Annotated in this window: 110 protein-coding genes, 1 rRNA gene, 1 pseudogene and 1 riboswitch (1 of these 113 running past the window's edge); of the genes and pseudogenes, 76 read left to right on the forward strand and 36 right to left on the reverse strand. The window is 36.5% G+C overall.

Annotation, left to right across the window (positions count from 1 at the left end):
- Positions 1-75: 75 nt before the first annotated feature.
- Both rrf and P2Q73_RS03140 read left to right on the forward strand, forming a co-directional pair.
- Positions 76-191 (forward strand): 5S ribosomal RNA (rrf, locus tag P2Q73_RS03135).
- A 275-nt stretch (positions 192-466) separates the two neighbouring features.
- Positions 467-1,282, forward strand: a complete 816-nt coding sequence (locus P2Q73_RS03140) for a nuclease-related domain-containing protein (RefSeq protein ID WP_275783786.1) — start codon at positions 467-469, stop codon at positions 1,280-1,282.
- Positions 1,283-1,567: 285 nt separating this feature from the next.
- Here the strand turns inward: P2Q73_RS03140 and P2Q73_RS03145 are convergent, their stop codons facing one another.
- Complete coding sequence (locus P2Q73_RS03145; protein ID WP_275783789.1) at positions 1,568-1,921, reverse strand: VOC family protein; 354 nt, start codon at positions 1,919-1,921, stop codon at positions 1,568-1,570.
- Between the two features lie 138 nt (positions 1,922-2,059).
- Between P2Q73_RS03145 and P2Q73_RS03150 the strand changes: the two genes are divergently transcribed.
- The 6 genes from P2Q73_RS03150 to P2Q73_RS03175 all read left to right on the forward strand — a co-directional run bounded on the left by P2Q73_RS03150 (position 2,060) and on the right by P2Q73_RS03175 (position 6,180).
- On the forward strand, positions 2,060-2,926 hold the full coding sequence (locus tag P2Q73_RS03150; protein WP_275784219.1) for a helix-turn-helix transcriptional regulator: 867 nt from the start codon (positions 2,060-2,062) through the stop codon (positions 2,924-2,926).
- A 112-nt stretch (positions 2,927-3,038) separates the two neighbouring features.
- A complete protein-coding gene (locus tag P2Q73_RS03155) occupies positions 3,039-3,413 on the forward strand; it encodes a GntR family transcriptional regulator (RefSeq protein WP_275783792.1) in 375 nt (124 codons plus the stop codon).
- Positions 3,410-4,288 carry an ATP-binding cassette domain-containing protein gene (locus P2Q73_RS03160; RefSeq protein ID WP_275783795.1) on the forward strand — a complete coding sequence of 293 codons (879 nt, stop codon included), beginning with the start codon at positions 3,410-3,412 and terminating at the stop codon, positions 4,286-4,288. The genes P2Q73_RS03155 and P2Q73_RS03160 overlap by 4 nt, the downstream gene beginning before the upstream one ends.
- Positions 4,275-5,003, forward strand: coding sequence for a hypothetical protein (locus tag P2Q73_RS03165; protein WP_275783797.1), 729 nt, complete (start codon positions 4,275-4,277; stop codon positions 5,001-5,003). Before P2Q73_RS03160 ends, P2Q73_RS03165 begins: the two co-directional genes overlap by 14 nt.
- Positions 5,000-5,695 carry a hypothetical protein gene (locus P2Q73_RS03170; protein WP_275783799.1) on the forward strand — a complete coding sequence of 232 codons (696 nt, stop codon included), beginning with the start codon at positions 5,000-5,002 and terminating at the stop codon, positions 5,693-5,695. Before P2Q73_RS03165 ends, P2Q73_RS03170 begins: the two co-directional genes overlap by 4 nt.
- Positions 5,696-5,706: 11 nt before the next feature.
- A complete protein-coding gene (locus tag P2Q73_RS03175) occupies positions 5,707-6,180 on the forward strand; it encodes a GNAT family N-acetyltransferase (RefSeq protein WP_275783802.1) in 474 nt (157 codons plus the stop codon).
- 1 nt (position 6,181) lies between these two features.
- Here the strand turns inward: P2Q73_RS03175 and P2Q73_RS03180 are convergent, their stop codons facing one another.
- Positions 6,182-7,180: a PQQ-dependent sugar dehydrogenase gene (locus P2Q73_RS03180; RefSeq protein WP_275783805.1), complete on the reverse strand. Its 999-nt coding sequence runs from the start codon at positions 7,178-7,180 to the stop codon at positions 6,182-6,184.
- Between the two features lie 163 nt (positions 7,181-7,343).
- Here P2Q73_RS03180 and P2Q73_RS03185 point away from each other — a divergent pair, with 163 nt between their 5' ends.
- Positions 7,344-8,078, forward strand: coding sequence for a sulfite exporter TauE/SafE family protein (locus tag P2Q73_RS03185; protein WP_275783808.1), 735 nt, complete (start codon positions 7,344-7,346; stop codon positions 8,076-8,078).
- A gap of 13 nt (positions 8,079-8,091) precedes the next feature.
- Positions 8,092-9,051 (forward strand): D-2-hydroxyacid dehydrogenase family protein, encoded by a 960-nt coding sequence (locus tag P2Q73_RS03190; protein WP_275783811.1) that lies wholly within the window; start codon positions 8,092-8,094, stop codon positions 9,049-9,051.
- Between the two features lie 54 nt (positions 9,052-9,105).
- Here P2Q73_RS03190 and P2Q73_RS03195 read toward each other — a convergent pair whose 3' ends face one another.
- Positions 9,106-11,268 (reverse strand): M28 family peptidase, encoded by a 2,163-nt coding sequence (locus P2Q73_RS03195; protein ID WP_275783813.1) that lies wholly within the window; start codon positions 11,266-11,268, stop codon positions 9,106-9,108.
- Between the two features lie 117 nt (positions 11,269-11,385).
- Here P2Q73_RS03195 and P2Q73_RS03200 point away from each other — a divergent pair, with 117 nt between their 5' ends.
- Complete coding sequence (locus tag P2Q73_RS03200; RefSeq protein ID WP_275783815.1) at positions 11,386-12,000, forward strand: PH domain-containing protein; 615 nt, start codon at positions 11,386-11,388, stop codon at positions 11,998-12,000.
- A gap of 92 nt (positions 12,001-12,092) precedes the next feature.
- Here P2Q73_RS03200 and P2Q73_RS03205 read toward each other — a convergent pair whose 3' ends face one another.
- Positions 12,093-12,257 carry a hypothetical protein gene (locus P2Q73_RS03205; RefSeq protein ID WP_275783818.1) on the reverse strand — a complete coding sequence of 55 codons (165 nt, stop codon included), beginning with the start codon at positions 12,255-12,257 and terminating at the stop codon, positions 12,093-12,095.
- A 105-nt stretch (positions 12,258-12,362) separates the two neighbouring features.
- On the opposite strand from P2Q73_RS03205, the gene P2Q73_RS03210 reads away from it, so the two are divergent.
- Positions 12,363-13,205, forward strand: a complete 843-nt coding sequence (locus P2Q73_RS03210; protein ID WP_275783821.1) for a MurR/RpiR family transcriptional regulator — start codon at positions 12,363-12,365, stop codon at positions 13,203-13,205.
- Positions 13,206-13,225: 20 nt separating this feature from the next.
- Positions 13,226-14,338: a M20 peptidase aminoacylase family protein gene (locus P2Q73_RS03215; protein WP_275784222.1), complete on the forward strand. Its 1,113-nt coding sequence runs from the start codon at positions 13,226-13,228 to the stop codon at positions 14,336-14,338.
- 90 nt (positions 14,339-14,428) lie between these two features.
- Here the strand turns inward: P2Q73_RS03215 and menC are convergent, their stop codons facing one another.
- From menC to P2Q73_RS03245, 6 genes are all read right to left on the reverse strand, one after another.
- Positions 14,429-15,559: an o-succinylbenzoate synthase gene (menC, locus tag P2Q73_RS03220; RefSeq protein WP_275783824.1), complete on the reverse strand. Its 1,131-nt coding sequence runs from the start codon at positions 15,557-15,559 to the stop codon at positions 14,429-14,431.
- Between the two features lie 19 nt (positions 15,560-15,578).
- Positions 15,579-16,595 (reverse strand): ABC transporter ATP-binding protein, encoded by a 1,017-nt coding sequence (locus tag P2Q73_RS03225; protein WP_275783827.1) that lies wholly within the window; start codon positions 16,593-16,595, stop codon positions 15,579-15,581.
- Positions 16,552-17,589 (reverse strand): ABC transporter ATP-binding protein, encoded by a 1,038-nt coding sequence (locus P2Q73_RS03230; RefSeq protein ID WP_275783830.1) that lies wholly within the window; start codon positions 17,587-17,589, stop codon positions 16,552-16,554. Before P2Q73_RS03230 ends, P2Q73_RS03225 begins: the two co-directional genes overlap by 44 nt.
- 19 nt (positions 17,590-17,608) lie before the next feature.
- Positions 17,609-18,460, reverse strand: a complete 852-nt coding sequence (locus P2Q73_RS03235; protein WP_053592295.1) for an ABC transporter permease — start codon at positions 18,458-18,460, stop codon at positions 17,609-17,611.
- A gap of 65 nt (positions 18,461-18,525) precedes the next feature.
- Positions 18,526-19,476, reverse strand: a complete 951-nt coding sequence (locus P2Q73_RS03240; protein WP_275783833.1) for an ABC transporter permease — start codon at positions 19,474-19,476, stop codon at positions 18,526-18,528.
- 45 nt (positions 19,477-19,521) lie between these two features.
- The gene (locus P2Q73_RS03245) at positions 19,522-21,084 is read right to left on the reverse strand and encodes an ABC transporter substrate-binding protein (protein ID WP_275783836.1); all 1,563 of its coding nucleotides are present in this window, start codon (positions 21,082-21,084) and stop codon (positions 19,522-19,524) included.
- 230 nt (positions 21,085-21,314) lie between these two features.
- Here P2Q73_RS03245 and P2Q73_RS03250 point away from each other — a divergent pair, with 230 nt between their 5' ends.
- On the forward strand, positions 21,315-22,469 hold the full coding sequence (locus tag P2Q73_RS03250; RefSeq protein ID WP_275784227.1) for a PstS family phosphate ABC transporter substrate-binding protein: 1,155 nt from the start codon (positions 21,315-21,317) through the stop codon (positions 22,467-22,469).
- 356 nt (positions 22,470-22,825) lie between these two features.
- Here the strand turns inward: P2Q73_RS03250 and P2Q73_RS03255 are convergent, their stop codons facing one another.
- From P2Q73_RS03255 to P2Q73_RS03270, 4 genes are read right to left on the reverse strand one after another with little or no spacing between them, the layout of a single operon-like run.
- Positions 22,826-23,236, reverse strand: coding sequence for a DUF3021 domain-containing protein (locus tag P2Q73_RS03255; RefSeq protein ID WP_275783839.1), 411 nt, complete (start codon positions 23,234-23,236; stop codon positions 22,826-22,828).
- Complete coding sequence (locus P2Q73_RS03260) at positions 23,233-23,691, reverse strand: LytTR family DNA-binding domain-containing protein (RefSeq protein WP_275783842.1); 459 nt, start codon at positions 23,689-23,691, stop codon at positions 23,233-23,235. Before P2Q73_RS03260 ends, P2Q73_RS03255 begins: the two co-directional genes overlap by 4 nt.
- Positions 23,692-23,740: 49 nt before the next feature.
- Complete coding sequence (locus P2Q73_RS03265; protein ID WP_275783844.1) at positions 23,741-24,487, reverse strand: ABC transporter permease; 747 nt, start codon at positions 24,485-24,487, stop codon at positions 23,741-23,743.
- Between the two features lie 12 nt (positions 24,488-24,499).
- Positions 24,500-25,219: an ABC transporter ATP-binding protein gene (locus P2Q73_RS03270; RefSeq protein WP_275783847.1), complete on the reverse strand. Its 720-nt coding sequence runs from the start codon at positions 25,217-25,219 to the stop codon at positions 24,500-24,502.
- A gap of 218 nt (positions 25,220-25,437) precedes the next feature.
- On the opposite strand from P2Q73_RS03270, the gene P2Q73_RS03275 reads away from it, so the two are divergent.
- A complete protein-coding gene (locus P2Q73_RS03275; protein ID WP_275783849.1) occupies positions 25,438-27,441 on the forward strand; it encodes an ABC1 kinase family protein in 2,004 nt (667 codons plus the stop codon).
- Positions 27,442-27,586: 145 nt separating this feature from the next.
- On the opposite strand, the gene P2Q73_RS03280 is transcribed toward P2Q73_RS03275, so the two are convergent.
- Positions 27,587-28,534, reverse strand: a complete 948-nt coding sequence (locus P2Q73_RS03280; RefSeq protein WP_275783852.1) for a nucleoside hydrolase — start codon at positions 28,532-28,534, stop codon at positions 27,587-27,589.
- Positions 28,535-28,629: 95 nt separating this feature from the next.
- On the opposite strand from P2Q73_RS03280, the pseudogene P2Q73_RS03285 reads away from it, so the two are divergent.
- Positions 28,630-28,701 (forward strand): annotated as a pseudogene (locus P2Q73_RS03285) (hypothetical protein); the annotation flags it as partial.
- 181 nt (positions 28,702-28,882) lie between these two features.
- Here the strand turns inward: P2Q73_RS03285 and bioB are convergent.
- Together bioB and P2Q73_RS03295 are read right to left on the reverse strand one after the other, a co-directional pair.
- On the reverse strand, positions 28,883-29,896 hold the full coding sequence (bioB, locus tag P2Q73_RS03290) for a biotin synthase BioB (RefSeq protein ID WP_275783854.1): 1,014 nt from the start codon (positions 29,894-29,896) through the stop codon (positions 28,883-28,885).
- Positions 29,893-30,465, reverse strand: coding sequence for a biotin transporter BioY (locus tag P2Q73_RS03295; RefSeq protein WP_056830671.1), 573 nt, complete (start codon positions 30,463-30,465; stop codon positions 29,893-29,895). Before P2Q73_RS03295 ends, bioB begins: the two co-directional genes overlap by 4 nt.
- A gap of 193 nt (positions 30,466-30,658) precedes the next feature.
- Here P2Q73_RS03295 and P2Q73_RS03300 point away from each other — a divergent pair, with 193 nt between their 5' ends.
- The 21 genes from P2Q73_RS03300 to P2Q73_RS03400 all read left to right on the forward strand — a co-directional run bounded on the left by P2Q73_RS03300 (position 30,659) and on the right by P2Q73_RS03400 (position 51,692).
- Positions 30,659-31,588: an AEC family transporter gene (locus tag P2Q73_RS03300; RefSeq protein WP_275783857.1), complete on the forward strand. Its 930-nt coding sequence runs from the start codon at positions 30,659-30,661 to the stop codon at positions 31,586-31,588.
- Between the two features lies 1 nt (position 31,589).
- Positions 31,590-33,200: an ATP-binding protein gene (locus tag P2Q73_RS03305; RefSeq protein WP_275783860.1), complete on the forward strand. Its 1,611-nt coding sequence runs from the start codon at positions 31,590-31,592 to the stop codon at positions 33,198-33,200.
- Positions 33,184-33,870 carry a response regulator gene (locus P2Q73_RS03310; protein WP_056830382.1) on the forward strand — a complete coding sequence of 229 codons (687 nt, stop codon included), beginning with the start codon at positions 33,184-33,186 and terminating at the stop codon, positions 33,868-33,870. Before P2Q73_RS03305 ends, P2Q73_RS03310 begins: the two co-directional genes overlap by 17 nt.
- Before the next feature lie 147 nt (positions 33,871-34,017).
- Positions 34,018-35,034 carry a Bug family tripartite tricarboxylate transporter substrate binding protein gene (locus P2Q73_RS03315; RefSeq protein WP_275784231.1) on the forward strand — a complete coding sequence of 339 codons (1,017 nt, stop codon included), beginning with the start codon at positions 34,018-34,020 and terminating at the stop codon, positions 35,032-35,034.
- Positions 35,035-35,088: 54 nt separating this feature from the next.
- Positions 35,089-35,538, forward strand: coding sequence for a tripartite tricarboxylate transporter TctB family protein (locus P2Q73_RS03320; protein WP_053591716.1), 450 nt, complete (start codon positions 35,089-35,091; stop codon positions 35,536-35,538).
- 18 nt (positions 35,539-35,556) lie between these two features.
- Positions 35,557-37,083 (forward strand): tripartite tricarboxylate transporter permease, encoded by a 1,527-nt coding sequence (locus P2Q73_RS03325; RefSeq protein ID WP_053591717.1) that lies wholly within the window; start codon positions 35,557-35,559, stop codon positions 37,081-37,083.
- A 461-nt stretch (positions 37,084-37,544) separates the two neighbouring features.
- On the forward strand, positions 37,545-38,567 hold the full coding sequence (locus P2Q73_RS03330) for a LacI family DNA-binding transcriptional regulator (protein WP_275783868.1): 1,023 nt from the start codon (positions 37,545-37,547) through the stop codon (positions 38,565-38,567).
- Between the two features lie 103 nt (positions 38,568-38,670).
- Positions 38,671-39,822 (forward strand): Gfo/Idh/MocA family protein, encoded by a 1,152-nt coding sequence (locus P2Q73_RS03335; RefSeq protein WP_053591719.1) that lies wholly within the window; start codon positions 38,671-38,673, stop codon positions 39,820-39,822.
- Between the two features lie 28 nt (positions 39,823-39,850).
- Entirely contained in the window at positions 39,851-40,852 is a 1,002-nt protein-coding gene (locus P2Q73_RS03340; protein ID WP_275783873.1) for an ABC transporter permease, read from the forward strand.
- Between the two features lie 12 nt (positions 40,853-40,864).
- A complete protein-coding gene (locus P2Q73_RS03345) occupies positions 40,865-41,743 on the forward strand; it encodes a carbohydrate ABC transporter permease (RefSeq protein ID WP_053591721.1) in 879 nt (292 codons plus the stop codon).
- Between the two features lie 34 nt (positions 41,744-41,777).
- Positions 41,778-43,394: an extracellular solute-binding protein gene (locus tag P2Q73_RS03350; RefSeq protein ID WP_275783877.1), complete on the forward strand. Its 1,617-nt coding sequence runs from the start codon at positions 41,778-41,780 to the stop codon at positions 43,392-43,394.
- A 66-nt stretch (positions 43,395-43,460) separates the two neighbouring features.
- Positions 43,461-44,144 (forward strand): YesL family protein, encoded by a 684-nt coding sequence (locus tag P2Q73_RS03355; RefSeq protein WP_275783880.1) that lies wholly within the window; start codon positions 43,461-43,463, stop codon positions 44,142-44,144.
- A complete protein-coding gene (nagA, locus tag P2Q73_RS03360; protein WP_275783883.1) occupies positions 44,141-45,331 on the forward strand; it encodes an N-acetylglucosamine-6-phosphate deacetylase in 1,191 nt (396 codons plus the stop codon). Before P2Q73_RS03355 ends, nagA begins: the two co-directional genes overlap by 4 nt.
- Before the next feature lie 66 nt (positions 45,332-45,397).
- Positions 45,398-46,129: a GntR family transcriptional regulator gene (locus P2Q73_RS03365; protein WP_056830394.1), complete on the forward strand. Its 732-nt coding sequence runs from the start codon at positions 45,398-45,400 to the stop codon at positions 46,127-46,129.
- A gap of 74 nt (positions 46,130-46,203) precedes the next feature.
- Positions 46,204-47,046: a class II fructose-bisphosphate aldolase gene (locus P2Q73_RS03370; RefSeq protein WP_275783887.1), complete on the forward strand. Its 843-nt coding sequence runs from the start codon at positions 46,204-46,206 to the stop codon at positions 47,044-47,046.
- Positions 47,043-47,981, forward strand: coding sequence for a 1-phosphofructokinase (gene pfkB / locus P2Q73_RS03375; RefSeq protein WP_275783890.1), 939 nt, complete (start codon positions 47,043-47,045; stop codon positions 47,979-47,981). The genes P2Q73_RS03370 and pfkB overlap by 4 nt, the downstream gene beginning before the upstream one ends.
- Before the next feature lie 13 nt (positions 47,982-47,994).
- Positions 47,995-49,011, forward strand: a complete 1,017-nt coding sequence (locus tag P2Q73_RS03380) for an SIS domain-containing protein (protein WP_275783892.1) — start codon at positions 47,995-47,997, stop codon at positions 49,009-49,011.
- Positions 49,012-49,028: 17 nt separating this feature from the next.
- The gene (locus P2Q73_RS03385) at positions 49,029-49,913 is read left to right on the forward strand and encodes an ROK family protein (RefSeq protein ID WP_275783895.1); all 885 of its coding nucleotides are present in this window, start codon (positions 49,029-49,031) and stop codon (positions 49,911-49,913) included.
- Between the two features lie 256 nt (positions 49,914-50,169).
- Entirely contained in the window at positions 50,170-50,778 is a 609-nt protein-coding gene (locus P2Q73_RS03390) for a pyroglutamyl-peptidase I (RefSeq protein WP_275783898.1), read from the forward strand.
- A 68-nt stretch (positions 50,779-50,846) separates the two neighbouring features.
- Entirely contained in the window at positions 50,847-51,290 is a 444-nt protein-coding gene (locus P2Q73_RS03395; protein WP_275783901.1) for a hypothetical protein, read from the forward strand.
- Positions 51,291-51,311: 21 nt separating this feature from the next.
- The gene (locus tag P2Q73_RS03400) at positions 51,312-51,692 is read left to right on the forward strand and encodes a VOC family protein (RefSeq protein ID WP_056833482.1); all 381 of its coding nucleotides are present in this window, start codon (positions 51,312-51,314) and stop codon (positions 51,690-51,692) included.
- 63 nt (positions 51,693-51,755) lie between these two features.
- On the opposite strand, the gene P2Q73_RS03405 is transcribed toward P2Q73_RS03400, so the two are convergent.
- Positions 51,756-52,514 (reverse strand): SDR family oxidoreductase, encoded by a 759-nt coding sequence (locus P2Q73_RS03405; protein WP_056833481.1) that lies wholly within the window; start codon positions 52,512-52,514, stop codon positions 51,756-51,758.
- A gap of 147 nt (positions 52,515-52,661) precedes the next feature.
- Between P2Q73_RS03405 and P2Q73_RS03410 the strand changes: the two genes are divergently transcribed.
- The gene (locus tag P2Q73_RS03410) at positions 52,662-53,231 is read left to right on the forward strand and encodes a TetR/AcrR family transcriptional regulator (protein ID WP_275783907.1); all 570 of its coding nucleotides are present in this window, start codon (positions 52,662-52,664) and stop codon (positions 53,229-53,231) included.
- Positions 53,232-53,328: 97 nt separating this feature from the next.
- On the opposite strand, the gene P2Q73_RS03415 is transcribed toward P2Q73_RS03410, so the two are convergent.
- Positions 53,329-53,745 carry a helix-turn-helix domain-containing protein gene (locus P2Q73_RS03415; RefSeq protein ID WP_275783909.1) on the reverse strand — a complete coding sequence of 139 codons (417 nt, stop codon included), beginning with the start codon at positions 53,743-53,745 and terminating at the stop codon, positions 53,329-53,331.
- A 265-nt stretch (positions 53,746-54,010) separates the two neighbouring features.
- Between P2Q73_RS03415 and P2Q73_RS03420 the strand changes: the two genes are divergently transcribed.
- From P2Q73_RS03420 to trhA, 4 genes are all read left to right on the forward strand, one after another.
- Positions 54,011-55,117, forward strand: a complete 1,107-nt coding sequence (locus P2Q73_RS03420) for an HD-GYP domain-containing protein (RefSeq protein WP_275783912.1) — start codon at positions 54,011-54,013, stop codon at positions 55,115-55,117.
- Positions 55,118-55,302: 185 nt separating this feature from the next.
- Positions 55,303-55,818 carry a hypothetical protein gene (locus P2Q73_RS03425; protein ID WP_275783914.1) on the forward strand — a complete coding sequence of 172 codons (516 nt, stop codon included), beginning with the start codon at positions 55,303-55,305 and terminating at the stop codon, positions 55,816-55,818.
- Positions 55,819-55,996: 178 nt separating this feature from the next.
- Entirely contained in the window at positions 55,997-56,197 is a 201-nt protein-coding gene (locus tag P2Q73_RS03430) for a cold-shock protein (protein ID WP_053591738.1), read from the forward strand.
- 370 nt (positions 56,198-56,567) lie between these two features.
- Positions 56,568-57,206 (forward strand): PAQR family membrane homeostasis protein TrhA, encoded by a 639-nt coding sequence (trhA, locus tag P2Q73_RS03435; RefSeq protein WP_275783917.1) that lies wholly within the window; start codon positions 56,568-56,570, stop codon positions 57,204-57,206.
- A gap of 59 nt (positions 57,207-57,265) precedes the next feature.
- Here the strand turns inward: trhA and P2Q73_RS03440 are convergent, their stop codons facing one another.
- Positions 57,266-58,234 (reverse strand): sugar phosphate isomerase/epimerase family protein, encoded by a 969-nt coding sequence (locus tag P2Q73_RS03440; RefSeq protein WP_275783920.1) that lies wholly within the window; start codon positions 58,232-58,234, stop codon positions 57,266-57,268.
- A 200-nt stretch (positions 58,235-58,434) separates the two neighbouring features.
- Between P2Q73_RS03440 and P2Q73_RS03445 the strand changes: the two genes are divergently transcribed.
- From P2Q73_RS03445 to P2Q73_RS03465, 5 genes are all read left to right on the forward strand, one after another.
- Positions 58,435-59,418, forward strand: a complete 984-nt coding sequence (locus P2Q73_RS03445; protein WP_275783922.1) for a LacI family DNA-binding transcriptional regulator — start codon at positions 58,435-58,437, stop codon at positions 59,416-59,418.
- 121 nt (positions 59,419-59,539) lie between these two features.
- Positions 59,540-60,508: a substrate-binding domain-containing protein gene (locus P2Q73_RS03450; RefSeq protein WP_275783925.1), complete on the forward strand. Its 969-nt coding sequence runs from the start codon at positions 59,540-59,542 to the stop codon at positions 60,506-60,508.
- Positions 60,509-60,586: 78 nt separating this feature from the next.
- Complete coding sequence (locus P2Q73_RS03455; protein ID WP_275783927.1) at positions 60,587-62,101, forward strand: sugar ABC transporter ATP-binding protein; 1,515 nt, start codon at positions 60,587-60,589, stop codon at positions 62,099-62,101.
- Positions 62,094-63,068 (forward strand): ABC transporter permease, encoded by a 975-nt coding sequence (locus P2Q73_RS03460; protein ID WP_275783929.1) that lies wholly within the window; start codon positions 62,094-62,096, stop codon positions 63,066-63,068. Before P2Q73_RS03455 ends, P2Q73_RS03460 begins: the two co-directional genes overlap by 8 nt.
- A 10-nt stretch (positions 63,069-63,078) precedes the next feature.
- Complete coding sequence (locus P2Q73_RS03465; protein WP_275783932.1) at positions 63,079-64,116, forward strand: Gfo/Idh/MocA family protein; 1,038 nt, start codon at positions 63,079-63,081, stop codon at positions 64,114-64,116.
- Between the two features lie 267 nt (positions 64,117-64,383).
- Here P2Q73_RS03465 and P2Q73_RS03470 read toward each other — a convergent pair whose 3' ends face one another.
- Positions 64,384-65,145 (reverse strand): NRDE family protein, encoded by a 762-nt coding sequence (locus P2Q73_RS03470; protein WP_275783935.1) that lies wholly within the window; start codon positions 65,143-65,145, stop codon positions 64,384-64,386.
- A 547-nt stretch (positions 65,146-65,692) separates the two neighbouring features.
- On the opposite strand from P2Q73_RS03470, the gene P2Q73_RS03475 reads away from it, so the two are divergent.
- The 4 genes from P2Q73_RS03475 (at position 65,693) to P2Q73_RS03490 (ending at position 71,860) form a co-directional block, all read left to right on the forward strand.
- Complete coding sequence (locus tag P2Q73_RS03475) at positions 65,693-67,156, forward strand: type I restriction-modification system subunit M (protein WP_275783938.1); 1,464 nt, start codon at positions 65,693-65,695, stop codon at positions 67,154-67,156.
- Between the two features lies 1 nt (position 67,157).
- Positions 67,158-68,324, forward strand: coding sequence for a restriction endonuclease subunit S (locus P2Q73_RS03480; RefSeq protein WP_275783940.1), 1,167 nt, complete (start codon positions 67,158-67,160; stop codon positions 68,322-68,324).
- A gap of 7 nt (positions 68,325-68,331) precedes the next feature.
- A complete protein-coding gene (locus P2Q73_RS03485; RefSeq protein WP_275783942.1) occupies positions 68,332-71,670 on the forward strand; it encodes a DEAD/DEAH box helicase family protein in 3,339 nt (1,112 codons plus the stop codon).
- Between the two features lie 67 nt (positions 71,671-71,737).
- A complete protein-coding gene (locus tag P2Q73_RS03490; protein WP_275783944.1) occupies positions 71,738-71,860 on the forward strand; it encodes a hypothetical protein in 123 nt (40 codons plus the stop codon).
- 23 nt (positions 71,861-71,883) lie between these two features.
- Here the strand turns inward: P2Q73_RS03490 and P2Q73_RS03495 are convergent, their stop codons facing one another.
- The 3 genes from P2Q73_RS03495 to P2Q73_RS03505 form a co-directional block, all read right to left on the reverse strand.
- Positions 71,884-72,210 carry a nucleoside triphosphate pyrophosphohydrolase gene (locus P2Q73_RS03495; protein ID WP_275783946.1) on the reverse strand — a complete coding sequence of 109 codons (327 nt, stop codon included), beginning with the start codon at positions 72,208-72,210 and terminating at the stop codon, positions 71,884-71,886.
- 374 nt (positions 72,211-72,584) lie between these two features.
- A complete protein-coding gene (locus P2Q73_RS03500; RefSeq protein ID WP_275784236.1) occupies positions 72,585-73,010 on the reverse strand; it encodes a GatB/YqeY domain-containing protein in 426 nt (141 codons plus the stop codon).
- 131 nt (positions 73,011-73,141) lie between these two features.
- A complete protein-coding gene (locus tag P2Q73_RS03505) occupies positions 73,142-73,657 on the reverse strand; it encodes a cysteine hydrolase family protein (RefSeq protein ID WP_275783948.1) in 516 nt (171 codons plus the stop codon).
- 211 nt (positions 73,658-73,868) lie between these two features.
- Between P2Q73_RS03505 and P2Q73_RS03510 the strand changes: the two genes are divergently transcribed.
- Positions 73,869-74,855 carry an AbaSI family restriction endonuclease gene (locus P2Q73_RS03510; protein ID WP_275783951.1) on the forward strand — a complete coding sequence of 329 codons (987 nt, stop codon included), beginning with the start codon at positions 73,869-73,871 and terminating at the stop codon, positions 74,853-74,855.
- A gap of 65 nt (positions 74,856-74,920) precedes the next feature.
- Here P2Q73_RS03510 and P2Q73_RS03515 read toward each other — a convergent pair whose 3' ends face one another.
- From P2Q73_RS03515 to P2Q73_RS03525, 3 genes are all read right to left on the reverse strand, one after another.
- Positions 74,921-75,094, reverse strand: coding sequence for a hypothetical protein (locus P2Q73_RS03515; protein ID WP_275783955.1), 174 nt, complete (start codon positions 75,092-75,094; stop codon positions 74,921-74,923).
- A 560-nt stretch (positions 75,095-75,654) separates the two neighbouring features.
- Positions 75,655-76,311 carry a recombinase family protein gene (locus tag P2Q73_RS03520; protein WP_275783958.1) on the reverse strand — a complete coding sequence of 219 codons (657 nt, stop codon included), beginning with the start codon at positions 76,309-76,311 and terminating at the stop codon, positions 75,655-75,657.
- Positions 76,312-76,603: 292 nt separating this feature from the next.
- Positions 76,604-78,064, reverse strand: coding sequence for a helix-turn-helix transcriptional regulator (locus P2Q73_RS03525; protein ID WP_275783961.1), 1,461 nt, complete (start codon positions 78,062-78,064; stop codon positions 76,604-76,606).
- Between the two features lie 178 nt (positions 78,065-78,242).
- On the opposite strand from P2Q73_RS03525, the gene hutU reads away from it, so the two are divergent.
- The 5 genes from hutU to P2Q73_RS03550 all read left to right on the forward strand — a co-directional run bounded on the left by hutU (position 78,243) and on the right by P2Q73_RS03550 (position 83,893).
- Positions 78,243-79,913, forward strand: coding sequence for a urocanate hydratase (hutU, locus tag P2Q73_RS03530; protein ID WP_275783963.1), 1,671 nt, complete (start codon positions 78,243-78,245; stop codon positions 79,911-79,913).
- Positions 79,914-79,919: 6 nt separating this feature from the next.
- On the forward strand, positions 79,920-81,197 hold the full coding sequence (hutI, locus tag P2Q73_RS03535) for an imidazolonepropionase (RefSeq protein ID WP_275783965.1): 1,278 nt from the start codon (positions 79,920-79,922) through the stop codon (positions 81,195-81,197).
- A gap of 393 nt (positions 81,198-81,590) precedes the next feature.
- Positions 81,591-82,238 carry a LysM peptidoglycan-binding and 3D domain-containing protein gene (locus P2Q73_RS03540; RefSeq protein WP_275784239.1) on the forward strand — a complete coding sequence of 216 codons (648 nt, stop codon included), beginning with the start codon at positions 81,591-81,593 and terminating at the stop codon, positions 82,236-82,238.
- Positions 82,239-82,814: 576 nt separating this feature from the next.
- Entirely contained in the window at positions 82,815-83,255 is a 441-nt protein-coding gene (locus P2Q73_RS03545; protein ID WP_275783968.1) for an Lrp/AsnC family transcriptional regulator, read from the forward strand.
- A 5-nt stretch (positions 83,256-83,260) separates the two neighbouring features.
- Positions 83,261-83,893, forward strand: a complete 633-nt coding sequence (locus tag P2Q73_RS03550) for a LysE family translocator (RefSeq protein WP_275783970.1) — start codon at positions 83,261-83,263, stop codon at positions 83,891-83,893.
- A gap of 23 nt (positions 83,894-83,916) precedes the next feature.
- Here P2Q73_RS03550 and P2Q73_RS03555 read toward each other — a convergent pair whose 3' ends face one another.
- Positions 83,917-84,714: an IclR family transcriptional regulator domain-containing protein gene (locus P2Q73_RS03555; RefSeq protein ID WP_275783973.1), complete on the reverse strand. Its 798-nt coding sequence runs from the start codon at positions 84,712-84,714 to the stop codon at positions 83,917-83,919.
- 477 nt (positions 84,715-85,191) lie between these two features.
- On the opposite strand from P2Q73_RS03555, the gene P2Q73_RS03560 reads away from it, so the two are divergent.
- The 3 genes from P2Q73_RS03560 (at position 85,192) to P2Q73_RS03570 (ending at position 88,223) form a co-directional block, all read left to right on the forward strand.
- Positions 85,192-85,962: a 3D domain-containing protein gene (locus tag P2Q73_RS03560; protein ID WP_275783976.1), complete on the forward strand. Its 771-nt coding sequence runs from the start codon at positions 85,192-85,194 to the stop codon at positions 85,960-85,962.
- Positions 85,963-86,128: 166 nt separating this feature from the next.
- Complete coding sequence (purU, locus tag P2Q73_RS03565) at positions 86,129-87,028, forward strand: formyltetrahydrofolate deformylase (RefSeq protein ID WP_275783979.1); 900 nt, start codon at positions 86,129-86,131, stop codon at positions 87,026-87,028.
- 790 nt (positions 87,029-87,818) lie between these two features.
- The gene (locus tag P2Q73_RS03570; RefSeq protein ID WP_275783983.1) at positions 87,819-88,223 is read left to right on the forward strand and encodes a DUF4181 domain-containing protein; all 405 of its coding nucleotides are present in this window, start codon (positions 87,819-87,821) and stop codon (positions 88,221-88,223) included.
- 503 nt (positions 88,224-88,726) lie between these two features.
- Here P2Q73_RS03570 and P2Q73_RS03575 read toward each other — a convergent pair.
- Positions 88,727-89,773, reverse strand: a complete 1,047-nt coding sequence (locus P2Q73_RS03575) for an acyltransferase family protein (RefSeq protein WP_275783985.1) — start codon at positions 89,771-89,773, stop codon at positions 88,727-88,729.
- Between the two features lie 110 nt (positions 89,774-89,883).
- Here P2Q73_RS03575 and P2Q73_RS03580 point away from each other — a divergent pair, with 110 nt between their 5' ends.
- From P2Q73_RS03580 to tsaD, 6 genes are all read left to right on the forward strand, one after another.
- On the forward strand, positions 89,884-90,501 hold the full coding sequence (locus P2Q73_RS03580; protein ID WP_275783987.1) for an SGNH/GDSL hydrolase family protein: 618 nt from the start codon (positions 89,884-89,886) through the stop codon (positions 90,499-90,501).
- A gap of 87 nt (positions 90,502-90,588) precedes the next feature.
- A complete protein-coding gene (locus tag P2Q73_RS03585; protein ID WP_275783989.1) occupies positions 90,589-90,999 on the forward strand; it encodes a YugN family protein in 411 nt (136 codons plus the stop codon).
- 144 nt (positions 91,000-91,143) lie between these two features.
- A complete protein-coding gene (tsaE, locus tag P2Q73_RS03590; RefSeq protein WP_056830475.1) occupies positions 91,144-91,596 on the forward strand; it encodes a tRNA (adenosine(37)-N6)-threonylcarbamoyltransferase complex ATPase subunit type 1 TsaE in 453 nt (150 codons plus the stop codon).
- Positions 91,593-92,279 (forward strand): tRNA (adenosine(37)-N6)-threonylcarbamoyltransferase complex dimerization subunit type 1 TsaB, encoded by a 687-nt coding sequence (gene tsaB / locus P2Q73_RS03595; protein WP_275783993.1) that lies wholly within the window; start codon positions 91,593-91,595, stop codon positions 92,277-92,279. Before tsaE ends, tsaB begins: the two co-directional genes overlap by 4 nt.
- Positions 92,269-92,718 (forward strand): ribosomal protein S18-alanine N-acetyltransferase, encoded by a 450-nt coding sequence (gene rimI / locus P2Q73_RS03600; RefSeq protein WP_275783996.1) that lies wholly within the window; start codon positions 92,269-92,271, stop codon positions 92,716-92,718. The genes tsaB and rimI overlap by 11 nt, the downstream gene beginning before the upstream one ends.
- Positions 92,715-93,734 carry a tRNA (adenosine(37)-N6)-threonylcarbamoyltransferase complex transferase subunit TsaD gene (gene tsaD / locus P2Q73_RS03605; RefSeq protein WP_275783999.1) on the forward strand — a complete coding sequence of 340 codons (1,020 nt, stop codon included), beginning with the start codon at positions 92,715-92,717 and terminating at the stop codon, positions 93,732-93,734. Before rimI ends, tsaD begins: the two co-directional genes overlap by 4 nt.
- A gap of 606 nt (positions 93,735-94,340) precedes the next feature.
- Here the strand turns inward: tsaD and P2Q73_RS03610 are convergent.
- Entirely contained in the window at positions 94,341-96,275 is a 1,935-nt protein-coding gene (locus tag P2Q73_RS03610; RefSeq protein ID WP_275784002.1) for an ABC-F family ATP-binding cassette domain-containing protein, read from the reverse strand.
- A gap of 108 nt (positions 96,276-96,383) precedes the next feature.
- On the opposite strand from P2Q73_RS03610, the gene P2Q73_RS03615 reads away from it, so the two are divergent.
- Positions 96,384-97,025: a redox-sensing transcriptional repressor Rex gene (locus tag P2Q73_RS03615; protein WP_053591780.1), complete on the forward strand. Its 642-nt coding sequence runs from the start codon at positions 96,384-96,386 to the stop codon at positions 97,023-97,025.
- Positions 97,026-97,457: 432 nt separating this feature from the next.
- Here the strand turns inward: P2Q73_RS03615 and P2Q73_RS03620 are convergent, their stop codons facing one another.
- Positions 97,458-98,171: a CPBP family intramembrane glutamic endopeptidase gene (locus P2Q73_RS03620; protein ID WP_053591781.1), complete on the reverse strand. Its 714-nt coding sequence runs from the start codon at positions 98,169-98,171 to the stop codon at positions 97,458-97,460.
- 186 nt (positions 98,172-98,357) lie between these two features.
- Between P2Q73_RS03620 and groES the strand changes: the two genes are divergently transcribed.
- The 5 genes from groES (at position 98,358) to P2Q73_RS03645 (ending at position 105,140) form a co-directional block, all read left to right on the forward strand.
- Complete coding sequence (gene groES, locus P2Q73_RS03625; protein WP_053591782.1) at positions 98,358-98,642, forward strand: co-chaperone GroES; 285 nt, start codon at positions 98,358-98,360, stop codon at positions 98,640-98,642.
- A gap of 43 nt (positions 98,643-98,685) precedes the next feature.
- Entirely contained in the window at positions 98,686-100,317 is a 1,632-nt protein-coding gene (gene groL / locus P2Q73_RS03630; RefSeq protein WP_275784008.1) for a chaperonin GroEL, read from the forward strand.
- Positions 100,318-100,825: 508 nt separating this feature from the next.
- Positions 100,826-101,395 (forward strand): SF0329 family protein, encoded by a 570-nt coding sequence (locus P2Q73_RS03635; protein WP_275784011.1) that lies wholly within the window; start codon positions 100,826-100,828, stop codon positions 101,393-101,395.
- A 134-nt stretch (positions 101,396-101,529) separates the two neighbouring features.
- Entirely contained in the window at positions 101,530-102,495 is a 966-nt protein-coding gene (locus tag P2Q73_RS03640; RefSeq protein ID WP_275784015.1) for an aromatic acid exporter family protein, read from the forward strand.
- A 965-nt stretch (positions 102,496-103,460) separates the two neighbouring features.
- Complete coding sequence (locus P2Q73_RS03645) at positions 103,461-105,140, forward strand: putative sodium/potassium/calcium exchanger (protein WP_275784018.1); 1,680 nt, start codon at positions 103,461-103,463, stop codon at positions 105,138-105,140.
- A 284-nt stretch (positions 105,141-105,424) separates the two neighbouring features.
- On the opposite strand, the gene P2Q73_RS03650 is transcribed toward P2Q73_RS03645, so the two are convergent.
- Positions 105,425-105,637, reverse strand: coding sequence for a DUF1540 domain-containing protein (locus P2Q73_RS03650; protein ID WP_056830494.1), 213 nt, complete (start codon positions 105,635-105,637; stop codon positions 105,425-105,427).
- Between the two features lie 527 nt (positions 105,638-106,164).
- On the reverse strand, positions 106,165-106,590 hold the full coding sequence (locus P2Q73_RS03655; RefSeq protein ID WP_275784022.1) for a GNAT family N-acetyltransferase: 426 nt from the start codon (positions 106,588-106,590) through the stop codon (positions 106,165-106,167).
- A 174-nt stretch (positions 106,591-106,764) separates the two neighbouring features.
- Between P2Q73_RS03655 and P2Q73_RS03660 the strand changes: the two genes are divergently transcribed.
- Positions 106,765-107,175 carry a DUF2512 family protein gene (locus P2Q73_RS03660; RefSeq protein ID WP_275784024.1) on the forward strand — a complete coding sequence of 137 codons (411 nt, stop codon included), beginning with the start codon at positions 106,765-106,767 and terminating at the stop codon, positions 107,173-107,175.
- A gap of 53 nt (positions 107,176-107,228) precedes the next feature.
- Here P2Q73_RS03660 and P2Q73_RS03665 read toward each other — a convergent pair whose 3' ends face one another.
- The gene (locus P2Q73_RS03665; protein WP_275784027.1) at positions 107,229-107,900 is read right to left on the reverse strand and encodes a hypothetical protein; all 672 of its coding nucleotides are present in this window, start codon (positions 107,898-107,900) and stop codon (positions 107,229-107,231) included.
- Between the two features lie 894 nt (positions 107,901-108,794).
- Between P2Q73_RS03665 and P2Q73_RS03670 the strand changes: the two genes are divergently transcribed.
- The 3 genes from P2Q73_RS03670 to P2Q73_RS03680 all read left to right on the forward strand — a co-directional run bounded on the left by P2Q73_RS03670 (position 108,795) and on the right by P2Q73_RS03680 (position 112,663).
- Positions 108,795-110,702, forward strand: a complete 1,908-nt coding sequence (locus tag P2Q73_RS03670; protein WP_275784030.1) for an endonuclease MutS2 — start codon at positions 108,795-108,797, stop codon at positions 110,700-110,702.
- Positions 110,703-110,772: 70 nt separating this feature from the next.
- Positions 110,773-110,952: a small acid-soluble spore protein H gene (locus P2Q73_RS03675; RefSeq protein WP_053591791.1), complete on the forward strand. Its 180-nt coding sequence runs from the start codon at positions 110,773-110,775 to the stop codon at positions 110,950-110,952.
- Between the two features lie 261 nt (positions 110,953-111,213).
- Positions 111,214-111,298, forward strand: a riboswitch (cyclic di-GMP riboswitch).
- An 84-nt stretch (positions 111,299-111,382) separates the two neighbouring features.
- On the forward strand, positions 111,383-112,663 hold the full coding sequence (locus tag P2Q73_RS03680) for a DUF5667 domain-containing protein (RefSeq protein WP_275784034.1): 1,281 nt from the start codon (positions 111,383-111,385) through the stop codon (positions 112,661-112,663).
- A 57-nt stretch (positions 112,664-112,720) separates the two neighbouring features.
- Here P2Q73_RS03680 and P2Q73_RS03685 read toward each other — a convergent pair whose 3' ends face one another.
- Together P2Q73_RS03685 and P2Q73_RS03690 are read right to left on the reverse strand one after the other, a co-directional pair.
- Positions 112,721-114,805, reverse strand: a complete 2,085-nt coding sequence (locus tag P2Q73_RS03685) for an SA1320 family protein (RefSeq protein ID WP_275784038.1) — start codon at positions 114,803-114,805, stop codon at positions 112,721-112,723.
- A gap of 13 nt (positions 114,806-114,818) precedes the next feature.
- On the reverse strand, positions 114,819-115,343 hold the 3' portion of the coding sequence (locus P2Q73_RS03690; protein WP_275784041.1) for a DUF1672 family protein. It continues 351 nt past the right edge of the window; the window shows 525 of its 876 coding nt (coding positions 352-876); its start codon lies off the right edge, out of view — the gene reads right to left on this strand; its stop codon occupies positions 114,819-114,821.

The following is a 115,343-nucleotide window of genomic DNA, read 5'->3' on the forward strand; positions in this document are numbered from 1 at the left end:
AGCGTACTCAAGTACGTGACTGACCGAACGAATGAAGTTGACGAAGAAGTACGATGTGTATGGAAAGCCGAAGAGTCTAGTGATGATGGCGAAGAGGTCACACCCGTTCCCATACCGAACACGGAAGTTAAGCTCTTCAGCGCCGATGGTAGTTGGGGGTCTCCCCCTGTGAGAGTAGGACGTCGCTGGGCACTAGAAAAGTCGTTACCGATAATCGGTGGCGGCTTTTTTTTGTTTATTTTTTTATTTAGTGAAAAATGAAAAGGAATTTTAACTTATAAAGTGCGACATTTCCCGGGAAATACTGACAACTACCGACTCTCAGAAATTAAATTTTGACATACAATATCCGCTTAAATTCTCATTTTAAATCATTTTTTATGCTCAAAACAAAATTATCGTCATTTTTATACAATTTACATTTTAAATATATATGTTATGGTGCAACAAAGGGGTGATAACTGAATTGATTATTAAGAAACGTTCAATAGAACACAAATATATGGGGTTGAAGATGCTCTATCACCGTCTACCAATAGAGCATGCGATGAAACCATTGATAAATTCCAGGATGTTATCCGCAAAAGCTGGAATCATTGGAGAAACAATAGTAGAAGAGATATTTGAAAAATACCAATTTCCTTATGAATGTCGAATATTGCATGATGTGAGCCTATCTTCAAATGGTAAATTCCAAATGGATACTGTTTTTATTACTCCATATGGAATAGTTATTTTAGAATGTAAAAATGTTGTTGGGGAGTTGAGTTTTCAAAATGATCCCGCTTGTTTAGTCAGAAGGTTGGAGAATGGACAGGAGGATACTTTTGAAAGTCCAGAAGTGCAGCTAAATCGAAATATATATTTACTTAGAGAATGGTTAAAAGAGCGAGGAATTAGTTTACCCGTAAGTGGGGTGATTGTATTTAGTACAACTAAATCAAAAATTGTTAAACCTCCGCAGCATCTAGATGTTATTTATGCAACGAGTATTCCTGTCTATCTCCGACAGTTACAAACGCAGAAGGAATATTTGTCTGCTGATCAGATGGACTATTTAGTTAAAAATATTATGGAGTCTCATCAGTTTTATCTTCCTTACCCAATGTGCAGAAATTGGCGGATTGATCCTAGTGAATTGATTACAGGGGTTCAGTGTGGGAAATGTGAGAGTTTTGGTATGGAGAGAATTAAAAGAACTTGGTTATGCACAAATTGCAATTTTAAAGATTCCCATGCACATATAAAGGCGATAATTGAGTGGTTTGTGCTGATTTGGTGAAAAAATATCAAATAAAGAATGCTGTAAATTTTTACATATTCATAAACATCAGACAGCGACTAGAATTATTCAAAGTATGGGACTAATAAGAATGGGAGAAGGAAAATCGACTAAATATAAAATGAATGAAAAAATGCTATATGGTCAGAAAACTATTTATGTGGACAGAAAAAATTTTATCCGGTCATAAATTCTTTTATCCGGACACATTTAATTCTATCCGGTCAGAAATATCATTATACGGTCACAAACAAGATAAGCCCCTCCAAAGAGGGGCTTACCTTTTTAAATTTCACTCATTAGTGCGTGGGTATTGCCTTCAGTATCTTTAAAGAAGGCCATCCATGTTTCTACTTCTCCTATTTTAGCAACCATATGGGGTTCATCAATAAAAGTGGCTCCTGCTTCTTTCATGCGTGTTACTTCTCCATTTAAATCTTTTACTTGAAAGTATAATACGGAGCTTGGGTGATTGAACTCTTCTGTTTCGGGGCGGCTTAACAGCAGTCTCGTTCCTTCGCACTCAAAAAATGCTAATCCATTCGTTTCAAATAATAGTGGTAGTCCAATTACATTCTTATAAAACGCAACTGCGCGTTCTACATTTTCTACATTTACGGCAATTTGTCCGAGTTTCATTTGATAAACCCTCCATCTCTCCTTAATAAATTCTATATTACAGCCTAAAATCCTTTTACTATCGCAAAAAATATCAAAATCCCTCATAATAAGTCTATTAAAATAAGTGTATGAGGAGGTGCATGGGCAGTGGATATTATGCAAAAGACGATTAGTTGGTTAGAAACGAAACTGGAGGAACCAGTGAATAATGAAGAGATTGTTCAGTTAACGGGCTATTCGTTCTTTCACTTTCATCGTTTATTCCAAGGTAAAGTAGGCATGACGCTAAGTGAATATGTACGTCATAGAAGGCTGACGAACGCTGCAAATAAGCTAATATATACAGATACTCGAATACTAGATATTGCGTTTACTTACCAGTTTGAATCACAAGAGTCATTTACACGAGCCTTTCGAAAAGAATATGGCTTACCCCCAGGAAAGTATCGAGTGCTCATGCGAACTTTATTAGAAGAAAAAGATCAAAAGGAGGAAGAGATGATGGAAGGTTGGTTTTTAAGTGGTGCCCATAATAATAAGTATGAGATGAGTAGGGATTTTGAGAATGTCCATAAGGGTAGTGCTTCGGGATATTTAAGATCTGTAGCACCGGCCGTTCAAGGGGAATTTGGTACTGTCATGCAGCAATTTCTTGCAAATGAATGGTGCGGGAAGCGGATGAAGTTATCTAGTTTTATTCAAACGAAAGAAGTGGAAGGTTTTGTTGGATTGTGGATGCGTGTAGACGGTAAAGATGGAGACACTTTGCAATTTGATAATATGCAAAATCGTCCTATTACTGGGACCTCTGCATGGAATCATTACTCTGTCGTATTAGATGTGCCACATAATGCACATTCCATTTATTTTGGGGTTATGCTTCAGGGTGTAGGAGAAGTGTGGATGGATGAATTTGCTTTTATGCAAGTGGATGATAAAACTCCTTCTACTAACATGATGGTACCAGAAGAAATGCCTAGTGAACCAGTGAACTTGAACTTTGAAAAGGAATTTGAAAATTAATCGCAATTCTTTAACCACATTCTAAAAAAAGAATGTGGTATTTTTTTGTAATTTAGTATATACTACATTACAACACTAATGTACTAACTCATATGAAAGTAGGTTGCTATAAGTGAATCTTGATGCAGATAGTTCGAAGCCCATTTATATTCAAATAGCGGAATGGATTGAGAATGAAATAATCGCTGATCGATTCCAAAGCGATGAAAAAGTACATTCTCAATATCAATTAGCGGACCTTTTTAATATTAATCCTGCAACTGCAGCAAAAGGTTTAACAATTCTCGTGGAAGATGAGATTTTATATAAAAAAAGAGGTCTTGGCATGTTCGTAGCTACCGAGGCAAAAGAAACAATTCTAAATAAGAGACGGGGGGAAACGCTGACACGGATGGCGATGGAACTTGTTTTAGAAGCTAGGAGACTTTCAGTGTCAGAAGAAGAACTCATCCAATTAATAAAAAGATGTGAGGAGGAGCAAAAATGAAGGTTATAGAATGCCAACATATAAAAAAGAGTTACAGGAAGATACATGCGCTTGAAGATATATCATTTCACGTAGAAGACCATAAAATTACTGGATTAATAGGTCGTAATGGTGCTGGAAAAACAACATTACTTAAAATACTAGCAGGATTTATAAAAGAAGACGCTGGGCAGGTAAGAGTATTTTCTAATAAAGCTTTCAATAATTTATGTGTGTCCGCGAACAGTATCTTAATAGACGATCAAATGAGCTTTCCCGATTCATTTACGTTGGCAGATATTTTGAAAACTGCCCCAAGTTTCTACTCCAAATGGGATGCAGAACTAGCAGAACGATTATTTAACTATTTCAATTTGAATCCCAAACAGCAGCATTCAAAATTATCCACAGGAACAAGAGGAACATTTAATATAATTTTTGGTTTAGCGACACGTTGTGAATTAACGATGTTTGATGAGCCGACGAATGGAATGGATGAAGCTGTACGAACTGATTTTTATAGAGCTTTGCTGAAAGAATACATAGCACATCCTCGCACAATCTTAATTTCTAGTCATCACCTAGCGGAGATAGAACATTTACTAGAAGATATCCTTTTGATTCATAAAGGCAAGGTAGTTTTTCATAAGTCCCTCGATGAAGTGAAGGAGTATGCAATTGGAATTCAAGGTCATACCGAAGAAGTGAAAAAATGGACATCTCAAAAAGAGATTCTACATACGAAACAACTTAATGATCAGCTTCTATATACTGTGGTGAAGAAGGATGGACCTATGCATCTAGAAGGAGTTAGTACAAAATCTATTTCAGCAAGTGATGTTTGTATGTATGTAACTAGTGATTCGAAAGGAGGGATTGATGATGTTTTTAACTAATAGTACTCTAGGAAAAGTAGTTATGACACAGGTTAAGTTCAAGATGAACGCTTACATGGGCGCAATATTATCGCTTATTTTCGTGCAGCTAGTAGGACTTTTATTTTCTACGAATGGTTCGAGTACATTTGGAACTAGTATTAACAATATCCATATTCAAGTAATTACAATTTCAAATGATTTAGTATTGGTCTTTGTAGCAATTTGGGCTCTTTTTGTAGGAAATCTTATTACGACCAAAGCATATCGTTATGACGATTTTTCTTTTGTTACTACTCGCCTAAGCAGTAATATAGCCAATATCCTTGTCCTTCTAATTATTAGTGTATTTGCTGGAGTGTCCACTTTTTTATCTAACTATGTTTTACGTGTATATCTTTCTTTATTTGGCAGTACAGAGTATATGAAAAGTCCAGGTGTTTTCGATGAACCCTTTAGTTCGATCGGTACGATAATTGCCATTACATTATTGATTTTGAGTTTTGCGTCGGGCGGTTATTTAGCTGGTATGCTTATACAAAATAGTAGACTATTTTTGTTTATAATCCCCATTATTGTATTATCTATACTGACGACAGAAATCGGGCAAAAACTAATTCAGATTCTCTTTATGAATGAATCAATATGGTTATTAATCGTTAATCTAATTTTTGTGTCAATAGTTTTCTTTGGAACTGCAATAGTCAGCTCTAATCGACTGGAGGTTAGACCATGACAGTAATTATGGCGTTCATAACCATATTATTAATTTTACTTTTTTCTTGGTTTATTCGTGTTGGGATGAAGAACTTATCGAAGCGTATAATTTTAACTAAACGTCTGGCAAAAGGAATTATTCTAAGCTATATAAGTGTTCTTTTTTTAGCGGTTGTCGTGTACGAATTAATGCCAGCTAATGCGGAAGAAGTAATTTCAATAAACGAATTAAAAGAGCTAGAAAACGAAAATCAAGTATTTGATGAAGCGTTTAGAAAGAATGAAGTAAGCAAGCTTCATAAGGATTTTCTAGTGGAAGAATGGACGCATGAGATAGAGGGAGATACATTCCATATAGTATCTTCTAATCCAGATTATCTACCGGCAAAAGTATTTGTGGAATGGACTGACTCCAAGGAGAAACGAATAGAAGGTAAAATGTATCGTACAAATTTATTTATAAACGGGATGAATATGAAAGATAGAATTCCATTTTCCAAAGTTAAATGGGAAGAGGATCAATTAATAATTGAAGAGCCTACTGAACAAGAATTAAAGTATTATCGTTTTTCCAACAATCTAGCCATTTTAACGATCAATGATGTCTTTCCAAGCAATGAAACAGTAAGAGTGCAGGGGGAAACATATTTATATTTGACAGTTCCAAAACATATGAACGTAGTAGATGAGATGGGCTTACAATTGTATTAGGAGGAGAATTAATGATTACACTTGCCAAATATGAAATAATACATCGTGCAGCATTAGAGGATTATCCGCTTTCGGAGGAGCAGTTAGGATTCACAGGACATCCCCTTGAACTATTGGAACGTAGCGAGAGCAATACCACATATACGCCAATTGTTATAAAAGAAGATGATAGTGTGGCAGGTTTTTTTGTTTTGGATACGGGTGATGATAAATTCAACTATACCGATCACCAACAAAGCATTTTACTAAGAGGTTATTCGATCCATCCAGCATATCAAGGAAGAGGAATTGCTAAAACATCCATGATTCTACTAACGAAATATGTAAAAGAACACTTTCCGTTAGTAGAACAGGTTGTACTTGGTGTAAATGAAGCAAATAAAGCTGCGCAATCTGTCTATTTAAAATCTGGATTTATAGATGAAGGCACACGATTTACAGGAAGGTCTGGTGTACAAATTGCGATGTGCCTACGAGTATCGTAGATTACTTAATCAATCGATAGAGCACATCGTCATCTTCTCTTGGTGACCCTCTTCCATCTGTATTATTCGTAACAAAATAAAGGGATTCTCCGTCTGAGTAAACATCTCGAATACGACCAAAACCGGTGATAGAGCGTTCCACTTCTCCAGTGGAGACATCAATTACTTTTATCGCTTCTCCTCGAAGGGTAGCTACATATAATTTTCCCTTATGAAAACTGATACCTGAAGGAGCCCATGTCTCATTGGCACCGGAAGTGACGATAGGTGTAACATAACCATTTCTCCTTTCCGTGCCTTCTATAATGGGATAGCCATAATTTTTTCCTTGCTCGATTAAATTGACTTCATCATTAGCTGATTGTCCATGTTCGGCTTCATAAAGCTTTCCTTCTTTATCCCATGCCAATCCTTGTGGATTCCGATGACCTGTAGTATAAATCTCAAAAGTGCCATCTTCTTTCATTCGGACTATTTTTCCATTAAGGGAAGATGGGTCTTGGGCATTCTGGGGATTTCCAGCATCTCCAATAGTGATATAAAGAAGTCCATCTGGTCCGATTTCTAATCGACCTCCGTGATGGATGTTGCCAGTCGGGATACCGTCTAAATGAATAGCAGTCTCTCTCCACATGTCGTTTTCTAATTTAATGGTTACTACTCGATTGAAGGATTCCCCATTTTCATCATACGTATAATAAGCATAGGCTTCTTGTGAATCTATAAAATCGTTTTTTAATACAAAACCAAGTAAACCCGCTTCGGATGCGTCAGACAAATTATCTGAAAGCACCACTTCTTCATGCGTAACATTGCCATCACTTGTCACTTTTGCAATCCTACCTACACGTTCGGAAATATAAAAAGTGTTTTCATGCTGGTTAATCGCCCATGGAATATCTAGGTTTGTTGCCACTTTCTCCGCAATAATTTCTCCATCTGAAATGGGTTCATTTGTACAACCAAATAAAATGAGTGATAAGAGTATTAGTCTCTTCAATGGATATCCCTCCTTCTATTACTTCTTCCCTTTTCCTTATCTAATCTCCTTCAAATCTTGATAAGTTTTTCCTATGTAAATCGATAATAACTATTGAATTTACTTATCAAGAATAGAGGCGTAAGCTAACCATATGATAGATGTTTGGAAAGAAGGATATACAATGGAATTTTTCATATTTTTTTTGATTGGAATTGCAGGTAATGTAGTCGGTACATTGGTCGGTGGAGGGGGACTGATAAGCTTACCGACGATGTTACTTATGGGATTACCAGTGCATTCGGCAATCGGTGCAAACAAGGTTTCCAATACAGTCAGTTCTCTCTCAAGCTTTCTTGTTATCTTTAAGGAAAAAGAAGTTTCTGTGAAAGAAGCACTGTCGGTCCTTGTGTTTTGTTTAGGGGGAGGTATTTTAGGTGGACTAATTGCGTCTCTATTAAGCGGAAGTACACTGACCATCATTGCCATCATTTTATTAAGCTTTGCGTTTGTAACTTCCTTCATGGGAAAAGGGAATTTTGATGGGACGGAACAATTTAATGTTAATAAGAGAACGGGACCTGCACTGCTCGGTATAGGCATGTACGATGGAATGTTTGGTCCAGGGAGCAGCACACTTGCTATGTACTTATATGCAAGCCAAAAAATTGCATATATACGAGCGATCGGCTTAGCACGAATTGGAGTTTTTGCGAGTTGCTTTGGATCAGCCATTACGTATATCTCAACTGGTAAAATCATTTGGCCACTTACATTAGCATTAATGCTTGGAGCAATTGTAGGTGCTCAGGTTGGAGTAAGACTAGCTCGCAAATTAAAAACCGAGCATGTGAAACCACTTCTTAGACTAGTAACAGTTCTTTTAATCTTGCAAATTATGGTCGATTATTTTAAATAGTGGGGGAGAATAAATGAAATTGCGTTGTGCTATTCTAGATGATTATCAAAATGTTGCCCTTAAGATGGCAGACTGGTCCAATATTTTGGATGAATTAGAGGTAAAATCTTTTCAAAATCATTTTGAAAAGGAAGAGGAGCTCATTTATGCATTAAATGACTTTGAAATAGTAGTAATCATGCGTGAGCGTACACCATTTACTGCATCTTTGTTTGAAAAGCTACCAAAACTAAAATTACTCATCACATCAGGCATGAGAAATGCTTCTATTGACCTTCCGGCTGCAACAAAACATGGAGTAGCGGTATGTGGAACAGCAAGCATGTCTGAGCCGCCAACCGAACTGACTTGGGCTCTTATCTTAAATCTTGCTCGCCAAATTACAAAAGAAAATAATGAATTTCGAAATGATGGACCTTGGCAGAGCACGGTCGGGTCCGATTTATATGGAAAACGTCTTGGGATTCTTGGACTTGGAAAAATAGGGAGTAAGATGGCAATGATTGCGCAAGCATTCGGTATGGAAGTTATAGCGTGGAGTCAAAACTTAAAGAAAGAACAAACAGACAATCTTGGTGTACAACTTGCAACTTCAAAAGAGGAGTTACTTGAAACGAGTGACTTTGTTTCCATTCATCTTGTACTAAGTGATCGAACAAGAGGTGTGATTGGTGAGAAAGAATTGAAGCTGATGAAACCATCAGCTTATCTTGTTAATACTTCTCGCGCAGCTATCGTTGACCAAGATGCACTCATCCATGCTTTACGAGAAAACTGGATCGCAGGAGCAGGGATAGATGTATTTGACACCGAGCCACTTCCAATAAGTCATCCTTTCCGCGCTCTGCCAAATGTGGTTGCAACTCCTCATCTTGGTTATGTAAGCGAAAGAAATTACAGCACTTATTTTAAAGAAACAGTAGAAGATATCCAGGCATTCTTGGAAGGAAAAGTTATTCGGCAGTTGAATTAAATAAGAAAAAAGCTGTCCATTGAGTTTATTACTCCTATGGACAGCTTTTTCGATTTATTTTAATTTGGCCAACATCTCACCAAGTTCTTTTATACTAGCAGTTTCATCGGAAACGGTTGTTTTTAATAGTTCCTTTTGTCTTTCTAATGTTTCATTCAAAGTTGAGATCTCTGCAGACACATCCGCATCAGCTAGATCTCTTTTTTCTTTCAGCGATTTAATTGTATCGAATAAATCTTCATGGCCAACAATTCTGCCTTCACCCCACATAAGTTTTTCCTTTGGAGCTTCAAGCACATAGTCCGTGAAATAATCGAATACTTCTTTTTCAAAATCATATGCGTACCAGTTGTTATCGATTGCCCATAGGTACTCGTCCAGTGGGGTAGCGATATCACCTTGGTTTAACGCATCAATAGATAATGTTAAATTATCTATATTACTTTGTGCGTGTTCGTGAGGGAATATTAGAACGTCTTCCCATGTTAAACGTGTGAAATTATCTTCCGCATATTTAAATGCAGCAAGTAAGCCACTGTTCAACTCACGGCTTTCATCGTAAAGCTTTTTAGCTGTTTCAGAGTCACCTTCTGTTAACGCTGCTAGATAATCTTCATTAATCTTTGCTACCTTCGCATTTACTTCTTCTGTAATTGCTAGAGTACGATCAATTTCTGCAACAAGCTCGTCCGAAGAAACAGAAGCTTTTTCAAATGTTTCTGCATTGATTTTTTCTTTCAATGCTTGTAATCGATTTGTGAAGTCTAGTGGTACGACTGCAGTTTGATCATATTTCATAGTGAGTAAACCGTATAAATTTAAGTGGAATTTAAAAGCATCTTCATTATACGTTTCTTCATTGTCAAATTGAGAGTGATAATGCGAACGCATGAATTCACTATCTTGGAAATCATTACGCAGTGCGGGAACCCCAGCAATGCCAAAAGAGAAGTCATCAGACCAAGTACGTAGTGGGGAAACGACGGAAATACCATCTTTATATACACCATCTACAGCTGGGACTGTCTCCGCAAATCTCGTTAAATAGTTATCTAACTCATATACAGAGCGGATTTCATCTTGGGTAGTATGTTCATAAGCGGGAAGCTCAAAGTTCATATTAGCAAATGCTTTTCCAACCCATTCCGGGTGGATATTGAAGATTTGATTGTATGCGCCTGTTGACCAGTCATAACGAGAGTTGGAAACGCCCCATTCTTCTGCAGCAAGTGCATTGAAAATAATCGTTTTTTCTGGTTTGTAGCCGCTATCAACTAAACCTTTCGCAACACCCATCATTAAACCGATTGCGGCATTGTCATCCTGGAATCCAGTAAAATAAGAATCATAATGTGCAGATAGAATAATATAAGACTCAGGATCTTTTCCGATGATTTTACCGTAATAGTTATATGATTTCCCATCCATCTTCACGGTTGATTTTGCATCGAATTTAACTTTTATGGAACCATTCTCACTGGCTTCTAAAGCTTTCTTTAAACTATTACCGTCTGTTTGGGACATAGAAAATGCAGGTGCATCATCCGGGCCACAGATATCTTGGGCATTCAATGCATCTGGGTCCGCTTCACCGTAGCCAGCTTCTTGTACTGCAATTACTGCAGCAGCCCCTTTTAAATGCGCTTGATAAGCAGGGTAATTGATCCACCATTCCTCACGCTGGTTGATGTCTATTAAAACGAGTTTACCTTCAATATCAAGTCCAGCAAGTTCTTCTGCAGTACCTTTACCTGCATAGACGATATCTAATTCCTTCATGCCGTTAGTATCAAAGTTAACTTGGTAACCACCTAAAACAGCTAAATGCTCCTTGCCGTTTTCGTCTGTGAATGTTAAATCTGCTTTCTCAAATTCCCAAGTATCTAAAGTGAATTCATCCTTGGTTACTTCGGTTAAGCCAATTTTTTTCATTTCTTCTCCAATTTTTTCACCAGTTTTTAACTCTGCCTCGGAGCCAGCAGTGCGATATCCTAGTTTTTCATTGGTCTTAAATTCTTCTAAGCTTTTCGTGAATTCATATGCATAATCCACATCTACTGCAGATAGATAATTTTCATTTTTACCTTCCAAAGTAACATCCTTTCCTTCTTGGACAGTCTCTTCTTTCTTGTCAGAAGATTCCTCTTTAGGTGTACATGCTACGAGCGACATACCAACTAACATCGCCAAAGTAAGGCAGCTAACAAACTTTTTCAATTGATCACATTCCTTTACTAAAAATTTAAAAAATTCTTTATAGTTAAGAATTCCCTTTATTGCCCAAGCTAAACTATGATAATCTTAAATTAGTATAAAATCAAGGGGGTAAATCAAATGCTAAAAAAATTAGCATCAGACGCATTAGGCTTATCGGATATTGGAATAGTTGTACCGAAAACAGAATTTGATAAAACAGAATCAGACGATTTTGTGATGCACGAATCAGGTGAGGTTATTTATTTCCTTATCAAAACAAAAGCGGATGAATATTGCTTCACAAATAAAGGGCTTATTCATGTAGATGGTCAAAACGCAATGAGTAAGAAAAGAATGCTAAGAAGATACGATTATGCCTATCACCCAATTACAGACGTAGCACTTGAAACAGCAGGAACAATTGATCTAGATGTAGAAATCAAATTCACGATCGGCAATGTCCCTTTATCAATTGATATTCATAAAAAATTCTCAACGGAAATAAAAGACTTATATAAAGTAATTCACACTATTTCTGTTGAAATGAAAGAAAACGCTAAGAAATATGATATTGCCCAAAATAGCTTAGGATACGCAGCACAATCCATCGGCAAAATTGAAAGTAGAGAAGTGACTCCTGCTGGTTCATTTGAAGAGATTACTCGCTTCGCAACAGAATGGTTACTTGATCAAAAGGATAAATACGTTAAAAAAGATTTTGCAGACGTATTTGAACTATATATTAATGAATAAAACAAGAAAAGCCTCCGATGAATGTCGGGGGCTTTTGTTGTGACCGGATGAATAAACTTTGGTTACTTGTAATAAAAAACGTACTTAATCAACTATTCTTCTTCAATTTTTTCAACAGTTTTTAACTCTGGCTCGGAGCCAGCAGTGCGATATCCTAGTTTTTCATTGGTCTTAAATTCTTCTAAGCCTTTAGTGAATTCATATGCATAATCCACATCTACTGCAGATAGATAATTTTCATTTTTGATTGAGAACATAATTGTTAAGTTGTGAATCTTCAGATAAAATGGTATGATAATAAAGGGAAACCTTATTTAATTTATAAAATAAAAGGAAATCCTTCAAAAAGGAGAACATCGAATATGTATGACTATGAAATTAGAGTAAAGGAACACTTCAATACTCTTTCGAACAGTTTGAAGAAAGTAGCTGAACTATTAAAAGAGCATCCCTTCGTTTTTGCATCTAACTCTGCTGAAAAGATTGGAAAAATAATAGGAGTAAGTGAAACGAGTGTAATAAGACTGGCATATTCTTTAGGTTATAAAAGCTTTTTAGAATTACAAAAGGAGGTTAGATCTTCAGTATTTGAACTGAAATCTACCATATTGGATTATGAAACAGATATGATAGATACACCTGAGGAGTCTACAATTTTTGAACAAGTAATGCTTAGGGATCAAGTAAATATTAAAAGAACCACTCAATCTATTCAAAAATCTGATTTTGATGAAGCTATTAATAAAATCTATAACGCAAAACAAATAGTGGTAGTTGGAAATGGGGCGTCTTATGGTTTAGCTCACTGGTTTTGCTTCACCTTAAATACAATAAGAGGTAATAGTAAATTAATTAACTTAAATATGGATGATTACTTTTCTTTACAGAAACTAGATGAAGAGTGTGTATTAATTGCGTTTTCATTTAGTAGATACATGGTCCAAACATTACATGTGGCGGAAGAGTTAAAAAGGAAAAATGTATTTGTAATTGGCATCACTGATTCTGAAATTTCCCCAATCTCAGAGCATACAAGTTTACTGTTCTCAACTAAACTTGCCTATATGTCCACATTAGATTCTGCTCCGGTTGTAACATCTTTTTTAAATGCACTCTTAGCAGGGGTAATCTTAAAGGATTCTGATAAATATAAAAAGCAAAGGGCCTCTTATGAACAAACATATAGTAAATTGTTTTTTAATTAATAAAAGGAGGATTTACATTGATTAGCACTATTGAGGTAGAGAATGATCTGAAAGAAATTTTCGCACATTTACATGAACATCCGGAAACTAGTTGGAATGAAGTTCAGACTACAAAGTATATTAAAGATTTACTTGAAAGGGAAGGTTGTCGAGTCACTAGCTTTAGTGATTGTACTGGACTATTTGCAGATATAGGGACAGGGAAGCCAGTAGTTGCAATTAGAGCAGATATGGACGCACTTTGGCAAGAAGTAGATGGTGTCTTTAGAGCAAATCATTCGTGTGGACATGATGCTCACATGACAATGGTAATTGGAGCAATTCGACTTCTTTTGGCATCTAAGTTCACCGGAACAGTGCGATTTATATTTCAGCCAGCAGAAGAAAAAGGAAACGGTGCATTGAAAATGGTAGAAAAGGGAGCAATACATGATGTAGATTATCTATTTGGTATTCATTTGAGACCTATTCAAGAGCTAAACACAGGATTTGCTACCCCTATAATTGTACATGGAGCTGGTTGTTTTATGCATGCAACTATTTCTGGAGATGACAGTCATGGTGCGAGACCTCATCTAACATCGAATGCGGTTGATATCATCACTTCTGTTAATCATTTATTTAAATTTATAAATGTGGATCCGCAAGTTCCCTCATCTATCAAAATAACATCTATACAAGCCGGAGGGGATAATAAAAATATTATACCTGGAAATGGAAGTTTTAGTGTTGATATGAGAGCACAAAATAATGAAACAATGAGTCTTTTGAAAGAAAAAGCACTCAAGATAATTGAAGACGTTCAACATTTATATAATACGAAAATTGATTATTATTTTGAGTCAGAATTACCTGCGGCTATAGTAAATGATGAAGCACAAGAAATAATGAGAAAAGCGATTATTAAGGTAATAGGAATAGAAAAATGCACTAAACCACTTATAACTTCTGGTGGGGATGATTTTCATTTTTATACAATTAAGAAACCAGAATTGAAAGCGACCATGATAGGACTTGGATGTGATTTATCCCCAGGATTGCATCACCCTAAAATGTCATTTAACCATGATATGCTATTTACAGGTTCAGAGATTTTAAAGGAAGCAGTACTTATAACTTTAGAAAATAACTAAAAGGATCCTCTCATAATCGATTTAATCGGTTAAAAGAGGATTTTTTCTATAAAAAAAACCCGCCTAATAAATTAGGTAGGTTTTGTGTTATTAGTTAGACAGACTTAGTGATTCATCGGTAAACTCAATTTTTTCTATTGTATAATCATCTAAAGTATTTCTATCAATATCATAGCCTATACCTGGGGTAGTAGGTATTTTAATATGTCCTTTTTCATCCATAGTAACCTCAGGTTTAATGATGTCTTTCACCCAATAACGGGCAGAAGGGGCTGTATCTCCTGGGATGCTGAAATTCGCTAGTGAAGTAATAGCTATATTATGAGCTCTTCCTATACCAGATTCTAACATGCCTCCGCACCATACAGGTATATTATTTTCTTGGCAAAGGTCATGAATTTTAATGGCTTCTGAAATACCGCCAACACGACCTATTTTAATATTAATAATTTTACAGCTTCCAAGTTCAATTGCTTTTCGGGCATCTTCTACAGAATGTATACTTTCGTCTAAACATATTGGGGTTTGAATAGCTTTTTGTAAAATAGCATGATCGATAATATCATCATGCGCCAATGGCTGTTCAATCATCATTAAGTTCAAACTATCTATTTCCTTAAATAACTCAATATGATCTAAAGTGTAAGCAGAGTTAGCATCAGCCATAACGGGTATATCTCCAAACTTTTCACGAACACTACGGAGATATTCTATATCTTTTCCAGGCATAATTTTGATTTTAATCTTTTTAAATCCTTGTCGTAATGATTCTTCTACTCTCTCTAATAAATCTTCTTTCGTTTCTTGAATTCCAATACTTACTCCAACGGCGATTTCTGACTTTTTTCCACCGACAACTTCTGCAAGAGGTTTGTCCTGTGTTTTTGCATAAAGGTCCCAAAGAGCACCTTCAATTGCAGATTTCGCCATATTGTTTCTGCGAATACGACTAAACAATTTATTTGCTTCATCAGGATGTTGAATATTTTTTCCAAGAATAAGTGGTAATAGAAATTCTTTTGTAATTGCAATAGCAGTGGAAACTGTTTCTTCACTGTAATACGGATTAGAACTAACAACACATTCGCCATATCCAATATGATTTCCACTGTATATCTCAGTAATTAGAAATAATCGCTCCTGTTGTGTACCGAAACTCGTTTGAAAAGGAAATTTTAAATCCATCTTCATTTTTCGAATTACCACTTTTTCAATTAACATTTAATTACCTCCAAGTATATTAGTAAAGATGGCAAGCCACTTTATGTCCGTTGTCTATCGTTTTTAATACTGGTTCTGCTTGTTTACATATATCCGTAGCAAACGGACATCTGGTATGAAATACGCAACCTTTTGGTGGATTTACAGGTGATGGAAGTTCACCGATAAGTTTAATTTTTTCACGTTTTACAAATGGATTGGCTACCGGAATTGCTGAGAGTAAAGCTTTTGTATAGGGATGTAATGGATTTGCATACAACTCATCAGTAGGAGATTCTTCTACTAATTTTCCGAGATACATTACACCAATACGATCTGAAATATGTCGCACAACACCAAGATCATGTGAAATAAATAAATAGGTTAAGTTAAAATCTTCTTGGATATCTTCTAATAGGTTTAGTACCTGTGATTGAATAGATACATCTAGTGCTGATACAGGTTCATCACATATAATGACACTAGGATTGATAATTAGAGCCCTTGCTAATCCGATTCGTTGTCGTTGGCCACCAGAGAATTCATGAGGAAAGCGATAATAGTGTTCTCTTTGAAAACCAACTTTGTTTAAGATATTCATAACTTTTTCTGTTCGTTCTTTTTTGTTTCCCAATTTATGAATTTTAAGTGTCTCTTCAAGTATTGCCCCAATGCGTTTCCTAGGATTAAGGGATGAATAAGGATCTTGAAAAACCATTTGTAATTCTCGTCGAATATTTCTTAAATTGTTTCCTTTTAATTTGTTGATATCTTTTCCTTGATATATTACTTCACCTTCTGTAGGCTCAAGTAATCTTAAAATTGTACGACCAGTTGTACTTTTTCCACAACCGGATTCACCAACCAATCCATATGTTTCTCCTCGAAATAGACAGAAAGAAACATCATTTACAGCTTGTACTTGTGAAATTTTATTATTTAAAGATCCAATAATAGGAAAGTATTTTTTTAGATTTTTAACTTCTAAAATGACATCTTTAGGTGCTTCTGTTTTAGAAGGAGACTGCGGTACTACTTGACTTATTTCTGAAACCATTCATCACACCACCTTTTTCTTGAATCTCTTTGAAATGCCAACAGCGTACCTTGCGGTCATTATCATAAGACTCTAATTGAGGCATCTTTTCTCTACATAGGTTGGTTGCAAATTCACAACGAGGTGCAAAACGACATCCCGGTGGAATTTGGGTTAAAGTCGGTACCTTTCCTTCTATGACATAAAGTTTTTCATCACGAGGACCTTCGATATGCGGAATAGATTTTAAAAGCCCCTGGGTATAAGGATGAAGAGGGGAGGTGAAAATAAACTCCACCGAGGCTTCTTCAATTACTTGACCCAGGTACATAACAACAACTTTTGTACAAACTTCCGCAACCACACCTAAATCATGTGTAATCATTATGGTTCCCATATTAAATTCGTCTTTTAGATCATTAATTAAATCTAAAATTTGTGACTGGGTTGTTACATCAAGCGCGGTAGTTGGTTCATCAGCAATTAACAATTTTGGTCTACATGACAGTGCCATTGCAATCATGACACGCTGTCTCATCCCTCCAGAAAGCTCATGAGGATATTCATTCACTCGTTTTTCAGGAAGTGGTATGCCTGTTAATCTAAGCATTTCAATTGCTTTTTCTTCCGCTTCTTTCTTCGATAAGTTTTGATGGAGCAATAATGCTTCAACTATCTGATTGCCTACTGTATAAACTGGATTTAAGGAACTCATTGGATCTTGGAAAATCATCGATATCTCATTTCCACGTAGTTTCTGTAAATCTCTATAACTAAAATTTAAAATATCTTTATTCACAAATAGAATATTACCTTCATAACTAGTATTCTTTTCATCAAGGAGGCGAAGTATAGACTCTGCAGTTACACTTTTACCACAACCGGATTCACCTACAACGCCTACAGTTTCACCTTGTTTGACAGAAAACGATACATCATCAACAGCTGTGACAGTTCCATTCTCCGTATTAAAATGAATCTTTAAATTTCTTACTTCTAACAGTATGTCTGACATCGAATCACCACGCAGTTTCTTATTTTTTTGCCTTATTATTATGTGGGTCTAATAAATCTCTAAGTCCATCTCCAAAAAGATTTAGCCCAAAGACTGTAAGCATAATAGCGATACCAGGGAAAAGTGTCATCCACCAAGCGTTAAATATTACAGTTTTTCCGTCAAATAACAGGTTTCCCCAACTAGGATCAGGAGAAGGAATACCAGCACCTAAAAAACTTAATGCTGCTTCAATGATTATCGAGTCAGCAAATATAAAAGTGGCTTGCACAATAAGTGGTGATAAAACGTTTGGAGCAATATTTAACCAAATTATTCTTGATGAACTTGCTCCTTGTGCTCTTAATGCCTCCACGTAGGTTTGCTCCTTTACAACTAATGCAGCAGAGCGTACAGTTCTTGCTACGGAAGGAGTAAAAACAATGGTTAGAGCAATTATGACGTTTTCTAATCTAGGTCCAAGGGAAGCCATTATTGCGATTGCTAAAAGAATTGCTGGGAAGGCCATCAGCCCATCTGAAATTCTCATCAATATACCGTCTAATCTCTTGAAATAAGCAGAATACAGACCAATAATCATTCCTAGGATAGAGGTAATAATGGCTACCGCAAAGCCAATTATTAAGGAGACTCTTGCACCGTGAACAACCCTGCTAAATAGGTCTCTACCGTAGTTGTCAGTTCCCAAAAAATGTTCTCCACTTGGTGCTTTAAGCCTTTTCATAGCATCTAACTCATATGGAGTAAAAGAAGTAAAGAAAGGAGCTATAATCGCTAGCAAAATAATTACGATCATTATGATTGAACCAGATAGTGCAAGTTTATTTGAAAGAAATCGTTTTATCAAAAGGTCTCTATGTTTCTTTTTCATCTCACTTTTCAAAGCATTTAGTTGTTCATTAGTAATTACATTTTGCACTTCATGTCAACTCCTTTCTATTTTCTACCCAATCGAACACGTGGGTCGATAATGCCGTATAGTAAGTCGATGACTAAGTTGATCAGTACATAACTCACAGCTATTAACATAACGGAGCCTTGTATAACAGCGAAGTCCCGTCGCTCTACGGAGTTGATGATTAGTTGTCCAATACCTGGAATGTTAAAGACTGTTTCAACAACAGCGGCACCTGCAACAAGTGTTCCAAAAGTTTGTCCGATAATTGTAAGAATAGGGATAAAAGCATTTCTTAAAGTATGTTTAATTACAATTAGAGTCTCTTTTACTCCTTTTGAACGTGCAGTTTTAATATAGTTTGCATTTAATACATCTAGCATCGAAGATCGAGTCATTCTGGCTATTAGGGCAGCTTGCATTGCGCCAAGTGCTATTGCTGGAAGAATTAAATATTTCACATGGTCAAATAGTCCTTCACTAATTGGCTTATATCCTGCTACAGGAAGCCATTTAAGTTCAACACCAACCAACAAAATTAAGAATAAGCCAAGTAGAAAACTTGGGACGGAAATACCCAGTAAGGAAATTCCCATAAAGCTTTGATCCAAAAATGATCCTCTAAACTTTGCAGCAAGAATACCAAGAGGAATTGCAACTACGATTGCAAGAAATTGTGCCAGTATTGCTAAGGATAGAGTAGGTCCCAAATGTTCAAAAAAAGCTTGTGAAACTGGTTGTTTCATAAAAATGGAAGTACCTAGATCACCTCGTAGTATATTACCAAACCAAGAGACAAACTGTTCAATTGGTGGCCGGTTTAATCCGAGCTCTTCTCTGAGCTCGGCAACCTCTTCAGGGAATGCTTCCGGTCCTAAAATTACAGCAGCTGGATCACCAGGAGTTATATGCATTAATAGGAACACAACCACGGCTACTACTAGTAGAACAGGTATTAAAGATAATAAACGTTTTAAAATATAGCCTTTCAAGTGATCATCTCCCCGATGATTTAGTTCATTCATATACTTTACAAGTTACTTCTTATCTACATTCCAAAGAATGATTCCTTGAAGGAAATCCATACCTTTTACATCAGAACGTAGGGTTGTGATGGTTGTTTTGTTACCGAATTTAATCATTGGTAAATATTCGTAAAATTGTTCTTGTAAAGCATCAAAATGTTGTTTTGCTTCTTCTTGAGAACTTGCAGTATTAATTTTATTTAATAAATCATCAATAATTGGATCGTTTGTCCAACCTGGCCATTCATTAGAAGAAGCTAAGAAGACGTACTTAGTTGGAATAGGCTCTGTAGGGAAACCTGTAACAAAAATGTCATATGCATTTTCATCTGCTCTTTTTTGCAATACAGTTGCCCAATCATAAATATCTAGTTTTACTTTCATTCCTATACTTTCAAGTTGCTGCTGAACTACTACTGCAGCATTATAATGATCTTCGTAGTCACGAGTTGAAAGAATTACGATTTCATCCCCATTATATCCAGCTTCTTTTAGCAATTCTTTTGCTTTTTCAGGGTCATTTTGATTGTATTTCTCTTTCCCAGCTTCGCTATACCACTCTTTTTGATCTTTAATCATTAAGCCGTGCTCTAATTCATAAAATTCTGGACTTGTAAAGGCGGCTGTTAAGATTGCTTCTTCGTTTAAGGCTGCATTAACAGCTTGCCGTGCAACAACATTTTCAAAGAAACCAGATTTTTTATTAAATACAACACCATTAAAGCCATTGTGATCTACTGAATTTTTCACATCACTATTGGTAGCAAGTTGCTCGGCATTATCAAAAGAAATTGCATTTGCAATGTCATATTCACCTGATTGGATACCTGCTAATCGTGTAGATGCGTCCGTAACAAATTGGAAGTAAATATCATCAATGAATGCTTCTTTTTTGCCTGCTAAACCACTTGCAGGTTGATCAACAGATTGATATTCTTCAAATTTTGTTAGATGAACATATTGATCGGCTTTCCATTCAATTAACTTATATGGACCAGTACCGATGAATTCTGTTAAACCTTCTGCAGTTGCAGATTCTATAGTGGATTTTGGGGCTATAACTGCTGCTTGTCCTGGATCAGCTAACATATGCAAAGCAGTAAATTGTGCTTCAGGCATTTCAAGTGTTACTGTTTCTTCATCTACCTTTGAAAAAGTAGAATCTTTAAAGGAAGTTTTTCCTAAAGAGGTTGTTTCTACCCAACGTGTCATGGAAGCTACAACATCATCAGCTGTCATCACATCCCCATTATGAAACTTAATATCCTTCCGTAACTTGAAAGTAATTGTTTTTCCATCTTCACTTTGCTCATACGACTCTGCAAGTAGTGGTGTTATTTCAAAATTTTCATTTAGGGTTAACAATGTCTCATATACATTTCTCATAACGTCTCTAGTAGCCACCGCTGTTGTGATAAGTGGATCTAGAGTCGGAGGTTGGGCATTATAAGCTACTTGTAATTCTTTCTTTGCATCAGAACTATTTTCCTCAGAGTCTCCCTCAGAAGAACATGCTGCTAAAGCTAAAACTAGTACTAGCATCAAAGCAACAAAACTAAATTTGTTTTTTTTCATAACTTTCCCCCATTTTGTATTATTAAAAAGTTTACACTTCAAAACTAATCTTTTTTGAAGGAAACACTTTAAATTAATTTAACACTCTATTCTAATAATTTCAATAGGTTTAAAAATTAAAAAAATTTAATGAAATAATACATATAATTGTAAAACAGAAGGGTCAAGATAAGAGGATTTCACAAAGAGTTGTAGAATATCCGAATAGGGGGAGATTTCCATTGAAGAAAATGTCATTTTTTGAACAAGTTTTAAGTGCAGTTTTTATTCTCATAGGAATGTTTTTTTTAACTTTTGCAGTGCTTTTCTTTACTTTAATTATTGGGAAAATATCGTATGTAGCGTTCATATTAACAAGTGGAGTTGTGGTATATATCTTTTTTGTTCTTCTTGTCTTTCATTTCTTCCAAACGAAAAAGCGGAAGGTGATTTTCATAAGCTTTGGAATAATGGCGATTTTAGTAAGTACTGTTCCAGCTATTAAGTATGAATATACTAAACGAATTGAGATGGTGGATGCAGAAGTGAATATTTATGTCTATAAACCTTTTTCAGATTCACGAGAAATAGCAACATTAGAAGAGGCTTCAACTTTGCAGCTTAAAGACCAGCTACCGAGAATGGACGGAGCAACAGCTTTATATCCCTTATACTCAGCATTTGTTCAGGCTACATATCCGGAAAATGACTATTATCCATATGATAGTGCAGTGATGGTTAATACAACACCGGACGCCTACGACAACTTGATTTACGGAAAGGTAGACATGATTTTTGTCGCAGCTCCTTCTGAAGCACAGCTCACTAAAGCAAAGCAACAAGGAAAAGAGCTGAAATTGACACCGATTGGAAGAGAAGCATTTGTCTTTTTCGTCAATCAAAAAAATAAAGTAAATGGATTAACGATGGAGCAGATAAAAGATATATACTCTGGCAAAGTGAAAAATTGGAAAGAGGTCGGAGGAGCAGATGATTCTATACGTGCTTTTCAACGTCCGGCAGATAGCGGAAGCCAAACAGCACTCGAAAACTTAATGGGGGACACTTCTATTATGGAGGCACCTTCAGAAGATATAGCTACTGGAATGGGCGGAATTATAAATGAAGTATCGCAGTATAAAAATTTTAAAAATGCAATAGGTTATACTTTCCGTTTTTATTCGACTGAAATGGTAGGAAACGAGAAGATAAAATTATTAGAAATAGATGGTGTGGCACCTACGAAAGAAACGATTCGATCAGGTGCCTATCCAATCGCATCCGAGTTTTATATTGTAACAGCAGGTAGTGATAATCCGAACGTCGAGAAGATGATTGAATGGATACTTTCTGAGCAAGGGCAGAAGTTACTCGAGAAAGCTGGGTACGTTCCCATAGCAAAATGAACAGAGCTCCCGACATAGATGTTGGGAGCTCTTTTTTATGAATAAAACTTAATGTGAACCATCCGATAATAGAGCCAAACCATCCGATAATCTGGCCAAGCCATCCGATTATTGAAGCAAGCCATCCGATTCGACCAGATAAGCATTTATTCTGTCCGGATAGAAAAAATTGTGACCGGATAAACAGAAATATGTCCGGATAAAAAAATATGTGATCGGATAAATTACTTTCTGTCCATTCAACATCTTTTCTACATTAATTAATGTTCTACTTGTAATAAAAAAGTCTCGTTATCTATTATCTTGCTGAGCCATCCGATTCGACCCTATTAACCGGATAATAAAAAGCGTTTAGATTAGAGTAAATCCAATTCGTCATTTAATTTTTTTGCTTGGTTACGGAAATAAAGATAGAAGGCTGTCCAAAAAATTAAATAAAATCCAGCAAATAATACAATTGCTGAGAAGAAGCTAGACCATTCAAATGGCACCCAGCCAATTCCAAACGCTAAAATAAAATACAATACGACAACGGTTAGAAAATGTAATCCTGTCTGTTGGGCTAAACGCAATTTTGGATTTTCAAAATAGAGAGGGCTCACCGTGAAAAACCATCCACAAAAAATAGAACCTAGCGAATTCTTCAAAAATAGTTGCCCATCTATCATCTCTTGTTCTCCAAAAAGTACTATTAAATTAGTAAATAGGACGGCTAAGAAAGCCCCAAAGAAAATGCCAATCATGCTTCGAAAAAGAAAGGTCTTCATACACTTTTCCTCCTATTCATCTTTAATGCTTCTTTAATCGTGTTTACATAGGTTCGGGAAACATATTCCTTTGCACCTGATTTGAAATGCACACATAGGGTGCCATTGAATGATGCTTCAAACCGACTCAATTCATGCAGGTTTGCAATAACGGATTTCGATAGGCGGAGAAATTTATTAGAAGGAAGAATTTCCTCGAGTTCATAAAGTTTTTCTTTTAATTTATAGGAACCAGAAGTAGTAACGGCGATGACTGCTTCTTTTTCTGTATGGAAGTAGTGAATATCCAAAGGTTTTAAAATATGCTGCATTTCTCCCACTTTCCCTACAAGGAATTCTGTTTCTTGCCCTTTTATATAATCAAGTAACTCTTGGACGGAATCATCCAACTTAGGCGTTTCAATTGTAACTTTTGTCTCTTTAAAATCATCATCTATATTCAATGAAACTTTCAATACTTGACACCCCTCTCTCCCTAAGTGTAATGGTTTCATGAGTAGCAAGCTATATCATTTTTCGTCTGTTTTGTATTCTCAAAGTTATTATAGAAACAAGAATTAATGCAACGATATAACCGATGGAAAGGAGGGTGCTGTGGCCAAAGTTAAGCTGCCCATTCCAAACTGCGATAAACAAATTGTTTAAATGATACAAAGGATTAACGTCCGCAATAACTTGCATAAACTTTGGCATCATGTTGATAGGCATCGCAAATCCACCAGTAAGCATAACGATTTGGAAGAGGACAATCGAAAATACTAGGGCACTATTCATATTTTGAAAGAAGGAATAAATAGCAGATGCCAAGATAAGAAGCGCAGCATTTATTAAAATGAAAAACCCATAGGAAGATAGAGCCTCCCGCAAATGAAACTGTAAATCATACATAAGCAAACCTATCAAATATATAAACACATATCCAAGGCTTGTAATAATAATGGAGCGGAGAATACTGGAAAGTAATAGCGTTTTTCTTGGAACAGGAGATAGACTGATTCTTTTCTCTATGCCTGTCGTCCGTTGCATTACTTGGTCAAAACCATAAGCGAAAAATACAACCGTAAAAGTAATGAGTAAGATAAAGGAGGGGGTGTAGGTTTGGGCATAGCTTAAGTTTGCGCCATATGTTTGATCCCCATATAATTGCCCCATAAATATATACGTAGCAGGTGGAACGACAACGGTGAAAACTAAATAAAAGATTTCTCTTGTGAACATTAATAAATCATATTTTAATTGTGTTGCTAACATTTAAACTCCTCCTCAAATGGAAACTTTCGCAAGATAAAACGCATGAATAGATTTATAGCCTGTAGCTAGAATATTTTGGGTAGTGTCGAATACCTCACTTATTCCATTGTTGATCAGCATCACTTTATCGCAGTACAATTCGATTTCATCCATATTATGTGTGGTTAAAATGACGGTGCCTCCTGTACGTTTGTTGTAATCGGTAATATACGACCAAAGGAGATTTCGCATATGTGGATCAAGTCCTGTAGTTGGTTCGTCTAATATAAGAAGCCTAGGTTCAGACAAAAATGCTATTGCTAAACTAACTATTTGCTTCCATCCGCCAGAGAGCTTATCAAAGTATTTCTTTCGGTGGGGCTCTAATTTGAAATCTGCAATGATTTGTTTAATATCAACGGGTGATTGATAGTACGCTTTGAATAATTTCAGTAATTCTTCTACTTTTAACGTTTTATAAAATTGTGTGGGCTGCAAAACGACAGATATTTGTTTTCGAATATACTCCAATTGGGTAATAGATAGAGACTGTATATCTTCATTTAATACGACTACATTACCAGCATCATATTGTTTAATCGTCATCAGAATCTCAAGAAAAGTTGATTTTCCTGCTCCATTCTTACCGATGACCCCTATAATATCACCTGCTTTTGCTTGAAAATTCACGTCTTGTAAAACATTGTTTTGTCCATAAGATTTTTTTAAATTACGAACGTCAATTATATTCATTGCAATTCCTCCAATAAATTTCTTTGTATACCAAGTTTATGGTGGAATAACTAAAAAGACAGTTTGTTTTATGTGAGTGGTATTTAAAGGGGAGTGACTTGCAATAAAAAGAAGGTGACTTGCATGGCTTGCCATGTAGGAATGTGAACAGAACGAATTATCATACATATTAATAGGTCTTGTTATAGTAGAAACAATTTATAGGAGGATGTGGGACTATGATTTATGCAAAGCTATTTATACAAATGATTGTAGTAGCAATTTGTATTTATTTTGTTAGTGGACGGTTAATGGGCACACAGATAAAGTTCACTAAGCGTATATTGTCGGTTGTTCTTAGCGTGTCCTTAACCTCTTTTGTGTATTGGTATTCTTATTTACGTTATACGGATTATTTGAATGAAAGCATGGTCACTGCAGTTACGAATGCAAGCACACTTATTTGGATTGCTAGTATGCTGTTGATCACGATGTTACTTTATCTGTTTTTTGAGTTATTTTCCCCACTTGAATTGGATGAAAGAAGAAATAGACATACCAATCAAAAGTTTTTTCTCAAACGCGTTCGAAACCAATGGCGTCAGCAGAAAAGACTGCGCCAAGTCGTTCAAATTGGTCTTACAAATGGTTTTACAAGAGCATTAAAATACGCTCGACATCGAGAAAATGACCGGCAGTTAGCAATTGCCTTCCGAGAAATATTAGAGCAGTCAGGCGGCATCTTCATCAAGTTTGGTCAAGTGTTATCTACGAGAAAGGAACTCTTTTCGGAAGCATTCATCGAGGAGCTTGGCTCATTACAGCAAAATGTGAAGCCTTTGACGGAGGAACAGGTGAAGTCAATTTTGCAAAGAAGCCTGCCTTATAGTTTAGAAAGTGTATTTTCCTATTTTGATATGAAGCCAATTGCAGCTGCATCGATTGGACAAGTACATAAAGCGATTTTAAGAAGAAATAATGAGGAAGTCGTCGTCAAATTGTTACGTCCTGATGTGAAAGATATAATGCGTGACGATTTAAATATATTAGTTGATTTTGCAGATTGGGTTTGTAGTAAATCAACTTGGGCAGAAAGTTTAGGATTTCGAGAGCTTGCAATCGGGTTTGCTGATGGTTTACGAGAGGAAGTAAACTTCGATATAGAAGTACGCAACACGATACAAATTACAAATGCGCTTGTGGAAAGTCAGTATAAAGTGAAGATACCACGTGTTTACACAGAATTTAGTAACAAATGTATGATTGTTTCTGAATATGTTCATGGTGAAAGTGTAGCGGTTGGTGATACATTATTTTATGATCTAGAGATTGATAGAAGAGAATTTGCTCGAACAGTACTTTACTCTTTCATGGAGCAAATGCTTGTTTCAGGTATATTCCATGCGGATCCACATCCAGGGAATATTTTTATAGATAAAAAGGATGGCCTTCCAATATTACTAGATTTCGGTGCAGTCGGTCGACTGGCGGCTCCTCAGCAAGAAGGGATGAAACTACTCTTACTTGGGATTCGGCAAAATGATGCGAGCATACTTTACGATGGAGTGATGTTACTTATCGAAGATGCAGACGATGCAGAACGAGAAGATATTGAACAAGCGTTAGGTCAAATATTATTGAAGATTTCTTATGTGGACCGTGTTCCAACTGAACAACTGATTCAATCTCTATTTGAAGTTGTCCGTGATTTCGGATTGTCCTTTTATCCATCCGTGGGACTTGCACTTCGCTCTCTTATCACATTAGATGGTACATTACGCATTATTACACCCGATTTTGATATTTTCGTAGAAGGAAAAGAGTACTCCAAACAGTATATAGAGTCCATATTGAAAAAACCGTTCAAAGAACCTGGTGCTACAAAGGATTTTATTGAAGAAGAGCTCACGATGATTATCCCAACGCTTCGTAAAATTCCAAGTAGAATAGACCGTCTCGTTCAGCGTGTGGAAAGTGGAAAAATCATCTTGCATCATGATATTTTCTCGGATAGGAAAAATGCAGATTTTGTTACGCAACTGTTTTCCCGATTTGTCTTATTACTTGTCGGAATTACATTTGGGATTATATCCGTAGCACTTTTAGCCATCGCCCAATTTGTGTATGAAGCGTATGCGGTATATTTAAATACAGCAGCTTATGTTGGTTTATTTCTATGTGCGATACTACTTGTCAGACTATCCATACAAGCTATTCGAGATATGAAACGAAGTAATAATTAATATAAATGCAGACTCCCTGCTTGGGGTCTGCATTTTTTAAAAGAAAAGAAAGTATAAAAATTTTGAACAGTGTCTAGCTCCAGACGCCAAGCTCCTCGAGTGACTGAAGCGCTTGTAAGGGCTTAACAGGGCGATTGCGTTTTTCTTATTTGTTTAGAACTGATTTTTTTGCTAATTGTGTTATGTAATCAAAAAATACATCGTGGTCTACATCGTATACGAGATGAACAGGGCGACCGTTTTCATTTAGTTCAGTTTTACCTTGACTTGCACCACTTGCAATCGCAATACAGTTAACAGTCTTTTTCTCCACTAAATCTTCATGGCCAAGAGTGGCAGTTGTTAACACATCCCACAAAAAGTAAGTTGAATTAGTTTGAAAATGAACTAGAGATGGTACGGCTGCATAGCATTGTCCTAAGAAATCAACACCTAGATTCTCACGTTGTCTTGCCCACATTTTACGAATGTCGTTTGTAAGAGGTACTTTATTCGTACTTTCTAGGGCTACTAAATCAATTTTGATATTCGAATTCCAAACTGTTGCAACAGCTTCCGGATCCCAGAATGCATTCCATTCAGCTGTTCCGTCATGTTCAGGCTCTTCAACATTTCCTTTTTCAAGGAATGTACCGCCCATCCAAACAAGCTTTTCGATTTTTTCTTCAATTTCTGGTGCAATTTCAAGCGCACGAGCTAAATCTGTTAATGGACCTACGAAAAGTAATGTGATTTTTTCAGTAGAGGCATTTAATTTATTTACTAAATGAATGTGGGCGGGTTCATCCACAACACCCGTTTTTAGATCGAATTCATTCAAGACTGGTAATGCATCTACATAAAACGCGTGCATACGCCAATCCTTAGGGAAGGGATTCACAGGACGAGAATTTGAAAGAGCAACCTCAACTTGTTTACCCTGTCCAAAACGGTCAATAATTTTTCGACTCGCATATTGTGCTGGTTCTAAATAACAATCAGCTGGAATAACACCAACACCGATTAATTCTACTTCTTCCATTTGTAATAATAAAAATAGTGAGATTAAATCATCTACCCCACCATCGTGATTTAAGTAAACAGGCTTTTTCAAACTAGACACTCCATTTCAATAATCTTCTATTCATATTTTTCCTCTCTAAGTATAAGCTAAAACAGTACTTTTCAACAAATAAAACCACCAGCAAGCTCTTATCAGCAATGGAAAACCCAGCAAAATATTTAGATGCACAAGATAAATATATTGCTGAAATGTTAAAATAGGCAGATGGTCTTGGTACTATAGCTACACGTGCAGATATTATTGAAAAGTTATTCAACCTGAAATGCAGACTCCCTGCTTAGGAGTCTGCATTTTGTGTTTTCTGACCGGATAAATAAAAATGTGGCCAGATAAATATATTTGTGACCGTTCAATCTCTTTAACGAGAAGCTGGATTAGTTAAAGTACGCTAGCTTCGAAATGTTCTGCACTTGTTGCGAACGCATCCTTTTCAATTGTGAATCCTAAGTCTTCAATCATCTTTAAATCTTTCTCTGCTTCTTGACCAGAGGTTGTTAAGTAGTCTCCAAGAAAAATAGAATTTGCCGCATACATAGCCATTGGTTGTAGAGAACGCAAGTTAAGCTCTCGACCACCTGCAATGCGTATTTCTTTTGTAGGCAGCATGAACCTTGCAAATGCCACAATTCGTAAGCACCACATCGGTGTCATTGGTGTTTTATTTTCAAATGCTGTTCCTTCTATCGCATGTAGGAAATTAATCGGGACAGAATCTGCATCCATCGAGTGAAGAGAACGCATCATACTAATAATATTGTCCAAAGATTCACCCATTCCGATTATTACACCGGAACAAGGGGAGATGCCTGCCTGTTTTACTTTTTCAACAGTGCCAACTCGGTCGTCGAATGTATGAGTGGAAACGATATTGTCATGAAAATCTTCCGATGTATTAATATTATGATTGTAGCGATCTATCCCAGCTTCTTTAAGTTCCTCCGCTTGGTTCTCTGCAAGTATTCCAAGGCAGCCACATAACTTTAGTGGCAATGTTTCTTTTATTTCCCTAGCTGCTTCTTTGACAGTTGCTAACTCATGTCTACTTGGACCACGACCACTTGCTACGATACAAAAAGTACCTGCCCCTAATTCAGCAGCTCGTTTTGCCCCTTCTACAATTTCGTCCTTCGTCATCATTCTATATTTTTCAATTGGGGCATTTGATTCGGATGATTGGGAACAGTAACGACAGTTTTCGGGACAAAGCCCTGACTTCGTATTAATGAGCATATTCAATTTAACATCATTGCCGTAAAAATGATGTCTAATTTTATATGCTGCATCCAGTTGAGCAAGTGTTTCTTTACTATCTGCCTGTAAAAAATCAAGACATTCCTGATCCGTCAGCTGATGGCCGTTTAACACATTTTCTGCTAGTACATTCCAGTTCATCCAATCACCTCATGTTTTAGATTTGTTTGTGTATGTGCTGGAAAAGCTCGAAGCACTTTATAAGAAATCATTGCGGAAAGTACCGATAATGCTAAGTCCTTTGGTAATGGCACTAGCATGAAAGTCCAAGCCATTTGGTAATCAAAACCTGTCGGAGCAGCAAACCAAAGTTTATAGGCTATGTACATCCAGTTTGTTCCAATCAAATAGGTAATGACTGTCCCCACAAAGGAAGAAATTAAAAGCATCCGGAACGACTTACTTTTTTCTACCATTACACCTGTAACCCAAGCCACGAGTATAAATGCCAACAAAAATCCAAACGTTGGACTTAGAATCGCACTTATCCCTCCGCTAAATCTTGCAAACACTGGAATACCTGCTAAACCAATGAATAAATAAATAATCATAGACAATGGTCCATATTTTTTTCCAAGCAAAGCACCGGCAAGCAAACTAACGACCGGCTGAAAAGTAATAGGAACTCCGGCGATAATAAAAAAAGGAAGAATGGATGTTATATTCGCTCCAATTCCCATTAACGCTGCAAATAAGGATGCCAAAATCATCCCGTGTAAACGTGATTTAACCACTTCAACTCCACACCTCTCTTTTCTATTTCATTTTCAATTATATGTATTTCAAATAAATGTGTAAACCTATTTTTATTTTAGGTTAACACAAATGACGTCTAGTAGAACATTAAGAAAAGTGCGATAATATTCTAAAATAAGAAATGTTTGTTGAAAAGGGGCAACTAAGATGGTTTATTTAGGGATGGTGTTTTTTCAAGTTGTTGCGCCTATTCTGATCATGTTGGGAATAGGAGCAGCTTTACAGATCAAGTTTCAATTTAATTTGAAGGCTTTATCGAATTTAATCACGTACTGCTTAATGCCAGCAGCAGTCTTTGTTAATATTTATGAAACAAAAGTAAACGCTTCTGTAATGACTGAAATTGTTTTGTACCTAGTGATTTTTAGTATTTGTTTAATGATTTTGGGGACAGTTGTTAGCAAACTACTAAAATTAAATAGAAATCAGGCGGCTATTTATAAAAATAGCATTGTGCTCATTAACTCTGGGAACTATGGGATTCCAGTCAGTCAGATGCTATTCGCAGCTAATCCTCTTGGTACTTCTATTCAAATAATTATCGTGATTTTCCAAAACATCATTACCTATACATACGGTTTATATAATTTAATATCTTCTACAAAGTCTGGGTTGGATATTTTACGTAGCTTATTACGCCTGCCGCTTGTACATGCGTTAATCATTGGAGCAGTGATGAACATATGGAATATAGGTATTCCCATTTCTTTGCGGATACCATTGGATTACTTGGCAAATGCATTTATTTCTATTGCACTTATTACATTGGGAGCCCAGTTAGCTCAGCTTGATATTAAAACAATATTTAACAAGGTTATATTAACAAGCACAGTTGGAAGGTTAGTACTAGGCCCGATGCTTGCGTTTGGTTTAATCATGCTGATGGATATTGATGGAGTTGTGGCACAATCCTTATTCATAGCAAGTGCATTCCCAACTTCTCGAAATAGCTCTACACTTGCACTGGAGTATGATATTGAACCAAGTTTAGCTGCACAGATTGTATTATTTTCAACGGTTGTTAGTTGCATTACCGTGACAATCGTTATTTATTTATCAAAAGTTTTGTGGGGGTAATATGAAAAAGAATTCATTACAAGCACGTATTTTTAGATTTGGGGCTATATTTGTTTCGTTAGTGGCAATAGTCATAGGGATATCCTTTTACTTTATCATTTCTCATGCCATTGAAAGACAAATAGGGGAGAGGGCCCTTAGCATAGCAATCACTACTGCAGAACGACAAGATATTATTGCTGGCTTTCAAGCAGAGAATCCTACGGATGTTCTTCAGCCTATTGCAACATCTATCCAAGAGAGCACAGGGGCAGAGTATGTTGTTATTGGAAATAAAGAAGGAATTCGCTATGCCCATCCTGTAAAGGAAAGAATCGGGCAAAAGATGGTAGGCGATGATAATGAGCAAGCACTTATTTATGGTAAATCCTATATATCGGAAGCTACTGGTACATTGGGAACAGCTCTAAGAGGGAAAGCACCAGTTTTCGATGACAAAGGAGAAATTATTGGAGTTATTTCAGTTGGATTTTTAAAGGACAATATTGCAATGATATTCATGCAGTATGTGGACAATATTGCATATATCGTTGTAATTGCTATTTTAATAGGAATTGTTGGATCTAGTATATTAGCACGCAATATTAAAAAAGAATTATTTAATCTGGAACCGTCTGAAATAGCGAGTTTATTTACAGAGCGTAATGCATTGATTGAATCTGTACGCGAAGGAATTATTATGGTGGATGCAAATGGTGTCATTACGATGGTCAATTTAGCAGCACACGAAATATTATCTTTACCAGAACAGACGGAGCTAGTTGGTCGTAATATTTGGGAAGTGATCCCAAATACGAATCTACCACAAGTTATGGAGTCTGGAGAAGATCAATTAGACCGTCCGATGGAGATTCGTGGAAAAAAAGCGATTGTAAATCGTATTCCGATTCGAGTAGGAGACAAAATAGTGGGAGCGGTTTCAAGTTTTCGTCTTCAGTCTGATATTGATCGGTTAGCTGAAGAGTTATCGCAAGTGAAGCGTTATACCGAAGCATTACGCGCACAGACACATGAATATAACAATTTTTTATATACGATATCCGGTCTTATTCAGCTAAATTCCTATGAGGAAGCACTAAGTTTAATCCATGTAGAGACAGCAGAACATCAATCATTAATTCAATTCATGACGAAGCATTTACAGGATCCATTCCTTGGTGGGATTGTTATTGGATTTTTAAATCGTGCAAAGGAATTGAAGGTACGATTTGTTTTGGATGAAGACAGTTACTTAGAGAAGCTGCCGAAACATTTACAGAAACACCTCTTTGTCTCGATTATTGGAAACTTAGTAACGAATGGATTTGAAGCAGTCGAGGGCTTACTAGAAGACGAACGGATTGTCCGAGTATTCATATTAGATAACGGAGAAGAAATTTTAATTGAAGTAGAAGACTCAGGAAATGGAATAAAAGAGGAAGTACTAAATGATATTTGGAAAGAAGGAGTTTCTACGAAGGAAGATGGAAATCGCGGATATGGTTTAGTGAAGGTACAGGAAAATGTGAATGATTTGGGTGGCTCGATTGCTATCGAAAGAGGCGATCTAGGAGGAGCTCTGTTTATCGTTTCGATTCCAAAAGGGGGGTATTTACATGACAAACCAAATTGAAATACTAATAGTGGAAGACGATAAAAGAATTTCTGATATTCATCGACGATTTATTGAAAAATTAGTAGGATTTGAGGTCATTGGTTCTGCATTTACAGGGGATGAAGCGAAGGATTGGATAATTTCCTATCAACCAGATTTAGTTTTACTAGATGTGTACCTTCCTGATACGTTAGGAACTGACTTGTTAACAGTCATACAGGAGCATAGTCCAGACACAGATATTATTTTCATCACTGCTGCAGCTGAGGCGGATATTGTGAAAAAAGCATTTCGTGGTGGTGTGGCAGATTATATTTTGAAACCATTAACATTTGAAAAATTCAAGGAAAGTCTTCTGGCTTATAAAGAAAAAAGAGATATCCTCACAGGAGAAGGCAATGTCCAAGAGGAATTAATCAAGTCACTTTGGAACAATAAAGCGACACCTACACAGTATATGGAATCGATTCCTCCTAAAGGAATCGATCCAATTACGAAAGAAAAAATAGTAAATGAGATAAAAACAATAAAGGAAGGAATTACAGCGGAATCTCTTGGTCTACAAGTAGGGGTGAGTCGATCTACTGCAAGACGCTATTTAGAATATTTAGTTTCAGAAAAGGTTGTGTATGCAGAGCTCATATACGGAACGGTTGGTAGACCGGAGCGAAGATACTTTATCCAGTAGTCGTGAACAATATGAACAAAATGAACTTAATACCCTTTATCCAACTTATAACCAAAAGCATTGAGTTTACGTAATGTTTTGATAAATTATAAACAAGCGAATGAAAACGCTATCATAAAAAGGGGTTAAGGGGGATTTAATGTGAGTATGTGGAAAAAAATTACTTCAATAGCTTTTGTAACATCACTAGCAGTAGGTTTAGCAGCTTGTTCATCCGAAGAAGGTGGAGAAGGAAAAGCAGGAGCTTCTGAGTATCCAAAAAATAATATTACGCTTGTTGCTCCATCTGGTGCAGGGGGCGGATGGGATTTAACAGCACGATCTATCGCAAAAACAATGAATGATACGAAATTAATTGAAAAACCAATCACTGTGGAAAACAAGCCAGGTGGTGGTGGAGCAGTGTACATGGCGGAATTTGCAACGAAGGAAGCAAAGAATGATTATGCATTGATGGTTAAGTCTCCACCAATTCTTATTAATAACAACAAAGCAGAAGGAAATAGCCCATATGGCTACAAGGATACAACACCATTAGCACAGTTAACTCGTGACTACGGTGCAATAGTAGTTAAAAGTGACTCTGATTTTAAAACGTTACAAGATGTATTAGATGCGATTAAAGCTGATTCAAAGGCTGTAACACTTGCAGGAGGATCTGCACCTGGGTCTATGGACCATTTAGTAGGAGTTCTACCAGCATTTGAATATGGAATTGATCCGAAAACAGTTAAGTATGTTTCGTATGATGGCGGTGGAGAAGCGGTGGCTGCTCTTCTTGGTGGAAACGCAGATGTAATTGCAACGGATGCATCTACAATTGCTACGTACGTAAAATCTGGCGATGTACGTGTACTTGCAGTTAGCTCGACAGAACGTTTAGAAGGTGATTTAGCAGATGTGCCAACATTCAAAGAGTCTGGTATCGATGCAGAATTTACAATTTGGCGAGGTATTTTCGGACCGAAAGAAATGTCAGAAGGCGCTAAAAACTACTGGTCTGAAAAACTAAGTGAAATGGTAGAAACGGAAGAGTGGAAAGCTGAGCTAACGAAGAACGGTTGGGCTAGTGAATACCGTAACGCAGAAGACTTTACCAAGTATTTAGAAGACCAAGATAAAGTGATTGTTGAATTATTAACAGCACTTGGCATGCAGAAATAAAAAGTAATTGGCGGCCATTGTTGCCGCCTTTTCTATTAGAAAGGAGAGTGCACTGTGAATAAAAAATTTGATCGAATAGCCGGAATTGCTTTTTTATTAATTGGAATTCTGTTTTTTGTAGAGAGCCAAAGAATTTCAGATAGTGCTTATGGGTCTACTGTCGGTCCGAAGATTTTCCCGATGGGCCTTGGAATAATTTTAATATTATTAAGCATTCGACTATTATATGAAACATTTAAATATAAATCGGAAGACTCCCAAAAGGAGCAATTGCAATATAAGAAGTTCCTAATCATCTTTGGAGGCGCGGTATTATATGCATTTTTCTTAGAGATAGTTGGTTACGTCGTATCTACCTTTCTATTTTTATTCATAGCTTTTCAAACGATGGAGAGAGGGAAAACAGTTTCCTCTGTAGTTATAGCAGCAGTATTTTCATTTGGCATTTATTATTTATTTTCAGAGCTTCTTGGTGGGTCATTGCCAGGATTCCCGCTGTTTTAAGGAAGGAGAGATTAAGCTATGGACACATTGCAATTTTTAGCTGACGGATTTAGTGTCGCATTTCAATGGCATAATATATTGTTCGCCTTTGTTGGTGTGGTTATCGGAACAGCAGTTGGCGTATTGCCAGGTATCGGTCCGATGAGTGGTGTTGCTCTTCTCATTCCAGTAACAGCAACGATTACATCTGGAATGCCAACTGGAGCAGCTGCAGCAAGCTCGATTATTTTATTAGCAGGAGTATATTACGGAGCGATGTATGGTGGCTCTACAACTTCTATTCTATTGAATACACCAGGAGAATCGTCTTCTGTTGTAACAACTTTAGATGGTTACCAAATGGCGAAACAAGGTCGAGCAGGAGCAGCTTTGGCAATTTCGGCAATTGGGTCATTTTGTGCAGGGATAGTTTCGTTAATTGGACTTGTACTATTAGCCGAACCACTCTCGAATGTGGCGATAAAATTTGGACCAGCAGAATATTTTTCGTTAATGTTATTAGGTTTAGCAGCAGTGAGCGGACTTGCAGGAAAATCAATGACGAAAGCATTAATGATGACTGTTTTCGGACTTATGCTAGGAACAGTAGGAATAGATGCGGTTTCGGGAATTGCCCGCTTTACATATGACCTTCCCATTTTATATTCAGGATTCGAATTTTTAACGATTGCAGTTGGTTTATTTGCCCTGGGGGAAGTGTTTAAAACAATTTTAGAACGAGATGAAGAGTCAGGGGCAATTGCTAAGATCAATCGGATATTGCCAACAAAGCAGGATATGAAGGAAAGTGCCGTACCAATTGCCCGTGGTTCACTTCTAGGCTTTTTTATAGGTGTTTTACCAGGAGCAGGTGCTACACTAGCTTCATTCTTCTCCTATATGACGGAGAAAAAATTTAGTAAAACTCCAGAGAAATTTGGAACCGGACATATTGCTGGAGTGGCGGGTCCGGAGTCAGCAAACAACGCAGCATCTGGCGGAGCAATGATTCCACTTTTAACTTTAGGGATACCTGGATCAGGTACGACCGCTATACTAATGGGTGCACTCATCATGTACAATATTCAACCAGGCCCATTATTATTTGATGAACATCCAGAAGTTGCATGGGGCCTAATCGCAAGTATGTTCATCGGGAACTTAATGTTACTTGTGCTGAATATGCCACTAGTAAGAGTCTTTGCAAAAATCATTCAGACACCAAAGAAGTATTTGCTACCAATGATTGTTGCCATCTCATTCTTCGGTGTTTACGCAGTACAATATACAACATTTGATCTCTTCATATTGTTAGGCTGTGGAGTTTTAGGTTATCTATTATCGAAGAACGATTACCCAGTAGCTCCTTTAGTTTTAGCACTTGTACTTGGCCCAATGATTGAAAACAATATGCGTCGTGCTTTAACGATTTCGAATGGAGACTTTAGTATCTTCGTAACAAAACCGTTATCTCTAGTTTTCATCATTGCAGCTGCAGCATGGTTATTGATTCCTTTACTTTTAAAATTAAAGGGACGTCAAGTTATTGTAAACGAAGAAGAATAAGGTAAATGCAGACTCTACTTGAATTGAGAGTCTGCATTTTTTTAGTTTCTGACCGGATAAATAGATTTGTGACTGGATAGAAAGTTTTCTGACCGGATATACAAAAATGTGACCGGATAAAAATAATTTCTGACCGTTTAACCGATTTATATACTAGTAGTAACCATGAATATAATTTTTTTAGATAAAGGGTGTTCAAGTGTAACGGTTGTTTCTAATCAAAAACGGTATAATCTGTTAAAAAAATATATTGACACATGAGGTATCTAATTATATATTAATTTCAGTACCAATTTTCTGAATATAATATATTCATTGAATTTATTTTTTTGCACTAACTTGTACCTACAACCTGTTGACCCTATTTATACTTAATTTAATATTGTACTAGATTGCTATGGATTATATAGTACAATTATATAAATTGAAAACGGTTGCAAAAGGAAAGAGGTACAAAAAAATTGGTTAGATTAAAAGATATTGCAAAGCACGTTGGAGTGTCAATTACTACTGTTTCTCGCGTCATTAAAAATGATTCTTCACGGAATGTGAATCCTGAAACAAAGAAAAAAGTTTGGCAGGCTGTAAAAGAGCTGGGCTATATACCAAACGAATACGCTCGGAATCTTGTCGCATCTTCCGTGCAAGAAAAGAAGAGCACTAGGAGAATCGCATGGCTTGCAAGTCCACGTCTTGCCGAGTCTAACCCATACTTTTCCAAAATATATTCCGGTATTAGTGAAACATTGAATAATGCAGGCTACTCGCTATTACTGTTAAGTAATGAGGATTTGGAAGACGAAGCTTTTTTTCATCAGATTATTAGGGAAAAGGAAGTAGATGGGGTTTTACTGATTGATAAGGTGGATGAAGAAATACTTCTTGAAATCAAGGATATGATTCCAGTCGTGGGCGTTGACTTTAACTATAGTGATCATGCAATTTCCACTGTAGATTATGACCGAGAAGAAGCAGCTTTTAAAGCAGTGGAACATCTAATATCAAAAGGACATCGTCATATCGGTTTCATCGGTGGTGGAATTGACATTACAATGACAAACGAAAAACGTTTCAAAGGATTTAAAAAAGCAATGAATGAATTTGGATTGCCTATTAGAGAAAGTTGGATCATTAATTCAAATTGGTGCTTGGAACAAAGCTATAAAGCTACAAAGGAATTATTAAATAATCCTCAAAATAATCGCCCAACTGCTATTTTTTGTGCTGGTGACTTACTAGCGATTGCTGCGATGCGGGCTGCACACGAACTTGATCTTAACATTCCAGGAGATATTGCATTTATCGGCATTGATAATAATGATATGGCTCAATATGTAGTTCCTTCATTGTCGACCATATCGATACCTCAATATGAAATGGGTGTTATCGCAGCCAAAACGCTGATGAATCAAATTGAAGATAATCCAAATATAGCTTTAAAAACCTTATTACCATTTGAATTACTAATTCGTCAATCTACATGAAATTTTGGAGATTACTTAATCAAGCATTACGGGAAAACGTTATCCGTAAATACGGGAAATTTTCCGAGATAGAAATGACAATAAATATTGATGGGGTGGAGAAATGAAGAAAGTAAGAATGGGCATTATCGGAGTTGGTCTTCGAGGCGGACTAGCACACTACTGGCATAAGCCCGAAGGTGAATCAGAAGTAGTTGCGGTCGCAGATATTTCTCAAGAGCGATTGTCAAAGTTTCAAGAGAAATTCGATTCTCCAATATTCATGACACAGGATTACAGAGAACTATTGAAACGTGAAGATGTGGATGCAGTTGCGGTGTTATCACCGGATTATTTGCATGAGGAACATGTTATAGCAGCACTTGAGGCAGGTAAACATGTCTATTCTGAAAAACCACTTGCTATTACGGTAGAAGGATGCGATCGGATTATTGACGTTTGGCAGAAATCAGGAAAACATTTAATGGTTGGTTTCAATATGCGTTATATGAGCATGTACCAGACGATGAAGGAATTAATTGACTCAGGTGCTATTGGGGAATTGAAGAGTATTTGGGTTCGTCATTTTGTCGGATTTGGTGGTTACTTCTATTACCACGATTGGCATGGAAAATCAGAAAATACAACTTCACTTCTGTTACAGAAAGGTTCACATGATCTTGACGTTATCCATTGGATTTCAGGTAAGTATGCGACGAAAGTTTCAGCATTTGGTGGGCTTGACTATTATGGTGGGAACAATCCAAACGACTTAACTTGTCCCGAGTGTGAATTAAAGAATACGTGTCCAGAGTATGTTGCCCATACATTTACGGAATGTGCATTTCGCGAAGAAATCGATGTGGAAGATAATAATATGCTCATTATGGAACTTGAAGGCGGTATTAAGGCATCTTATCTTCAATGTCATTTTACACCAGATTATTCACGGAACTATACGTTCATCGGGACAAAAGGTCGTATAGAGAATGATGATGTAAACGGAAAAATATACTTGAAAACTCGAAAAACAAACTCATGGAAAGATTTTAGTGATGTTACCTATGAGATGAAGCCTGAAGATGGTAGTCATGGTGGAGCAGATCCTAAAATTACGCAAGATTTTGTAGAGTTAGTGCTGTATGATAAACAACCTCTAACAACGCCATTTGCAGGGAGAATGAGTGTAGCAGTCGGATGTGCAGCAACAGAATCTATACGTGCAGGCGGTAAAGTAGTCAATATTTCACAAGAATCTAGCATAGTTCACAATTAAATAGGATAGCAGGAAAAGGGGTGTGATCATGACAAATTTGAGTGAAGGCGTAGGCTATGTAGAAGATACAGACAATAGAGGGAAAAAGAAGTCATTGAAAAATCGACAAAAGTTGAAGAAAAGTGTATGGGTTGAATGGAAAAAGTCTTTTAGAAAAAATTGGGAACTGTATTTATTACTTACACCCGTAATTTTATACTTTCTGATTTTTCATTACTTTCCTCTCTATGGTTTGCAAATTGCATTTAAAGATTTCATTGCTTCAAAAGGGATTATGGGGAGCCCATGGGTAGGATTTAAACACTTTGAGCGGTTCTTTGATAGTTACTATTTTTGGAGACTAATAAAAAATACATTAGGAATTGGTATTTTTACGCTAGCTGTTTCTTTTCCAATCCCTATTATACTAGCGCTCATGTTAAATGAAATAAAAAGTTTGCGTTATAAAAAATTCGTACAGACAGTTATATATGCACCGCATTTCTTATCGACTGTAGTTGTTGTAGGAATGCTCCTGTTGTTTTTGAAAACAGATGGGCTAGTCAATCAGATTATCCAACTTTTCGGAGGTTCACCGATTGATTTTATCACGGAGCCGGCTTGGTTTAAAAGCTTGTACGTGTTCTCGGATGTATGGCAGACGATGGGGTGGAGCTCCATTATTTATATTGCTGCGCTTGCTGCAGTGGACCCGGCACAACATGAAGCTGCAATGATAGATGGAGCGTCAAAATTTCAACGAATTATCCATATCAACATCCCGGCAATCATGCCTACTATTGTTATTCTTTTCATTTTGAATGCTGGATCTGTTATGGCTGTAGGGTTTGAAAAAGTATATCTAATGCAAAATGATTTAAATATGTCGACGTCTGATGTAATTTCGACATTTGTTTACCGAAGTGGAATTTTGGAAGCTCAATATAGTTTCTCAGCTGCGGTAGGACTGTTCAACTCGCTCATTAACTTCATCATGCTCATTATGGTAAATCAGATTGCAAAAAAAGTGAATGAGACAAGTCTATGGTAAGGGGTGACTAGATTGAGAGAAACTAAAACTGATCGCGCGTTTAATGTATTCAACTATGTATTTCTTGCAATTGTCGCTTTTCTCGTAATCTATCCATTAATTTTTGTTTTTAGTGCTTCTCTTAGTAACCCTCAGAATGTCATATCAGGCGATATGTGGTTATGGCCAAAAGAGTTTACATTAGATGCATATGAAAAGGTATTTCAAAACGAGGATATTATAAATGGATTTATTAACACATTGAAGTATACAGTTTTTGGTACGATTCTGAATGTCGTTATGACTATTTTAGCGGCATATCCATTGTCTCGAAGGGATTTAAAAGGTCGCGGATTCCTCATGGCGTTTATCGTTTTTACAATATTTTTTAGTGGTGGGCTTATCCCGACGTACTTACTTATTCGAGATCTTGGGATGTTAAATACGTTTTGGGTTATGATCATCCCAAACGCAGTTGCAGTTTGGAACATTATTATTATGCGAACGTTTTTCCAATCGATTCCTCATGAGTTAGAGGAATCGGCGATGATAGACGGAGCAGGAAATTTTAGGATTTTATGGAGTGTCGTTTTGCCGTTGTCACTTCCAGTTATAGCAGTAATGGTTCTTTTCTACTCAGTCGGTCACTGGAATTCATACTTCCAAGCATTGATTTATTTACAGGATCAAGAGAAGTTTCCACTTCAACTGATTCTTCGTCAAATTCTTATTCAAGGTCAAACTGATGACATGATTAAAGCGACATCAGAAAGCTTTTTAGCTCAGCAACTAAGTGTTGAAGGGTTGAAATATGCTGTACTTATTGTTGCAAATTTGCCTATGCTTATGCTCTATCCATTTTTACAAAGGTATTTTGTGAAAGGTGTCATGATTGGATCACTCAAAGGGTAACAAGGTAAACAGGATAAATAAGGGGGAGAATGTTTTGAAGAAAAACTATATTACTTGTTTTACTGCAAGTCTATTACTAACGGCTAGTATTTTAGGAGCTTGTTCTAATGAGGAAGGAGCTACTGAAAAAAGTGAAAATGCCGGTAATGTAAAAGCGACGGGAATGCCAATTGTTGAAGAAAAGATTCAAGTGGATGGTTTTGCAGCAAAATTCTTTGCATCGCAAGATTGGAACAAACTTATGCTTTGGGATGAATATGAGAAAATGACGAATATCGAAGTGAACTGGGAAACAACGCAAATTGAGGGATTAGCAGAGAAACGAAATTTAATGCTTGCATCTGGAGATTATCCCGAATTATTTTTTGCTTCAGCATTTTCTAAAACAGATTTAGTAAAATATGGACAGCAAGGTGTATTCTTACCGATAAATGACTATATCGATGAATATGCACCAAATTTTAAAAAGATTTTAGAGGAGTATCCATCAGTGAAACAAGGAGTAACGATGGCGGATGGAAATATTTATGGTTTCCCTACATTTTACGATCCGAAATTTGAATCACTTCGCGCAAATACACCGTGGATAAGGAAAGATTGGCTCGATAAATTGGGACTAGAGGAACCTGAAACTACAGATGAATTGTACGAAGTATTGAAAGCGTTTAAAGAACAAGATCCGAATGGTAATGGACAAGCCGATGAGCTTGGATGGGGCAGTGGCTATGGCATTAGTGAATTCATTGCTTATTTGCGCGGAACATATGGTTTAAACAAACAAGGATCTATGAATTTAAACCTCGACTTTAAAGAAGGTACGGAAGAATTTCGTTTTATTCCAACTACGGATGAATACAAGGAATTGCTTACATTCTTGAACAAACTATATACAGAAGGTTTAATCAACCAAGATGTTTTCACAACTGAACCGCATGTGTTTGCTGCAGAAGCATCTAAAGGGAATTTTGGTATGCTGAGCGAAGTAGACCCGGCAGAATTATACAAACTTGACGGTTACATTGGTGTACCGGTCTTAGAAGGGCCTACTGGAGAACGTGCTTATAATACAGTTTCGAATGGCCTTGGAAATCTGGGGATGTTCGTATTGACCGATAAGGCAAAAAACCCAGAAGCAATGGTTCGTTGGATGGATTATTTTTATGGAGAAGAAGGTTCTAAGATGTTCTTCATGGGGTTTGAAGGTGTCACATATGAAGAGGATGATGCTGGAAACTTCAAGTATTTAGATACGATAACAAACAATCCGAATGGTTTAAATATGGACCAAGCAATAAGTGAATATTTGACTTGGCCAGGAGGATATTATCCTGGAGTGGTTAGACAAAAGTTTTTCCAAGGTGCAGAAGGTAAAGAAAATTCAATCCTAAACGCTGAGAAGGCTCGTCCTTATCGAATAAAAGATGAAGATATCCTTCCAGGGTTGAACTATACAATGGATGAAACGGAAAAAGTTAGTGCAATTATGACAGATGTACAAACATATATTGATGAAATGACAGCTGCTTTTATTACTGGAAAACAAGACTTTAGTAAATGGGATGACTACAAGAAAACACTTGATAAAATGGGAATACAAGAGTATCTTAAGCTGGCACAAGGAGCTTACGATCGATCAACAAAAGAAAAGTAAAATAAATTATACTCATACAATGGTTTTCCTTTGTATGAGTTTTACCCTTTAAGGGAGGTAGTTTGATTGGACTTAAATGGATGGAAAGGAAAGCTCTATGGGTTTGTAGAGTTTGTGACTTTGCTAGCAGTATTGCAGCTGATGTGGATTGGGTTCACACTGCTTGGTCTTGTGTTCTTTGGAATATCACCAGCTACTGTAGGGCTATTCGCAGTAATGAGAAAAAGATTGCAAGGCCAGGATCACTTACAATCACTAATGAGACATTATTGGGCAACGTATAAAATAGAGTTCATCGCTTCAAATAAGATTGGACTCATTTTGATTGGCATTGGATATTTTCTCACAATTAATTTAAAAATTACTTTAACGATGAACGAGAACTATGGTTTCTTCATGTTGACGTTGATCGTCATGATTACGATTTTGTACATAGTGATGGTGATGAACATATTTCAGGTATTTGCACATTATGAACTTCCATTTGCTCGTTATTTTTCAACATCTCTCTTACTTAGTATTTCATTTCCACTCCAAATAATCGGATCTATTATAGGACTCTATATTCTGTATCGGATTTTTTTATTCATACCGGGTCTACTTCCATTTTTCGGAGTGAGTTTAACTGTTCTGTTTCTTACTTGGATGTCATCCCAAATCTTCCGACTTAAAGGTGAATCGGATGGAACATTACAGATAGAGGAAACTAAGAAAACAAAAAAGCTAATTATGGAGAGTACCTTACCATGAAGAGTATGTATTTAATTAACGCAACAATTGTTCTTGAACAATCGGTTTTACAAAATGGATTTGTGCATATTGAAGGAGAAAAAATAAAGTCTGTTGGGAAAATGGTAGATTGCCCACCTATTATTGGGGAAAGAGTTATTGATTGTATTGACAATCAATACGTTATACCTGGAATGATTGATATACATGTGCATGGAGCTGGCGGATTTGACTTTATGGACTCCAAGCAAGAAGCTTTTGAAGGTATTGCAAAAGCACTTGCTAAAGAAGGGACGACCTCTTATCTTGCAACAACGATGACAAATCCAATCTCACAAATTAGTGATGTGCTCAAGAATCTCGCGAGCTACAAAGAAAATAATAGTGAAACTGGTGTAGCAGAAATGATAGGCATTCATTTGGAAGGGCCCTTTATAAACAAAGATCAAAAAGGAGCCCAACCGGAACATGATATCCTCCCTCCAAATGTTACTTTGTTCAAAGAATGGCAGAAGCTATCAAGAGACGCAATTAAAATTATTACATTTGCTCCTGAATTAGATGTAGATTTTGAGCTACTAAAGGAACTGAGAAAAATGGAAATTATTCCATCGATGGGACATACGAATGCATCTTACGATGAAGCTGTACAAGCTATTACTCATGGAATAACGCACTCGACACACTTATTTAATGGGATGAAAGGGTTGCATCATCGTGATCCAGGAGTCGTAGGTGGAGCTCTTCTACATGATGAGGTTTATGTTGAAGTAATTCCAGATGGTATTCATTTTCACCCTGATTTATTGAAACTTGTAGTTAGAATGAAGGGGCTAGAACGGATTTTGGTCATTACTGACGGAATACGGGCAAAAGGGATGGCAGATGGTATTTATGATTTAGGTGGACAGAAAGTGACAGTTAGTGATGAAAAATGTACGTTAACGTCTACCGGTTCGCTTGCAGGTAGTATTGTAACAATGAATAATGCAAGGATGAATCTGGCTAAATGGCTAGGACTGTCGATACAGGAACAATTACAGATAACATCAGTGAACCAAGCTAAACGTTTAGGCCTATTTAATAGAAAAGGATCCATTCAGGCTGGAAAAGATGCTGACATCGTAATTCTCGGTATGAATGGAGAAATCGTGTTTACGATTTGTAGAGGCACTATTGCTTTCCAATGTAAAGATGCATTCAAATGATGTAAAAATTTCTGAATTGATGATATATTGAAATTGTGAAGACGTACGAAGAAGGATGAATATAATATGAAACCGTTAGATCAAGGAAGTATTATACCGCTATATCATCAATTGAAGCAACGCTTAGACGCCCGCATTCGAGCAGGTGAATGGAAGCCTGGTGATAAAATTGATTCGGAAAATCGTTTGATGGACTTGTTTCAAGTAAGTAGAAATACGGCGAAGAAAGCGATTGAAGAATTGGTTCAGGAAGGAACACTTTATCGAGTTCAAGGGAAAGGGACCTTCGTCTCCAAACCTAAATTTGAACAGTCTCTAGGAGGATTTTATAGTTTTAGTAGAGTGTTACAAGAAAAAGGTCTTCATCCTACGGACCAAGTGCTTGAAGTAAAGGAAGTTGAACCTTCTGCTACTGTAAGAGAAGGATTGCAGCTTCCAGTAGGTGAAAGTGTTGTTGAAATGAAGCGATTACGTTTGGCAGACGGGGAGCCTATCATTCTTGAATCATCGTTTATGCCAAAGTCAGTTGTTCAAGATATGTCGGTTTTGTATGAAGTAGGAACTTCATCACTCTATGATTTATTGGCTGAACGTTATAACGTGACTGTTGTTCGTGCGAAAGAAGCATTCGAGCCTGTTTTAATTAGAGAAGAGGAAAGTGTTCTTCTTAAGACGAAAGTAGGAAAGCCTGCGTTGTTATTGGAGCGAACAGCATATGACACGAACGACCAACCAGTCGAGTTTTGTATATCAATAGTAAGAGGAGATCGTTGCAGATTTTACACAGATCTATATTAAACTCATAGAAATTTCTATGAGTTTTAAAATAGATTAAGTTGTACCAACAACCCACTAACGAGAGGAGTGGTTTTATGCCACTAGTTACAACGAAAGAAATGTTAGAAGACGCTTATAACAATCACTATGCTATTGGAGCATTCGGTGCGCACAATTTAGAAATTATTAAAGCAGTAATCGCTGGTGCTGAAGCAATAGGTTCACCGGTTATCCTGCAAACCACATCCAGTACATACAAATACGTGGAGATGCCTTATATGATTGCGATGGCTAAGGTTGCTGCTGAACAAGCAAAAGTACCTGTAGCTTTGCATCTTGATCATGGAGAATCATTTAACGTAGTTATGGAATGTTTACGAGCGGGGTATACATCCATCATGATTGACGGCTCTAAGCTTTCATTAGAAGACAATATCGCACTTGTACGCAAAGTAACAGATGCAGCAAGTCCTATTGGAGTCCCTGTAGAAGCAGAACTAGGAAAGATAGGTGGAGTGGAAGATGACTTTGTACTTGACGAGAGTCTAGCTCTTTTAACTGATCCACTAATGGCAGAACGATTTGTGCGTGAAACAGGGATTGATTCGTTTGCACCTGCATTTGGAACTGCGCATGGTAATTACAAAAAAGAACCTAAACTACAATTTGACTTACTAGAAAGAATTCAAGAATTGACTAATATTCCACTCGTTATGCACGGAGCATCAGGAGTTCCAGAAGAAAGTGTACGAAAATCATTGGATTATGGTATAGCAAAAGTGAATTTCTCTACGGAATTAAAAGATTTATTCGCAGAGGAAGTTCGAGCCTTTTTCAAAGAAAATCCACATGAAAATGACCCTCGTAAATATTTCATTCCTGCAAGAGAGGCATTAATAGAGTTAGTTAAAAGAAAGATTAAGATATTACAAAAATGATTACAACTATTACATTAAATGCTGCAATCGATCAAGTGTATGAAGTTGAAAAATTGGCAGTTGGAGGTACGAATCGCGTTTCTGCTATTACTCAGGAGGCTGGTGGTAAAGGGATTAATGTCGCAAAGGTTCTCCAATATTCAGGTGCAAAGGTAGATGCTGGTGGATTTGCAGGGGGCATTAATGGAGAGAGAATTCGACAGCTATTGGAAAAGCGGTCTATTTCAAGTGAACTTATTCCAGTTAGTGGTGAAAGCCGAATCTGTTTAACAGTGCTAGATTCAACGATTCGTGAAGTGACAGAACTTCTTGAAAGTGGACCAGAGATATCCAAAGTGGAATGGCAATCAATGCTTGATTGGGTACGACAGAAATCTAAACAAGTAAAGTGGTTTGCGCTGTCTGGTAGCTTACCGAAAGGATTACCATCAACTGCATATGCAGAACTTATTGAAATTATAAATGCTAACGGTGGGAAAGTGATACTCGATTCTAGCGGTGACGCTTTACGATTCGGAATTAAAGCAAAGCCTTTTGCAATAAAACCGAATGAACATGAAATTGCAGCAATTCTAAGCAAAAATACTTTAACTGAAGATGATTTGCTTGAAGCAGGAAATCGTTTTGTTAATGAAGGAATCGAACATGTTTGCTTCACATTAGGTGGAGAAGGAGCAATTTTCGTCAACCAAACTGGATATTTTAAAATAGATGCACCTTCGATTGATGTCGTCAATACTGTAGGCAGTGGAGATGCATTCGTTGGTGGTCTGCTATATGGATTAGCTCATAATGAAGAGATTAGTATTGCCTATAAACGAGCAATAGCGTGCGGATCAGTTAATGCGATGTATCAAGCAATTGGTTTTATAGATTTAGAGCAAGTGGAAGCATTAATGAAACAAATTACGATTAATAAAATTAAAGATAGATAGGGGTATGAAAACTTTGCATACTTATAATGAAATCATCGGACAGGCGGACCAACTTCAAAAGACACTTGAACTAGTGGAGAATTTAAAAATCGAACATGAGAATGTAGACTATGTCCTATTCACAGGATGTGGAACATCATTTTACTTAGCGGCTTCAGCTGCTAAATATTATCAAACAGTAACAGGACAATTTGCTTCTGCAGTTCCTGCTTCTGAATTATTCCTTCATACATCGACGACGATTGTGCCAGGAAAAAAATATCTTGTTGTTGGGATATCTAGATCAGGAACTACATCCGAAATTCTTATCGCACTCAATCATTTGAAAGACCAAGCAGATATCCGTACATTGGCAGTTACATGTAATGGAGATACGCCTATGGCCACCATAGCTGATCAAGTTCTTTCACTTGATCATATTAAAGAGAAAAGTGTTGTTATGACACAGTCATTTTCCAATATGCTGTTTGCTCTCCAAGTTTTCGCGGCAAAGCAAACAAGTTCTAATCAAAATTTGAATGAACTAAAACAAATTCCGAAGTTGGTAGGGACAGCTTTAACATTCGAAGTTTTAACAAAAGGTGTAGCAGAGGATTTATCGAAAAAACGCTTTATCTTCCTTGGATCAGGTTCATATAACGGTTTAGCGAAAGAAGCAACGCTGAAATTAAAAGAAATGACACAAACAGAATGCGAAAGTTATTCAAGTTTGGAATTTAGACACGGACCAATATCTATCGTAGATGATTCTACAGTAGTTGTTTTATTGACTCAACTTGAGACCGAAGACTATGACCAACAACTTGTTAAGGACATTCAAAAGCTTGGTGGATACGTACTTGCTATTGGACCGATGCCTCAAGAGTTTGTAGCAGATCACATTATTGAATTGACGGATAAAATAAGTGATAGGAACCGACATGCTATTTATGTTCCATATCTTCAATTACTTGCATATCAACGCGCGGTGCATTTAGGATTTAATCCAGATAAGCCACGAAATCTTACACAAGTTGTAAAATTGTCATAATCGGAAGGTGAGTATAAATGGAGTACATTCTCGCTGCAGATATCGGAGGCACAAAACTTGCGACGGCTCTATTTATAAAGGATGGAACAGTTGCAAAAGTTAACGAAATACGAAGTGAAAAAAATGATGGGGAAATTCTGTTTCAATCATTAGTTGATTCATTCAAGTCTATTTGTGTGAATGAACGGGTCAATTTAGATGATATAAAAGGAATAGCAGTCGGAATACCAGGAATTGTTGATACGGAAAAAGGAATAGCAGTCTTTCAGAATAATTTACCTTGGAGAGACTTCCCATTGGCAGAAAGGCTCGCTAATGAGTTTCCTAAATCCAAAATTGTCATAGATAATGATGTATATATGGCAACATGGGGGGAATATACAAATCGTGGATTTTCTTCGGAGACCATGGTATATGTAACACTGAGTACAGGTATTTCATGCTGTTCGATTCATCAAGGGGCGTTTTTAAGAGGAGCTGGAATGGCAGGAGAAATTGGATTTAGCCTGACGGATACTTCAGAAACAACGCTTGAATTACTAGTTTCTGGTCCAGCACTTGAATTAAAAGGACAAAAACTATTCGGTAATCCCGATTTAACATTGAAAGAAATGATGGAGTATTATTATCAAGGCGACAGCCATATTTTATCAATCGTTAATGAAGCAGTAACTGCATTAGCAAAGGAAGTATATCATATTATCGTATTTTCAGATCCTCATTGTATCGTTCTTGGTGGTGGGATTTTCAATCATCACCCAGAACTTATCGAATTGGTTCGAAAAGAGGTTAGACAGTATCTTCGTCATCCTTTATTAAAAGGTAAAGAAGAACGTATTGAAGCAAGTGCATATAAGGGAGAAGCGGGATTACGTGGTGCAGCTTCAACCTTAATAAAATAGAGAATATGAATAAGAACGTACCCTCGTCTAAATAGTATTAGACGAGGGTACTTTTGTAGAGTCCGCATTTTTTACTTGCTGACCGTATAGAAAAATTTGTGTCCGGATAAAAAGAATTGTGACCGGATAGAAAATTTACTGACCGGATACACAAAAATGTGATCGGATAAAATAATTTCTGACCGTTCACCCAATTTATATTGACATCAAGCATGAAGAAATACAAACTATGGATAAAGAACAAGGGGGCAATGAAATGAAGAAACTTCTATTAACAGGTTTTGAACCTTTTTTATCCTTTACGGTGAATCCAACGATGCGTATTGTAGAGGAACTAAATGGGCAGCATATTGGTGAATATGAAATATATGGCAGAGTACTGACTGTAGATTTCGCCTCTTCAGGAAAAGAGCTGCTTGCACATATAGAAGAAATCGATCCAGATGCAGTCATCTCATTAGGACTAGCAGGAGGAAGATACAAAATCACCCCAGAGCGTATTGCTATAAACGTAAAAGATGGAGCAGCAGACAACGAAGGGCATACACCAATAGATGAATCTATTCAAATGGAAGGAGAGCCAGGGTACTTCTCCACTTTGCCTATTCGCCAAATGGTAAACAAACTACTGGAAGAAGGACTACCAGCATCCATCTCCAACACAGCAGGTACCTATCTTTGCAACAATGTTATGTATGAAGGCTTGCACTACGCAAAAACAAATAAACCTGACATGCCAGCAGGCTTCATCCATATTCCTGCATCGCACGAGCTCGCTATTCAGCATGGAAAGATTCCAAGTTGGTCTCATGCAGATTTGAAAAAGAGTATAGCGCTATGTATTGAAGTACTTGGGGAAAACTAAACTGAAAGAGCACTACATGATGGAGAGTTACTCAGTTAAAAAACTATTAAATCGAAAGGAAAATACACATGCTTTCCATGTACGCCTATTCTCAAGAATATATAAATGAATGTCGTTTAAAAGTGGATATACAGTTAAAAACCTACGAGAACTTAATAACAACGGCAAAAAAACAAGCCGGAAATAGTAATGTTGAGCTGAAATCCGCAATTGAATCTTTTGAACCGAATTTCTTTAATAATATGGTGTTAGTTTTAGATAACTATTTTAACAATAGAAGTAGAAATCTTGAAAAGAAAGACGGTAATCCATTAAATGAGGTAAGGATGCTCTGTGATTCTATAAAGGAAAATAATTGTATTTTGATTCCAAATAAAACGATTAAATACGACCATGCTAAGTCCGTTTTAAAGTATCAAAATGGGGACGAAATTAAAATAAGAAAAGAAGATTTTGTACTTTTATCGAAAGAATTCTTTGCTGAAATTGAAAGTAAATTTATGAGTAAATAAAAAATTATAGGAGTGAAGAAAATGATTACTAAACTAGGCCAAATTATGCTCTATGTAAACAACCAAGAGGAATCCGTTAAATTTTGGACAGAAAAACTAGGATTCATTGTTAAATCTGAAGTAGACAATGGACAAGGAATGAAGTGGTTTGAAATTGCTCCAACTAAAGACGCAGAAACTAGCATTGTCCTTCACAATAAAGAGTTAGTTGCAAAAATGTCACCGGGAGTTAGCTTAGAAACACCATCATTAATGTTCTTCTCTGAAAATCTAGATCAATTATATAAAGACTTCTCGGAAAAACAAATTACGGTTGGGGAACTTGTGGAAATACCTGAAGGAAAAGTATTTAACTTTGCGGATAATGAGAACAATTACTTTGCAATATTAGAGAAAAAGTAGGAAATACTAAATACTATAAAAAAGAGCACTTAACATGTCGTTTAGTGCTCTTCCTCATTTATTTTAGTAAGCTGACCAACCAGCATCGATTGCTATAACTTGTCCGTTTACAAAGCTTGCTTCATCAGAACCTAAGAAGATAGCTAGTTTAGCAATTTCTTCAGGTTGACCAACACGAGGGTTGATTGCCATACCAAGAGCTTGACGAGATGCTCCAAGTTCGTTGATATTTGTCATTGTTGAACCGATGTTTGTTGCCACAGCACCAGGGGCAAATCCGTTACAACGAATGTTTTTGTCTGCATACATAAATGCAGTGTTTTTAGTTAAGCCCACAACAGCGTGTTTAGATGCAGTATAAGCAGCACCTGCACGAGCGCCGTATAAACCACCAGCAGAAATATTATTTACAAATGTCCCGTGACCTTGTTCAAGGAAGATAGGGATTGCTAAACGCATTGTGCGCATAACGGCAACAGTATTGACTGCAAATACACGTTCCCAACGTTCGTCCGAAATATCCCCAACAGGTTCCATACCATCCATAATACCTGCATTGTTTACTAAAATGTCTAGCTTTCCAAAAGCAGTTTTCGTTTCGTCGAATAAACGTTTTACATCTTCTTCTGATGTTACATTCGTTTGAATAGCAATCGCTTCACCACCAGCTGCTTTAATACCTTCAGCTACAGCAGTTGCTCCTTCTAAATTCATATCAGAAACAACGACTTTTGCTCCTTCTACTGCATAGCCTTCAGCAATTGCTTTCCCCATACCTGATGCAGCACCCGTTACAATCGCTACTTTACCTTCTAGTTTCATAAGAGAATACCTCCTTGAATTTTATCGTACACTTGTTCAATAACTATTATAATAAATAGAAGTAAACGCTTTCAATATGCAAAAATAAGCTAACTGTTCAGTAATGAACAACTTCATAGAAAATTGTTCAATAAGAGGTGAAATAAATTGTCTTCTATCGATATACGAATTGTCAAAACGAAAGAATCCCTTCACGAGGCATTGTTAGAATTACTGAAAGAAAAATCATTAGAAACCCTTTCTATTTCTGAAATATGCAGAAAAGCTAAAATCAATCGGGGGACATTCTATTTGCATTACGGCCGGGTGGAAGACTTGTTTGAAGAATACTTCCAAGAAATTATGGAAGACTTAGCAAGCTCATATGAAGAACCATATCGCCATGTACTAGTTCTAAAAACAAGTAGCCTAGATCCGTCTACTATTCGAATCTTTCATCATATTGAAAAATACAAGCCCTTTTATAAAATTGTTTTTTCTAAAAACGCACCATTAACCTATTACTATTTATTATTTGAGAAAATAAATTCACTATTACATACAGATAAAGCGGTGAAATTAGAAGAGGGAATCAATATGAATTTAAACAGTGCTTATCAAGCTAATGCCATTATCGGAATCATTATTGAATGGTACAAGGGAGACTTTGAACACAGTGCAAGCTATTTGAACGAGCAGCTCGTGAAGATTTTGAATGTGAAAATGAATATGGAATAGAAGATAGAAACATTCAACTTATGTAGAAACTTTTCTCTAGAAAAAACAAAGAGGAGCAGGTTAATTCCTGACTCCTCTTTTTTATATATATAATGTCTTATTTTAATCCTGAAGCTTTCAGTACATTCTTTTTGTACATCTCTTTAACTGCTAAAGGCATTTCTTTACTTGATTTCCACTCGGCCTGTTCTGTATAAAAAGTTTCCTCTAAGTCCTCTGGGAATTTCATTTCATACAGGTCATTTATGCTCTTAACTCTTAAAGCAGCCATAATAGCAAAAAGCTGCACTTTATTTAAGCTAATTCCTTTACCATTTATAATCTCTGATATCGTACCAACGCGCATGCCCGTCATCTGAGCTAAGTCTTTTTGAGTAATCCCTCGTTCTTTCAACAAGTCATCTATCTTAATAACAAAGTATGCTTCTTCCAGTAAACCAGCCGTATCCATTACTATATCATTCATGGAGCTATGTCCTTGTTCTAATAAATCCTTAACCATTATTTTTTTCATCAGTATCTATCTCCTAAAAATGATTTCGTTATTCCGTGATACATGATAAATGCATGAGTCACAGTTTGTCAATTCACTTTAACCTCATGTTTTAATTGTTCGAGTTCCTTTTCGGCCTTTTAACAACTACTTTCTAATCATGTCTATTCTATTTTTCTTAAATTTATAATATAATAGAACTACATATAATTATTACCTTTAGTATGAATGTAAGATTAAATATAAGTAAAATAGACTCATTATACTAAGAATAGGGAGTAGTCGAATGCGTTTAGTTAAAATTGATCAATGTCAGCCGGGGATGAGGTTGGGCAAACCAATATATAATGACAAAGGTAAAATTCTGTTAGCAAAGGGAGCAGAACTAAGAGATCGAATCATCCTTAAGTTACATAAATATAATGTTACAACTGTTTACATAGAAGATGAAGTATCTGAAGGAATAGAGATTATTGAATCTATTCCAGAAGCTTTACGCATGGAAGCTTTAAATACGATTACGGAAGGATTCCAAACTTTAATGGATCTAAGTCATTCCAACTCTAATCTTCAAGGGATGATGAAAACAGGTAGAGCTATAAGAAGTTTTCAAAAAGTATTTAAGGATATACTAGCGTCACTAACAGACAATCAAAATGCATTAAATTTACTAGCTTCGACAAAAGTACATGAAAATTATGTGTTCAATCATTCGTTAAACGTTTCTATATATGCTTGTCAGCTTGCTATCGAAAATGGATTGCCTCTTAAGAATATTGAAGAAATTGGATTGGGGGCCATGTTACACGATTTAGGTAAGGTGCATATTCCACTAGATATTTTAAATAAGCCCGGGGAGTTAACGAAAGAGGAATACGCCCTAGTCAAACAACATTGTGAAAAGGGCTTTGATACTCTACGAAAAATACATGAAATCCCTTTACCAGTTGCTCATTGTGCTTTTCAGCATCACGAAAGAATCGATGGGATGGGATACCCAAGAGGATTAAAGGGAGATGAAATTCATAAATATGCGAAAATCATCAGTGTAGCGGATGTGTTTGATGCGGTAACAAATCCAAGAGCATTCAGGCGGGCTGTGATGCCTCATCAAGGACTAGAAATTCTGTATGCTGGAAGTGACGCTCAGTTCGACACACATCAAGTCAATTTATTTAAAGAGTGTATCGCCATCTATCCACCAGGCTTAACCGTAACATTAAATGATGGTCGAACAGGTATCGTCACACAATATAACTACCAGGCAGCGGGACGTCCTGAAGTTCGCATTGTTAAGAATGAAGAAAATGAAAATGTGGCTCCATATGAGATAAATTTAGGAGCAATGGAAAACCTAACCCTTGAAATTGTAATGGCGGACGCATTGATTTAAGAGTAATAAATCACGATGTTTACTTACAAAAAGAGATTGGATTTTTTAATTGATATTTCTGTTAAGAGATGACTTCGGTAGTCTTTTATAATATTCAATAATGCAAGTACCCTTTGTGATATAATTTCGATAAAAAGTGGCTAGTATAAAGAAAAGCTCTACGGAATCTTTTTGGAGGAATCTATATGTTTGATCCAACTATTTTTGAGAATTTAAAAGTTGCATTGGAAAACCAGGTGTATGATTTAGATAATATAGAACGGAAAATCATTATTACAAACCGGGTGGACCAAATTGATTTATCCATTTTGGCTAGAGAATTTTCTGTTCAATTTACTCTCGTCAACCCTCAAGACGTTACAGCAGAGATTATATTAAAGGCCTCATTAGATGAACTGGCAGGGGAGATATTAGAGCTTCCTGGAACAAATTTAGGGTGTTCCTTACTGTTAAGATTCTACAAGCAAGTTCAAAATTTTCCTATTCAATGCAAAATTATTGAACAAAATCTAAACGATATTTGGGAAGATGATGTGGAGCTGTCACAGACATTGAGCTTCCTGTTCAACCAAGAAGAACCAAGCTATCTTGACACGATTGAAGTAAAGTTTACTCGTAAAATTAACGAAGAACACATGGGGGATATTGAAGATTTTCTGGAGCATGTTTTAGAAACGTTAGAAGAACTGCATAGTATTTAAATCTGTACTCAGTGGATATTGGTAGACAAATGTATAAAACTGTTATATAGTAAAGACAATAATTAAATTGCTTAACAGAAACAATGAATTCACATATTACAAAAAGTAATCGTGTTTGTTCGGTACTTTTTGTAATATGTGAATTTTTTATTCACTACAATTTTTGGAGGTCTTTTAAATGACACAAGGTACAGTAAAATGGTTTAACGCAGAAAAAGGTTTTGGATTTATCGAAGTTGAAGGCGGAAACGACGTATTCGCTCACTTCTCAGCAATCCAAGGCGAAGGTTTCAAATCACTTGACGAAGGTCAAAAAGTGGAATTTGAAGTAGAACAAGGTCAACGTGGACCACAAGCAGTTAACATCGTAAAACTTTAATTCTTCGGAATGAAGTAAATGTTTAACTGTGAATTCGAGACACTCTGAAAAGAGTGTCTCTTTTTTTGTCATTTTAATTGAAATACTTCCGGATAGAAATATTTTTGACCGGATAAAAGAAAATACGACCGGATAGAATTGTTTCTGACCGTATAAAAGAAAATACGACCGGATAGAAATATTTTTGACCGGATAAAAGAAAATACGACCGGATAGAATTGTTTCTGACCGTATAAAAGAAAATACGTCCAGATAGAAAAAATTCTGAGCCTATAAAATATATTCAATAATAACTAGTTTGTATCTGCTTTTATCGGTACAAAGTGATAGCATAGGAAATAGATGAATCATTAGATGGAGATGAACTAAGATGAGTAATACACATATATTTTCGAAGCGTGAGGAGATTGCCAATGCAATCATTCACGGGATTGGGGCTCTTTTAAGTATAGCTGCACTTGTCATTTTGATCGTGTCTTCTGTGTCAAAAGGGACGGCGTGGCATGTGGTAAGTTTTACCTTGTTCGGAGCAACGATGGTGCTGTTGTATGCGTCTTCTACACTTGTCCATGGGTTTCCAGCTGGTCGTGCGAAAGATGTGTTTGAGATAATGGATCACTCGTCCATTTACTTTTTTATAGCAGGGACGTATACTCCTTTTTTATTTCTTGCAGTAAAAGGGTCACTTGGTTGGACGCTATTTGGGATTGTATGGGGGCTTGCGATAGCAGGTACGGTGTTTAAAGCCTATTTTGTAAAGCGCTTCTTGCATACGTCGACGTTGTTATACGTTGTGATGGGCTGGCTTATGGTATTTGCTTGGAAACCCCTAGTGGCAAACGTATCGACTGAAGGCATGATTTATCTGGCTGTAGGTGGTGTTCTTTATACACTTGGTGCGATTTTTTATGTATGGAGAGGGTTTACGTACCATCATGCTGTCTGGCATATATTTGTGCTTGCTGCGTCCATACTACATTTCTTTGCAGTAATGACTTTATTGCCATAAATTTAAACTCCTCTCTGATACGTAAAAGAGAGGAGTTTAATGTTTCTATCCACTTACTACTAAGTCCACCACATCTGACTGATAGAATCCTTCACAATAATCGGCTTTAAGTTTTCGACTGCTTTTGTAAAACCTTCTTCAATCGACATTAATCCATCCTCATGTTCGATACTTACAACATAATCATACCCATAAAGTCGTAGAATACTAATAATGTCTGCCCATGTTTTTTGATCGTGCCCAAAACCAACGGATCTAAAATACCATGCACGGTCACGCATATTCGCGTAATCGGTCATATCGGTCAGACCGTTCCGGTTCATGTTTTGCTGATCGATAATTGTGTCTTTTGCATGGAAATGATGGATGGCATTCTCACGTCCAAGTATTTTAATTGCTTCTATTGGATCAATACCTTGCCACCACATATGACTAGGGTCAAGGTTAGCACCAATCATTGGACCACAGGCTTCTCTCAATCGCAATAGTGTAGCAGGAGTATGTACAGTGAATCCTCCATGTAGTTCTAATCCAATCTTTACGTTAAGTGATTGTGCTAAATCATTTTTTTCTTTCCAGTACGGAATCAGTTTTTCTTCCCATTGCCATTTTAATACTTCTTGGAAATCATGTGGCCAAGGGGCTACTGGCCAGTTAGGATAAAGGGCATTTTCATGATCTCCTGGACATCCTGAAAATGTATTAACTACTGGAACGCCCAGTTTGGATGCTAGATGAATGGTCTTTATAAACAATTCATCAGCGGGATCTGCGATTTTTTTCTGTGGATGGAGTGGGTTTGCATGACAGCTTAGGGCACTGATGATTAATCCGTGGTCGCTAATTTTTTGCTTAAAGCTCTGCAATTTCTTGTCATCGTTTAAAAGTTCATCCACTTTACAGTGAGCATCACCAGGATACCCTCCTGTACCCAATTCAATTGCTTCTATACCTTTAGAGGAAACATAGCTTAACATGTCTTCAAAACTTTTATCAGAGAAGAGTACGGTAAAAACACCTAGTTTCATAAAAACAACCTCCCTTAGTTATCAGAATTTACAGTAATGTAAACCGTTACATTAATAACATATATAAAACTTTCAAGTAAATCAATAGATTTTTATAATAAAAAATATATATTGACGCATAATTCGGAATATAATAACATGTAAATGTAAACGATTTCATTTTTCTTTCAATGAAATCATAGAAAGTGAGACTTAGAGAGATGACAAACATCCAACAGGTGGCTAAACAAGCTGGGGTATCTGTAGCGACAGTATCCAGAGTACTCAACGGACAAAATACAGTATCGTCAAAAACACGAATTAAAGTAGAAGAAGCTATAAAGAATTTAAGTTATGAACCTAGTATGTTAGGGAGGAATTTAAGAAATTCAGAAAGTAGAATTCTTTTAATATTGATCCCGAGCATTTCCAATCCGTTCTATTTAGAAATTATTAAAGGGATTGAAACCGTTGCACTTAGTCAGAATTACAATATCTTATTATGTGAAACAGATTCCAATCCGGAAAAAGAGAATATCTACTTTGACCTTGTTAGAAAGAAGATGGCGGATGGAATTATTTCAATGGACCCTGCAGTTAATATCGAAACATTAAAAGAGCTAGCAGAAAAGTATTCCATTATTCAATGTAGTGAGTATAACGTCGATAGCGGGATTCCTTATGTGACGATAGATAATGAAGAAGCCTCTTATCGCGCTGTTAAGCATTTGATACAAATCGGCCATAAAAAAATTGCCCTAATGAATTCGGATGATAAATTTCTTTATTCGAGACAGAGGGAAATGGGATATCAACGAGCATTAGAAGAACATGGTATAGCGTTGAACAACGATTATATTCTTTATACAAAACATCTAGGCTTTGAGCACGGACAACAGGCGATGAAAAAGATACTGGCTATGCACGATCGCCCAACAGCGATATTTGCAGTATCGGACCTTTTGGCGATAGGGGCACTAAAAGAAATAAATGCATCTGGATTACATGTACCAAATGATATAGCGGTAATAGGCTTTGACAAAATTGATTTTTCGAATATGACAAACCCTACGCTCACAACGATTGCTCAGCCTATGTATAAGATGGGTACGGTGGCGGCGGAAATGTTAATCGATAAGATCAGAGGAAATGAAGTGGATAATGTCATATTGAACCATGAATTAGTCATTCGGGAATCTACATGAGGATAAACAACTAAGATCAGCGCTCTGTTATTAAAAGGGATTAATAATAGAGCGTTGCCCTTAGTTGCTGATGTAATCGATTACAAAAAAGGGGAGCATTCACTAAATTCAAGGGGGAATTGTGTTGAAGAAATTTCTAATCTTATGTTTATCTTTAGTAACAGTCTTTATGATGGCAGCTTGTAGTGATGATACGAATACTGCAGATGGAAAAGAAGATGATACGTTAAAAATCGGTATTTCTTTACCTTCAGCAACACATGGGTGGATGGGAGCACTAATTGATAGTGCGGAAAAGCAAGCAAAAGCTCTTAAAGAAAGCGATGGCATTGAATATGTGATGACAAATGCCGCTGATCCAAACAAACAAGCAAACGATGTAGACGATTTAATCGCACAAGGTGTGGACGTTATCGTTATGCTTCCAATTGAGTCTGCGGCACTTTCACCAGTGGGACAAAAAATAAAGGATGCTGGAATTCCTTTAGTCATTGTGGACCGTGAGCTTGAAAATGATGCGGCTACAGTTGTTGTCAAAGGGGACAATGAAGGGATCGGAGTAAATGCTGGTAAATACTTTGTGGAAAAATTAAATGGAAAAGGTAAGGTAGTGGAAATTTCCGGACCACCAAGTTCAGTTACAGAACAACGCGGATCAGGTTTTAAAGAAGCGATGGAAAATGCAGAAGGAATGGAAATTATTGCTTCACAAAGTGGTGACTTCTCTACTGAAAAATCATTAGAAGTGATGCAAAACATTTTACAAGCACATCCGCAAATAGATGCTGTGTTTACACAAGATGATGGAATGGCGCTTGGTGTACTACAAGCTATTAAAGAAGCTAATCGTACAGACATTCAATTTGTAACAGGTGCTGGCGGTGGTAAAGCGGTGTTTGAGGATATCAAAGCAGACGGTCTTATGACAGCTACTTTCCTTTACTCACCAACGATGGTAGAAGACGCAGTGAAAATTGCGGCGGATATCGCTAAAGGCAATGAACCAGAAGAATCAATGGTCGTAAAAGAAGCTACTCAAGTAACAAAAGAAAACGTGGATGAGTACTATGATCCGGAATCTAAATTTTAAATGAATAACAGGAAATACAATGGTTGTGTAAACAGTTGTTGTATTTCCTCTTTTCCTATATAAGGAGTGATAAATAACATGACTGAAAATCCTTTTATAAAAATGGAGAACATGAACAAGTCATTTAATGGTGTACCAGTTGTAAAGAATGTGTCTCTTCAGATTGAAAAAGGTGAGATTCATGCATTGTTAGGTGAAAATGGTGCCGGAAAATCCACATTGATGAATATTTTAGGGGGAGTCCATCAACCGAATAGCGGTACTATCTACATAAACGGTCAAGAAGTCAGAATGGCTAATCCAAGAGTATCTCAAGAACAAGGGATTAGCTTTATCCATCAAGAACTAAACATGGTTTCTGACCTCAAAGTCTATGAGAATATGTTTTTAGGATCAGAACTTCGAAACAAAGTAGGCTTTTTAAAAGTAGAAGAGATGTGTCAACAAACTCATGAAATCTTATCGAAGCTTGGAGTAGACATCAATCCGAAAGAATACGTTCGAAATTTAGCAACTTCCTATAAACAACTAATAGAAATATCCAAGGCACTGCTTCATAAATCCACGCTTATCATTATGGATGAACCTACAACCTCATTAGCAGAACATGAAGTAAACCGTTTATTTGAATTAATGAAGAACTTAAAGAAATCAGGCATCTCGATTATTTATATATCCCATAAACTAAAGGAAATTAAAGAGGTATGTGACCGTTATACCGTATTACGTGACGGAGAAATGATTAAGACTGGCGATATAGAACAGGAAGACTTGGATACAATCACCAAGCTAATGGTTGGTAAATCTATTTCTCAAAATAGATTTATACAGGAACATTCATTTGGCCCAACATTGCTAGAAGTGAACAACTTAACAAGTCAAGGTTTGTTTAAAGACATTCATTTTCAGGTGAAAAAAGGGGAGATTGTAGGTTTTACTGGACTAGCTGGAGACGGTAGGACAGAGCTTTTTGAAAGCATATTCGGATATCGAAAAAAATACACTGGTGAGATAAAGATCCATAATCAGTTAGTAAAAATAGATCACCCCCGAAAAGCCGTAAAGGCAGGTATAGGTCTTGTTCCAAAGGATCGAAAAGAAAATGCAATTATTAAAGATTTAAGCGTGATTCATAACATGAGTTTATCTTCCATAGGAAACTTTGAGAAATCTGGCTTTATCCAAGATAATGACGAACGAGATAAATTTCAACATTATAAGGAACTGCTGAATATCAAAGTACACAACCCTCGTATCACAATCGATAAGTTAAGTGGTGGTAACCAACAAAAAGTAATCATTGCAAAATGGCTTGAAGTAGGTGCAGATATACTCATATTTGATAACCCGACACAAGGGATTGATGTTGGGGCAAAGCAAGAGATTTATCAGCAAATCGTTGCATTGGCCGAACAAGGGAAATCGGTAATTATATTGTCTTCGGAGGCTCCTGAAGTAATGAGGCTATGTCATACAATAAATGTGATGTACCAAGGAGAAATAACAGCAAGGTTTAACGGAGAAGAAGCAACTGAAGAAGAAATTATGCATTATGCAACTGGCTCGAAAAGGGAGGTCGCAACAAGTGGCTAATATTAATGTAAAAGAATATCGTCCGCAAGTGTCAAATGCCAAAAGTCGTCTTACATGGCTATGGTCAGAATATAGCGTCATAATAGCTTTCATTATTATTTTTATAGCATCATCTATTATGAGTCCAAGATTTTTAGATATGAACAACCAGCTCAATATACTCATGCAAGTATCTATTATCGGAATTGTTGCATTAGGTATGACGGTCGTTATGCTTTCTGGTGGGATCGACTTGTCGGTTGGATCTGTGCTTGCACTAGTCGGTGTCATTACGGTTCTTGCATTAAATGCGACAGGAAGTATACTTGTTGGGATTTTCACGGCATTAGTCGTAGGTTCCTTTGCAGGATTCTTGAATGGATTAATGGTTGCCAAAGGAAGGATTGCCTCCTTTATCGCCACATTGGGAATGATGGCATCAGCGCGATCTATTGCACTATATATTGCCGAAGGTGGAAGTGTTTCAGGAGAAGTGCAAGGATTTACAGCTATCGCAAATAATGATTTATGGATATTTGATTATCCTGTCATTATTTTCTTCGTCATGACCGCACTGGTTTATATGTTAATGCACAAGACACGCTTCGGAAGATATGTGTACGCACTTGGAAGTAATGAAAAAGCAGCATTGCTTTCAGCGATTCGTGTGGACCGTATTAAAATCGGTGTCTATAGTTTGGCTGGCTTATTAGTTAGTGTTGCAGCGATCATTGAAACATCCCGCTTAAACTCTATTTCATCTTCAAGTTCAGGAGTTCAATACGAACTAGATGCGATTGCGGCGGTTATTATAGGTGGTACAAGAATGACGGGTGGTCGAGGTAAGATAATTGGAACACTTTTTGGAGTGCTTATTTTAGGTATTCTGAATAACATGATGAATTTAATGAATGTTTCCCCATACCTGCAAGGGTTTGTAAAAGGTTTAATCATTATTATTGCAGTAGTATTCCAAAAGAGAGAGTAGGAGGGATCATATGGGGTTAAAAGTAGGCATTATTGGATGTGGATCGATAACAAAATTGCGGCATGCACCTGAATATAGAGCGAATCCATTTGTGGATGAGATCGTTTTTTATGATCGAAATCCTGAACGTGCAGCAGCATTAGCAAGCCTGTTCGATGGGACTGTAGTGCAAAGTGTGGATGAATTGCTAACCGATCCCACTATCCAAGTAATTAGCGATTGTTCTTCGAATGAATATCATCATATATTTTCTACAAAAGCATTACTAAATGGAAAGCATGTTTTATGTGAAAAGCCAATAGCCCTTACGATTGAGCATGCTAAAGAAATAGTAGATGCCCAAAAGCAATCCGAGAAAAAATTTATGGTAGATCACAACCAACGATTTACTCGCGCGCATCAAAAAGCGAAAGAAATCATAAAAAGTGAAGAACTTGGGAAAGTGCTAACTTTTAGAACGACATTTGGACACTCTGGCCCAGAACAATGGGGTGTGAATAAATCAAACTCCACATGGTTCTTTCAAAAGGAGCGTTCTGGACTTGGTGTTGCAGGCGATCTAGGAGTCCACAAAGTGGACTTATTGCATTACTTATTAGATGACGAAATCGATCAGGTAAGTGCTTTTCAAGGAGCACTAGACAAAGTAAATGAAAACAACGAACCGATAGAAGTGTGCGATAACATCGTCTGTAGCTTAAGAACGAAAAAAGGACGATTAGGGACTGCTGCTTTCTCTTGGACGTATTACGGAGAAGAAGATAACAGCACCATCATCTATTGTGAGAAGGGTATTTTAAAAATCTACCATAGTGATCAATATCAATTAGAAGTGATCACAAAAGATGGGGAGAAGGTACAGTATCAACTAGAGAACATCCAAACAAACAACAATCAAACAAATAGTGGTGTGATAGATGCCTTTATCGAATGTATTCGACTGGATCAAACTCCGCTTGTCACAGGGGATGATGCACTCTCTTCTCTAAAAGTCATTTTAGGTATTATAGAAGCGGCTGAAACGAATACGGTTGTTACCATTGAATAACAGATGTTGACTACGGTTTCCGTGGCGATTTGGACTGCTCGTTGCTACATAGTTACCTAAAGGATAAGAGAGTTAAGTAAGTGACGTGTTAGACTTACTCCAACTCTCTCTTATAGGTAATCTTGTAGCGAATGCTTGCCCTTCGCGCCACTGCAACCTTCGTGTACATAGTAATTTGATTTTGGGGAATGAAGGAATCGAACTTATTCTAGTCAGAAAGTAAGTGGCCGAAAATATAATTTCGGCCACTCTTTTCTTTTTATTTAATTAAATTGTAAATTCAAATCGTTTTTCCGTTTGGAATACTCCTTCGTGAAAAGTTCGTTCTACAAAAGTAACATGATTCTCTTTATCCATAAGTAAAACAGTCGATGAACGAGTGCCATAGTTAGGACTTTTTATAAACAGAGGAGACAGCAATCTCTCCATCTCTAAACCAACACCAGTATTGGGTAGATGTTGATCTTCCGCTATTGTCTGGTCAGAAATTATATCGAACAATGAATCGATCTGTACCTCACCTGGACAGGAACGAACATAATCACCTAGTTGTTTCTTGCCTATTGCAACCTTCGGCCAAGGAGTATTCAAAGTATGATTACTCAAGCTATGCGTGCCAGGTGGAATTTCATTCATTTCATTTAATATATTGTTGTAGTGAAATAAATGATTGCCGTCACCTACAACTACATTAAAGCCCCCATATTTACCTTTGTTTTTCGCAAGCGTTTGAATAAAATCAACGGAAGCCTCACCATTAGCTAAAAAATCACGCACAATATCCCCTCGTGAAAAACGACCTTTTGCTTCATTAGGATCTCGATAATTCGTTAACGCCGCAAAACGACCGTCTCTTGTCACCCCAAGCCATGTACCCATATGCACCAAATCACGCCCAGCCAAAATACCCGGATAATCCTTCCAAAAACCAGCAGCCGCAGTTGGTCGCTCATAAAACTCATCGCGATTTGCTACAACAATCAATTTATAAACCGGATGCTCCTGAAAATGAAAATTCACCAAACACATTTCCAACTACCCCTTTAAACGTTTTAAGTATTTTAATCATAACATGTGTCAAAAAATTAAGACCAGATTTGTGCTAGTACTTATATGTATGAGATTGCCTATAAAAATTGATATCTTTCAAAGGTGTATATAATCAACCCAATTTATCTATTAGGAGAACATTATATGGGTGAATGAAATCATGATTTTAATAATTGGAAAATGATTATTTTAAAAACAACAGTAGAGTATAAGAAACAAATAGACTATGAAAAGATGTAGAGGTTAAATACTAGGTAAAGTGAATTGGTAATTCCAGCCTAGAACTTTATAAAGAAGTTTGGCAACAGGGAACACTATGTGTATTCGCCGATACAATTTATGTTAATTATAACGTTCAAAAAGCAAGAGCGAAATATAATGCCATGGGTCTTAAAACAACGTTCACAATTAGTGAATAAACAGACACCCTACATTTAATGTAATTTGTTACAATAAATAAGATAGGGATATATATATGGCTAGATGTATAAATATTTATCCCTAAAAAATTAGGAGGCAACATTACATGATTACAGGTGAAATTAAAAATAAAATCGACAGTATTTGGACAACTTTATGGACAGAAGGCAGTACAAATCCATTAACAAATATTGAACAATTAACATATTTTCTATTTATGAAAGGTATAGATGATGCTGAATTAACAAAAGAACAGGAAGCAGAATTTCTTGGCTTGGCCCATGAAAGTTTATTCCCTAAAGATAAGCAATATATACGCTGGCACCAATTTAAACAACTTGGCAGTGCAGAGGAAATGTACAACGTCATGGTACAAGAAATTTTCCCATTCATTAAAACATTAGGTGGGAAAGAAGATTCGGCATTCTCAACATATATGAAAGATGCAATATTCCAAATTAATAAGCCATCAACATTACAAAAAGTCGTATCAGCCCTTGATAACATTCCAATGAAAGACCGAGATACACAAGGGGATGTATATGAGTATCTATTATCCAAAATCGCAACATCAGGTACAAACGGACAATTCCGTACACCACGCCATATCATTAAAATGATCGTGGAACTAATGAAGCCTACACCAGAAGATAAAATTATAGATCCAGCCATGGGGACAGCTGGCTTCCTAGTAGCAGCAAGTGAGTATTTACGTGAAAATCATAATGATTTATTTCTTGTTCAAGGTTTAAAAGAACATTTTCATAATGATATGTTCTACGGAAACGATATGGACTCAACGATGTTACGAATCGGAGCTATGAACATGATGCTCCATGGTGTGGATAGCCCGAACATCTCGTATCGAGACTCACTATCAGAAGACAATAAAGAAAAAGAAACCTACACATTAGTGTTGGCCAATCCACCATTTAAAGGTTCTCTTGATTACGAAGCCGTTTCAAATGATTTACTAACAGTTGCAAAAACAAAGAAAACAGAGCTTCTATTCTTATCACTTTTCTTGCGTATTTTAAAACCAGGTGGGAGAGCTGCTGTTATCGTACCTGATGGCGTATTATTCGGTAGTTCCACTGCACATAAAGCAATTCGCAAGGAAATTATTGATAACAACAAACTCGAAGCCATAATTTCCATGCCAAGTGGTGTATTCAAGCCATATGCGGGGGTTTCAACGGCGATTATGATTTTCACGAAAACGGGTGCAGGTGGAACAGATAATGTGTGGTTCTATGATATGAAAGCAGACGGACTGTCACTAGATGATAAACGTGCGAAAATTGAAGCGAACGACATTTCAGATATAATAGAACGCTATAGCAATCTTCAAGATGAGCACAAACGTAAACGCACAGAACAATCCTTCTTCGTACCGGCCGATGAAATTCGTGGGAATGACTATGATTTATCGATAAATAAATATAAAGAAATTGAGTATGAGGAAGTAGAGTTTGAAAGTCCTCATATTTTGATTGAAAAAGTTGAAGAAATGGAACAACAAATAATTGCTGATTTAAAAGTGTTAAAAGAGTTATTGGGAGGAAAGTAAGATGATCTCTAAAATAAAACTTGGTGAATATGTAGAGATTTTATCAGGATATGCATTTAAATCCAATTTATTTAATGATGAAAAAATAGGAATGCCTATAATAAGAATAAGAGACGTATCTTCTGGGACATTAAAAACTTATTATAGTGGAGAATATCAAGAGCAATATGTGATTAATTCAGGTGACTTATTAATTACAATGGATGGTGAATTTAAAATAAAGCAGTGGGAGGCAGAAAGAGGTCTTTTAAATCAACGAGTATGTAAAATATCTAGTTCCCATGAGGATTTAGAAACCGAATATTTACTTTACTTATTGCCAACCATTTTGAAAAAAATTGAAGATCGCACTGCATTTGTGACTGTTAAACATCTATCAGTAAAAGATATAAAAGAAACTGTAATTACCCTACCTAAAATAGAGGTTCAAAGAAAAATAGTTCAAACATTGAAATTGAGTGAGGGATTAATTGCTAAACGCCAATCCCAAATCACAGCATTAGACGAATTGACACAAAGTGTGTTTTTAAAGATGTTTTTCTCGGATTTAAGAGGTGAAAAAATGCCTTTTGAATCTGCTATTTTAGATTTGAAGTATGGTACTTCGGAGAAATCTGGAAATGAAGGAGTCCCAGTTTTAAGGATACCAAATATTTCAGATGGTATCATTGATGAAAATGATTTAAAAAGATGTCATTTTGAAGAAAAAACTTATGAATCTTTAAAATTGCAAACTAATGACCTTTTATTTGTTCGTTCTAATGGTAACCCTAATTATGTAGGTCGATGTGCAAAGGTTACAGAAAAACAACAAGGATATGTTTATGCTTCATATTTAATAAGAGCAAAAATAGATATAAATGTAGTTCATCCAGATTTTATTGTTTACTATTTAAACACTGATTATGGTAGACGAGAAGTATTAAAAATGGCGAGTACTTCAGCCGGACAATATAATATTAATACAAAAGGGTTAAAGAATCTTGCTATCATAGTCCCTCTTTTAGACAGACAAAAAGAATTTGTTAATTTTAAGAAGAAGATTGATGCCAAAAAGTATTCTATGGAAAAAAGTTTAAATGAATTAAATAATCTCTTTGATTCATTGCTTCAAAGAGCCTTCAAAGGGGAGATTTTTCAGGAACAGACGCAATGTAAACATGTATAAAGGGGGGATGGATGTGAAGAACTTTAGCTTTTTACAGTCAAAAGAACAATTTAAGAGTTTCTCGACAGCTTGTTTAGAAGCTGAAAATGCTATGCTTGTAAGTCCTGCTACATGTGCAATTTTGACACGTCGTGCTCTTGAGCTTGCGGTGAAATGGGTGTATCAGTTTGATAATGATGTGAAAGTTCCCTATCAAGATAATTTGTCGAGTTTAATACATGATCGTCATTTTCTTGGTATTATTGATGAAGAATTGTTACCGATGATGAAGTATGTTGTGAAATTGGGCAATACAGCCGTACATACAAATGCAGCGATTTCACGTGATGAAGCTGTTTTATCTTTGCATCACTTACATCAATTTATTTCATGGATTGATTATTGTTATGCAGATGAATACACAGCTCCGGACTTTGATGAGGCTATTCTCCACACGAATGAACAAATACGTGAGCGACCTGAAGAGCTACAAGATTTGTATGAACAAATGAGCTCAAAGGACCGCAGTTTAGAAGAAATGCGGAAAGAAAATGAAAAATTACGCATGGAGCTGACTCTCAAGCGTGAAGAGCATTCGAAAAGCTATGATTTTAAAGTGGACGAGTTCTCGGAATTTGATACACGCCAAAAATATATTGATTTAGATTTAAAGCTAGCTGGTTGGGAATTTAATAAAGATGTATTTCGTGAAATACGGGTAGAAGGTATGCCGAACAACGCTGAAGAAGGTTTTGTGGATTATGTTTTATATGGTGAAAATGGTAAACCACTAGCAGTTGTCGAAGCAAAACGTACGTCAAAAGATCCGAAAATCGGGCGTCAGCAAGCGAAATTATATGCGGATTGCTTAGAGCAAATGACAGGGCAACGTCCCGTTATCTTTTATACAAATGGTTATGAAACGTACATTTGGCATGATCATTACCCTTCACGTAAAACGTCGGGCTTTTATGATAAAGAAGAGCTTCAATTATTAGTAGATCGACGTCAGTTGAAAAAGCCACTAGTGGATGTAGAGATTAATGATGCCATTACCAATCGTTATTATCAAAAAGAATCGATTCTAGCAATTTGTGATGCTTTAAGTCGCAATCAGCGTAAGACATTGCTTGTGATGGCAACAGGAAGTGGGAAAACACGCACAGCGATTTCAATAGTAGATGTCCTAACAAAACATAACTGGGCAAAAAACATTTTATTTTTAGCAGATCGTACGTCTCTTTTAAAACAAGCATATCGGAACTTTAATACACTCATGCCGAATTTATCGATTTGTAACTTACTTGAAAATAAAGCAAACCCAGAAGAAAGTCGTATGGTATTTTCAACGTATCCTACGATGATGAATGCCATTGATGAGACGAAGCGAAAAGATGGTCGTAAATTATTTACAGTCGGTCATTTTGATTTAATTATCATTGATGAGTCGCATCGCAGTATTTATCAAAAGTATAGTAGTATTTTTGATTACTTTGACGGCATTTTAATTGGTTTAACGGCAACGCCAAAAGATGAAATTGATAAAAACACATATACGATTTTTGATCTTGAAAATGGTGTGCCGACTTATGCCTATGAGTTAAGTAAAGCTGTTGAAGATGGTTATTTAGTGGATTACCGTACGATTGAAACGAAAATGAAATTCCTTGAAGAGGGTATTCATTATGATGACTTATCTGACGAGGAAAAAGTTGAATTTGATGACACGTTTGAAGATGAGCCAAATGTAAAAGACATTGATAGTAATGCATTGAATAAATGGCTGTTTAATGCTAATACAATTGACCAGGTGCTTAGAGATTTAATGGAGAAGGGTGTTCGTGTAGAGGGTGGGGATAGATTAGGTAAAACGATTTTATTTGCTAAAAACCATCTACATGCTTTAGCTATTAAAGAGCGTTTTGATAAGTTATTTCCAGAATTAGGAGGAAGTTACGCTGAGGTGATTGATTATAGTGTGAACTATTACCAGTCATTAATTGACGACTTCTCCAATACAAAGAAAATGCCGCAAATTGCAATCTCGGTTGATATGTTAGATACAGGGATTGACGTGCCAGAGGTTGTAAATTTAGCATTTTTCAAAAAAGTACGCTCGAAAACGAAATTTTGGCAAATGATAGGGCGTGGCACTCGTTTATGCCCGGATTTGTTTGGACTAGGATTGGATAAAACACATTTCTTAATTTTCGATTATTGTGCGAATTTCGAGTACTTCCGAGCAAATGAAAAAGGCATGGAAGTAAAGATTTCTAAGAGTTTGACAGAGAAATTATTTAATTCAAAAGTAGATATGGTACGAGAGTTACAGGATATTCAATATCAAGTGGAACCATATGTAGAATATCGTGAAGAAGTCATTGGAGATGTGCTAAAAGATGTTCACGCGTTAAATGACGAAAACTTCCGAGTTCGTCAACATATTCAATATGTGCATAAATATCAAAATAAAATGAATTGGCAATCACTTTCCGTTATTCAAACAAATGAAGTAAAAGAACATGTATCACCACTTATAACGCCATTTACAGACGATGAATTAGCAAAACGATTTGATTTATTGATGTATACAATTGAACTTGCGAAGTTACAGTCAAAGAATGCGACAAAGCCCGTAATGCGTGTAATGCAAACAGCCGAGGCCCTATCCAAGTTGGGCACAATTCCACAAGTTGTTGCAAAGAAAGATATCATTCAAGAAATACGGACAGAAGAATATTGGGAACACGCGACTATTGTCAATCTTGAAAAGGTACGTGAGGCACTTCGGGATCTAGTTAAGTTTATTGAACGTGAAACACAAAAAATTTACTTTACTAATTTCCAAGACGAAGTGCTTGATGTCGTTGAAAATGGCTCTATGCTAAACGTAAATGATTTACAAAGTTATCGCAAAAAAGTAGAGCATTACTTAAAACAACATCAAGATCAATTGACCATTTATAAACTTCGCAATAACAAGCCACTAACAAAGCAAGATGTAAAAATGCTGGAGCAAATATTGTGGCAAGAATTGGGTTCAAAAGAACAGTATGAAAAGGATTTTGGGGATACATCAATTACAAAGCTCGTACGTAAAATTGTTGGCTTAGATCGTCAAGCAGCAAATGAAGCCTTCTCAGCATTTTTATCTGAAGAACGTCTAAATATCCAGCAAGCTCGATTTGTTGAGCTGATTATCGATTATATTGTAAAAAACGGTATGCTTGAAAAACATGTTTTACAACAAGAACCTTTTCGTACAGTTGGCAGTATTATTGAGGTTTTTAAAGATAACATGATAGATGCAAAGCAAATTTTAACTGTGATTGATGAGATTAATAGGAATTCGGAGATTATTTCTTAAAGAAGAGGCATTTATGTGTAGTAATTCTATATATAAGTGCCTTCTCATCTTTAAAGGAGGGGCTTAATTGAAAATAGATAAAGGGACATTGAAAACCACCTTGACAGAATCGGTCTTAAGTGTTGGTGCGGAGCAAGGGGCTGAGTTAGTAAAAGAAGCAACAAGTAAAGCTTTGTTAAGTTTTGAATAAGGTTGGAAGTAATAAGTCGTAACTTATTCATCCTGAACCTCTATTAAATAAACCCCCTCCTTAAATCCGCCGCGTTTTTGTTTCTTGGCTAGTCGGATTTTTTCTAGTTCTTCAAATGTTGCATCATGAATAGGGAGGGCTGCATGGATTAGTTCCAAGATATCCGCTAGTTCTTCTAGTGCATCTTGTCGATTCATTGTTTCTTGGAATTCTTTTACTTCTTCAGATAATTTATTTTTGATCTCTGTTAGGTGTTCAGATGGATCTAGGATGCGAGTGGTGAACTTGCTTCCGGATTTTTCAATGACTTGTGGGATTAAATCTCGGACTAGTTTGTTGTATACTGGCATTAATTTGCCTCCTGAACTTTTTCTATTTGAATCTATCATATCTTTTTTTCAAAATACTATCTCTTCGTAGCAGAATAGAATATCAGAGAGATTTTAAGGGTTGCATTCTTGAAGAAGTAAAAGAGCTGCCGAAATTGCATCTTCGGCAGCTTACATTCAATATAAAGAAGTTATCTTCTCATTCATTCCCAAAACCATTAGCATAAGATCTCAGGTTTCAGGGGAGCGGCGGACAAACGTCAGCCATAAGATTACTGGAAAGAAAAAGAGGGCGAAGTGACAAGGTCACTTCGTCCTCTTTTTCATTTAATCTGTAAAGGTATAGCAGACAAGCAGTCCAAAGCGACCCAGAAACTGAAAGGCAGCTTGTGTAATTAGATCATACTTTTTACTACTTTAGACATGATTGAACCGTCTGCTTTACCAGCAAGTAACGGTTTTGCAATTTTTATTGCGTCACCCATGTTCATCCCTTTTGTAACACCTGCTTCTGTTAGGAGCGCTACAATCTCTTCTTCACTTAATTGTTTCGGTAAGAATTTTTTTAATAGAACTAATTTCGCTTCTTCTTTTTCTATTAGGTCGTCACGTTTCGCATTCTGCGCGCCTTCTAATGCTTGATTTGTCTGTTTAATTTCACGATTTACAATAGCGATTTCTTCTTCTGGAGTTAGGCTTGAACCTTTTTCCTTCTCAGCTGTATCTAGTGCTGATTTTAAAAGCGTCATTACTCCTTTTGAGAGCACGTCTTTTTCTTTCATCGCACGTTTTAGTTCTTCGAATACTGTAGTTTTTAACATAATTTTCATTCCACTCTCTTTCATTTATTCGATTTATCTTTTCTGCATTCTCAATCATTCCTTTATATTATACCAATAAATCGTTACATAGCTTGCCAATGGCATCTTCACAAAGAAAAGAGCTTTTAGAATTAAGAAAAAGCTACGTCTTTTGTTTCCTTCGTATCAGCAAACCAACGTAATACTTGGTTGTGGTGGTGGATGATTTGTTTTGCAGTCAATTGTTCTGAGTCCCAGGTACTGTGCGCATCTGTGACTAGCGTGATGTCATAGCCTAAACTATAGGCATTTCGGCAAGAGGTGTCTACGCAAATTTCCGATTGAATTCCAGCAAGGACTAAATGTTCAATCTGTTGTTTTTGAAGTTCTTCTTGTAAGTTCGTTTTATAAAAGGAATCTGGTGTTGTCTTTTGAATGATGATATCTGTAATATCTGGTTTAATTTCTGGGTGTATTTCCCACTCGTTGGATCCTTCTGCTAGATAGGAATCATTATGCTGGATATAAAAGACGGGAATATGATTGGATCGTGCATTTTCTAAAAGGTGCTTAAGCTTGATAATGAGTTTGGTCGAATTATATACCGGATTTTCTTCTAAAAACATTTCATTTTGAACATCAATGATTAAAAGCGCTGTTTTTTTCAAATCGTTTTCCTCCAGGCATCTTTTTATTATTAATTATAGATTGCTAGTATAAAGAATACAAAAATGAGAGGAACCGTAGTTATTCATTTTGAAGGAAATTATACCCAACATTTAAAGTGAACTCCAGGTGTTAGAATTAATTAGAAATTGAGAAATTTTTAATTCATTTGCTTACTTTCTTTGCAAATATTTTGGAAGGTTGGGTTTTATTTTGATATTGGATAAGTATGCGTTCATTAAAAAACAATTTGCGAAAACAAATAAAAAGAATGATGAGAACTATGTTGTTTCTAGGATCTGGCATCAGCTAAATAATATTGATGTGAAGATGATTACACAGCAATATATTGTTAGAGATTTAAAAACAAAGCAATATGCATTGGCGGACATATATTTTCCGCAATTTGATTTGATAGTAGAGATTGATGAGCCTTATCATTTTACGGAGGATATGCTGATACGTGATCAGATAAGACAAAATGATATTGTCCAGGCCTTAGATTGCACTGTTTACAGGGTTACAGTGTCGGATAATATAGAAGAAGTTAATAAGCAAGTAGATTTAATTGTCTCTGAGATTAATAATCGAATTGTGAAGGAAAAATTTATTGCATGGAATCTTCTCTCAGAATATAATCCAACAGAATACATAAAAAAGGGTTACATAAATGCGGATAATCACCCGGTATTCAAAACAGTAAGCGATTGCTGTAATTGTTTTGGAGCTGGTTATAAAGGCTTTCAAGGTAGCGGCACGGGACATAAATTCCAACCAGAAATCGATATTAAGGCTTTGAAATTTTATCCGAATGGTTCTTGGAACAATCAGTTAGATGCGGATGAAGAGCGATTTACAGAGTTTCATGTAGATCCTGAAACAAATCAGGCTTATGTAGAAAGACGTATTCATGAGTTACGCCACGAACTAGCTTTGTTTGCCCATGTAAAAAGTGATTTGGGTGGCTATGAATACGTGTTTAAAGGCTGGTATCAACAAGATGTGGAAGAAACACGGAGATTATGTAAAGTTTCATACAAACGTATATCAAAAATTATGCCAACGTATTATCCTGTAACTGAGGTTGCTCCCCCTGTAATTGCAAGAGCTTTTCTAAAAGAGAGAGAAATTGCAAGATTTTATGATGAAAAGGTTTTGTTAGAGTTCAAAATGGAATATCCAGAAGTTCCTATAGTCTAAAAATATACAATAGGAATAATAATAGTAAAGGCAACACCACTTTGGGTGGTTGTTGCCTTTTTGAATTAAAGCATTTTTGTATTATCGGTTTTATCTGTCGTTGGTCTTTCTACTTTAGGTTTAATATGTTGTTTGGCGATATCAGGATTCATTTGTATCGTTGCAGCATCTAAATTATTATTCATTGCACCTTGATCATTGAACTGTTTTTCATTTTTCGGGTTTACATCATGTTTCAAGCTACTTTCCCTCCAATTTGATTCGACCTATACCTTATTTTGCTCATTAAAGTAGATATAATGTATAGATTAGGAAAAAACTTTTTCAATTTGGTACTCAAGTGTAAAAAGTGGTAAAGTTTACATAATAGAGGGGGAGGAGAGGAATGGTATTAGGACATTATTAGAGCTAGTACGAATTATTTTCATATTTTTTATCATCGGTGGCATTCTAGGTTATTTTTTTGAATCTATTTATGTTGAAATGGGCATTGATACTGAAAAATATGGTTGGTTGGTCTTTTTGGCTATTTTTCTTTTGATTTTCGTGCTTTATAGAAATAAATTGCAATTTAGCGGATGGTATAAAGGAGCAGGTAGAAAAAAGTTGCCGAAAACAGTGTCTCAAATACTTTTATTTAGTGTAGTTTTTCTTTTAATATTACCGGCGATTCTAAGTATTTTAGTGAACTAGGTAGTGTGGACTTTATATATAATGAGGGTAGAAACATACATAAAAAAGAGGACTGGATATACGAATATCCAGTCTATAAACAAAACCGCAGAATAGTGGCTGGTCTTTAAATTAAACCTTCTCTCTCTTTATACTCCTTTAATCGTCTAAAGAAAGTTGCTTGAGTTAGAATGTCTTTACCATTCGCATCTTTTCCGTATTCTTCTATAAGTTGAGCAACAGTGATTTTTCCGTCTGCCTTTATAAATTCCTTTACGGCTTTTTCATAAATCTTTTTATTAACGCTAGGACGACCAAATTTTACACCATTTTTCTTCGCCTCTTCAATTGCAGGTTTAGTCCTTTCAATTATAAAAGTACGTTCCATTTCTGCCATTAAAGAAAGCATAGTCATAAGTGCTTTAGTCATTTGACCACCTAAATTGTCCTCACCAGTATTTCTAGTATCAATACCCGCATCAAGAACTACTAAGTAAATTCCTTTTTCTTTGAAGTATTCAACGATTGACATAACATCAACCATAGAACGACCTAGACGGTCTAATTTATGAACAACTACTAAATCACCAGTTACAAGACGGTCCTTTAGTCTATTCCATTCCGTGCGATTTTTAGCGTCTTTCCCACTCATTTTTTCCGAATAGATATTTTTAGGATCTACACCTGCTTTAGTTAGTGCCTCCACCTGCAATCCTAAATCTTGTTGAACTATGCTTACTCTCGCATATCCATAAGTTGTCCCTGTTGTAATTTCGCTTGTCATGTTTAAAATACCGCCTTTAAAGTTCTTCGTTTATTTAACCAATAAAACATTATAACAAATGTCAAAGAATTTTAAGTGTGTAAAATTTTACATATAAAACTGTGTTCATCATTAAAAAGGTTTTATCAAGATAAAACGGGGTTTGAAGAGTGGTTGTTAAATCGAGATCAGAAAGTATACTACTATGAATGGTTAGGTTCTCTTCTGATTATAGTAGCTTTTTTTATTATTTTTATAGGTGAGCGATGATATTAAGGTGACCTACAAAGTCGGTTTGCACCGATCTAATGGGTCACCTTAGTTTTATCTGCTGACGATAGGATAAGGGGCTACAATCATATTTCAACTTAAATACTTTGGAGAAATAATTCGCGTCATTAAAACCAGTGGTAGATGCGATTTCACTGACGGATAGGTTCGTTTCCAATAAAAGCTGACTTGCATGGGAAAGCCGTTTTTTATTGACATACTGTTTAAAGGTAATGCCTTTTGTTTTTGAAAAAAGCATACTTAAATAGCTGGCGCTAATGCCTAAGAATTCTGCCATTGTTTTTAGATTTAACTTGTTATCTGTATAGTAAACATCAATATAGTCTAGAGCAGCATTCACGTAGTCAAACTGGCCTTTTTCTTTTTGCAGAATTGCTTGGTTCATCACATCTTGGCAGAAGAGGACGAATTCTTGGATGATCGTGTAGAGTACCGGGTGATTTAAAATAATATCAAATAGACGATTATATTTTTGCTCCAAATCTATCTTCTTTTCCATCTGGTATTTGAGCATGAAACGTCTTACTTGAGCGAGTATGCTTGTTAAATGGATACGAATAGTATCTGGCTGATAATACGCATCTATCGTGGAAATGTTATATAAAAATTGTTTAATCATTTGCACATCATTTTGCTCGAGGCTATTGATCCAAAGGCGCTGCTGTTCAATCGTTAAAAAGGGATCAAAATTTGTATAGGTTAGATGTTGACTTACTAAAAAAATCTGAGAGAAACCGTTTTGGAATCGTAAATTTAAAGATTCTCTCAATGCGTTATACATCGTTTTAACGGATTGATTTGGCAAATCATAGATGGCAATATTTAAATTTGCGTTGTACGTATTTGCCCATTCTCGAATGATTGATTTTGCTTTTTTTAATAGCTCCTCCATCGACTCATCATTGGAAAACCCTACTACTCTCTTTGATAAAGCATAGAATTTAAAGTGCTTTTGTGATTGCAACCAATGAAAAAGTAACTCATTTTGCTCCAAAAACTCTGTTTCAATCATTAGGCAGAAATTAAATTCCTCTAATTGTATAGAGGTTTCCTCTAAGAATAACGCTCGGTACACCGAATTCTGCTCACCAAGTGGAAGCATTTTTCCACTTTCGTTTAAAACCTGCCTCGTTGCATATGTTAGGTATTGCTTTAACAAATCTAAATCAAGTGGTTTAACAAGTAGTGTAAGTGCACGTAAAGAAAGTGCCTCTAGTGCATTTTTAAATAGCGGCTCTGCTGTCATGGTGATGAGATGATGAGAATGAAGTGTTAGAACCTTCTTCAATTCATTTGCCTCATCCTGAGCTAGTAACTCAATCTCCAGTAAAATAATCTCTGGATTCTCTTTTTCTATCCACTTTATAGCCTCAGCAATAGTTCCTGCCTCGAAAACAGATAAAATGTCTAATTGATATCTTTTGATATACCAATGAATTCCCATTCGTTCGGTTTGGTCACGATCGATTATTAATAGCTTCATATTGTTCAACACCTGTCTTTTATTTCGATTTATTAACAATGGATAATAAATTTAATATAATTACTCATTTCAATTAATATAATTCCATGTAATATAAAGAAATTCCTCTTTTTTATATCTTTAATCCATATACTTATTATTTTTAGAATTTTACAATTATAAAAAGGGAGTGATGGATGTGGAAAACGTATTACAGAATATTAAAGCACCAACTGGAAGTCAGTTATCGTGTAAGGGGTGGACGCAAGAGGCAGCAATGCGAATGCTTATGAACAACTTAGATCCTGAGGTAGCAGAAAATCCTGATGAGCTTGTTGTTTATGGGGGGATTGGGAAGGCAGCTCGTAACTGGGAGAGCTACGCACAAATTATTGAGTCATTGAAAACGTTGGAAAATGATGAAACATTAATAGTGCAATCAGGTAAGCCTGTCGCAGTATTCCGCACGTATGAGCATTCTCCTAGAGTGTTAATAGCAAACTCAAATTTAGTGCCTGCATGGGCAAACTGGGAGCATTTTTATGAATTAGAAGATAAGGATTTAATGATGTATGGACAGATGACCGCTGGTAGCTGGATTTACATTGGTGCTCAAGGTATATTGCAAGGTACTTATTTGAGCTTTGTAGAAGCTGGTAAGAAAGTGTTTGGCAACGCAGATTTACGTGGGAAGTTGATTTTGACTGGCGGTATGGGAGGCATGAGTGGTGCTCAACCATTAGCAGGCAAAATGGCGGGGGCAGTTATTCTAGTAGTAGAAGTAGATAAAAAACGCATTGAACGAAAAATAAAAGAAGGCTATTGCGACTATTTAGTAGAAGATCTAGACGAAGCATTAGAGTTGGCAAAAGCGCTCCAGGATAAAAAAGAACCCGCATCTATTGGACTTGTTGGAAACTGTGCAGATGTGTATCGAGAAATTTATGAAAGAGGCATTGTACCAGATTTCGTAACGGATCAAACAAGTGCACATGATCCATTAAACGGATATATACCAAATCATATGTCACTTGCAGAAGCACTGCAATTACGCAAAGACGATCCGAAATTATATGAGCAAAAGTCTAAACAAGCAATGGCAGACCATGTGCAGGCAATGCTTGATTTCCAAACATCAGGTGCAGAGGTATTTGACTATGGAAACAACATCCGTAAGTATGCGCAAGAAATGGGCGTTAAAAATGCTTTTGATTTCCCTGGATTTGTACCTGCTTATATACGTCCATTATTCTGTGAAGGAAAAGGACCATTCCGTTGGGCTGCACTATCAGGTGATCCAGAGGATATTTATAAAACAGATGCACTGGCAAAAGAAATGTTTGCAGATGATGAAGGGCTAGTGAACTGGATTAATATGGCGCAAAAAATGGTGAAGTGGCAAGGGCTTCCTGCACGTATTTGTTGGCTTGGATATGGTGATCGTCACCGTTTTGCTTTAAAAGTAAATGAAATGGTCGCTTCAGGTGAACTAAAAGCGCCAATAGTTTTTGGGCGTGATCATTTAGACTCTGGCTCTGTTGCATCTCCTAACCGTGAAACGGAAGGGATGAAGGATGGTTCGGATGCAGTTTCTGATTGGCCGATTTTGAATGCATTAGTGAATACAGCAGGTGGTGCAAGCTGGGTAAGCGTCCATCATGGTGGCGGTGTAGGTATGGGCTACTCCCAACATGCTGGTCAAGTACTCGTTGCAGATGGTACAGAAATGGCGGCAGATAAAATTAATCGCGTATTAATATCAGATCCTGGTATGGGCATTGTGCGTCATGCAGATGCAGGCTATGATATCGCGATTAAAACGGCACAGGAAAAGAATGTTCAGATGCCAATGTTAAAAACAAAAGGATGATGATACATGACTTTACTTATAACAAATGCAAATCAAGTAATTACACTAAAATCTACTAGTCAAACTGCAAGAACAGGAAAAGAAATGAGCGAGCTCCATATTATCGAAAACGGTAGTGTATTAATAGAAGGCGATCGAATTGTTGCAGTAGGCTCGAAAGAAACTCTTCAAGAACAATATGAAGATTTGATAGCACAAGCAGAAGTTATTGATGCTACCGGAAAAGTGGTTATGCCAGGCTTAGTTGATGCGCACACACATTTAGTATTTGGTGGTACTCGTGAAAATGAATTCCAAATGCGCTTAAATGGTGCAACCTATATGGAGATTATGAATGCGGGAGGTGGCATTCATGCAACGACGAAAAAAACGCGTGAATCATCATTTGAGCATTTATATGAAAAGACATATGAGCATCTCAACGATTTCCTGAGACACGGTATAACAACAGTAGAAGCGAAAAGTGGCTACGGTTTAGATTGGGAGACCGAAGAAAAACAGCTGCAAGTTGCGAAGAAATTGCAAGAAAATCATGTTATCGATGTGGTCAGCACTTTTATGGGAGCTCATGCCATTCCATCCGAATATAAAGAAAATCCGGATGCATATGTGGATTTAATTGTTCATGAAATGATCCCAAAAGTGGTAGAAGGAAAGCTTGCAGAATTCAATGATGTCTTTTGTGAAAAGGGTGTTTTCAATCCAGAACAATCACGCAAAATTTTATTGGCTGGTAAAGAGCATGGCTTAATCCCTAAAATTCATGCAGATGAAATTGAACCGTATGAAGGAGCAGAGTTAGCCGCAGAGGTGGGGGCTATTTCTGCAGAGCATTTATTAGTCGCATCTGATCAAGGGATACGTGATATGGCGAAGGCTGGAACGGTTGCGGTTTTATTACCTGGAACAGCATTCTTCTTAAAAGCCGCATCTGCAAGAGGACGTTTGATGGTGGACGAAGGGGTGCCCGTCGCGATTTCTACAGACTTTAATCCAGGTTCATCACCAACGATTTCTTTACCATTCATTATGAATTTGGCTTGTATGAACATGGGGATGACGATGGAGGAAGTGCTGACTGCCACAACGATTAATGCAGCGTACGCGATTAATCGTGGCCAGGAAATTGGTTCACTTGAGGCTGGAAAGAAGGCAGATGTGCTTATTTTGAATGTAGCGAACTATCAGCAACTGCAATATTTCTACGGCATGAATCACACCCAAACAGTGATAAAGAATGGCGAAGTTGTAGTGGATAATGGGGTAATTATTGAACGTAAATAGAAATAGTTCCGGATAGAATTAATTGTGACCGTATAAGTTAATTTCTGTCCGTATAAATAGAAATGTGACCGGATAGTAAATTTTCTGACCGGATAAACAAAAGTGTGACCGTCCATTTTAGAAGAAAGTAAATAAAATGCAGACCAAAAAAAACATCTGTAAGCGAGAGAAAAACTCAGCTTACAGGTGTTTTTTGAATTACATAGAGTGAATCCCAATAGAAAAATGAAGGCAAAAAATTGATGCTATTTTTACAAATTCAAAGCATAATATCAATCAACATTTCTTTACTCCAAGATAAATTATCAGAAAAAATGTTTGCTTTATGTATTTTTGGGGCAATACATAAATGGTGATTACTGATAACTTGTCATGGAGGGATTCACTTTGAAAATGAAAGTCATATTATTTACAGTAGTATTTATTTTTTCGTTTATTTCGGTAACGTATGCAGCAGAACCTATGGGTACTTTAACGAATGAGACTAAATCTAGTATAGAACGTTTCGACATAATGAAGGAGCATTTTGAAGATGCTTATGATAGGCAAGGAGCTTCAGAAGAATTACTTGAGCCAAAGGTATACATAGTGGAAGAAGGAGACAGTCTTTACGAGATTGCTATCGAACATAATGTGCCGTTAGATTCTCTGAAGGAATGGAATAATCTCACGGATCATACAATTCACCCGAAGGAAGAGCTCCTTGTAAGTAATGATCAACTAGCGAATTTTACAGAACCTGCTTTAGCAGAGGGTGAAATGATTGTCACAGCAACGGCTTATACAGCATACTGTTACGGCTGTTCAGGTACAACCGCTTATGGGATCGATCTACGTGCCAACCCGGAAGAGAAAGTAATTGCTGTAGATCCAAGTGTTATTCCACTTGGCACAAAGGTGTGGGTAGAAGGCTACGGTGAGGCGATTGCTGGTGATACAGGTGGGGCAATTAAAGGAAATCGGATTGACGTTTTCATTCCATCCTACGACCATGCAATCGAATGGGGAGTAAAAGAGATTAAGCTTAAAATTATTGATTGATAGCGCATAGTTGAATGATCTAATGATTCTGTATATAATGAGCTTATACACATACAATAAAAAAAGACTGGATACGCGAATATCCAGTCCTACAACTGCAAACCGCAGAAAAGAGCGGTTGGTCCGGTTGAACGCTGAAATAATCGTCCGCGCCTTACCAGTGGGGGACGGTTATTTCTTTTTTACAAAGAAAATAATCAGTGACACAACGATTGAAAAAGCTGCTATAAGTACAGCACTAAGCTGTATTAACAAACTGATTGTCTCGTATAACGTCAATGGCATCACCTCCTTCTAAAGGAAGTGACCAACCGCCCACCCTGCTATGCAATTGTTAATGTATTATACCATAACCACAACGATTGTTTAGAACTATAAACCAGGTCAGAAACCATTATTGGTGTCTAACCTGGTTTTTTGTTACTTAAATTTGTTAAGGAAATTACTTTAAAATACAGGTTTTATTTAATTAAATTAAGAAGTTAAATAGTTTTTCTTTAAATATTATCGAAATTCCTTTGAGTAATTTATTATTTTTAAGTAAATAGTTATAATTACTTAAAAGGGGTTGGGATGATGGATATAATCGATGGGAAGATTTTAGAGGCTTTAAAGCAAAATGGACGATCTACTGCATCTGATATTAGTAAGCAAGTAAATCTTTCTGTACCTGCTGTATCAGAAAGAATTAGAAAGCTAGAAGATGCAAATATTATTGAACAATATACGATTAAAATTAATCGTGAGAAGATGGGGTTTAAATTACTCGCAGTTATTTTTGTGAATATTGACCATGCAACTAATATTCAACATTTCAGGGATGCGATTATTCAATTCCCCGAGGTGATAGAGTGTCACCATATGGCAGGCGAGTACGATTACATGCTAAAGGTTCTGATTGAAGATACTTCTAAATTAGAGTTTTTTCTAAATGAGCAATTAAAAACCATTCTAGGGGTTCAGAAATCCAATACATTAATTGTCTTATCTACTTTGAAAGAAATAATGAATAGGTGAATGGGATGATGATTTGGAAAGGATTTCGCTTTGGACTTTTTTTGCAGATAGCTGTCGGTCCTGTGTGTATTTTTATCTTTCAGACGGCTGCTACTTCGGGTTTTTTTATAGCGGAAATAGGTGTATTAGGTGTAGCGATTGTGGATGTTTTTTATATACTCGCAGCTATTTTTGGAATTGGAACACTACTTAACAAATATAAAAAGCTAAAGAGTATTATTCATTATTTTGGCGCAGCTGTGCTCATTACTTTTGGTATAAGTAATATCATTGGTTTTTTTTATAGTTCTCCTATTGTAAGTATGGATCAAAGTGCAGGGAATACTCTTTGGAAAGCACTCCTACTAACTCTTTCAAATCCACTAACTATTTTATTTTGGGCAGGTGTTTTTTCTACGAAAATAGGGGAGGAAAATATAAAGCAAAAGGATTTATATTCTTTTGGTTTTGGAGCGGTATTGTCTGCTTTTATATTTTTAACGATTATCTCCATGTTAGGGACTTATGTAACGATACTATTAGAACCCAAAATGATTATGGGTTTAAACTTATTAGTTGGTATTGTGCTTTTGTTATTCGGGGTGAAAAATTTAGTTAAACATCGCAGAAATAACGTAAATCCAGGTCAACAAGTATGACCTGGATTTTTTTGTTTGAAGAATTAAGCGTTATTAGTAGTTGCCATAGCTTGGCTTATTTTTTCCGACGTTTCTTGTAGTAGTGGTAAGAATTCATCTCGAAGCACATCTTTGGAAATGCGGCCAGCGTGAACGGAGCAGTTGACAGCGGCGATCACTTCACCGTGCAAGTTTCGAATTGGGACTGCAATAGAACGAAGGCCCTCTTCTAATTGTTGATCGACACCTCCCCAATTATTTTTACGAACTTCTTTTAAAACTTCTAGTAACTGTACCTTGTGTTGAATGGTATTGTTTGTGAATTTAGTAAATTCATTTGAAGCAAAGTAGTTCTCCAATTTTTCTTCCGGCAGGTAGGCAAGTAAAACATGACCCATTGAAGTTGCGTATGCTGGCAGCCTTGTTCCTACATCAATGTTAATAGACATGATTCTTTTTGAAGAAACTCGAGCTACATATAAAATATCTGTGCCATCGAGAATTGAAACGGAACAGGATTCTCCTGTTTTATTAACAAAGTCTCTCATGAATGGATGTGCGATACTCCATATGTTATTGGAAGAAAGGTACGCATGACCAAGTGTAAGCGTGCGGGCTGTTAAGGAAAAAAAACCACTTGTTGATTCAGCAAAACCTAGGTGTTCCAGTGTTAATAGGATTCTTCGGACAGTAGGTCTACTTAAACCAGTTAATTTAGCTACATTACTAACCGTTAGCGATTGGTTTTTCTGAGTAAATGCTTGTATAACTTGAAGGCCACGATCTAAAGATTGTATATAGTCTCCAGATTGTTTAAAAGCATCTAATTTTTCTATAGGCAAAAATATGACCCCCTGTATTATTGTTACATGTACGAATAGAATAACATCGTACGTATAACGTGCGATATTAAAAATAAAAATGCAAGTACTTAATTATTATGAATGCGGTTACATTTCCCATTTTATCAGAATGTTGAAGGTAATACCGAAGGAATTTAATCTAAATTTAGAACATAGATATGGAGCTTGTGAGTTGTATAATTACCGCTGGAGGTTAAGTCTAGGGATTACAGAGGGAGTTGCTATCGAAACATTAGTAGAAAATATACAAGATTAATTTGTTTATGGTATTAGAATTCTTCGAAATTAAGTATAATGTAGATTACTAAATGGAAGCCACTTTTCAAAACAGATTTTAGTTGTTTTGAAAGGTGGTTTCTTTGTGTTTTATTAGAATGTATGGTTTTCAGAGATTTTGGGCAATACTGAGTTCAAATTTAGAGTAATTGAAAGATTACTTGTTAGGAGGAACTAGTATTGAAAGTTAGAAGTATATTGTTGGTACTGTTATTCGTATTTACGACGAATTCTGTCACGCATGCATCTGAGCTTTTTGTTGTCGCCACTAATGACGTAGAATTATCGATCTCTCCTGATCTAATAGAAGAGAGATCAATCATAGAAGAGACATTTGACGTACATTTCCAGGATGCATTAAATCTTTGGGCAGAATTAGATGTGGAACCTGAGCCTCAAACGTATACAGTTGTGAAGGGGGATAACTTGTATAGGATTGCTGAGGCGCACGATATATCCTTGGCAGCTCTTATCAGTTGGAATGGTCTTACGACTGATTTAATTCATCCTGATGATGTACTAATCGTAAGCGGTGATGAGGAGGACGTGGTAGAGCTCGCTCAGTTGGAGCCAGTGAAACGTGTTGCATCATCGTCCAATGTGGAAAATTCAACGATCGAGGCCTCTCAACCAGTTGTTTCAGCCCCTCCTGCAGAGGAGGGGACTGAGATGATTGTAACAGCGACAGCCTATACAGCATACTGCGAAGGTTGTTCTGGAACGACCGCTTATGGAATTGACTTACGTGCAAATCCCGATCAAAAGGTAATTGCAGTAGATCCCCGAATCATTCCACTTGGTTCAAAAGTTTGGGTGGAAGGCTATGGAGAAGCAATTGCTGGTGATACTGGTGGTGCTATTAAAGGGAATAAAATCGATGTATTTATTCCAACATATGAGAGTGCTATGCAGTGGGGAGTTAAAAAGGTAAAGATCAAAGTAATCAATTAACAAAGTGCCTGTGGGATAAACGATTGTTTATTTCACAGGCTTTTTTGTATGTAAAATACGGCTGTCCATATGTTTTACTCGAACTTTATCAATATAAAGCTTGAGAAGATGTTTATAATGATGCATAATGATAAAATTAATATATTGAATATAGGAGTTGTACACCATGTCCATGGAAGTAAAAGTTAAAGGAAAAATAAATAAGCAACTTGATAATAGAGGTCGCTTGTTAGTGAAATGTCCAGATAAGCCAGGGATTGTATCTGTTCTGTCGACATTTTTGCATAATCATAATTCAAATATTATTGAATCAAGTCAGTACTCCAGTGACCCAGAAAATGGCACATTTTTTATTCGGATTGAGTATCACTGCGATAATTTGTCTGAAAAGTGTGCGAATATGGAGAAGAATTTTGAAGAAATAGCCGCTAGCCATTCCATGGATTATGAATTTGCTTATCCAAATGAGCGGAAGCGTTCTGCTATATTTGTTTCAAAAGAGCCCCACTGTTTGATGGAGCTTTTATGGGAATGGCAAAATGGTGATTTAGATACGGACATAGTGGTTGTTATTAGTAATCACGATGATGCTCGTCCTTTTGTGGAAGCATTAGGAATTCCATATCATTACATTCCTGCGAACAAAGATATTCGAAAACAAGTAGAAGAAGAGCAAATCCGTCTTATGGAAGAATACAATGTGGATTTATTAATCCTTGCGCGCTATATGCAAATATTGACGCCTGATTTTGTGCGCCACTTTGAAAATAGAATTATCAATATTCACCATTCCTTCTTACCAGCATTTATCGGAGCTGGTCCATATGAACGTGCTTTTGAGCGTGGTGTGAAGCTAATTGGTGCTACTTCTCATTATGTAACGAATAATCTGGATGAAGGTCCAATTATTGAACAGGATGTAGAACGAGTAGACCACCGAGACGATGTGACGGATTTAAAGAAAATTGGTCGCAAAATCGAACGTCGTGTTCTCGCAAAAGCAGTAAAATGGCATTTAGAAAATAGAATCATCGTACAAGATAATAAAACCATTGTGTTTCATTAAGTAAACTATTTTGACACAAATATGTGAGATTTGTAATAGATGGAAATGCTCATATAGGTTGAATGGGTTTGAGATTCTGTATATAATAAAAGTAGAAACATATAATATAAAGACTGGATACGCGAATATCCAGCCCTGCAACCGCAAACCGCAGAAAGAGCGGCTGGTCCGAGGTCAGAAATAACCGTCAAACCTTTGCTGAGGGACGGTTATTTCTTTTTTACAAAGAAAATAATCAATGTCACAACGATGGAGAAGGCTGCTAACATTACAGCGCTTAACTGTATTAACAAGCTTGTCATCTGATATGTTGTCATTGGTATCACCTCCCTAGAAGGAAGTGACCTACCGCCCACTCTGCCTATGCAATTGCATTTTTATTATAACATAAATACGAATGAGTGTTCTATTTTTTAGTAAAATTTCGATTTTTATTGTATAAATAGCTTGTTTATTACATGGCTCTTTGCAAAAATGCAAAGAGTTATTTTTATTTTGAGTGAATCTCATAGAAGTAATCTTCATCATGTGAGAAATGGTCGCTCTTGAGGAGGAGTTGGTTGCTCTATGGAGAGAGTTGGTCGCGGTTCGGATACAATTGGTTGCTTATGCATGCGATTTGGTCTCGTTTAGACATTTTTTGTCTTTTATTAGATAAGAAATACATAGTTCTTATTTATATATTCCATTTAATGAATCTTATGTGTCATTAAACTCGTATAAACTGATACAGATTCTTGTTCTATTAGAGTGATGTCTTACTAATTAATTTATATGTAGGAGTGATTATATGATATGGATAAGCTTTATATTTATTTTATTGATAGTTTTTGCTTTAATATCAGTAGTTAAACTAATTTTGAGAAAAGTATTCAATATAGAAAAAGAGAAGAAAGAATTCTTTTCTAATAACCATATAAATGAATTGCATAGAAAAATTGAACGGGCTTTAAGAATAGCTGTATTTATTGCAACGATCTCGGCAACTTTCTATATGTTAAATGAGGATTTTTCAATAAACCTTTTACTATTGATATACTTTTTCAACGTAGTGATTGAATATGGGGTAAGCGCCTTTTTTGAATGGAAGTATTTGGAGGGATCTAAACGATATATTCTTACTATTAGCGAAGGGGTTATCTTAGCGCTGGTGATAGCTATAGTAATCGATTTTGATTTACTTAGTTATGTATAACTTCTTAATTTGAGAAATGGTTGCTGTTATGCGGAAAATGGTCTCGGTTCTAAGGTGGTTAGTCTCGGTTATAAAGAGATTGGTCTCGAAGTGCCACTTTGGCACATTAATTGGATAAAAATTACTTAACCCTTGCTGTAGATGAGCTGTTTCAACTGTAGATAACTTGATATTACGAGAAATGGTCTCGATTCCAGTTGAGTTGGTCTCGGATTAGCTTAATTAGTCTCGGTTATAAAGAAATTGGTCTCGAAGTGCCACTTGGTAACATTTGATGGATAAAAATTACATAGTAGATGTTGGATTTTTGAGTATTAAGTGTCTCTCTAATAGATAACTCTTTATTATGAGAAATGGTCTCGATTCTAGTTGAGTTGGTCTCGAAATTAGCTTAATTAGTCTCGGTTAACAATTAATTGGTCTCGCTTAGTAACCGATTAGTCTCGAAGTGCCATTAATTGTAAAAAAAACACGCCCCTTTCAAAAAGAAGGGGCGTGTTGACTTAAATTTCGATTGGTTTCTTCGCTCGGATATCGCCGAGGAAAAACTTGCCGTAGGGAATCATTTTTTGAATGACGATGGAAACTAAAATTGGTATGACTAGCCCCAGTGTAGTGAATCCGATTATTCCATATTGGAAATAGTCATTCAAAATAATGTCCGTTAATATATGCAAATACATAATTGATATAGAGTGTTTTTCAATATTGGCTAGCCAATTTAAAGGTACTATAATTGTGAGTCTTTGGAAAAGACCAAGAATCACAATAATAAAAGCTATGGGAATCACTAAGTCTAATACTAGGTGATCATATCTTAAAAACTTCATACTTAAATGGTAGTCAATAAAACCAACTCTGTCAGCAAAGACTGCGCCAATAGCCACAACGCCTGCCCCGATGAGCCAAGGGAGTGTGATGTTCATCCAGACAGATTTTACATAATAGCCAAGGGCAAAGTAAACAATAGCCATTAACACAACATCCAAATTCCAAAGCATTGGAATTGTTTGAGAAGCTTCGTCTGGTGCTCCGCTAATTACACGCATTGCGAAGATACTTTCTAAATGTGCTACAAGGTAACATGTTGCTAGTAAAACTATTTGTTTTACACGGCTTAAATGTTTTGTCATCCAAATGAATAGCAAATAAGTGAAAAATAAAGTAGTTACAAACCAGAATACGCCATAAGCTCCACGGGCGAATCGCCCTCCTATAACTAATGTCGATAAATCTTGCAAATACCAAGACAAATCGAAGTTTCCTAACGATAGCTCCATTCCATATCGAATTCCAGTAATAACCATTAGGAAGAATAAATAAGGGACCATCAATTGTAAAAATCTCTTTTTAACCGTTTTATTGGAGCTTTCATCTTCTGAGATTTCTTTAAAAAACAGTCCGCTCAATAAGAAAAATGCTGGCATGTGGAACCAGTATATATATTTTGCAAGTGGGAAATCTAATTCTCCAGGATAATGACCGATCACAACTAAAATCATTAAAAACCCTTTTGTCACATCTACCCATGTTAATCTCTTTTTAGACATATTACATCCTCCAAGCTTTGATCTCCATGTTTATTTATCCATTATAAGGTGAATATAAACGTATATTGTGTTTCAATTATATTACAATAACGTAGAAAGGAGACTGTAAAATGTTGGATGTTGTATGTTTTGGGGATAGTATCACCGCTAGAAAAGAAGGATATCCTTCCCCTATATTGACTCACAAACTAACTTCTAAGCTCAAAAACTATCGATTCATCAACGCTGGTATTTCCGGAAATACGACTACTCAAGCAATGGAACGATTTGAAAAAGATGTACTTGCTAAAAAGCCTGACATAGTGACTATATTGTTTGGTGCCAATGATTCTTCCTTACATAAGTTTGTGGAGCTTGATACATTTAAGCAAAATATAAAAGAATTCACAAAGAGAATTGGACCAGAAAAAACGATTTTAATTACCCCTGCACCAGTAGATGAAGCTCTTCAACCAAATCGATCCAATGAACGATTAAAGCAATATGCTCAAGTCGTAAAGGAAGTAGCAGCAGAAACAGGGAGTCATACGATAGATTTTTTTTCTGTACTTTATTCAAAACCGAACTACAAAGAGCTATTAATAGGGGAAAAGAATGACGGTCTTCATTTTGGTGAAGCAGGATATGAGATCTTATCAGATTTGATTGTTCAAAAGCTAGAGGAGATGAATGAAAGTAATCAATCGCCAGGATTTTTGCGGAAACTGTTTCGAAAATTGTTCAATTAAATAAGATGCTTCCCCTTTTTCAGTTTGTATTTTTTCAATAGGTATTGGAAAAGATAGGACTGAGTATGTGAAAAAGGAGTGGAAGGCATGTTACAGTTACAGACGGATTTAGAAGGTAAGAAAGCGTATTTTGGTGATTTGAAGAGTCGCATTCAAAGTCTCGGTTATTCAATCGGTGGAAATTGGGACTACCATAAAGGAAGCTTCGACAATGTTTTACATCGAGATGGTGGAGAGACGATTTATTTGCGACTACCTTTTGAGGTACTTGAGGGTGATCTTGATCACCATGAAGCGTATATTCGTTTTCAAACGCCATATGTTATTAAACATGTGGTGAATATGGGATTGGATACAGACCAGAATTCCTTGCTGACGACCTCGGGTTTTGATCAATTTCAAGATCCGGTAGACAAAGATGGTCACATTGAGAATAAAAACAGGTGGGCACACGCTGGTGAGCAGGCTGTACAACAAGTAGTTCAATATTTAAATTAAATAATATAGACCATTTCGCTATTTAGTGAAATGGTCTTTTTAATTGGCAACAATTCACCTAAAGGAGTGCATACTTACATTCCGGCGCATATTTCTTTATAATAGAAGTCAAATAGTTATGTACTGGAAAGGATAGCGGCCGAAATGATGTTTGAACGGATAATTAATTCGGAGCAAGAAACAGAGGAACTTGCAAAGCAGCTTGCTGCTCTCTTAAAACCGGCAGATGTGCTTACGTTAGAGGGAGATTTAGGAGCAGGCAAAACGACCTTTACAAAAAGTGTTGCCAAAGGACTTGGCATTACACGGAATGTGAATAGTCCAACGTTTACAATATTGAAGCAATACGAGGGTCGACTACCTTTGAATCATTTGGATGTCTACCGATTGGCAGATAGTGATGAGGACTTAGGTTGGGACGAGTTGTTTTACGGAGATGCGGTAAGTATTATCGAGTGGGCCCATTTAATAGAAGCTGATTTGCCGCCAGAGCGTTTGGCTATTGAAATACTACGCCTGGAAGATGAACAGCGAAAGTTTGCGTTTACTCCGTTTGGAAAACGTTATGAACAATTATGCGAGGAGCTTTTTGAATGATTTGGTTAGGAATAGATACATCACATACCCCGCTTGCGGTTGCTGTAGTGAAGGACGATCAAGTGCTTGCCGAGTATAAGTCGTCCCTTAAAATTACGCACTCAATCGGAACGATGCCAGCAATAGAAGAGTTATTGAAAAAGGCAGATATTAAGCCGAATGAAATTGATGCAATTGCTATTGCGAATGGTCCAGGTTCTTATACAGGCGTGCGTATCGGAGTAACGATTGGAAAGACGCTTGCGTGGACGCTGAAAATCCCGATTGTTTCGGTATCGAGTTTACAAGTGTTAGCGGGCAATGTTCCGTTCTTTTCAGGAGTCGTTTGTTCCATTATGGATGCAAGACGCGGTAATGTGTTTGCAGGAATTTATACGAATGAAGAAGTGGTGAAGGAAGCGCATATGTCGCTAACAGAGCTACTTCAAACATTGGATGAAATGGGGCAACCGGTTTTATTTGTCGGAATGGATGTTTCGATTCATTGGGAGCAAATTAAAGAAGTACTTGGGGACAAAGTGCAACGGGTGAATGCAGCGTTTAATCTGCCGAGTGCAGCTGTATTAATTGAACTTGCTAAAAAGCAAGAAGCATCTGATGTGCATACGACTGTACCAGAGTATTTACGTGTAACAGAAGCTGAAGCTAATTGGATGAAAGAGCAGAAGAAAAATGGAAATTAATTATCGAAGAATGACTATAGAGGATATCGATCAAGTCTTACGTATAGAGCAAGAAGCCTTCACACTTCCTTGGACAAGAGAAGCGTTTGAACATGAAATGACGACAAATTTGTACTCCTATTATATTTTGGCAGAGACAGAAGAAAAAGAAATCGTTGGCTATTGCGGAATGTGGATTGTAATGGATGAAAGTCATATTACAAATGTAGCGGTAACTGAAAAGATGAGAGGTCTGAAAATTGGAGAGGGCCTCATGCGCGAAGCCTTTCGAGTAGTGCTCGAGCAGGAAGTTGTTCTTATGACATTGGAAGTACGTGTATCAAATGATGTTGCCAAAAAATTATATTACAAATTAGGTTTCCAAGACGGCGGAATACGAAAAAATTATTATACAGATACGCAAGAGGATGCTCTTGTGATGTGGGTGGAATTTAAATGACAAAAGACCAATTTATATTAGGAATTGAAACGAGCTGTGATGAAACAGCTGCGTCTATAGTGAAGAATGGTAAGGAAATTATTTCGAATGTGGTCGCTTCTCAAATAGAGAGCCATAAACGTTTTGGTGGGGTAGTTCCAGAAATTGCTTCCAGACATCATGTGGAACAAATCACGATAGTCGTGGAAGAAGCGTTAAAGCAGGCGAACATGACACCGAAGGAATTGGATGCAGTAGCAGTAACGGAAGGTCCAGGATTAGTAGGTGCACTTTTAATCGGAATAAATGCAGCAAAAGCTTTTGCCTTTGCAAATGGACTTCCACTTGTGGGCGTTCATCATATCGCTGGCCATATTTATGCCAACGCGCTCGTTCAGCCGATGGAATTTCCGCTTCTCGCATTAGTTGTATCAGGTGGACATACCGAGCTAGTATTGATGAAGGAAGACGGTCAGTTCGAGTTAATTGGTGAAACACGAGACGATGCAGCAGGAGAAGCTTACGATAAGGTTGCTCGTGTTTTGAATCTTCCTTATCCAGGAGGGCCACATATCGATCGACTGGCGACTGAAAGTGACGGGGCAGTGCCGTTTCCAAGAGCTTGGCTAGAAGAAGGATCTTATGATTTCAGCTTTAGTGGATTGAAATCTGCCGTTATCAATTATCAACATAATGCGGAGCAGCGTGGAGAGGAAATCAACCCAAACCATTTAGCAGCAGGATTCCAAGAGAGTGTAATTGAAGTGTTGACTGCAAAAACACTAAGAGCAGCACGTGAGTTTAACGTGAAACAAGTCATTGCAGCGGGTGGAGTAGCAGCGAACAAAGGTCTTCGAAAATCATTGGAAGAAACATTCACTAAAGAAAACATCCCTTTTTATGTCCCACCAATTTCATTGTGCACCGATAATGCAGCAATGATAGCTGCAGCTGGAAACTCTAAGTTTTCGGCAGGTCAACTTGGGGATATGTCGATGAATGGTCGACCAGGGATGGAATTAAATAGTTGGAACTAATTTTCATTTAAGCACATCAGCTAAAGTTCTACTAGCTTTCACCTCGTGTTACGTGCTTTGAAAGCTAGTCTGGAAATACGAAATCCTCTTTTCTTCGACAAGAAAAGAGGATTTTTTTTAACAGGTTTATTTCCAGTTGTCAATAGAGAACATTCGTACTTATGCACAATTTGTGGATAAGATGTGTATAAGGTGGTGAATTTCAATATATAGTGTCACATTTATACACTTTCATGTGGAAAACTATCTTTCGAATCTGTGGACAATGTGTATAAGTCTGTTGATATGTTGGTATTGCTTAGTTTTTTATGTGAATAAATTTGTGGAAAAAAATTATTATAATTTTGTACTTGACCAACATATATGGGCATGAATCGACAAATTGTTATGGATGCTTAATGGAGGTAGTCATGCTATTTGCTCCGCGCCATTAGAAAAGGAGTTAAATAACAAGCAATCGGATGGTTTAGTTAAATAATCGGATGGTTTCAAGCAAAAATCGGATGGTTTACCGAGATAATCGGATGGCCACTCAAGATAATCGGTTGGTTCCTCATTTCAAATAAAAAAGTAGTGTAAACCATTTCCCGGTTTACACTACTTATTTCATGGAACGATTTCTTCGAGTTGCTCTTGCAATTCTAACCATTCGTTGGACAAATTATCTTGTTTTTCTTTCCATTCATCTAGTTCTTTTTGCAATTGTTGTACAGCTTCGTGGTCTTGGAAAATTGCGGGGTCACAAAGCTTTTCTTCTATAGAAGCAATCTCTGTATCCACTAATGGAATTTGAGATTCAAGTTCTTCCAGTTGTCTACGGAGTTGGCGTTCTTTTTTCTTCGCTTCTTTATCAATCGTAGAAGTGCTTGCCTTTACGACAACGGCTTTTTCTATTGCCCCTGCGCTTTCAAGAGCCAACTCTTCTAGTTCGAGTTTCTTTTCTAAATAGTAATCGTAATCTCCCAAAAATAGTGCTGCGTGATCATTCGATAATTCAACCACTTTCGTAGCAATTCTATTAATGAAGTAACGGTCATGCGAGACGAAAAGAATCGTTCCTGGAAAATCGAGCAATGCATTTTCAAGCACTTCTTTACTATCTAAATCTAAATGGTTGGTTGGCTCATCTAGCACTAACGTATTTGCTTTTAACAACATTAGCTTTGCTAGAGCAAGTCTAGCTTTCTCTCCACCAGATAAGGTAGAAACGGTTTTTTGAACATCGTCTCCACTAAATAGAAAACGACCTAACACGGTACGGACATCTTTTTCATTCATAAGTGGCCATTCGTCCCATAATTCAAGAAGTGCTGTTTTATTGCCAGTAAGAGCAGCTTGTTCTTGGTCGTAGTATCCAAATTGGACGTTTGTGCCGTATTGAATTTTACCGCCTGCACTTTCTAGTTGTTTCATAATGGTCTTCAGTAAGGTAGATTTACCGACACCATTTGGTCCGACTAGCGCTATTCTGTCCTGCTTATATACGGAAAAAGAAATATTTTTAGAAACTGATTTGCCAGGATAACCAACAGAAACTTCTTCGAGCCGAAGTACATCATTTCCACTTGGCCGATCAATCGAAAAGCCGAAAGAAGCTGATTTTTCATCTCCATCTGGAGAATCCATCCAGTCTGTCTTTTCAATTACTTTGCGTCTCGACTGAGCCATTTTGGTAGTGGAGGCACGAGCTAAATTTCGATTGACAAAGTCTTCGAGTTTAGCTTTTTCCTCCTGCTGTTTTTCGTACATTTTTTTATCACGTTCGTAATTTTTTGCTTTTTGATCTAGGTAGCTACTATAGTTGCCGACATATCTAGTGACATTATGGCGAGATACTTCATAAACAAAGTTTACGACTTGATCTAAGAAATAGCGGTCATGGGAAACGATAAGAATTGCGCCACTATAGTTTTTTAAATAGTTTTCCAAGAAGTTCAGTGTTTCAATGTCCAAGTGGTTGGTCGGCTCATCCAATATGAGTAAATCGGGTTTGCTAAGTAGCATTTTAGCCAGTGCCAATCTAGTCTTTTGTCCACCAGATAATGCTTGTACAGGCTTATCATAATCCTCAGGGAAAAACTGCATTCCGTGTAAAATAGATCGGATATCTGATTCGTATCGATAACCGCCTGCTTCTTTAAAATTTAGCTGTAGCTCATCATACGCAGCTGTAACTCGTGCATAGGCATCGGAGTCCTCGTATACAGATGGATCTGCCATTTGCGTTTCTAAGGAACGAAGCTCTTTTTCAGATTCGATGAGATGATTAAAGATGGACTTCATTTCTTCCCAAATAGAAAGTTTAGATTCTAATCCGGCATGTTGCTCTAAGTATCCTAATCGAATGTTCTTAGGCATAATGATATCGCCAGAATCATACGACATTTCTCCAGCTATTATTTTAAGTAAAGTAGATTTTCCTGCCCCGTTTCGACCTACAAGGGCTACCCGATCTCGGTCTTGAACCTCTAACTTTACATTAGTTAATATATCTTCTCCGTTAAAGGATTTTGTTACTTGATTGACTTGTAAAACAATCACGATGATTCGCACCTCAATTCTATCTTAAGTGTAATAGATAGGACTTGTCGTTGCAACGCTGTAGCATTATAATGAGGTAATGTTAAGAACGAAATTGGAGGGTTTTTGATGAAACCTGAACTACCGAGAATTCCTCAAGCAACAACGAAGAGGCTTCCATTATATTATAGATTTTTACAAAGTTTTCATAATGCTGGACATAAAAGAGTATCATCACAAGAGTTAAGTGATGCGATGAAAATAGATTCCGCTACTATTCGAAGAGATTTCTCGCACTTTGGAGCACTTGGCAAAAAAGGCTATGGATACGATGTTGCTAACTTACTCCAGTTTTTTAGAAAAACACTCGATCAAGATGAAGCTGCAAATGTGGCACTTATTGGAGTTGGTAGTTTAGGAACTGCTTTTTTAAAATATAACTTTCAAAAAAACCATAATACCAAAATTGTAGTTGCTTTTGATACAAAAGCTCCGATAGAGGGAATGTTTGTAAGTGATATTCCTGTCTTTCATCCGAGTGTCATGGAAGAGAAGCTCGAGGAGCATGGTATCGAGTTGGTTATATGTACTGTTCCAAGTCGCACAGCACAAGAAGTAGCTGATCGATTAGCAAAAACGAATATTAAAGGGATTCTTAACTTTACCCCTGTCCGATTGACGGTACCTGATACGATTCGGGTCCATACAATCGATTTATCGGTTGAAGTACAAACCCTAATTTATTTAATAAGAAATGAACATAACGAATAAATTGAAAGCCTTCTACCCAATACTGATGGGTCGAAGGCTTTTCTTTATGTCTAGAGGTCAAATTTTCTTCCCCTAACGAACGACTTCTTTGGGGGGAAGAACATTTGCTTGTCGGTGGCCCACACGAAGTGGGTCATACAGTCGTTGCGAAATGTTCTTTTATTTTGCGACGAGCTTTGCGCAGGAGCACCACGATGTCGCGAACTTAGACTGTATTCCTCTCCAGAGGGGCTTGCGCTTTTCTTTATGTCCAGCTCCAGCGCCTAGCCCCTCGAGGTCAAATAACCTTCCCCCAACGAAGTCAAAAAACGACTTCTTAGTGGGAAGAACATTTGCTTGTCGGAGGCCCACACGAAGTGGGTCATACAGTCGTTGCGACACGATGTCGCGAACTTAGACTGTATTCCTCTTCATAGGCGCTTGCGCATTTCTTTAAGGCATTTGAGAGTAAGTTTCTAAGAACTTTTGTATAGTTTCTCCGTAAAACTGAAAGAGAACGACAAATCCATTTAATAGCATATGGGAGATGATAGATGCCACTATCCGCTTTGTCTTATGGTAAATAAAAGCGAATATAAACCCAGAAACAGCATATAGTAGTATGTGCGTAAAGTCGAAGTGAATGATTGCAAAGACAATAGCACTGACAGATGCGGCTACGAAGAAATTTGTTTTTGGAAATAAAGAGCCGAAAATTATACGGCGGAAAATTAGTTCCTCTAATATAGGAGCGAAAATAACAATTGAAAAGATTGCCCAAGGAACAGCGTGAGCAATTTCTATAAATTGTGCTGTATTTTCGGATCCCGGTTCAACTCCTAATTTAAGTTCAATAGTAGCTGCAACACCTTGGCCTAGGAATACAAGAAAGAAACCGACGACTCCCCAGCCGATAGTTTGCCCAATAGGTGACTGTTTTCCTTTTAAAGGTCGTAAAAAGTTATTATCTTTTCTAATTAAAAGGAGTGTAACCAGTGTAGCAATCCCCATACTTAGGAACACCCACCATCCAGAAGCAACCAATGGAGGATTTTTTACGTCCATAGACTTAAATAGTATAAGTAGAAGTGGTGCAAAGATTGCTCCAGAAAGCTGCATCACGCAGTAAACAATTAATATATACAAGCCTGTTTTTTGTTGTTTCATACAATTTAGTTCCTTTCTAGATAACAATTCTCTTTTTATTGTAAAGGAAAAAAACAATAAAGGAAAAAGTTAACCTTCTCACTTGCAAAATGTTCTGTGATTAATTATTATTATAAGTGTGTTAGCACTCAAAGAGACAGAGTGCTAATAATATAAAATTCTACTATTTTAGGGAGGTAGTTTCACTTGTTAAGACCATTAGGTGATCGTATCGTAATCGAATTAATCGAAGCTGAAGAAAAAACAGCATCTGGCATCGTACTTCCAGACTCTGCTAAAGAGAAGCCACAAGAAGGAAAAGTTGTTGCTGTAGGTACTGGACGAGTACTTGAAAACGGAACTCGCGTTGAGTTAGACGTGAAAGATGGGGACCGTATCATCTTCTCTAAATATGCAGGAACAGAAGTGAAATATGAAAACAACGAATATTTAATATTACGCGAAAGCGATGTACTAGCTGTAATTGGCTAATAAAAACGAGATTATCATTCAATAATTAGGAGGTTATAAAAACATGGCAAAAGAAATTAAGTTCAGTGAAGACGCTCGTAGTGCAATGCTACGTGGAGTAGATAAACTTGCAGATGCTGTAAAAGTAACACTTGGACCAAAAGGACGTAACGTAGTTCTTGAGAAAAAATTCGGTTCACCACTTATTACAAACGATGGTGTAACAATTGCTAAAGATATCGAACTAGAAGATGCATTTGAAAACATGGGTGCTAAATTAGTTGCTGAAGTTGCATCTAAAACAAATGATATCGCTGGAGATGGTACCACAACTGCTACTGTTTTAGCACAATCTATGATTCGTGAAGGATTGAAAAACGTAACAGCTGGAGCTAATCCTGTAGGGATCCGTAAAGGTATCGACCTTGCAGTTGCAGCAGCAGTTACTGAATTAAAAGCAATCTCAAAAGAAATCGAAGGCAAAGAGTCTATCGCTCAAGTTGCTGCTATTTCTTCTGGTGATAATGAAGTAGGCGAATTAATCGCTGAAGCTATGGAACGCGTTGGTAACGACGGTGTTATTACAATCGAAGAATCTAAAGGATTCACTACAGAGCTTGACGTAGTAGAAGGTATGCAATTCGATCGCGGATACACTTCTGCGTATATGGCAACAAATACAGATAAAATGGAAGCAGTGCTTGATAATCCATATATCTTAATTACAGATAAAAAAATCTCTAGCATTCAAGAAATTCTTCCAGTACTTGAGCAAGTAGTACAACAAGGTAAACCTCTATTATTAATCTCTGAAGATATTGAGGGAGAAGCTTTGGCTACTCTAGTTGTTAACAAACTTCGTGGAACATTCAATGCTGTAGCTGTAAAAGCTCCAGGGTTTGGTGACCGTCGTAAAGCAATGCTAGAAGATATCGCTATCCTAACTGGCGCTGAAGTTATTACAGAAGACTTAGGATTAGACTTAAAATCAGCTAACATTTCACAACTTGGACGCGCTTCTAAAGTTGTCGTAACAAAAGACAACACAACGATTGTTGAAGGTAACGGGGAATCAGAGCGCATCGCTAGTCGTGTAGCTCAAATACGTTCACAATTAGAAGATACAACTTCTGAGTTTGACAAAGAAAAACTACAAGAACGCCTTGCTAAACTTGCTGGTGGCGTAGCGGTTGTTAAAGTTGGAGCAGCAACAGAAACGGAACTAAAGGAACGCAAACTTCGTATTGAAGATGCTCTAAATGCAACTCGTGCAGCTGTAGAAGAAGGTATCGTATCTGGTGGTGGTACTGCACTAGTGAACGTATACAACAAAGTAGCTGAATTAGCAGAAACAAAAGAAGGCGACGTAGCAACTGGACTAAGAATCGTACTACGTGCATTAGAAGAACCAGTTCGTCAAATCGCTAACAACGCTGGTCTAGAAGGATCAATCGTTGTAGATCGTTTAAAACGCGAAGAAATCGGTACTGGTTTCAACGCAGCAACAGGCGAATGGGTAAACATGATGGATGCTGGTATCGTAGATCCAACAAAAGTAACTCGTTCAGCACTTCAAAACGCTGCATCTGTAGCTTCACTTTTCTTAACTACAGAAGCAGTAGTAGCAGACATCCCTGAACCAGCAGCTGGTGGAATGGGAATGCCTGACATGGGCGGAATGGGCGGCATGATGTAACTTCCACAGGATGTGGTGGCTTAGGCATTGCAACAGGATGTTGCGGTTTTTGCCTAAGTTCCTTAATCCAGGATGTTGTTCACTCGGACGTTGTGACACGATGTCGCGCTTTTAGTCCGAGCTACTCTTCCCGTCAACCCCTTGATATATATAAGGGGTTGTATGTAAGGTGAAAGTGAAATGCTAACATTTTGCTAACATATAGGATTATATTAGAGGCTTCTCATTAGTTGTGCAAACTTTTGGGAAGCTTCTTTTTTCATTTCTTTTATCACGTGGAGATAGACATTCTTTGTGGTAGGGACGATTATTATTGACTGGATATGCTCGATATATTTAAATAATGTTGTTGTCTTAAGCCGAATGACCATATTACTTATAGTTATTGTTTCATCAGTCTGGGAATTTTTCTAGCTCACTATTAAATCGATGTGTTGGTTATTGTATTATAGATATTAGAACGACTGTCTCAATAAATATTTATAAAATAAAAATTAAGGAGAATTACATGGCCTGGAGCAAATTGAAGCAAAATCTAGAGAGCTTTCTCTGTCCTGCATTATATGGAAGAGTTGAATACCTTGCAACCAGCTACCGTTATTTACCTGATAAAGCAGGACTTTGTTATATTGCGGTAGATAAAAAGAATGTACTTAATATGAGTGATAAAACTACCTTAATCAGATGGTATCAGACGGAGCTGGAAATTAAGAATGATTCAGATATCCAAATTCCTATCAACAATGAAGAAATTGAAGCGGTAAGAAAAGAAACCAAGGGGATAGTTCCGGAGGATCGTCTACAAGTAATTGCAAGGAGTAGAAAATTATCAGAATATGCAAAGGCGCTTTTGTCAGCGCAGTCATCATTAAGTAAATCAAATTTTATCGTTGTAGCTAATAAGTTTTTATCCACTTCTATAGAGGAAAGCATAGAGAGCAATGATATCCTATTGAATATTCTAGCTTTGGTGGACAGACGGGTTGGGAAAAAACGAATTTTAAACATGAGTGAGAAGATGAAGTTAAAGCATCCAATTGTGCAGTATTTTTATGAACTACGGCTAAGTACGTTATGATAAATAAAAGTACTAGATGCCAACCGGTTATGGTGTGTATGATTGTACATATATATATATATGAATTAACACGAATGTTTGTAAACCAGGTAACCTGCAAGGATTTACATAGAAAATAATAGGATGGTGCTTCTATGATTGGTATGGGCTATCGGACGATAAAGACTGCTGTAGGAGCAGGGCTGGCAATTTGGATTGCGAGTTTATTGGATTTGGAATTTGCAACATTTGCAGCAATTATTGTTATTATGTGTATCGAGAAAACGAAGAAAAAGACATTAATTACAATTAAGGATAAATTCTTTGCCTCTCTTTTATCTTTGATTCTTGGTGGTTTGTTCTTTGAAGTATTAGGTTATTATCCCATTGTGTTTTCCTTATTTATTTTATTATTTGTTCCATTCCTCGTAAGAGCTCACATCCAGGGTGGTTTTGTCACAAGTATGGTTGTCGTATTACATGTTTATACGGTAAAGGATGCTAACTGGGCTATGTTTCTGAACGAGCTCTATATTATTTTAATTGGTATGGGAATTGCTCTTCTCGTCAATAGTTTCATGCCAAGTTTCAAGCGGGACATTGAAATCTTTAAGAAGGAGATTGAACAAAAGTTTGAAATTCTTCTCTTTGAACTCTCTGCCCATTTAAGGGATAATATGCGAAGCTGGGATGGGAAAGAAATACTTGAGGTAGAAGATTTGATTAATCAATCCAAAAGCATTGCCATTCAAGATGTAGAAAATCATCTGTTGCGAAAACAAAATATAGATTATTATTATCTGGAAATGCGAGAGGATCAACTGGAACTCCTAAAACATATGATGAAAATCGTTGCTATTTTCTCTTCATCCAGCCTAGACGTCAAACAGAAAGAAATGTTTGCGGAGTTCTTGGAGAATTTAAGTCGGAATGTTCATTCGGGAGATACAACGGACATTTCATTAAATGAGTTAGAGGAATTAAATGCCTTGATCAGCAAGATGGAGTTGCCAAAGACAAGAGAAGAATTTGAAATACGAGCGAATCTATTTTATTTGATTTTTGAAATGAAAAACTACTTAAACATAAAGAAAAAACTTTTTACCAAAAGAAGTCGATAAGTCGATAGTGGAAGGAGCTTGTGAGAGAGGATATTCAGATGATTCATCTCGATTTCATAAAATAACCAGCGGATATCGATTATATAACGCTCTTTCGATTTCCTCTGGATTTTTAATACATTTTCTGGTTTTGGGGTGCGTTAGGAGCAATGGGTTTGAGAAATTCCTCCTGAACGACATTATTTTTATTTTAGGAGGATAAAAACTTCCATTTTACATTAATCTAAAGTTGAATCGTGAAATTGATTTTCAGCTAGGTGTTTTGGGCGGGGCAGATTTGCAATCAGTTATCAGAGTATACGGCGAGTTTGCTCCTTATACGAAAGTTAACAGCGTTCAAGAGCTTTTAGAATCAATGGCTTCATCATAATGTTGTGAAGAAAGTGTAACTGGCTGTTTCTGAATAAGAGACAATCAGTTTTTTTAGGTTCAACAATAAATGTTTGGGTCTTCAAACAATTATGTGCATTAAAAATGTAGATGAATACACGCACGCAATGTTATTTGTCTACCGTACTAAAGGCACGTTATCAGGTGTCTGAATATAAACATTTATCAAATAACTATAATATTGTTTTAATAATATTTACTTTCGGGTTTTATTTGTAAAGTAAAATTGGGCATTTTTATTCAAATTATACGGGGTGGGAAAACACAGAAATATCAGAGAGAACTAATATGAAAGCATAATTATTTTTTTAGAATAGAGTTGTTTGGGCTTTATATAAAATTTCATTTATTGCAAAATTCTATAAACACGTAAGGGAACTGTCATTTTTCTTAAACGGAGTAACACAAAATGGTAACAAAGCTTTGTTATATTCTAGACAGGCAGATGATGGTGCTGCCGGAAAATTTGAGTAATAATCTTACTCGTGCTGATAGGAGGTGAAACGATAAATAACGGAATTTATGAAAAATCCATCCTATCAGTAGAAAAAATACGAATTAGGAGAGATCAAGTAATGAATAAAAAACAAATGGATTCTAAGAAAGCAAATAAAAATTTGTCGAAAAAAGTAGCGCCACTAGTAATGTCAACATCAATGATGGCTGCAGCCTTTTTAGCAGCTGGTGCACCTACTTCTGCAGCAGAGCTTGATACAAAGGGTGTTAATCCTGAAGTTATTGAACAAGTGAAAAATCATGGTCAGGAAGTATCTGCATTAGCGAAAAGTCTACCAGGTTCTCCTGAAAAAGGTAAACTAGTTAGCAAACTAGCTCAAGAAAATTCCGGCACAACTAATGATGATTCAGATGATAATATAGATGAAACAAATAATGATGAACCACAAGAAGGCGAAATAAGTGATGATACATCAGCAGCTGAAGAAGAAGGAACAGATGAAGAAACAGAAGCACCAACAGCTGAAGATGGCCAAGTAGAAGATGGTACAGAAGCAGCTGAAGCAGAAGAAGAAGAAACAGAAGCCCCAGCAGCTGAAGATGGCCAAGTAGAAGATGGTACAGAAGCAGCTGAAGTAGAAGGAACAGATGAAGAAACAGAAGCATCAACAGCTGAAGATGGCCAAGTAGAAGATGGTACAGAAGCAGTTGAAGAAGACGAAGCAGCTGAAGAAACAGAAGCACCGACAGCTGAAGATGGCCAAGTAGAAGATGGTGCAGAAGCAGTTGAAGAAGACGAAGCAGCTGAAGAAACAAAAGCACCAACAACTGAAGATGGCCAAGTAGAAGATGATACAGCAGCAGCTGAAGAAGAAGGAACAGATGAAGAAACAGAAGCACCAACAGCTGAAGATGGCCAAGTAGAAGATGGTACAGAAGCAGTTGAAGAAGACGAAGCAGCGGAAGAAACAGAAGCACCGACAGCTGAAGATGGCCAAGTAGAAGATGGTACAGAAGCAGTTGAAAAAGACGAAGCAGCAGAAGAAACAGAAACACCAACAGCTGAAGATGGCCAAGTAGAAGATGATACAGCAGCAGCTGAAGAAGATGGAACAGTTGAAGAAACAGAAGCACCAACAGCTGAAGACGGCCAAGTAGATGGTGATGCAATCGCAGCTGAAGAAGAAGGAAAAGCTGAAGAAACAGGTGCACCAACAGCTGAAGAAGAGGGCCAAGTAGATGGTTCACAAAATCAAGAAGATGACTCTAGTACATGGGTAGATGAAACTTATCAATTTATCGGTGATGGCTATCAAAGTGTTATTGGATACTATCAAACCTTTATTGAACAAAAATTAGCTCAGACAAGTGAAGAATCTGAAAACGTTGAAGCAATTGATGTAGTATCCGATATATCTGCTGATGCCGGTGAAACAGATACACCAACTTTAGAGGCAGATACATCCCAAGACATCTCTGTTGATAATACAAATACAGGTCTAACAAATGATGCTGACGTTAATCTAGAAAGCCCAGTCGTTGTAGAAAATCAAGATCAACCTTCTGATGTAGAAACACCAGAACAAGAAACCGTAGAATCAGTGGAAAATACAGTATCAGATCTTGAGGAACCAGTACAACCAGTAAATGAAGAAGTAAGTTTGGCTACTGAAACAGAACAAATCAGTCAAAATGAGGTAGAAAAGGAATCCGACCAAATCTCTTTAAAGGATAAAATGATTGGATACTATCAAGACCTAGCAGCTTCATTCTCTAACCTTATAAACTTCCTAAAATAAGAGGGACTCTCTAGCATAATCGATCGTAGTATAAGAGTATAATGGCTTTGAACTGAATAAAAAGAGGAAGGGGAATGAAAAAGGAGAATGTTCATTCCCCCCTTTTTCATGTGTGAACAACAAAGTGAAATGGCCAACCAAAAATAAGCTGGTTGACCATTTTCAAAAAGATTAAATTCAATTTGGGAGTTTTTTTATAACAATTCTATACCTCTTTGCTATCTATTGAGATATCTTATCATTGACAGATAAATAGATTCCAATAGAATGTGGAAAATAATAAATTATTTGTTTTTTGGTTTAAACGTTTTACAGCATGTATCTGCAGAATGGATTGCTTCTTCCGTACGGTTGAAAAAGTCGAATTCCTGAGCGAACTCTGAGTCATACTTTGACTGGGAATCAATATCAATTTTGATTTGATCAGCTCCGCAAATATTTCCTTCCGCATGAAATACACAATTTGCTACAGAACAGTTAACTTCTACAATCGGCATCCGCCTACCCCCTAAAGTTGAATTTAAAATTTAGAAGAAATAACCATAAGATTCTCTCTTCAAACTTAGTATGTCCAAATTGGGTAAATAGTATGTATAAAATTATTCGCATTCTAATAAATCATATGGTTTTCGTAGTTTTGTAAAAAAAATACATTGTTTTTAATATTAAAAGGAAAAAAATAATAAATTTTAAGATAATATTTACTAATCTTTTTTATTTTTTAATAATTTATTTTTTTAGTATGATTCTAATTAATTAATCTTATAGATAATATTGCCAGTTAGTATTATGTTTTTTTGGGGTAAAATATAAATATGAGAAACAGTTGATAACTGAAGAAGATCTCCCTTCGTTTTTCTCATGAAATTCCATAGCATTGGAATTGGAGGCCTCACTGTTGAAGAAGTGAGGCTCTTTTTATGTCAAAAAATTTATACTCCAAAAACGAAGAGATTATCACTAATTGAAATAGTGATAATCTCTTTTTTCTTTATGAAAAGTAGTATGTAAAGGTTGAATCTGTTTAAATAATTTCTTTTTCCATTACAACATGTGGAATGCCTGCTTCAAAGAAGACGTCCGAAACTGTCTTATACCCTAAATGATTATAAAATTTTTCAGCATGCGTTTGACCATGCAGCATTAATTTATTTATATTTTGTCGTCTAGCGTATTCTTCGATTCCTTGCATTATACATTTACCACTACCGCGTTTTCGCTTTTCAGATAAAACACAAATACGTTCCACCTTACCTATACCGTTTACTATACGGAACCGACCAGTTCCTATCGAGTTTTCAGCATCGTATAGTAGAAAATGAACTGAATCATTTTCGTACTCATCTATTTCTTCTTCCATCGGTACATGTTGTTCATGGACAAAAACTTTTATCCGAATATCAAAAACCGTGTCTAGTTCTTCTTTAGTTTGGACAATCTTCACTTTCAAAATTTTTCAACTCTCTTTCTTAAGCACACTTATACTCATCATATAGGAGATTGTAGCTTATGTGAAAATATTCTAGTAAAAAAAAGTGATTATATTTCTAATGTCTAAATTATTATGATTCATGAAACTAAGTACAGGGTAAAGAATAGGAGAAGATAATAAGGAGGTAGAATAATGGAACATTTAAAAGCACTCGGTATCAAATTTGTTATGATTGCAGCGGTTCTTTTAATTATATTAACCCTGTTATTCGATGTTCCTTTCATGGATACCATATGGACTAGTTTAGTTTTAACCATTTTCGCATATGTATTGGGTGATTTTATTCTCTTTAGATTGGCTCCAAAACGATTGCGTAATATTATGGCTACTATTGCTGATTTAATCATAGGCTTCCTTGTCATTTGGTATATGTTAATTGCTCTAACAGATGCTAATGAGAATCTAGCAGTTGGTGCTATCATATCTGCAATTGTTATAGCTTTAGGAGAATGGTTTTTCCATAAATACCTTGATCTCACAGTTTTCGTAGGAAAATATATATCAAAGTTGGATGAGGTTTCAGGAGTTGCTAAAAAGCATTAAAGTGAAGATAAAAGCATCAAAGTTCCTTGTGAAGGCTTTGATGCTTTTTGTTATTAACGAAGGACGATTTCGTGTTCGCCTTCACTATCGATTACAACAAGAACTAGGGAGTTATCTCGCTCGGAAACTGGAAGAGGGACTTGTGAGTATAAGTGGAAATTTTGCTCTTGTAAGGAGTCGATACTTGCACCTTCCAATTTAGATCCGTCTAATGATTCTGTTGTAGCTAGGAAATCAAATTCATGTTTGTTATCGTAAATTGCCTTAAACTTAACGCTTCCTAATTGATGACCATAACTGAATGAATCTAGTGTGTCATTACTGATAGTCCCTGATAAATGAAGGTAAATTTCTTTATCAGAAATGATACTTCGCTTGTCATCTCCTGTAGAGGATGCAAATTCTTTCGTGAACTCGGCATGATTGATGGTCATGACTATATCTCCGTCCTCATATTCAAATACGCTATCCTCTTTTAACAGATTTTCTCCTTGAGGGAGAGCTTTTGAACTAGTACCGTCCGCTTTATCCTCTGATTTATTTTCGGTCTTTTCTGTTTCATCTTTTTGATCACTGTCTTCTGCATTTACTGTTTCTGTTGCTGAAACTTCTGTTGAAACATTTGCATCGGAAACTTCTTTATCCTCCGTTGACTCTTTAGTATCACCGCATGCGGCTAAAATCATGGTTATTGATACCCCTAAAAACAAAAACGCCTTCTTCATTTACCTCATCCCCATATCATTAATTATTTTCATATTATAATTATAGTTACCAAATTTTAAGGCATGCAAGTGAAAATGGGTATAGTTGGTAAAAATAGTACTTTGGAATCTTATTAGATTTGAGTCTAAGATACTAATGTATAAGTATTAAAGACTGTTTATATCGAAAAACACTTCTTTATATCGTTCATAAAGAAGTGTTAATACCAGTTAAGATGTTTGCATTGAAAATTGAATGGAGTGGTAAACCTGTTGCCTAATGGATTCTATTGGCTTTCAAAGATGTCTTAAAATTAGATTGGGGATTATAATGTACCCGATTGACTCTCGTTTTAAATGATGCTATATTGAAAATATTCTTATAAAAGGTGTGGTGAAGTATGTCTGAAGTAGGTATGAACTAATACTGATTTAGTTTAATAAGGCTTTTAAGAACTGGTTATATTCCAGTTTATTTAAGTATGCCTTGTTTCACAGTGTCTATGAGCATTGTGAATACCTACCTTAAAGACTGCTTCCTTTTCCATATATTCGTTTAACATACAAGTATGTTAGTTCGAAAAGCATGGCGGGATTTGTCCTGCCATGCTTTTTTTTCTTTCATTGCTTGTTAGTTGATGATTAAATGCCTGGTGCAAATCACTAGGCGAATGCCCGCAGGAGCTTTCTATCCAATTTACGAATTAACGTGAACTTGGAATGGTAGGTGAGATTCTTGCGGGCATTTTTTTATTAATGATAAGCAAGTGTTTTACTCAGAAAATTGTTCAGGCGCTTTCGCCTAAGGTCAAATGCCAATTTGCTCCTGCGCAAAGCTTGTCGCAGAGGAGTGTTTCTGCAGGGGCTAGCAACTAAACGGGAGCATTCTGTTTTTAAATTTAAGGAGGGTTACACATGAATATGATGACATATGAAAAATTACAATATGACGAATTAAAGGAAATGGTGAAATCACACTGTGTCAGTAGTTTAGGCAAGGAATTACTTGATAAGCTTCAACCAAGCACGAATATTAAGGTGGTACAAAACAGGTTAAATGAAACGACAGAGGCAAGAAAGCTATTGGATGCTGAAAGTCATCTTCCCCTAAAAGGTGTTTCCAATATAAACTTGCAAATGGAAAAGCTTGAAAAGGGAATGATTTTAGGTCCTTCTGAGTTAGTTGCTATATCTGACTTCTTGAGAGGATGTAGAACGATAAAGAAGTTTATGTTGGATAAGGAGTTTTTTGCTCCAGTTCTCCATTCTTATTCTCATTCCATGATGGAATTTAGAGATATCGAAGAAAATATTAATTATTCTATAAAAGGGAATAGAGTAGACTCGGAAGCGAGTAAAGAATTGAAACGAATTCGAAATCAAATAGATAAAGTCGAAGATAAAATTGAAGAAAGATTAAATAAGTTTTTGAAGAGTAGTGCTAATAAAGAGTATATTCAAGAATTTTTTATAAGTAAAAAGGATGATCGTTTTACAATTCCTATAAAAGCTTCCTATAAAAATCAGGTAGCTGGTACAATCGTTGAAATGTCTTCCAAAGGATCTACGGTGTTTATTGAACCTGCTGCAATTTCAAAACTAAATGCAGAATTGGCTGTGCTTAAAGCAGAGGAGTCTATAGAGGAGTACCAAATTTTAGCGACTCTTTCAGGTAGTGTTTTAGAGGAAAATAGACAAATAAACATCAATATTGAACTGATTGGTCAGTATGACATGATTTTTGCGAAGGCGAAGTTTAGTAAAAGAATGGATGGAATAGAGCCGAGGTTAAATAATCATGGATATATTAAACTGACGAATTGTAAGCATCCGCTTTTGTCTGGAAATATTGTGCCGTTAGATTTCGAGATAGGAAAAGGTTATCGTAGCCTAATTATCACAGGACCAAATGCTGGTGGAAAAACTGTCGTTTTGAAAACGATTGGAATACTAACATTAGCTGTGATGTCAGGATTTCATATTTCGGCCGATGAAGGTACAGAAATAGCGGTGTTTGATCATCTTTATGTAGATATTGGTGACAATCAAAGCATTGAAAACTCCCTTAGTACTTTTTCATCTCATATGAAAAATATCTCAGAGATTATGAGTGCGTCCACGAATAACACGCTACTACTTTTTGATGAAATTGGAAGTGGGACCGAACCGAATGAAGGAGCCGCACTAGCCATTGCTATCCTGGAGGAATTTTATCAAATGGGGTGTATTACAGTGGCTACCACTCATTACGGAGAAATAAAACGCTATTCGGAAATTCATAGTGACTTCATAAATGCAGCAATGCAATTTAACAGTGAAGCGTTAGAGCCGATGTATAAGCTTTTAATAGGTAAGTCAGGAGATAGTAACGCGCTTTGGATTTCGAAGAAAATGAATTTACGTGAAAAGGTACTTCAAAAAGCACAGCACTATATTGAAAATAAAAATTATGATTTAGAACGGGTAAGAGACAATAAAGTAAAAAAGCCGGTACAAATCACAACTAGGGAAGAGCACACTTATGAATTTGAAATAGGGGACAGAGTAAAAATAATGGAACAGAACGATTCGGGAATTGTGTATGAGAAAAAGGACAATTTCAATAATGTATTAGTGTTCTATAATAATGAAATTATAAAGGTGAATGCAAAAAGAATAGAGCTTGAAGTAAAAGCTACAGAGCTTTATCCAGAAGGATATGATGTCAGTACTTTATTCATAAGTTACAAAGAACGGAAATTCCAACATGACATGGAAAGAGGATCTAAAAAAGCGTTGAAGAAAGTTTCTAAAGAAATAAAGAAAGGGCAAAGTGAATGCTGATTTGTTAAGTATATATAAGTAAGATCGGGTAAATATAATAACGATTGAATTTTAAAAGGAGGTAGAAGCAATGAATGCACAACGCGCAGAAGAAATTGTTTTTTCGCCTGATATGATTAATGTAACCTATAACGGTGAAAATATTTATATTGAACATGTAGACAAACAAAATGGAAAAGCGACAATCCATTCCCTTGATGAACCAGAAAATAAACAAAGTGTTTCTGTCACAAGCTTAATGGAACAGTAACATAGTTGCACTTACGTATAAAAAAGCACCCTATGAGGGCAACTGAAAAACTCTTCGAGGTATCTCTTAGCGAGTATGTGAACGAAATCGTTCACATACTCGCTTTTTGTCTGGAACCGTTGTAACTCACAAATAATGGGGGTGCTTTTTTCCTAGCCGAAAGTACGCAGGAAAATTAGTTAAAAATAGATAGATATCTATAATCTAGTAATATATAATTATCCTTGATAGGGACTTGCATTATTTAGATGTAGGTACTTATTCCGAAAAAGGCAAATTTGTCGAAAGATGAAGACGCAAAGTTTCAGACCTAACGCCAAACGGCTATGGTGGCTGAACTACCGAAGAATATGGATGAAAACTTGAAATAAAGTTCAATTCAAAGTTCTTCCTTGTATTTCTATTTTTAATAGGAGAGAGGAGTTTTTTTATGTCCAATTTTAAAGGAAATTTGCAAAAAACACTGCTTGCATTTATGTTTGTTGCTTTCATTGTATTTCTTGTAGGTGTTAGTCCTTCATTTGCAGAAACGAATGATTCCACGACAACAGTAGAGGATGACTCAGAAGTGGAATCTGGAGTTGCGGATGATACAAATGATACGGAAGAACCTGCATTATTACCCGGTGATTTTTTCTATTTTCTTAAATCATTGCAAGAAAGTGTTCAATTGGCTTTCACATTCGATGACATGAAAGAAGCAGAATTGCTTAGCGCATTAGCGGAAGAGCGAATTCTAGAAGCGACAGCATTATTTGAACAAGGTGATGAAGAGAAAGCAATTGAAACACTACAACTAGCGATTGACCAACAAGACGAAGCTTTAGCTAAGTATAAAGAAAGTGTAGAACAAGACAATCCGGATGAAGTTGCTAATGAAGATGATCCTGCTGTTGAAGATGATGCAACGGGAGAAGAATCAGAAGTAGATTCGGCTTATGCTGATTTAGAAGCTAAATTCTCATCAAATCTTCTTGCTTTACAAGCAGCATTAGAAAAAGTAGAAAATACAAAAGCTAAAGAAGCACTTGCTAAAAATGTTGTAAAAGCGGAAGAAAGATTGGCTAAAAAGATAGAGAAAAAACTAGCTAAGCTTGAAAAAGAGAAAGAAGAAACTTCAGAAGAAGAAGCCACTGAATCTGAGGAACCGATAGAAGAAGTAGAATCAGATGATGCTGTTGCGGATGAAAACACAACAGATTCAAAAGAAGAAGTACCTCTAGAAGAGGAAAATGAAGTACAAAAAGAATCTACGCAACAACCAGTAACTGATTCAGCGGTTATGGTACCTAAAGTTACAGATACTAAGACACCAGCTGCACCAAAAGTACAAGATGCATCTTTGAAAGCTGAGGAGAAAAAACAAGAGGCCGCTAAAAAAGTGGAAGAAGCAAAATTAAAAGCCGAAGAAGTAGCTAAAAAAGCTGAAGAAGAGAAAGTAAAAGCAGAAGCTAAACAAAAAGAAGCAGTAGCGAAAGTAGAAGCTAAACAAAAAGAAGCAGCAGCAAAAGCAGAAGCTAAACAAAAGGAAGCCGCGCTTAAAGCTGAAGAAGCGAAAGCAAAAGCTGAGGCTAAACAAAAAGAAGCAGCAGCGAAAGTTGAAGAAGAGGCTTCAAATGCTGCAGCAAAGAAACAAGAAGCCGAGGCTAAACAACAAGGGAATAACGACAAGGAAAAATCGAATAACGGGAAAAAAGACAAAGAGGAGTAAATCCCCTTTGTCTTTTTCTTTATTGAAAATAATATCTAAATTTTCAGTCATTATAATCTATAGTGTTACACGATGCACCTGTTCTTTTAAAATCTGTATATTTCCAAGTACGTTCTGTGAGATTTCTAATGTAGCTTCAATTGCATTAGCTTTTTCGTCAGATAATTGGTAGATAATGTCGTTAAATAGAAGTTCCATCTCATCTAGTATAGCTAAAGCGGAGACATTATATAGTCGTACATTTTCATATTTCCCAGGTTCAAAAATGGCTGTATCGATATATGGTTTAAAATTATTCAGCATTTCAGGAAGATTCACAATCATTCTACCAAAACCTTTTCGGAGACCTTCCACAGTTACTTCCATCTCCTCAAGAGGTTCTAACGCACTTTGAACAGCTCTTCTAACTCTTTCCTCGTAATTAGTGAACAAACTAATGAGTAAGCTTACAGGGTTTCCATACAAACCGACGTTTAAAGCAGCCTTAACTGCGATAATAATTGCTGACAATGCCGTTTCTATTAAAAATAACAATGCTTCTAAGCCCAATAGTATTGGAGTTAATATGGATATTCCGATTGCATTCATATGATTATGGGCTAGCTCCACTTGAATCTCTTTTATTTTCATTCCAACTACTACATAGGAAGAAGACTCAATCGTAAAAACTTCTGTATTTTGCACGGAATCTACGCCATCTTCTAAAGTAGAACCTGAATGAATAGAACTTGCCAAATTACGGTCTTTGTTGTGAAAAGAAATTGCTATGTCATGAACCTGAGTCTCGTAAGCATTTAATTGTTTATATACTTTATCCTTATTTTCATTGACGATGTTATAGTGAGCGTTTAGTTCCCCTACAACCGCATCTACAAAGAGGTCTTTCCCTCCTTCAAATAACTTGGGAATATCATGCTGAACAATGTTCTGTGTGTTTGCCACTAAGTTATCAACATCTACTTTTAACTGCTGTAAATATGCTTTTGCAGGAGCAAAGAGGCCTTCAACATCTATATCAATCGAAAAGATAAATTCAATTATTTCTGCTGGCTTTGAGTTTAAAATGCTATTCAGAACTCTACACCTAGCCTCTGCTGAATCTAGAAGTAATATAAGCTCATCTATGCACTCTTTAATAATCATTCCTGTTTTAGCAATACCATTAAATACTGGATCGCCAGCAAGCTCTTCAAACATATATTGAAAAGTTTCCTGCAGCCTCGTAACTCGTTGATTAAATTGAGCACTTTCATCCGAGACTATGCTTACAGAATTTCCGATATAATCTCTGACATTAGTGAGACGGCCTTTTACATGATCCCTGATTCCATCGGAAAGCAACAGCATATTTTCCTTGTTTATTAGAATCTTTTCAGTCTGTCCGCTATACAAAGGAGAACCGGTCCATATACTAGTTACAATATGATCATCAGCTCCTACGTAAATAAATCCATGTCCAGGCTCACCTTTTATGCCTATTTCTATTTTAAAATTTCCTTCTGTATCTGCTTCTACGTAGCCAGTATGATTGGACCCTAGCATTGAGAACATTGGTATTCCATTGTTTATTCCGTATTTATTGCCTGGAATTCGATCTCCCATTCCAATAGACTCTTCTGTACCAGTTAGAAAATCATACTTACTATAGTAATTTGTAATGTTGGTATAATCTTTAGTAGGATCGACCATACCAGATGGAAGTATTGCAGGATTTAACGTCACGGCTTTTACTTGAGGATTTTCGATGGCTACAGCGTTCGTTAAAGCACCAGCAAGTGAATTTCCTGAGACAGAAGAAATGTCCCCATATTTATTGTTCATATGCTGAAAATAAGCTTTTGCATCTTGAATTTGAGCGGGAGGAACGTCGCTTAACAGCTTTGTATTAGTCCCAATCCAGTCTTTGTCAAGTTGTTCGCTCCCGACAAATACAACGGATAGCTCTTTCGTTTCAAAATTTTGAATGGTTAATGCATCTAGCCCGGAGGATGTATCGTAAAGAGTATGAATAACATAAAATTCTTTTCCATTAACTTGTAGGATATCATTAACTTCGTATTTTTGGTATGCATGATAGCCTGCTAGCTCCACTAAATCTTTGTCATTCGTATTCGGACGAGTTACGTTATTTATAATAGTCATAGGTTATATTCTCCTATTCCTTCATAATTTCATTAATCGTAGTTTCCTCTATACTGTTATCTTTTGAACCATGTCCGTACTTACTATTAATTAAATTATCGTGTAATAAAAGAGTATAAGCACCCCTTGGCAAACCATCCATACTTTCGATTTCAGATACTATCTGTGAATAGGTAACTTTATCTGGTTCGACATCCTTTTCTTTCATGAATAGATTGATAGTAATTTTTACAGCTTCTGTTTCAAATTTATTTTCATCAAGGAAATTTCTGAGCTCTTCTTTACTTACATTTTGGTTTTCTAAGTACATAGAGTTAAGATGGTCGAAAACGTCAGTAAAAAAACTCATATAGTAATAGGGGGTCGAGTAACCAGAATCCGTTTTTTCTACCGCCTCTTTAGTTTTACCAACAACAGGATATTCTTTCGTTATTTGGTTCATAAAATTATTTAAGTTGGCCATTTCCTCGTCATAAGCCATTGCGAATAATCCGCCTGATAAGGCATTTTCTATTTGGCCTTCCTGTGACCACACGCT

Source organism: Bacillus sp. Cr_A10, from assembly GCF_029222665.1.
Lineage (GTDB): Bacteria > Bacillota > Bacilli > Bacillales_A > Planococcaceae > Psychrobacillus.

Coding starts and splice junctions, on each gene's coding strand:
- P2Q73_RS03685 (WP_275784038.1), bottom strand. CDS start 114,805: ATGACTATTATAAATAACGTAACTCGTCCGAATACGAATGACAAAGAT.
- P2Q73_RS03395 (WP_275783901.1), top strand. CDS start 50,847: ATGCTTTCCATGTACGCCTATTCTCAAGAATATATAAATGAATGTCGT.
- P2Q73_RS03570 (WP_275783983.1), top strand. CDS start 87,819: ATGATATGGATAAGCTTTATATTTATTTTATTGATAGTTTTTGCTTTA.
- P2Q73_RS03635 (WP_275784011.1), top strand. CDS start 100,826: ATGGCCTGGAGCAAATTGAAGCAAAATCTAGAGAGCTTTCTCTGTCCT.
- P2Q73_RS03415 (WP_275783909.1), bottom strand. CDS start 53,745: ATGAAAAAAATAATGGTTAAGGATTTATTAGAACAAGGACATAGCTCC.
- P2Q73_RS03540 (WP_275784239.1), top strand. CDS start 81,591: ATGAAAGTCATATTATTTACAGTAGTATTTATTTTTTCGTTTATTTCG.
- tsaB (WP_275783993.1), top strand. CDS start 91,593: ATGATTTGGTTAGGAATAGATACATCACATACCCCGCTTGCGGTTGCT.
- P2Q73_RS03300 (WP_275783857.1), top strand. CDS start 30,659: ATGGTTTATTTAGGGATGGTGTTTTTTCAAGTTGTTGCGCCTATTCTG.
- P2Q73_RS03660 (WP_275784024.1), top strand. CDS start 106,765: ATGGAACATTTAAAAGCACTCGGTATCAAATTTGTTATGATTGCAGCG.
- P2Q73_RS03585 (WP_275783989.1), top strand. CDS start 90,589: ATGTTACAGTTACAGACGGATTTAGAAGGTAAGAAAGCGTATTTTGGT.
- P2Q73_RS03475 (WP_275783938.1), top strand. CDS start 65,693: ATGATTACAGGTGAAATTAAAAATAAAATCGACAGTATTTGGACAACT.
- P2Q73_RS03520 (WP_275783958.1), bottom strand. CDS start 76,311: ATGACAAGCGAAATTACAACAGGGACAACTTATGGATATGCGAGAGTA.
- menC (WP_275783824.1), bottom strand. CDS start 15,559: ATGTTAATTGAAAAAGTGGTAATTCGAAAAATGAAGATGGATTTAAAA.
- P2Q73_RS03200 (WP_275783815.1), top strand. CDS start 11,386: ATGCTAAAAAAATTAGCATCAGACGCATTAGGCTTATCGGATATTGGA.
- P2Q73_RS03425 (WP_275783914.1), top strand. CDS start 55,303: ATGTTTGATCCAACTATTTTTGAGAATTTAAAAGTTGCATTGGAAAAC.
- P2Q73_RS03295 (WP_056830671.1), bottom strand. CDS start 30,465: ATGATTTTGGCATCCTTATTTGCAGCGTTAATGGGAATTGGAGCGAAT.
- P2Q73_RS03275 (WP_275783849.1), top strand. CDS start 25,438: ATGATTTATGCAAAGCTATTTATACAAATGATTGTAGTAGCAATTTGT.
- bioB (WP_275783854.1), bottom strand. CDS start 29,896: ATGAACTGGAATGTACTAGCAGAAAATGTGTTAAACGGCCATCAGCTG.
- rimI (WP_275783996.1), top strand. CDS start 92,269: ATGGAAATTAATTATCGAAGAATGACTATAGAGGATATCGATCAAGTC.
- P2Q73_RS03430 (WP_053591738.1), top strand. CDS start 55,997: ATGACACAAGGTACAGTAAAATGGTTTAACGCAGAAAAAGGTTTTGGA.
- P2Q73_RS03525 (WP_275783961.1), bottom strand. CDS start 78,064: ATGAAGCTATTAATAATCGATCGTGACCAAACCGAACGAATGGGAATT.
- P2Q73_RS03495 (WP_275783946.1), bottom strand. CDS start 72,210: ATGCCAGTATACAACAAACTAGTCCGAGATTTAATCCCACAAGTCATT.
- P2Q73_RS03500 (WP_275784236.1), bottom strand. CDS start 73,010: ATGTTAAAAACTACAGTATTCGAAGAACTAAAACGTGCGATGAAAGAA.
- P2Q73_RS03185 (WP_275783808.1), top strand. CDS start 7,344: ATGGAATTTTTCATATTTTTTTTGATTGGAATTGCAGGTAATGTAGTC.
- P2Q73_RS03645 (WP_275784018.1), top strand. CDS start 103,461: ATGAATAAAAAACAAATGGATTCTAAGAAAGCAAATAAAAATTTGTCG.
- P2Q73_RS03190 (WP_275783811.1), top strand. CDS start 8,092: ATGAAATTGCGTTGTGCTATTCTAGATGATTATCAAAATGTTGCCCTT.
- P2Q73_RS03170 (WP_275783799.1), top strand. CDS start 5,000: ATGACAGTAATTATGGCGTTCATAACCATATTATTAATTTTACTTTTT.
- P2Q73_RS03305 (WP_275783860.1), top strand. CDS start 31,590: ATGAAAAAGAATTCATTACAAGCACGTATTTTTAGATTTGGGGCTATA.
- groL (WP_275784008.1), top strand. CDS start 98,686: ATGGCAAAAGAAATTAAGTTCAGTGAAGACGCTCGTAGTGCAATGCTA.
- P2Q73_RS03405 (WP_056833481.1), bottom strand. CDS start 52,514: ATGAAACTAGAAGGTAAAGTAGCGATTGTAACGGGTGCTGCATCAGGT.
- P2Q73_RS03575 (WP_275783985.1), bottom strand. CDS start 89,773: ATGTCTAAAAAGAGATTAACATGGGTAGATGTGACAAAAGGGTTTTTA.
- P2Q73_RS03440 (WP_275783920.1), bottom strand. CDS start 58,234: ATGAAACTAGGTGTTTTTACCGTACTCTTCTCTGATAAAAGTTTTGAA.
- P2Q73_RS03390 (WP_275783898.1), top strand. CDS start 50,170: ATGAAGAAACTTCTATTAACAGGTTTTGAACCTTTTTTATCCTTTACG.
- P2Q73_RS03640 (WP_275784015.1), top strand. CDS start 101,530: ATGATTGGTATGGGCTATCGGACGATAAAGACTGCTGTAGGAGCAGGG.
- P2Q73_RS03250 (WP_275784227.1), top strand. CDS start 21,315: ATGTCATTTTTTGAACAAGTTTTAAGTGCAGTTTTTATTCTCATAGGA.
- P2Q73_RS03465 (WP_275783932.1), top strand. CDS start 63,079: ATGGGGTTAAAAGTAGGCATTATTGGATGTGGATCGATAACAAAATTG.
- trhA (WP_275783917.1), top strand. CDS start 56,568: ATGAGTAATACACATATATTTTCGAAGCGTGAGGAGATTGCCAATGCA.
- P2Q73_RS03615 (WP_053591780.1), top strand. CDS start 96,384: ATGAAACCTGAACTACCGAGAATTCCTCAAGCAACAACGAAGAGGCTT.
- tsaE (WP_056830475.1), top strand. CDS start 91,144: ATGATGTTTGAACGGATAATTAATTCGGAGCAAGAAACAGAGGAACTT.
- P2Q73_RS03205 (WP_275783818.1), bottom strand. CDS start 12,257: ATGTTCTCAATCAAAAATGAAAATTATCTATCTGCAGTAGATGTGGAT.
- P2Q73_RS03210 (WP_275783821.1), top strand. CDS start 12,363: ATGTATGACTATGAAATTAGAGTAAAGGAACACTTCAATACTCTTTCG.
- P2Q73_RS03365 (WP_056830394.1), top strand. CDS start 45,398: ATGAAACCGTTAGATCAAGGAAGTATTATACCGCTATATCATCAATTG.
- P2Q73_RS03270 (WP_275783847.1), bottom strand. CDS start 25,219: ATGAATATAATTGACGTTCGTAATTTAAAAAAATCTTATGGACAAAAC.
- P2Q73_RS03470 (WP_275783935.1), bottom strand. CDS start 65,145: ATGTGTTTGGTGAATTTTCATTTTCAGGAGCATCCGGTTTATAAATTG.
- P2Q73_RS03265 (WP_275783844.1), bottom strand. CDS start 24,487: ATGTTAGCAACACAATTAAAATATGATTTATTAATGTTCACAAGAGAA.
- P2Q73_RS03230 (WP_275783830.1), bottom strand. CDS start 17,589: ATGTCAGACATACTGTTAGAAGTAAGAAATTTAAAGATTCATTTTAAT.
- P2Q73_RS03310 (WP_056830382.1), top strand. CDS start 33,184: ATGACAAACCAAATTGAAATACTAATAGTGGAAGACGATAAAAGAATT.
- P2Q73_RS03245 (WP_275783836.1), bottom strand. CDS start 21,084: ATGAAAAAAAACAAATTTAGTTTTGTTGCTTTGATGCTAGTACTAGTT.
- purU (WP_275783979.1), top strand. CDS start 86,129: ATGTCCATGGAAGTAAAAGTTAAAGGAAAAATAAATAAGCAACTTGAT.
- P2Q73_RS03455 (WP_275783927.1), top strand. CDS start 60,587: ATGACTGAAAATCCTTTTATAAAAATGGAGAACATGAACAAGTCATTT.
- tsaD (WP_275783999.1), top strand. CDS start 92,715: ATGACAAAAGACCAATTTATATTAGGAATTGAAACGAGCTGTGATGAA.
- P2Q73_RS03670 (WP_275784030.1), top strand. CDS start 108,795: ATGAATATGATGACATATGAAAAATTACAATATGACGAATTAAAGGAA.
- P2Q73_RS03480 (WP_275783940.1), top strand. CDS start 67,158: ATGATCTCTAAAATAAAACTTGGTGAATATGTAGAGATTTTATCAGGA.
- P2Q73_RS03315 (WP_275784231.1), top strand. CDS start 34,018: ATGTGGAAAAAAATTACTTCAATAGCTTTTGTAACATCACTAGCAGTA.
- P2Q73_RS03675 (WP_053591791.1), top strand. CDS start 110,773: ATGAATGCACAACGCGCAGAAGAAATTGTTTTTTCGCCTGATATGATT.
- P2Q73_RS03650 (WP_056830494.1), bottom strand. CDS start 105,637: ATGCCGATTGTAGAAGTTAACTGTTCTGTAGCAAATTGTGTATTTCAT.
- P2Q73_RS03340 (WP_275783873.1), top strand. CDS start 39,851: ATGACAAATTTGAGTGAAGGCGTAGGCTATGTAGAAGATACAGACAAT.
- P2Q73_RS03370 (WP_275783887.1), top strand. CDS start 46,204: ATGCCACTAGTTACAACGAAAGAAATGTTAGAAGACGCTTATAACAAT.
- P2Q73_RS03225 (WP_275783827.1), bottom strand. CDS start 16,595: ATGGTTTCAGAAATAAGTCAAGTAGTACCGCAGTCTCCTTCTAAAACA.
- P2Q73_RS03325 (WP_053591717.1), top strand. CDS start 35,557: ATGGACACATTGCAATTTTTAGCTGACGGATTTAGTGTCGCATTTCAA.
- P2Q73_RS03175 (WP_275783802.1), top strand. CDS start 5,707: ATGATTACACTTGCCAAATATGAAATAATACATCGTGCAGCATTAGAG.
- P2Q73_RS03620 (WP_053591781.1), bottom strand. CDS start 98,171: ATGAAACAACAAAAAACAGGCTTGTATATATTAATTGTTTACTGCGTG.
- P2Q73_RS03680 (WP_275784034.1), top strand. CDS start 111,383: ATGTCCAATTTTAAAGGAAATTTGCAAAAAACACTGCTTGCATTTATG.
- hutI (WP_275783965.1), top strand. CDS start 79,920: ATGACTTTACTTATAACAAATGCAAATCAAGTAATTACACTAAAATCT.
- P2Q73_RS03145 (WP_275783789.1), bottom strand. CDS start 1,921: ATGAAACTCGGACAAATTGCCGTAAATGTAGAAAATGTAGAACGCGCA.
- P2Q73_RS03160 (WP_275783795.1), top strand. CDS start 3,410: ATGAAGGTTATAGAATGCCAACATATAAAAAAGAGTTACAGGAAGATA.
- nagA (WP_275783883.1), top strand. CDS start 44,141: ATGAAGAGTATGTATTTAATTAACGCAACAATTGTTCTTGAACAATCG.
- P2Q73_RS03235 (WP_053592295.1), bottom strand. CDS start 18,460: ATGAAAAAGAAACATAGAGACCTTTTGATAAAACGATTTCTTTCAAAT.
- P2Q73_RS03485 (WP_275783942.1), top strand. CDS start 68,332: ATGGATGTGAAGAACTTTAGCTTTTTACAGTCAAAAGAACAATTTAAG.
- P2Q73_RS03545 (WP_275783968.1), top strand. CDS start 82,815: ATGGATATAATCGATGGGAAGATTTTAGAGGCTTTAAAGCAAAATGGA.
- P2Q73_RS03420 (WP_275783912.1), top strand. CDS start 54,011: ATGCGTTTAGTTAAAATTGATCAATGTCAGCCGGGGATGAGGTTGGGC.
- P2Q73_RS03335 (WP_053591719.1), top strand. CDS start 38,671: ATGAAGAAAGTAAGAATGGGCATTATCGGAGTTGGTCTTCGAGGCGGA.
- P2Q73_RS03665 (WP_275784027.1), bottom strand. CDS start 107,900: ATGAAGAAGGCGTTTTTGTTTTTAGGGGTATCAATAACCATGATTTTA.
- P2Q73_RS03580 (WP_275783987.1), top strand. CDS start 89,884: ATGTTGGATGTTGTATGTTTTGGGGATAGTATCACCGCTAGAAAAGAA.
- P2Q73_RS03255 (WP_275783839.1), bottom strand. CDS start 23,236: ATGAAGACCTTTCTTTTTCGAAGCATGATTGGCATTTTCTTTGGGGCT.
- P2Q73_RS03150 (WP_275784219.1), top strand. CDS start 2,060: ATGCAAAAGACGATTAGTTGGTTAGAAACGAAACTGGAGGAACCAGTG.
- P2Q73_RS03385 (WP_275783895.1), top strand. CDS start 49,029: ATGGAGTACATTCTCGCTGCAGATATCGGAGGCACAAAACTTGCGACG.
- P2Q73_RS03550 (WP_275783970.1), top strand. CDS start 83,261: ATGATGATTTGGAAAGGATTTCGCTTTGGACTTTTTTTGCAGATAGCT.
- P2Q73_RS03445 (WP_275783922.1), top strand. CDS start 58,435: ATGACAAACATCCAACAGGTGGCTAAACAAGCTGGGGTATCTGTAGCG.
- pfkB (WP_275783890.1), top strand. CDS start 47,043: ATGATTACAACTATTACATTAAATGCTGCAATCGATCAAGTGTATGAA.
- P2Q73_RS03165 (WP_275783797.1), top strand. CDS start 4,275: ATGTTTTTAACTAATAGTACTCTAGGAAAAGTAGTTATGACACAGGTT.
- P2Q73_RS03400 (WP_056833482.1), top strand. CDS start 51,312: ATGATTACTAAACTAGGCCAAATTATGCTCTATGTAAACAACCAAGAG.